The organism is Rhodospirillales bacterium (assembly GCA_023898785.1).
In the GTDB taxonomy this organism is placed as follows: Bacteria; Pseudomonadota; Alphaproteobacteria; order Micavibrionales; family Micavibrionaceae; genus TMED27.
The window spans coordinates 2,014,249-2,129,591 of record CP060239.1 but is presented as its reverse complement, the minus strand read 5'-3'; the positions used below and the strand labels follow the sequence as shown (position 1 = coordinate 2,129,591).

At 48.8% G+C, this 115,343-nt stretch carries 107 protein-coding genes, 5 tRNA genes and 5 pseudogenes (1 of these 117 running past the window's edge); 53 read left to right on the top strand and 64 right to left on the bottom strand.

All coding sequences use genetic code 11. The annotated features are described in order from the left end of the window. Positions 1–391, bottom strand: the beginning of a protein-coding gene (locus tag H6859_10610; GenBank protein USO05556.1) for a glycosyl hydrolase. 914 nt of this gene lie to the left of the window's left edge; the window shows 391 of its 1,305 coding nt (coding positions 1–391); its start codon is at positions 389–391; the stop codon falls past the left edge of the window. A gap of 128 nt (positions 392–519) precedes the next feature. Between H6859_10610 and H6859_10605 the strand changes: the two genes are divergently transcribed. Beyond that, positions 520–1,677, top strand: coding sequence for a glycosyltransferase family 4 protein (locus H6859_10605; protein USO05555.1), 1,158 nt, complete (start codon positions 520–522; stop codon positions 1,675–1,677). Positions 1,678–1,838: 161 nt separating this feature from the next. Here H6859_10605 and H6859_10600 read toward each other — a convergent pair whose 3' ends face one another. Continuing rightward, complete coding sequence (locus H6859_10600; GenBank protein USO05554.1) at positions 1,839–2,918, bottom strand: glycosyltransferase family 4 protein; 1,080 nt, start codon at positions 2,916–2,918, stop codon at positions 1,839–1,841. A 99-nt stretch (positions 2,919–3,017) separates the two neighbouring features. Between H6859_10600 and H6859_10595 the strand changes: the two genes are divergently transcribed. From H6859_10595 to H6859_10585, 3 genes are all read left to right on the top strand, one after another. Continuing rightward, a complete protein-coding gene (locus H6859_10595) occupies positions 3,018–4,124 on the top strand; it encodes a glycosyltransferase (protein USO05553.1) in 1,107 nt (368 codons plus the stop codon). After that, positions 4,121–5,686 carry a VPLPA-CTERM-specific exosortase XrtD gene (gene xrtD, locus H6859_10590; GenBank protein USO05552.1) on the top strand — a complete coding sequence of 522 codons (1,566 nt, stop codon included), beginning with the start codon at positions 4,121–4,123 and terminating at the stop codon, positions 5,684–5,686. The genes H6859_10595 and xrtD overlap by 4 nt, the downstream gene beginning before the upstream one ends. 90 nt (positions 5,687–5,776) lie before the next feature. Continuing rightward, positions 5,777–6,895 (top strand): mannose-1-phosphate guanylyltransferase, encoded by a 1,119-nt coding sequence (locus H6859_10585; protein USO05551.1) that lies wholly within the window; start codon positions 5,777–5,779, stop codon positions 6,893–6,895. On the opposite strand, the gene wbaP is transcribed toward H6859_10585, so the two are convergent. Next, on the bottom strand, positions 6,892–8,343 hold the full coding sequence (gene wbaP, locus H6859_10580; GenBank protein USO05550.1) for an undecaprenyl-phosphate galactose phosphotransferase WbaP: 1,452 nt from the start codon (positions 8,341–8,343) through the stop codon (positions 6,892–6,894). The two genes, H6859_10585 and wbaP, sit on opposite strands and share 4 nt — an antisense overlap. Before the next feature lie 32 nt (positions 8,344–8,375). Beyond that, positions 8,376–9,365: a UDP-glucose 4-epimerase GalE gene (gene galE, locus H6859_10575; GenBank protein ID USO05549.1), complete on the bottom strand. Its 990-nt coding sequence runs from the start codon at positions 9,363–9,365 to the stop codon at positions 8,376–8,378. A 196-nt stretch (positions 9,366–9,561) separates the two neighbouring features. Here galE and H6859_10570 point away from each other — a divergent pair, with 196 nt between their 5' ends. From H6859_10570 to H6859_10545, 6 genes and pseudogenes are all read left to right on the top strand, one after another. Further along, positions 9,562–10,542 carry a mechanosensitive ion channel gene (locus tag H6859_10570; GenBank protein ID USO05548.1) on the top strand — a complete coding sequence of 327 codons (981 nt, stop codon included), beginning with the start codon at positions 9,562–9,564 and terminating at the stop codon, positions 10,540–10,542. Then, positions 10,532–11,509: a zinc transporter ZntB gene (locus H6859_10565; GenBank protein ID USO05547.1), complete on the top strand. Its 978-nt coding sequence runs from the start codon at positions 10,532–10,534 to the stop codon at positions 11,507–11,509. The genes H6859_10570 and H6859_10565 overlap by 11 nt, the downstream gene beginning before the upstream one ends. A gap of 18 nt (positions 11,510–11,527) precedes the next feature. Beyond that, the gene (locus tag H6859_10560) at positions 11,528–12,769 is read left to right on the top strand and encodes a cation:proton antiporter (GenBank protein USO05546.1); all 1,242 of its coding nucleotides are present in this window, start codon (positions 11,528–11,530) and stop codon (positions 12,767–12,769) included. Beyond that, positions 12,766–13,668 (top strand): 30S ribosomal protein S6--L-glutamate ligase, encoded by a 903-nt coding sequence (gene rimK / locus H6859_10555; protein USO05545.1) that lies wholly within the window; start codon positions 12,766–12,768, stop codon positions 13,666–13,668. The genes H6859_10560 and rimK overlap by 4 nt, the downstream gene beginning before the upstream one ends. Positions 13,669–13,673: 5 nt before the next feature. Further along, positions 13,674–14,702, top strand: a complete 1,029-nt coding sequence (locus H6859_10550; GenBank protein USO05544.1) for a succinylglutamate desuccinylase/aspartoacylase family protein — start codon at positions 13,674–13,676, stop codon at positions 14,700–14,702. Positions 14,703–14,916: 214 nt separating this feature from the next. After that, positions 14,917–16,022, top strand: a pseudogene (locus tag H6859_10545) (IS3 family transposase). A 68-nt stretch (positions 16,023–16,090) separates the two neighbouring features. Here H6859_10545 and H6859_10540 read toward each other — a convergent pair. After that, positions 16,091–16,531 (bottom strand): hypothetical protein, encoded by a 441-nt coding sequence (locus H6859_10540; GenBank protein ID USO05543.1) that lies wholly within the window; start codon positions 16,529–16,531, stop codon positions 16,091–16,093. 210 nt (positions 16,532–16,741) lie between these two features. Between H6859_10540 and H6859_10535 the strand changes: the two genes are divergently transcribed. The 7 genes from H6859_10535 to H6859_10505 all read left to right on the top strand — a co-directional run bounded on the left by H6859_10535 (position 16,742) and on the right by H6859_10505 (position 24,267). Continuing rightward, entirely contained in the window at positions 16,742–17,149 is a 408-nt protein-coding gene (locus tag H6859_10535; protein ID USO06767.1) for a CBS domain-containing protein, read from the top strand. Between the two features lie 30 nt (positions 17,150–17,179). Next, positions 17,180–18,553, top strand: a complete 1,374-nt coding sequence (gene hemN, locus H6859_10530) for an oxygen-independent coproporphyrinogen III oxidase (GenBank protein ID USO05542.1) — start codon at positions 17,180–17,182, stop codon at positions 18,551–18,553. Positions 18,554–19,264: 711 nt separating this feature from the next. After that, positions 19,265–21,001 (top strand): acetolactate synthase 3 large subunit, encoded by a 1,737-nt coding sequence (locus H6859_10525; protein USO06766.1) that lies wholly within the window; start codon positions 19,265–19,267, stop codon positions 20,999–21,001. Between the two features lie 28 nt (positions 21,002–21,029). Further along, entirely contained in the window at positions 21,030–21,605 is a 576-nt protein-coding gene (gene ilvN, locus H6859_10520) for an acetolactate synthase small subunit (protein ID USO06765.1), read from the top strand. Positions 21,606–21,609: 4 nt separating this feature from the next. Then, a complete protein-coding gene (locus H6859_10515) occupies positions 21,610–22,032 on the top strand; it encodes a hypothetical protein (protein USO05541.1) in 423 nt (140 codons plus the stop codon). A 127-nt stretch (positions 22,033–22,159) separates the two neighbouring features. Beyond that, complete coding sequence (gene ilvC, locus H6859_10510; protein USO06764.1) at positions 22,160–23,179, top strand: ketol-acid reductoisomerase; 1,020 nt, start codon at positions 22,160–22,162, stop codon at positions 23,177–23,179. Between the two features lie 194 nt (positions 23,180–23,373). Continuing rightward, complete coding sequence (locus H6859_10505; GenBank protein USO05540.1) at positions 23,374–24,267, top strand: DMT family transporter; 894 nt, start codon at positions 23,374–23,376, stop codon at positions 24,265–24,267. A gap of 26 nt (positions 24,268–24,293) precedes the next feature. On the opposite strand, the gene tnpA is transcribed toward H6859_10505, so the two are convergent. After that, complete coding sequence (gene tnpA / locus H6859_10500) at positions 24,294–24,725, bottom strand: IS200/IS605 family transposase (GenBank protein ID USO05539.1); 432 nt, start codon at positions 24,723–24,725, stop codon at positions 24,294–24,296. A 73-nt stretch (positions 24,726–24,798) separates the two neighbouring features. Beyond that, positions 24,799–25,272, bottom strand: coding sequence for a hypothetical protein (locus tag H6859_10495; protein ID USO05538.1), 474 nt, complete (start codon positions 25,270–25,272; stop codon positions 24,799–24,801). A gap of 131 nt (positions 25,273–25,403) precedes the next feature. On the opposite strand from H6859_10495, the gene H6859_10490 reads away from it, so the two are divergent. The 6 genes from H6859_10490 (at position 25,404) to queF (ending at position 29,377) form a co-directional block, all read left to right on the top strand. Then, positions 25,404–25,817, top strand: a complete 414-nt coding sequence (locus H6859_10490; GenBank protein ID USO05537.1) for a flagellar biosynthesis protein FlgC — start codon at positions 25,404–25,406, stop codon at positions 25,815–25,817. A 57-nt stretch (positions 25,818–25,874) separates the two neighbouring features. Next, on the top strand, positions 25,875–26,717 hold the full coding sequence (locus tag H6859_10485) for a hypothetical protein (GenBank protein ID USO05536.1): 843 nt from the start codon (positions 25,875–25,877) through the stop codon (positions 26,715–26,717). A 317-nt stretch (positions 26,718–27,034) separates the two neighbouring features. After that, the gene (gene queC / locus H6859_10480; protein ID USO05535.1) at positions 27,035–27,742 is read left to right on the top strand and encodes a 7-cyano-7-deazaguanine synthase QueC; all 708 of its coding nucleotides are present in this window, start codon (positions 27,035–27,037) and stop codon (positions 27,740–27,742) included. Beyond that, positions 27,742–28,098 (top strand): 6-carboxytetrahydropterin synthase QueD, encoded by a 357-nt coding sequence (gene queD / locus H6859_10475; protein USO05534.1) that lies wholly within the window; start codon positions 27,742–27,744, stop codon positions 28,096–28,098. The genes queC and queD overlap by 1 nt, the downstream gene beginning before the upstream one ends. 103 nt (positions 28,099–28,201) lie before the next feature. Next, complete coding sequence (gene queE, locus H6859_10470) at positions 28,202–28,906, top strand: 7-carboxy-7-deazaguanine synthase QueE (protein ID USO05533.1); 705 nt, start codon at positions 28,202–28,204, stop codon at positions 28,904–28,906. 3 nt (positions 28,907–28,909) lie between these two features. Continuing rightward, positions 28,910–29,377 carry an NADPH-dependent 7-cyano-7-deazaguanine reductase QueF gene (gene queF, locus H6859_10465; protein USO05532.1) on the top strand — a complete coding sequence of 156 codons (468 nt, stop codon included), beginning with the start codon at positions 28,910–28,912 and terminating at the stop codon, positions 29,375–29,377. A gap of 3 nt (positions 29,378–29,380) precedes the next feature. On the opposite strand, the gene H6859_10460 is transcribed toward queF, so the two are convergent. The 4 genes from H6859_10460 to H6859_10445 all read right to left on the bottom strand — a co-directional run bounded on the left by H6859_10460 (position 29,381) and on the right by H6859_10445 (position 35,666). Continuing rightward, positions 29,381–29,560: a hypothetical protein gene (locus H6859_10460; protein ID USO05531.1), complete on the bottom strand. Its 180-nt coding sequence runs from the start codon at positions 29,558–29,560 to the stop codon at positions 29,381–29,383. 181 nt (positions 29,561–29,741) lie between these two features. Beyond that, positions 29,742–30,095 carry a helix-turn-helix transcriptional regulator gene (locus H6859_10455; GenBank protein USO05530.1) on the bottom strand — a complete coding sequence of 118 codons (354 nt, stop codon included), beginning with the start codon at positions 30,093–30,095 and terminating at the stop codon, positions 29,742–29,744. Positions 30,096–30,347: 252 nt separating this feature from the next. After that, positions 30,348–33,947 carry a translocation/assembly module TamB domain-containing protein gene (locus tag H6859_10450; GenBank protein USO05529.1) on the bottom strand — a complete coding sequence of 1,200 codons (3,600 nt, stop codon included), beginning with the start codon at positions 33,945–33,947 and terminating at the stop codon, positions 30,348–30,350. Next, entirely contained in the window at positions 33,948–35,666 is a 1,719-nt protein-coding gene (locus H6859_10445) for a BamA/TamA family outer membrane protein (protein USO05528.1), read from the bottom strand. 118 nt (positions 35,667–35,784) lie between these two features. Between H6859_10445 and H6859_10440 the strand changes: the two genes are divergently transcribed. Together H6859_10440 and H6859_10435 are read left to right on the top strand one after the other, a co-directional pair. Continuing rightward, positions 35,785–36,570 (top strand): ion transporter, encoded by a 786-nt coding sequence (locus H6859_10440; GenBank protein ID USO05527.1) that lies wholly within the window; start codon positions 35,785–35,787, stop codon positions 36,568–36,570. Positions 36,571–36,630: 60 nt separating this feature from the next. Continuing rightward, on the top strand, positions 36,631–37,110 hold the full coding sequence (locus H6859_10435) for a CBS domain-containing protein (protein ID USO05526.1): 480 nt from the start codon (positions 36,631–36,633) through the stop codon (positions 37,108–37,110). 129 nt (positions 37,111–37,239) lie between these two features. On the opposite strand, the gene H6859_10430 is transcribed toward H6859_10435, so the two are convergent. Beyond that, a protein-coding gene (locus H6859_10430) for an IS5 family transposase (protein USO05525.1) occupies positions 37,240–37,994 on the bottom strand; the annotation gives its coding sequence in 2 pieces (ribosomal slippage) (positions 37,240–37,661 and positions 37,661–37,994; 756 coding nt in all). Between the two features lie 110 nt (positions 37,995–38,104). On the opposite strand from H6859_10430, the pseudogene H6859_10425 reads away from it, so the two are divergent. Then, a pseudogene (locus tag H6859_10425) lies at positions 38,105–38,976 on the top strand (IS5 family transposase). A gap of 146 nt (positions 38,977–39,122) precedes the next feature. Next, the gene (locus H6859_10420; protein USO05524.1) at positions 39,123–40,304 is read left to right on the top strand and encodes an ATP-binding protein; all 1,182 of its coding nucleotides are present in this window, start codon (positions 39,123–39,125) and stop codon (positions 40,302–40,304) included. Between the two features lie 83 nt (positions 40,305–40,387). Here H6859_10420 and H6859_10415 read toward each other — a convergent pair whose 3' ends face one another. Continuing rightward, positions 40,388–40,822, bottom strand: coding sequence for a rhodanese-like domain-containing protein (locus tag H6859_10415; GenBank protein USO05523.1), 435 nt, complete (start codon positions 40,820–40,822; stop codon positions 40,388–40,390). Positions 40,823–40,976: 154 nt separating this feature from the next. On the opposite strand from H6859_10415, the gene typA reads away from it, so the two are divergent. The 3 genes from typA to H6859_10400 all read left to right on the top strand — a co-directional run bounded on the left by typA (position 40,977) and on the right by H6859_10400 (position 45,086). Next, positions 40,977–42,794, top strand: a complete 1,818-nt coding sequence (gene typA, locus H6859_10410; GenBank protein ID USO05522.1) for a translational GTPase TypA — start codon at positions 40,977–40,979, stop codon at positions 42,792–42,794. Positions 42,795–42,902: 108 nt separating this feature from the next. Then, positions 42,903–43,970, top strand: coding sequence for a fatty acid desaturase (locus H6859_10405; GenBank protein USO05521.1), 1,068 nt, complete (start codon positions 42,903–42,905; stop codon positions 43,968–43,970). Positions 43,971–44,096: 126 nt separating this feature from the next. Beyond that, positions 44,097–45,086, top strand: a complete 990-nt coding sequence (locus tag H6859_10400) for a response regulator (GenBank protein USO05520.1) — start codon at positions 44,097–44,099, stop codon at positions 45,084–45,086. Positions 45,087–45,097: 11 nt separating this feature from the next. Here the strand turns inward: H6859_10400 and H6859_10395 are convergent, their stop codons facing one another. From H6859_10395 to H6859_10335, 13 genes are all read right to left on the bottom strand, one after another. Further along, entirely contained in the window at positions 45,098–45,604 is a 507-nt protein-coding gene (locus H6859_10395) for a hypothetical protein (GenBank protein ID USO05519.1), read from the bottom strand. Further along, on the bottom strand, positions 45,591–46,142 hold the full coding sequence (locus H6859_10390) for a response regulator (GenBank protein ID USO05518.1): 552 nt from the start codon (positions 46,140–46,142) through the stop codon (positions 45,591–45,593). Before H6859_10390 ends, H6859_10395 begins: the two co-directional genes overlap by 14 nt. A gap of 102 nt (positions 46,143–46,244) precedes the next feature. Next, a complete protein-coding gene (locus tag H6859_10385) occupies positions 46,245–47,543 on the bottom strand; it encodes a methyl-accepting chemotaxis protein (protein ID USO05517.1) in 1,299 nt (432 codons plus the stop codon). Between the two features lie 17 nt (positions 47,544–47,560). Beyond that, positions 47,561–48,097, bottom strand: coding sequence for a PAS domain-containing protein (locus tag H6859_10380; protein USO05516.1), 537 nt, complete (start codon positions 48,095–48,097; stop codon positions 47,561–47,563). A gap of 43 nt (positions 48,098–48,140) precedes the next feature. Beyond that, on the bottom strand, positions 48,141–48,317 hold the full coding sequence (gene ccoS, locus H6859_10375; protein USO05515.1) for a cbb3-type cytochrome oxidase assembly protein CcoS: 177 nt from the start codon (positions 48,315–48,317) through the stop codon (positions 48,141–48,143). Then, on the bottom strand, positions 48,314–50,539 hold the full coding sequence (gene cadA, locus H6859_10370; protein ID USO05514.1) for a cadmium-translocating P-type ATPase: 2,226 nt from the start codon (positions 50,537–50,539) through the stop codon (positions 48,314–48,316). The genes ccoS and cadA overlap by 4 nt, the downstream gene beginning before the upstream one ends. Next, entirely contained in the window at positions 50,491–50,958 is a 468-nt protein-coding gene (locus H6859_10365) for a FixH family protein (GenBank protein ID USO05513.1), read from the bottom strand. The genes cadA and H6859_10365 overlap by 49 nt, the downstream gene beginning before the upstream one ends. 2 nt (positions 50,959–50,960) lie before the next feature. After that, a complete protein-coding gene (gene ccoG, locus H6859_10360) occupies positions 50,961–52,358 on the bottom strand; it encodes a cytochrome c oxidase accessory protein CcoG (protein USO05512.1) in 1,398 nt (465 codons plus the stop codon). A gap of 101 nt (positions 52,359–52,459) precedes the next feature. Beyond that, entirely contained in the window at positions 52,460–53,335 is an 876-nt protein-coding gene (gene ccoP, locus H6859_10355) for a cytochrome-c oxidase, cbb3-type subunit III (protein ID USO05511.1), read from the bottom strand. A gap of 3 nt (positions 53,336–53,338) precedes the next feature. Then, positions 53,339–53,485, bottom strand: a complete 147-nt coding sequence (locus tag H6859_10350; GenBank protein USO05510.1) for a cbb3-type cytochrome c oxidase subunit 3 — start codon at positions 53,483–53,485, stop codon at positions 53,339–53,341. Next, on the bottom strand, positions 53,482–54,219 hold the full coding sequence (ccoO, locus tag H6859_10345) for a cytochrome-c oxidase, cbb3-type subunit II (GenBank protein USO05509.1): 738 nt from the start codon (positions 54,217–54,219) through the stop codon (positions 53,482–53,484). Before ccoO ends, H6859_10350 begins: the two co-directional genes overlap by 4 nt. Continuing rightward, a complete protein-coding gene (gene ccoN, locus H6859_10340; GenBank protein ID USO05508.1) occupies positions 54,216–55,661 on the bottom strand; it encodes a cytochrome-c oxidase, cbb3-type subunit I in 1,446 nt (481 codons plus the stop codon). Before ccoN ends, ccoO begins: the two co-directional genes overlap by 4 nt. Positions 55,662–55,682: 21 nt before the next feature. After that, a complete protein-coding gene (locus tag H6859_10335; protein USO05507.1) occupies positions 55,683–56,414 on the bottom strand; it encodes a sulfite exporter TauE/SafE family protein in 732 nt (243 codons plus the stop codon). Positions 56,415–57,177: 763 nt separating this feature from the next. On the opposite strand from H6859_10335, the gene H6859_10330 reads away from it, so the two are divergent. From H6859_10330 to H6859_10320, 3 genes are all read left to right on the top strand, one after another. Continuing rightward, positions 57,178–57,618 carry a cupredoxin domain-containing protein gene (locus H6859_10330; protein USO06763.1) on the top strand — a complete coding sequence of 147 codons (441 nt, stop codon included), beginning with the start codon at positions 57,178–57,180 and terminating at the stop codon, positions 57,616–57,618. A 43-nt stretch (positions 57,619–57,661) separates the two neighbouring features. Further along, positions 57,662–58,507 (top strand): FTR1 family protein, encoded by an 846-nt coding sequence (locus tag H6859_10325; protein ID USO05506.1) that lies wholly within the window; start codon positions 57,662–57,664, stop codon positions 58,505–58,507. 69 nt (positions 58,508–58,576) lie between these two features. Beyond that, a tRNA-Thr gene (locus H6859_10320) sits at positions 58,577–58,651 on the top strand. A 280-nt stretch (positions 58,652–58,931) separates the two neighbouring features. Here the strand turns inward: H6859_10320 and H6859_10315 are convergent. Genes H6859_10315 through H6859_10305 form a run of 3 tightly spaced genes read right to left on the bottom strand, consistent with a single transcriptional unit; the run spans position 58,932 to position 63,741 of the window. Further along, positions 58,932–62,108 carry an efflux RND transporter permease subunit gene (locus H6859_10315; GenBank protein ID USO06762.1) on the bottom strand — a complete coding sequence of 1,059 codons (3,177 nt, stop codon included), beginning with the start codon at positions 62,106–62,108 and terminating at the stop codon, positions 58,932–58,934. A gap of 49 nt (positions 62,109–62,157) precedes the next feature. Beyond that, the gene (locus H6859_10310; protein ID USO05505.1) at positions 62,158–63,306 is read right to left on the bottom strand and encodes an efflux RND transporter periplasmic adaptor subunit; all 1,149 of its coding nucleotides are present in this window, start codon (positions 63,304–63,306) and stop codon (positions 62,158–62,160) included. A 51-nt stretch (positions 63,307–63,357) separates the two neighbouring features. Next, on the bottom strand, positions 63,358–63,741 hold the full coding sequence (locus H6859_10305) for a hypothetical protein (GenBank protein ID USO05504.1): 384 nt from the start codon (positions 63,739–63,741) through the stop codon (positions 63,358–63,360). 327 nt (positions 63,742–64,068) lie between these two features. On the opposite strand from H6859_10305, the gene H6859_10300 reads away from it, so the two are divergent. Next, on the top strand, positions 64,069–64,299 hold the full coding sequence (locus tag H6859_10300; protein ID USO05503.1) for a transposase: 231 nt from the start codon (positions 64,069–64,071) through the stop codon (positions 64,297–64,299). A gap of 10 nt (positions 64,300–64,309) precedes the next feature. Here H6859_10300 and H6859_10295 read toward each other — a convergent pair. Then, positions 64,310–64,943: pseudogene (locus H6859_10295) on the bottom strand (Na+/H+ antiporter NhaA). A gap of 139 nt (positions 64,944–65,082) precedes the next feature. After that, positions 65,083–65,343: a hypothetical protein gene (locus H6859_10290; protein ID USO05502.1), complete on the bottom strand. Its 261-nt coding sequence runs from the start codon at positions 65,341–65,343 to the stop codon at positions 65,083–65,085. A gap of 81 nt (positions 65,344–65,424) precedes the next feature. Between H6859_10290 and H6859_10285 the strand changes: the two genes are divergently transcribed. Together H6859_10285 and H6859_10280 are read left to right on the top strand one after the other, a co-directional pair. Then, positions 65,425–66,147: a YfbU family protein gene (locus H6859_10285; GenBank protein USO05501.1), complete on the top strand. Its 723-nt coding sequence runs from the start codon at positions 65,425–65,427 to the stop codon at positions 66,145–66,147. Positions 66,148–66,678: 531 nt separating this feature from the next. After that, positions 66,679–66,924: a hypothetical protein gene (locus H6859_10280; GenBank protein ID USO05500.1), complete on the top strand. Its 246-nt coding sequence runs from the start codon at positions 66,679–66,681 to the stop codon at positions 66,922–66,924. 19 nt (positions 66,925–66,943) lie between these two features. Here H6859_10280 and H6859_10275 read toward each other — a convergent pair whose 3' ends face one another. From H6859_10275 to H6859_10260, 4 genes are read right to left on the bottom strand one after another with little or no spacing between them, the layout of a single operon-like run. After that, the gene (locus tag H6859_10275; GenBank protein ID USO05499.1) at positions 66,944–67,468 is read right to left on the bottom strand and encodes an SWIM zinc finger family protein; all 525 of its coding nucleotides are present in this window, start codon (positions 67,466–67,468) and stop codon (positions 66,944–66,946) included. Further along, positions 67,449–67,775: a hypothetical protein gene (locus tag H6859_10270; GenBank protein ID USO05498.1), complete on the bottom strand. Its 327-nt coding sequence runs from the start codon at positions 67,773–67,775 to the stop codon at positions 67,449–67,451. The genes H6859_10275 and H6859_10270 overlap by 20 nt, the downstream gene beginning before the upstream one ends. A 4-nt stretch (positions 67,776–67,779) precedes the next feature. Next, the gene (locus H6859_10265) at positions 67,780–69,042 is read right to left on the bottom strand and encodes a type II toxin-antitoxin system HipA family toxin (GenBank protein ID USO06761.1); all 1,263 of its coding nucleotides are present in this window, start codon (positions 69,040–69,042) and stop codon (positions 67,780–67,782) included. Continuing rightward, complete coding sequence (locus H6859_10260; protein USO05497.1) at positions 69,032–69,367, bottom strand: helix-turn-helix domain-containing protein; 336 nt, start codon at positions 69,365–69,367, stop codon at positions 69,032–69,034. The genes H6859_10265 and H6859_10260 overlap by 11 nt, the downstream gene beginning before the upstream one ends. A 67-nt stretch (positions 69,368–69,434) precedes the next feature. On the opposite strand from H6859_10260, the gene H6859_10255 reads away from it, so the two are divergent. From H6859_10255 to H6859_10245, 3 genes and pseudogenes are all read left to right on the top strand, one after another. Beyond that, positions 69,435–69,773, top strand: a complete 339-nt coding sequence (locus tag H6859_10255) for a hypothetical protein (protein USO05496.1) — start codon at positions 69,435–69,437, stop codon at positions 69,771–69,773. An 82-nt stretch (positions 69,774–69,855) separates the two neighbouring features. Further along, positions 69,856–70,961: pseudogene (locus tag H6859_10250) on the top strand (IS3 family transposase). A 196-nt stretch (positions 70,962–71,157) separates the two neighbouring features. Then, positions 71,158–72,330 (top strand): AAA family ATPase, encoded by a 1,173-nt coding sequence (locus H6859_10245; protein ID USO06760.1) that lies wholly within the window; start codon positions 71,158–71,160, stop codon positions 72,328–72,330. 126 nt (positions 72,331–72,456) lie between these two features. Here H6859_10245 and H6859_10240 read toward each other — a convergent pair. After that, positions 72,457–73,562, bottom strand: a pseudogene (locus tag H6859_10240) (IS3 family transposase). Positions 73,563–73,630: 68 nt separating this feature from the next. On the opposite strand from H6859_10240, the gene H6859_10235 reads away from it, so the two are divergent. Beyond that, on the top strand, positions 73,631–73,804 hold the full coding sequence (locus tag H6859_10235) for a hypothetical protein (protein ID USO05495.1): 174 nt from the start codon (positions 73,631–73,633) through the stop codon (positions 73,802–73,804). Between the two features lie 13 nt (positions 73,805–73,817). Here the strand turns inward: H6859_10235 and H6859_10230 are convergent. After that, a tRNA-Gln gene (locus tag H6859_10230) sits at positions 73,818–73,892 on the bottom strand. A gap of 58 nt (positions 73,893–73,950) precedes the next feature. Then, a tRNA-Thr gene (locus tag H6859_10225) sits at positions 73,951–74,026 on the bottom strand. A 519-nt stretch (positions 74,027–74,545) separates the two neighbouring features. Here H6859_10225 and H6859_10220 point away from each other — a divergent pair. The 4 genes from H6859_10220 to H6859_10205 all read left to right on the top strand — a co-directional run bounded on the left by H6859_10220 (position 74,546) and on the right by H6859_10205 (position 79,893). Continuing rightward, complete coding sequence (locus H6859_10220; protein ID USO06759.1) at positions 74,546–75,793, top strand: type IV secretion system protein; 1,248 nt, start codon at positions 74,546–74,548, stop codon at positions 75,791–75,793. Between the two features lie 30 nt (positions 75,794–75,823). Beyond that, entirely contained in the window at positions 75,824–76,387 is a 564-nt protein-coding gene (locus H6859_10215) for a hypothetical protein (GenBank protein USO05494.1), read from the top strand. A gap of 121 nt (positions 76,388–76,508) precedes the next feature. After that, entirely contained in the window at positions 76,509–79,040 is a 2,532-nt protein-coding gene (locus H6859_10210) for a TraM recognition domain-containing protein (GenBank protein USO05493.1), read from the top strand. Next, positions 79,027–79,893, top strand: a complete 867-nt coding sequence (locus tag H6859_10205) for a hypothetical protein (GenBank protein ID USO05492.1) — start codon at positions 79,027–79,029, stop codon at positions 79,891–79,893. Before H6859_10210 ends, H6859_10205 begins: the two co-directional genes overlap by 14 nt. Before the next feature lie 21 nt (positions 79,894–79,914). Here H6859_10205 and H6859_10200 read toward each other — a convergent pair whose 3' ends face one another. Both H6859_10200 and argS read right to left on the bottom strand, forming a co-directional pair. Next, positions 79,915–80,814 (bottom strand): Fic family protein, encoded by a 900-nt coding sequence (locus H6859_10200; GenBank protein USO05491.1) that lies wholly within the window; start codon positions 80,812–80,814, stop codon positions 79,915–79,917. Positions 80,815–80,848: 34 nt separating this feature from the next. After that, positions 80,849–82,612: an arginine--tRNA ligase gene (argS, locus tag H6859_10195; GenBank protein ID USO06758.1), complete on the bottom strand. Its 1,764-nt coding sequence runs from the start codon at positions 82,610–82,612 to the stop codon at positions 80,849–80,851. Positions 82,613–82,702: 90 nt separating this feature from the next. Here argS and H6859_10190 point away from each other — a divergent pair, with 90 nt between their 5' ends. Then, positions 82,703–83,056, top strand: a complete 354-nt coding sequence (locus H6859_10190) for a hypothetical protein (GenBank protein USO05490.1) — start codon at positions 82,703–82,705, stop codon at positions 83,054–83,056. Between the two features lie 41 nt (positions 83,057–83,097). On the opposite strand, the gene H6859_10185 is transcribed toward H6859_10190, so the two are convergent. From H6859_10185 to gyrB, 4 genes are all read right to left on the bottom strand, one after another. Then, complete coding sequence (locus tag H6859_10185) at positions 83,098–83,700, bottom strand: hypothetical protein (GenBank protein ID USO05489.1); 603 nt, start codon at positions 83,698–83,700, stop codon at positions 83,098–83,100. Positions 83,701–83,705: 5 nt separating this feature from the next. After that, complete coding sequence (locus H6859_10180) at positions 83,706–84,260, bottom strand: YbhB/YbcL family Raf kinase inhibitor-like protein (protein ID USO06757.1); 555 nt, start codon at positions 84,258–84,260, stop codon at positions 83,706–83,708. A gap of 61 nt (positions 84,261–84,321) precedes the next feature. Further along, a complete protein-coding gene (locus H6859_10175; protein ID USO05488.1) occupies positions 84,322–84,639 on the bottom strand; it encodes a hypothetical protein in 318 nt (105 codons plus the stop codon). A gap of 124 nt (positions 84,640–84,763) precedes the next feature. Further along, entirely contained in the window at positions 84,764–87,232 is a 2,469-nt protein-coding gene (gene gyrB, locus H6859_10170) for a DNA topoisomerase (ATP-hydrolyzing) subunit B (GenBank protein USO05487.1), read from the bottom strand. A gap of 399 nt (positions 87,233–87,631) precedes the next feature. Between gyrB and hisC the strand changes: the two genes are divergently transcribed. Further along, positions 87,632–88,720 (top strand): histidinol-phosphate transaminase, encoded by a 1,089-nt coding sequence (gene hisC, locus H6859_10165; protein ID USO05486.1) that lies wholly within the window; start codon positions 87,632–87,634, stop codon positions 88,718–88,720. Here the strand turns inward: hisC and recF are convergent. Beyond that, entirely contained in the window at positions 88,695–89,843 is a 1,149-nt protein-coding gene (recF, locus tag H6859_10160) for a DNA replication/repair protein RecF (GenBank protein USO05485.1), read from the bottom strand. The genes hisC and recF overlap by 26 nt on opposite strands. Positions 89,844–89,882: 39 nt before the next feature. On the opposite strand from recF, the gene H6859_10155 reads away from it, so the two are divergent. Next, positions 89,883–90,176 carry a hypothetical protein gene (locus tag H6859_10155; GenBank protein USO05484.1) on the top strand — a complete coding sequence of 98 codons (294 nt, stop codon included), beginning with the start codon at positions 89,883–89,885 and terminating at the stop codon, positions 90,174–90,176. Here H6859_10155 and H6859_10150 read toward each other — a convergent pair whose 3' ends face one another. The 5 genes from H6859_10150 to H6859_10130 form a co-directional block, all read right to left on the bottom strand. Continuing rightward, positions 90,177–91,133, bottom strand: coding sequence for a D-2-hydroxyacid dehydrogenase (locus H6859_10150; protein ID USO05483.1), 957 nt, complete (start codon positions 91,131–91,133; stop codon positions 90,177–90,179). It abuts the gene before it with no gap. 166 nt (positions 91,134–91,299) lie between these two features. Then, positions 91,300–92,415 carry a DNA polymerase III subunit beta gene (locus H6859_10145; GenBank protein ID USO05482.1) on the bottom strand — a complete coding sequence of 372 codons (1,116 nt, stop codon included), beginning with the start codon at positions 92,413–92,415 and terminating at the stop codon, positions 91,300–91,302. Positions 92,416–92,543: 128 nt separating this feature from the next. Beyond that, on the bottom strand, positions 92,544–93,857 hold the full coding sequence (locus tag H6859_10140) for an adenosylmethionine--8-amino-7-oxononanoate transaminase (protein USO05481.1): 1,314 nt from the start codon (positions 93,855–93,857) through the stop codon (positions 92,544–92,546). Next, positions 93,858–94,505 carry an ATP-dependent dethiobiotin synthetase BioD gene (gene bioD / locus H6859_10135; GenBank protein USO05480.1) on the bottom strand — a complete coding sequence of 216 codons (648 nt, stop codon included), beginning with the start codon at positions 94,503–94,505 and terminating at the stop codon, positions 93,858–93,860. Continuing rightward, on the bottom strand, positions 94,506–95,705 hold the full coding sequence (locus H6859_10130; GenBank protein USO05479.1) for an 8-amino-7-oxononanoate synthase: 1,200 nt from the start codon (positions 95,703–95,705) through the stop codon (positions 94,506–94,508). Positions 95,706–96,162: 457 nt separating this feature from the next. On the opposite strand from H6859_10130, the gene H6859_10125 reads away from it, so the two are divergent. Beyond that, positions 96,163–96,777 carry a TetR/AcrR family transcriptional regulator gene (locus H6859_10125; protein USO05478.1) on the top strand — a complete coding sequence of 205 codons (615 nt, stop codon included), beginning with the start codon at positions 96,163–96,165 and terminating at the stop codon, positions 96,775–96,777. 9 nt (positions 96,778–96,786) lie between these two features. Here the strand turns inward: H6859_10125 and bioB are convergent, their stop codons facing one another. From bioB to mutM, 5 genes are all read right to left on the bottom strand, one after another. Continuing rightward, positions 96,787–97,803: a biotin synthase BioB gene (gene bioB / locus H6859_10120; protein ID USO05477.1), complete on the bottom strand. Its 1,017-nt coding sequence runs from the start codon at positions 97,801–97,803 to the stop codon at positions 96,787–96,789. 90 nt (positions 97,804–97,893) lie between these two features. Further along, entirely contained in the window at positions 97,894–99,318 is a 1,425-nt protein-coding gene (gene dnaA / locus H6859_10115) for a chromosomal replication initiator protein DnaA (GenBank protein USO05476.1), read from the bottom strand. Positions 99,319–99,881: 563 nt separating this feature from the next. Continuing rightward, the gene (gene rpsT, locus H6859_10110) at positions 99,882–100,154 is read right to left on the bottom strand and encodes a 30S ribosomal protein S20 (protein ID USO05475.1); all 273 of its coding nucleotides are present in this window, start codon (positions 100,152–100,154) and stop codon (positions 99,882–99,884) included. A gap of 220 nt (positions 100,155–100,374) precedes the next feature. After that, positions 100,375–100,749: a hypothetical protein gene (locus H6859_10105; GenBank protein ID USO05474.1), complete on the bottom strand. Its 375-nt coding sequence runs from the start codon at positions 100,747–100,749 to the stop codon at positions 100,375–100,377. Between the two features lie 12 nt (positions 100,750–100,761). After that, a complete protein-coding gene (mutM, locus tag H6859_10100) occupies positions 100,762–101,607 on the bottom strand; it encodes a bifunctional DNA-formamidopyrimidine glycosylase/DNA-(apurinic or apyrimidinic site) lyase (protein USO05473.1) in 846 nt (281 codons plus the stop codon). Positions 101,608–102,085: 478 nt separating this feature from the next. On the opposite strand from mutM, the gene H6859_10095 reads away from it, so the two are divergent. Both H6859_10095 and H6859_10090 read left to right on the top strand, forming a co-directional pair. Next, positions 102,086–102,736 carry a helix-turn-helix transcriptional regulator gene (locus H6859_10095; GenBank protein ID USO05472.1) on the top strand — a complete coding sequence of 217 codons (651 nt, stop codon included), beginning with the start codon at positions 102,086–102,088 and terminating at the stop codon, positions 102,734–102,736. An 85-nt stretch (positions 102,737–102,821) separates the two neighbouring features. Then, positions 102,822–104,993, top strand: coding sequence for a hypothetical protein (locus tag H6859_10090; protein USO05471.1), 2,172 nt, complete (start codon positions 102,822–102,824; stop codon positions 104,991–104,993). A gap of 202 nt (positions 104,994–105,195) precedes the next feature. Here H6859_10090 and groL read toward each other — a convergent pair whose 3' ends face one another. After that, positions 105,196–106,851: a chaperonin GroEL gene (gene groL / locus H6859_10085; protein ID USO05470.1), complete on the bottom strand. Its 1,656-nt coding sequence runs from the start codon at positions 106,849–106,851 to the stop codon at positions 105,196–105,198. 74 nt (positions 106,852–106,925) lie between these two features. Continuing rightward, positions 106,926–107,222 (bottom strand): co-chaperone GroES, encoded by a 297-nt coding sequence (groES, locus tag H6859_10080; GenBank protein USO05469.1) that lies wholly within the window; start codon positions 107,220–107,222, stop codon positions 106,926–106,928. A 292-nt stretch (positions 107,223–107,514) separates the two neighbouring features. Between groES and H6859_10075 the strand changes: the two genes are divergently transcribed. Further along, positions 107,515–107,778 (top strand): Usg family protein, encoded by a 264-nt coding sequence (locus tag H6859_10075; protein USO05468.1) that lies wholly within the window; start codon positions 107,515–107,517, stop codon positions 107,776–107,778. Between the two features lie 172 nt (positions 107,779–107,950). Here H6859_10075 and H6859_10070 read toward each other — a convergent pair whose 3' ends face one another. From H6859_10070 to H6859_10055, 4 genes are all read right to left on the bottom strand, one after another. Then, on the bottom strand, positions 107,951–108,376 hold the full coding sequence (locus tag H6859_10070) for a hypothetical protein (GenBank protein ID USO05467.1): 426 nt from the start codon (positions 108,374–108,376) through the stop codon (positions 107,951–107,953). Positions 108,377–108,466: 90 nt separating this feature from the next. Then, entirely contained in the window at positions 108,467–109,570 is a 1,104-nt protein-coding gene (gene ychF, locus H6859_10065; protein ID USO05466.1) for a redox-regulated ATPase YchF, read from the bottom strand. Positions 109,571–109,580: 10 nt separating this feature from the next. Then, complete coding sequence (locus H6859_10060; GenBank protein ID USO05465.1) at positions 109,581–110,150, bottom strand: aminoacyl-tRNA hydrolase; 570 nt, start codon at positions 110,148–110,150, stop codon at positions 109,581–109,583. Positions 110,151–110,282: 132 nt separating this feature from the next. After that, positions 110,283–110,954: a 50S ribosomal protein L25/general stress protein Ctc gene (locus H6859_10055; protein ID USO05464.1), complete on the bottom strand. Its 672-nt coding sequence runs from the start codon at positions 110,952–110,954 to the stop codon at positions 110,283–110,285. Between the two features lie 309 nt (positions 110,955–111,263). Here H6859_10055 and H6859_10050 point away from each other — a divergent pair. After that, a tRNA-Val gene (locus H6859_10050) sits at positions 111,264–111,338 on the top strand. A gap of 223 nt (positions 111,339–111,561) precedes the next feature. Next, positions 111,562–111,957: a tyrosine-type recombinase/integrase gene (locus H6859_10045; GenBank protein USO05463.1), complete on the top strand. Its 396-nt coding sequence runs from the start codon at positions 111,562–111,564 to the stop codon at positions 111,955–111,957. Between the two features lie 265 nt (positions 111,958–112,222). Here the strand turns inward: H6859_10045 and H6859_10040 are convergent. The 3 genes from H6859_10040 to H6859_10030 form a co-directional block, all read right to left on the bottom strand. Next, positions 112,223–112,295: transfer RNA gene (locus tag H6859_10040), tRNA-Gln, on the bottom strand. A 334-nt stretch (positions 112,296–112,629) separates the two neighbouring features. Next, the gene (locus H6859_10035) at positions 112,630–114,660 is read right to left on the bottom strand and encodes a HAMP domain-containing protein (protein USO05462.1); all 2,031 of its coding nucleotides are present in this window, start codon (positions 114,658–114,660) and stop codon (positions 112,630–112,632) included. Between the two features lie 117 nt (positions 114,661–114,777). Further along, on the bottom strand, positions 114,778–115,152 hold the full coding sequence (locus H6859_10030) for a hypothetical protein (GenBank protein ID USO05461.1): 375 nt from the start codon (positions 115,150–115,152) through the stop codon (positions 114,778–114,780). Positions 115,153–115,343 lie beyond the last annotated feature (191 nt).

Here is a 115,343-nt window from a genome sequence, read left to right as displayed (position 1 = left end):
CCTTGTAAGTAATGGGCCAGTTATTCGGCTCGTTCGGCCCCTCTATAGACATAAGGATATTATGTTTTGCAAGTGTCTGCGCAGCATGAATCAGATGGTGCAGCTTGGCGCCAACAAGATTAACACGTACACCTGTTTCTTTATGAAGCATAAAATAGCCGGACAGGTTTTTAGGCGCATCGCGGATATTACGGATACCTGTATATTTAAGAGGCTCAATATAATTTTTGGGGTTATACCCTTGAGCAACGTGGGTATTGATCCCAAGGGAGTTCAAAAAATCATCCGCGCTTTTTGCAGGAACGCCGGAGATTGTTTGCTGCGCCTGCGCCACAAACGCAAAAAAGGTAAAAATTAAAATAAAAATTAGCAAGGCAGAAGAAGATTTCATAAAACTGTCTCTTCATGACGTCAGGGCATATGGACTGTGGAAACCATAAAAGGATCATATAAACTTGTCTATAAAGCATTTTATCCGTTATATGGAGCGCTCGTTTTAGGCTGAGGAGTATTGGAACAATGCAAAACCTACGACAAATAGCCAAAAGCATTTACTATTTTTTCTTTGCAAAAATAGCCCATACCGCCCTGCGGAAAAGTAAAGCACAAGATGAAAAGACACACAGCAAAAAAACAATCAATATTGTCTGCCGTTTCCGTGTGCAAAACGGGCTTACAAACGGAGCCAACTATCATATGTGCGCCCTTGAAAAGCTGGGCTACGATGTCCGCCGAATTGATATTACCCCGGCAATCAGAAACCCTTTAAAGAAAATCGAGGGCAGCAAACAAGACATTTATATCTTTCATTGCGCAGCGCCACAGTTTTTGCAACAGGCCTGGCCCCTGAGGGAAAGTTTAAAGGAGAGCGGGAAAAGGATCGGCTATTTCGCATGGGAATTGCCGGAGCCACCGGTAAACTGGCCGGTTTATGACGATGTCTGGGACGAAATCTGGACAACAAGCAGCTTTTCCGCGCAAGGACTTGGCAAGCTCTATAAATGTCCTATCCATGTTGTCCCCCATGTGATGGAAAAATACAGCCCGGCCCCGCGCGTATGGAAAAAAGGGCAGGAGTCCCTGACATTTCTGACAATGGCGGATGCGCGCTCCGGCCTGACCCGTAAAAATCCGGCAGCCGCTGTAGACGCTTTCCAAAAAGCATTCCCAACCAAGCAGGACGTTTCACTGATAATCAAGCTTCAGGGCAGCACGGATATACCGGAAATCAAAGCTTTTGTTGAATCTGTGACAAAAGACTCGCGTATTAAAGTCCTGATGAAAACCCTCTCGCGCGAAGAAATCGACGAGCTGATAACAAAGTCACACGTCTTTGTTTCTCTGCATCGGGCCGAAGGTTTTAGCCTGCCGTTACTTGAAGCGCGAATGGCGGGGCTTGCAACAATCGCAACAGCATGGTCCGGCAATATGGATTTTATGAATGAAAACGATAGCATTCTGGTCCCCGCGCGCCTTGTTGAAATGTTCGATGAAAGCGGTGTTTACGGCACCGTGACCTGGGCCGACCCGGACACGGATTTTGCCGCCCGCGCCATGCGGCGTATGTATGATGATCCAGAGAAAATGGCCGCCATCGCCCGCGCCGGCTGGGAGGCCAGCAGCCCGGAAAAACAACTCGAAGAATATGAAATAGCGATTAAAAAGGCAGGACTATAGTCGTTTGAATTAAGAATTATACAGGTCTGCAAATGAAGCTGTTTTTGAAAAAATCTCCTCAAAGTACCTGTATGTACGTTGTCGTCGATTTTTTCAAAAGCCAGTCATTTTCGACTCTGTATAATTCTTAAGTTGAATGACTATATAACGCAAGAAATGTATTAACCCATATCCATAAGCTCATCGAGCATCTTTCCCGCACTTGTCTTCCATGAAAATGCCGGATAACGCGCTGTGCCTTTTCTGATTAAATCCTCCCGCGCGGAAAGGTCATCCAGAAATTCCCGCATACGCCGCATGCAATCTGCCGGGTCGCGCGGATCGAAATAAAGCGCCGCATCCCCGCAAACTTCGCGCACTGGCGGAATATTCGAAGCCAGCACCGGGCAGCCTTGCACCATCGCCTCCAGCGGCGGAATGCCGAAGCCTTCATACAAGCTGGGAAACACAAGCGCCCGCGCATGGCGGTAAAGAGCAACAATCTCCTGGTCCGTAAGGCGGCCCGGCAGAATAACATTCTGCGCTTGCGTCTGCGTCCTTTTCCCGAACACCTTCGCACTCGACGCCCCGACAATAACAAACGCCGCGTCCTCACGCTCCAGCGCATGAAATGCCCGGGTCGCCATATCCAGGTTTTTCCGGGGCACTGGTGACCCCACAAACAGAAAATATGGCCGGTTCTTCAGGGCAAGTTTTTCAATGATCCCCTCATCGAGCGCGCAGCGCAGGATATGCTCATGCCCGTTGTAAATTACGGGAATAGCCTCAGCGGAAACGCCCAGCACAGCAGCCAGATCCCTGCGTGAAAATTCAGAGACGGTGGCGATCCGGGTCTGCCGCACCAGCAGGCAGCCTAAAATCCTGTGAAACGTCCGATAAGCAGAGGAAAAATCCCCCGGCATCCGGTACGGCGCGCCGTCGTGGATCACGACCATCTGGCGCGGGTGAAGAACGGGACCGCTATTGGTCAAACTCAGCAAAACGCCGTCACGCGTTTTTCGATACAGATCCCATTGCTCCCATGCATGACCCTGCCGCGATCCGCAGGTCTCAAAGCCAATAACTTTCAGCCCTTCCGGCGCGAGCGTCCCCGGTGGCGAGATAATAGTAACATCCGGACGATCGGTCTGCTCCGCCAGCAACTCATCCATCGCCCAGACGATCTCACGCGCAAAACGCTCCGTTCCTGTCACAGGTTTCTGAAGAAACCGGCCATTGATATAGAGTGGATGCTTTGCCATTTGTGCCTTCCGAAATCAGCCCCGGTTATAAAGAGAACCTGAAGCCTGTGCAAGAATTCTTATCTTGCCAGTCCGGCCCTCTATCCGTATAAAACTCGCATGAAAGTGGCTGTTTTACACGACTGGCTGGAAACCTATGCCGGAGCAGAGCGGGTTCTGGAGCAGATATTAAAGCTCTACCCGGAAGCTGATTTGTATGCGCTGGTCGATTTTCTGCCCAACGACAAACGCGATTTTATCGGCGGGCGCAGGGCGAAAACGACGTTCATCCAGCACTTGCCGCTGGCGCGCCGTTATTTCCGTCATTACCTGCCGCTGTTCCCGATGGCGGTAGAAGCACTGAATTTAAGCGCCTACGACCTGATTATTTCCAGTTCTCACTGCGTAATCAAAGGCGTGCGCGTGCGCGATGATCAGACACATATTTGCTATTGTCATACGCCGGTTCGCTATGCCTGGGACATGCAGGAAGAATATCTCTCTACGACCGGGCAAGGGACGGGGCTGAAAGGCAAACTCATCCGTTTCTTCCTTAGGCGACTCCGCAAATGGGATAAAAAAACCGCGCCGCGCGTAACATCCTACATCGCCAATTCAAACTTTATCGCCGAACGTATCAAAAAATTTTATGGGCGGGAGGCGGCGGTCATCCATCCTCCGGTGGCCGTGCAGGATTTTGAAGCCTGTGCGAACAAGCAAGATTATTACTTCACCGCATCGCGCATGGTGCCTTACAAGAAATTCCCGCTGATTGCGCAGGCTTTTGCGAAAATGCCGGAGCGCAAGCTGGTTATGATTGGCGCAGGGCCGGAAGCCCACAAGGTCGCGGCGATCGCGGACAAAGCTCCCAATATCGAGTATTTGGGTTATCAGCCGTTCCCGGTTCTTAAAGAGCATATGCAAAAAGCCCGCGCCTTCGTTTTCGCGGCGCAGGAGGATTTCGGGATTATGCCGGTCGAAGCGCTGGCGTGCGGAACGCCCGTCATCGCCTATGGCAAGGGCGGTGCGCTGGATAGCGTAACGCCGGAAACCGGCGTTTTCTTTGATGAACAAACGCCGGAATCGATCATCGCTGCCGTCGAAGCTTTCGAGAAAAAGGAAGAGACCATCACGCCGGAGGCTTGCCGAAAGCAGGCGGAAAAATTCGCGAAAGACATCTTCGCCGCCCAAATGCGCAAGCATATTAAAAAGGTTCTGGGCACTTGAAAAACGTTGCTGGAAAATTCAGGAAATTCTGGCGGTCTGAGTTTAGTTTCTGGGGGCTAAGCGCACTATCCCTAACCATAATTGTGCTGACCTTCCTCCCAATCTATGGAGGACTCTGGAATTCCTGGCAGCGCGATGAATACAGCCACGGAATTCTGATACCCGTAATTGCACTACTTATAGGATGGCACAGACTAACAAAAAGCAAACCCGTTCCCGCACCGTCATGGACGGGTCTGGTTCTGATTTTTACGGGATTCATATTTTTAATTCTCTCCAAGCTCTCCGCTTTCATGCCGCCCGCTTATTACGGGTTTATACTGTGCTTGGCCGGACTGGTCTTGTCTTTCGGCGGCTTGCAAAGCTTTCGGGTATTATTGCCAGCTTTAATATACCTTGCCTTTGCAGTTCCGCTGCCGCGCCTGATTGAAGTAGCGCTCACAGCGAAAATGCAACTTTTGTCTTCAACGCTCGGTGTCATAATTTTACAATTTTTGGGCATTTCAGTTTTTCAGGACGGAAACATTATTGATTTGGGTCAGGCAAAACTTCAGGTTGTCGAGGCATGCAGCGGTCTTCGCTATCTTTTCCCTCTTATGAGTCTGGGTTTTCTGATCGCTTTTCTGTTCAATGGAACGTTCTGGAAGCGCGCGTTGATCTTCCTTTCAACAATTCCCTTAACGCTGGGAATGAATTCATTGCGAATAGCCGTAACGGGAATACTGGTCAATATATTTGGCCCCGGCGCAGCCGAAGGCATCATGCACGATGCGGAAGGATTCTTTGTTTTCGGGCTGTGTTTAGCTCTTCTTTTTATAGAAGTATGGTTGCTTTCGCGAAGCAAAAACAAACCCTGTGGAATAAATTTCGACTATCTGCGGATTCCTTCCGGAAACATCTTCGGAGGAAAACCGGCAGTCGCAACGCCAGCGCTTGCTACGGTTGTCCTGAGCCTTTTGATGGCTTGCGTTTTACTTGTCGCAAACCCTGATAACCGGGAAAATCAAATACCGAACAGAGAATCTTTTCATTCTTTTCCTCTATCACTGGAGCAATGGGAAGGTCATACGATAGCGATGGCGCCGGACCTCGTGAAAACACTGGGCGCGACCGATTATTGGAACGCAAGCTATACCCGTTCAAATATTCCGGGCAATGTTGACCTTTTTATTGCCTATTATGACGAACAGCGTACCGGAAACTCTGCCCACTCTCCGGCCAATTGCATTCCGGGGAGCGGATGGAATATCGTAAGCCGCGAGATAGTTCCCGTAGAACTAAAAAATATGACGTTTGGCGTAACGCGCATGCGCATTCGAAAAGGGCCGCAAGCTCTTCTTGTCTATTACTGGTTTGACCAGCGTGGGCGGCTTATCAATGAACAATACAGCGCGAAATGGTTCTTGCTTGTCGATGCGATTCTAAAGAAACGCACAGACGGCGCTGTTATTCGATTGATTACTCCGATTCTAGAACAAGAGGGAAAAGATGCAGCAGATCAACGCCTCGTAGATTTTATACGCGATATTTACCCCGTAACAAAAAAATATATTCCCAATTAAACTACAGGGGTAAAAAACTTGATTTTTTATAATCATACATATAAGGAACCCGTACAAAATAGCTGCGCTTTCAAGAAAGAAACCGAATAAATGAGCAAAGCCGATATAAAAACCGTCATCCCTGTCATTCTGTGCGGCGGATCGGGAACCAGACTCTGGCCTTATAGCCGGGAAGACCATCCCAAACAGTTTTTAAACCTTTTCGGAAAAAAGTCCCTGCTTCAGGAAACTATTGCGCGAACCATGCGCATTGCCGATGTACCGGAAGACCATATCATCACGGTCACGCTTGACGATCTTCGCGCTGAGGTAGTTGAACAACTCGTCGCCATCGGTCCCGGCACACAAAATCACATTTTATCCGAGCCATCACCGCGTAATACAGCAGCAGCCGTAGCCTACGCAGCTTTGTACATAAAATTAACCTTTGGCGATAACGCCTATGCGTGGATTTTACCCGCCGATCACCATATCCAGAATGAGCAGGCGTTGCATGAAGCCTTAGCGGCCGCCCTTGAGGCTGCCGAGCAGGACTATATCGTGACGTTTGGCATTCAGCCAACGCGCCCTGAAACCGGATACGGCTATATCAATGTCGGCCAGCCGCTGGAGGGGGCAAGCGCACGCAAAGCTAATGCCTTTTTCGAAAAACCAGACAAAGAAACGGCCAGCACATATCTTAAGGAAAGCACGTATTTGTGGAACAGTGGCATGTTTTTGTTTCAGACAGGCACCGTCCTGCGACAATTCGATGAGCATGCACCTGAAATTCTAATGCAGGTTCGCAAATCTATGGAAGCCGGAAAAACCGATCTGCCCAATGCTGAGCTTTACGCCGAGGTTGCCAAACAGCCCTTTGACAAAGCCATCATGGAAAAAACGGGGGATGTCGCAGTCGTGCCATGCGATCCTGAGTGGTCCGATATTGGCTCGTGGGAAAGTCTCTGGGAAATCCGTGAAAAAGATAAAAACGGCAATGTGATCGAAGAGCGTGTTGTTTGCCACGACACAAAAAATTGCATGATTTTGCCAGAAGGAAAGCGTCTTGTTGCTTGCGCGGGAATTGAAGATATTGTCATCATCGAAACGCCAGATGCACTTTTGATCGCCGACCGTACGAACACCAATTCCCTGAAAGATCTGGTCGAAAAACTTAAAAACGACAAAACCACAGAAGTTCTTCGTAAAACATTTCCAGATAGTGCCTAATATGCCCCGCGACGCTGCAGTAACACAAAAACCGTTTTGATAATGATCACCAGGTCGCTCCAGATCGACCAATGCTCAACATACCAGCTATCAAGATATACGCGCTGCGCATAGGTCAGATCGCTGCGCCCACTCACCTGCCATAACCCGCTCATACCCGGTTTCACCGACACATAATGCATAAGCCGTTCCTTGTAATATTTTTTCTCATCTTCCACAATTGGGCGCGGGCCGACCAAACTCATATCCCCGCGCAGGACGTTAAACAGCTGGGGAAGTTCGTCCAGACTCGTCTTGCGCAAAATCTCGCCAATCTTCGTAATGCGAGGATCTTTTTTCAGCTTAAAATCACGCTCATATTCCTCACGCGCCGCCTGATCGTTTTCCAGCAACTCTTTCAGGAGCGCATCAGCGTTGGCAGCCATGCTACGAAATTTCCAGCATTTGAAAAGCCTACCATCTTTCCCCACACGCATCTGGCCATAAAAAGCCGGACCGCCATCCTGACACACTTTCCAGCATAAAAACACCATAAGCGGCGAGAATAAAATAAGAGCAACCAAGGCTCCGATTTTATCCATGAGAAGCTTAAAAAAGCGCATAAAAGGCCCACCAAGTATAACGGAAGGTTCCAGGAGAGTAATGCCATACCCGAAAAACTTGCTGGCATGGAAATCGAATAAAGATACCCCTTCCAAAGGCGGAATAATAGCGAAATGAGCGCCGGCCTTTTGCACCTCCAGAGTTGTTTTTCTTAAAGACATCTGATTGCGGTCATCCGGACAAATCACAACGTAATCATGCGGAGAAAATGCGTCATGCTCTTCCCTGATTTCAATGCCGGGATGCGAGGCATGAAAAAGGGCTTCATGTCCTTCTCCGCTTTCATTGACCAGAACCACATATTGAATTTGATAATGCAGATAATTTTCCGAGCGCAGAGCATAACAGGCCTCAATGAGGTTTCCGACTCCACCGATTAAAATCGTTGGGATGCTCCAGCACCCCGTCCGTATTAAAATACCCCGTGCAACCCAGCGAAACAGCAGAAGACAAACAAAAGCCATTAGCCATGTCATAATCACCCACAGCCGCCCAATCGACATGTTAATCATAAAGCTGAAAAAACTGGTAATCACCAAAGAGAAGGTGCAAAAAAACAAAATATGCCTGACCTGCTGCCACCATGGAGATTTGAGCCGATAATGCTCTTTTTGAGAAAAATAGCCCAACCCGCCAAGAAAAAAGAGCGTATAAAGCCCCAAAAATTTTAGCGTCAAAAGGTCATCCAGATAAAAGGCATTTTCTATACCCCACAAGGCGGAAAGGATACGGACAAACAAAAAAGACAGGACCAGCGACAGCAGCATCGCCAGACAATCCAGCCCGATCAGGACCAGTTTGATCTTTGTCTGACACAGCTGATTTAATGTGGTATTTTTTATCAATTGCTTATCTCTATATCCTTAAGGCCTCAGGATCATAATCCCTTTTGCTTTTGCCGCCAGCGCCATGCTGTTTCCATGATCGTATCAAGATTTGAGTCTTCCGGATTCCAGTCCAGAACTTCACGCGCACGCAACGCGCTGGCCACCAGAACGTCCGGATCGCCCGCACGGCGGGTGGTTTCTTCCGCCGGTATGGTCTTTCCTGTCACGCGCCGTGCGCTTTCAACAACCTCGCGGACGCTATAACCCTGATCCGTTCCCAGATTTAGGATCAGGTTTTCTTTTCCTTCCATAATATGGCGCAAAGACAAAACATGCGCGCGCGCCAGATCCATCACATGGATATAATCACGCATGGCTGTTCCGTCTTTTGTATCGTAGTCCGTTCCAAATATCCCGATTTGCGGCTTATCCCCGGATGCCACGCGCATCAGCAAGGGAATGATATGTGTATCGACCTTATAAGCCGTGCCGGTTTCGGCGTCATGATCAGCCCCAGCAGCGTTAAAATAACGCAAAATCGCATAACGCAGACCATAGGCATCCGCATAATCCCGGATCATATTTTCCATGGCCAGCTTGGTATGGCCGTAAGGATTAATAGGCCGCAAAGGATGCACTTCAGAAATACAAGATGACTGCGGCATGCCGTAAACCGCAGCCGTGCTGGAAAACACCATGTTTTCTACGCCGACCCTGCGCGCCTCTTCCAGAAGGCACCAAGACCCAAAGACATTGTTATCATAGTAAATATCAGGATGGGCAACAGACTCTCCAACCTGAATAAGTGCGGCAAAGTGCATGATAGCACCAGGTTTATGTTCTTCCAGCGCTGCACGCAGAGCGTTCCGATCGCGAATATCGCCTTTAATCAAAGGCCCCCAGCACACAGCTTCTTCATTTCCCGAACACAGATTATCGTAAACGACCGGCTGAAAACCGTTTTGGGACAGAACCTTGCAAATATGGGAGCCTATATACCCTGCACCCCCAGTTACAAATATAACTGCGTTACGTTCCATATTAATCTTCCGTTCCCATTCGCCGTTTATATAAAATATAGCCTCCATATAGTCAAAGTTTTTTATTTACGTATTTTTTTTATTTCGTTACCTTTCTTGATGCTCATAGCACCATGACCTATCCGGCACCCCAGCCAGAGGAAATCTTTCACAAACATGTCTTGGGGATCATATTCTTCTGTTATATGCTACAAGGATGGCAGGTTTATGGCTCAATATTATCAAGCCCAAAGGCATATACGCTAAGTGGCTTACATTTTTGACACTCATAGCTATTCTGGTTTTGGGGACTACAGGCCATTTTGATGTAGTAAAACAGTATCTTGATACGGAAACTCTGACTTTCAAGGCCGGTGAGTATGAAATCAGCGCTTACGGGCTTTTAAGAGCATTAGTGGTTATTGCACTTATTTTCTGGGTTACAGCCATTATTTCGGATGTTGCGGAAAGCCGTATTGGTAACATCAAAAAATTACGCGCTTCCAATCGTGCTCTTGTTCTTAAGATCATTCAGATTGTCCTGTATTTTGTGGCATTCCTTTTTACCCTCGACGTCATTGGCGTTGACCTTACAACCTTAACAGTATTTAGCGGCGCACTTGGTATCGGGCTTGGCTTTGGGTTACAAAAAATTGCTTCAAATTTCATCAGCGGTATCATTCTTTTGCTTGAAAAATCGGTAGAGCAAGATGATCTGGTTGAGCTTTCCGACGGCACCTTTGGATTTATTCGTAAATCCAGCGCCCGTTTTACGCTGATCGAGACATTTGATAGCAAAGAAATTCTGGTGCCAAACGAAGACCTCATCACCAGCCGCGTAATCAACTGGACATACACCAACAATAAAGGACGCATTGAAATTGCTATTGGTGTTTCTTATGGATCTGACATTGAAAAGGCGCGTGAAATCCTTCTGGACGCGGCCAAAGCTCATCCCCGCTGTTTGAAAGATCCAGAACCTAAATGCTACTTACGAAATTTTGCTGATAGCTCGGTAGATTTCATTCTGCATTTCTGGGTAGGGGACGTGACACAGGGCCGCTGGGAACCGCAAAGCGCAGTTATGTTTGATATATGGAACAAATTCAAGGAAAGTGGCATAGAGATACCGTTCCCGCAGCGCGATATACACTTAAAAACACCAGATATAATTAAGGTTCAAAGCAATGACAGATAACAGTGCAATCCTTCATGCTTGCTCTATCGATGGAACTGGCAAAGGCTTCCCTCTCACAGGCGATTCTATTTCTCAAACCATAAAAAGTGACACGCTGGCTTGGGTGCATCTGGATGCGACCGATCCGGCAAGCCGGGAATGGTTAGAGCGCGAAATCACCTATCTTGATCACATCATTATTGACGCCCTTCTTGCCGAAGAAACGCGCCCGCGTATTCTTGAATTTGAAGCGGGCGCTTTGCTTATTCTCCGCGGCGTAAATCTGAATGAAAACGCCGAGCCTGAGGATATGATTTCTATACGGCTTTGGGTTGATGAACACCGTATTATTAGCGTTCGTCGCCGGAAGCTTAAGGCTGTGCAGGATATTCGTGAACGGCTTATGGCTGGCAAGGGACCAAAAAATTCCGGTGAATTTGTATGTGCTTTAGCGTCACGGCTTTTTGATCGCATGGAACCGATATTCTCTGAACTGGATGAAAGACTGGATGATGTTGAAGAACGCATTATGGAAGACCCAGAACCTGATGAACGCCAGGATATAACGATCATCCGTAAACAAGCCATTCTTTTCCGGCGTTATATAGCGCCGCAAAGAGATGTCATTGGGCATTTACGCACTTCCGAACAACCTTGGCTCGACCAAATGCATAAACGCCGTTTACAAGAATCTTTGGACCGTGTTGTGCGCTATGTTGAAGATTTAGATGCTATGCGCGAACGGGCACAGATTGTGAAAGATGAGCTAGCCAATTCTTTGGCGGACCGAATAAATAAAAATATGTATATGCTCTCTGTTATTGCGGCCATATTCTTGCCTCTTGGTTTTCTAACAGGGCTTCTGGGTATCAATGTTGGAGGCATTCCCGGCGCGGAAAACAGCGCGGCCTTCTGGATATTTATCGCTATGCTTGTTGTCATAGTCGCCATACAAATTGTTACTTTCAAAAAACTGAAGTGGTTCTAGCACTGAAGGCCGTAAATTATGGATGAACATTACGCCTTAACACATCTCGCAACAGTTTTGGCCGCTGCATTTATTGGCGGGGCGGTTTTTCAAAAACTCAAACAGCCTGTTCTTGTTGGATATATAATCGTTGGTATTATCCTTGGCCCTTCCGTGCTTGGCGTTGTTCAGGGCCGTGAAGAAATTTCGCTGATGGCAGAGCTTGGCATTTTGCTTTTGCTTTTCATTGCAGGAATGGAACTCAATCTTAACAACTTTAAAAAAGTTGCCAAAGTTTCCATTGTTACATGCGGAGTTCAAATTGCTGCAGGCCTGTCTGCAATGCTGGCACTTGGTTTTCTCTTAGGCTGGCCGCTTAATCGCTCTATATTGTTGGGTTTTTCCATTGCGCTTAGCAGCACAGCTGTTGCTTTGAAAATTCTGGACGATATAGGCTTAAGATCTACGCACATTGGAGAAAGCAGTCTGGGTATTTTGATTGCCCAGGATATTGCCGTTATCCCGATGATTTTGATTATAGGAGCGCTTAGCACAGATGAAGGATTTAACTATGCGGGCATTATCAAGATGGCCGTTGCATTGCTTGTAATGATCAGCATTGTGTTTCTATTCACCTCAAGGCCGAAGATATTTGATAAAGTTTGGAAAAAAATTGATGCTTTTCACGATAAGCTCATGCGTGGGCAAACGGCGATTACAAGTCTGGCTATTTGTTTCACGGCCTCGGCGCTAGCCGGTTTGCTTGGCCTTTCTGCGGCCTATGGTGCGTTTTTAGCAGGGCTTCTTATTGGGAACACCATGAACCATAAAAAAATGGAAGAGCACACCAAACCCATATTCGATGTCATGATTATGGTATTTTTCCTTTCAATTGGCTTGTTAATCGATTTACAATTTTTACAAAAGCATCTGCTGACAACCATTTTACTTTTGTTTATCACAATGCTTCTAAAAACCATTGTCAATATTGCCGTATTGCGCTGGCAGGGCGTGGAGAAGAAAGAAGCCTACGTCACAGGCGCAGTTTTAGCGCAAATCGGTGAATTTTCTTTTATTCTAGCGGCGATGGGACTGGCTGCACACACTATTCGGGAAGATGGTTATAAATACGTTGTGGCCATTATATCTTTAAGCCTTCTGGTTACGCCTTTATGGCTGTATATGGTGAAGCATTACGATATTATTTCGCAGCTGAATTTAAAGCGATTGAGAAAACGATCTCCACTACAAAAATTTAAAGCCAAAAAGGAAACATCATGAAAATCGGTATTCTCTCATGTGGCCCAACGCTCTATTCCACCATGCGCCTTGTCGAGGCAGCAAAGGAGCATGGACATGAGGTACAGGTTGTTAATCCGCTTAAATGCTTTATGAACATCAATTCCGTAGACAATGAAATTCATTACCAAGATAAAATTCTGCGCCTTGATGCAGTGATATCGAGAATTGCTGCTTCTGTCTCTTTTTATGGAACCGCTGTTGTACGGCAATTTGAAATGTCCGGTATTTATGCCTTGAATGGGTCGCTGGCAATCACACGATCCCGTGATAAGCTGCGGGCACATCAAATTTTATCGCGTAAAAAGCTTGGCATGCCAATTACAGGCTTTGCGCATTCAACCAGCAATATTGACGATCTTATCGAAGTCGCAGGTGGCGCACCACTGGTCATCAAGCTATTGGAAGGTGCACAAGGAAAAGGCGTTATCCTGACTGAAACAAAAAAGGCTGCAGAAAGCGTTATTGAAGCTTTTAGAGGGCTGGATGCACACTTCCTTATTCAGGAGTTTATTGAGGAATCTGGCGGCACGGACATTCGCTGTTTCGTTATTGGCGATAAGGTTGTCGCAACTATGATGCGCAGGTCGCAAGATGGAGATTTTCGTTCCAACCTTCATAGCGGCGGTAAGGGCGAAAAAGTTAAAATTACACCTGAAGAGCGCAAAACAGCCGTTTCAGCGGCAAAAGCAATGGGCCTTGATGTAGCAGGTGTGGATTTGATCCGCTCAAAACGTGGTCCGCTGGTGCTTGAAGTAAACTCTTCTCCTGGCCTGGAAGGTATAGAAGCTGTATCCAAGAAAGATATTGCGGGATTAATGATTGAACATGTCGAAAAGAATGTGCATTCACCAAAGAAAAGCCGGGAGAATAAAGGATAGCCAAGATGACAAAAGATCTTGTTATAGGCGGAACGATAATCAAACGGGGAGAACGTAAACGTGTTTATCTCGATGTTGCCAAGCTTTACGATTTCACGAATATGAATATTCCTATCGAGGTGATCCGTGGAAAACAGGACGGACCGGTGTTATTCGTCAGCGGCGCCGTACATGGAGATGAACTCAACGGCATTGAAATTGTTCGCCAGCTTCTGACCAAAAAAACTCTTAGCCATATTAAAGGAACGCTCATTGCCGTGCCGATTGTTAATGTGTTCGGGTTCAATACAAAATCGAGATATCTACCAGATCGACGGGATTTAAACCGAAGTTTTCCCGGCTCCAAAACCGGTTCGCTCACAGGACAGCTTGCTCATATCTTTATGAAGGAAATCGTTGAAAAATGTACTCACGGCATTGATCTGCATTGCGCCGCCATTCATCGCATTAATCTCCCGCAGATACGCGCTTGCCTTGATGATCCTGAGACACAAGCCATGGCAGAGGCTTTTAATGTGCCTGTTGTCATGCATTCTGAATTGCGCGACGGATCCCTGCGCGAAGCAACGCGCGAACTGGGCATACCAACCCTGCTTTTTGAAGGTGGAGAAGCCCTCAGGTTTAATGGAAAAGTCATTAAGAGCGGTCTGCAAGGTGTGCTGTCTGTCATGCGTGAAATTGGTATGCTTCCGCAAAAAAACAAAACGAAAACCAAGGAGGTTTTTATTGCCCGCTCCAGTCATTGGATACGCGCACCTCACAGCGGTATTTTATCGTCAAAAAAGAAAATCGGGCAGCGCGTAAAAAAAGGACAAATCCTTGGCGTTATTTCCGACCCATTTGGCAGAGAAAAACACGAAGTTCTGGCCCGCAGAACAGGCATTATTGTTGGCGCTGTAACGCTTCCGCTTGTCAATAAGGGAGATGCCGCCTTCCATGTGGCCACTTTTGAAGATGCCTCGGCTGTAGAAGAGCATGTTGATATGTTTGAAGAACAGCTCGATAGCGGTCATGGAGCAAGATTTTTAGATTAAATAATCACAAAAACCTCTGTTTTAGTGTATCTCGTCAGTGCAAATCTGGCGGGTTGGCTGCATGCCTTGCGGATTCTTTATCTCAAGACTCAAAATTTGATTTCTTGATTTTGATCAAAATCTATCAACGCATTTTATGCTGCGATAGAGGTGGTCCCAAGAATTCGGACAGTGAGTTAAGCTACGATCTATGACCGAAGGAGGGTCATGGATTATGAGTAAGACAAGGAAGAACTACCCGGCGAAGTTTAAAGCGCAGGTTGCGCTGGCGGCGTTGCGGGAGGACGCGCCGATCACGGAGCTGTCATCCCGTTACGGGGTGCATGCGACGGTCATTCACCGTTGGAAGAAGGAGGCTCTGGCTGCGCTGGAGGCGGGTTTTGCGGGCAAGCTGGAATCGCGAGCGGACGCGCATAACGCCGAGGTCAGGGACTTGCACGCCAAGATCGGACAGCTGACAGTGGAACGTGATTTTTTAGCCGATGCCTCCGCCCGGTTGCGGTCCGGGGGCGGCAGGAAATGGTAGACCCGTCCAATGACAATATCGGCATCGCGGCGCAGTGCCGGTTGCTGGGGATCAGCCGCTCTGGCTGGTATTACGAGCGGCGCGGGGAGAGCGCGGACAATTTGGCGCTGATGCGGCTGATTGACGCGCAATTCCTGCAAACCCCGTTTTACGGGTCCCGTCAGATGGCCCGGCATCTGCGCCGTCAGGGGTACGAGGTAGGCCGCACCCGCGTGCGGCGTCTGATGCGCCTGATGGGAATCGAGGCGGTCTATCAAAGGCCGCGCACTTCGATGCCGCATCCCGGCCACCGGATTTATCCCTACCGGCTCAAGGGGCTCACGATCACCCGCCCGAACCATGTATGGTGCGCGGATATCACGTACATCCCTGTCAAACGCGGGTTTTTGTATCTGGTAGCGATCATGGACTGGGCCAGCCGGAAGGTGCTGGCCTGGCGGCTGTCGAACACGATGGAAACGCGCTTTTGCGTGGAGGCGCTGGAGGAAGCCATCGCCCGCTACGGGCCGCCGGAGATCTTCAATACCGATCAGGGCAGCCAGTTCACGGCGGACGCGTGGACGGGCGTCCTGAAAGAAAACGGGATCGCGATCTCGATGGACGGCAAGGGCCGCTGGATGGACAATGTGTTCATCGAGCGGCTGTGGCGGAGTCTGAAATATGAATGCGTGTATCTGAACGCGTTCGAGAGCGGCCTGCAAGCCAGGCGGGATATCGGGCGCTGGCTGGCGTTTTACAACGCGCAGAGGCCGCATTCGGTATTTGATGGACAAACCCCGGACGACGTTTATGATGAACGAAATTTTGTTTCTCCGGCCTCGGGCTTGCCGCCTCCGCCTAACGGCTCCGGCGGCCGCGCCCTTCACCCGGAGAAACAAAACCACAGGCAGGCGGCATGACAATAACCAACCGATCGTAGCTTAACTTCGCCGCAAAGCTGGCCGAAGAACCGAGACCACCTCTTATCAATGGCATCAAAGCGGTAAGGTGTCTGTGCAAACTCCAGCTTTTGATAGGGCCTGGACTGCTGATTGGTCACACCGTTCCCCGCATTGTAGCCAAAGCAATCATCGTTACACTCCCGTTTGTCCAAAACACCATCATGATTGGAATCCATGCCAACGAAGGCAGAAAAATGGTACATATCAAACTCTCCCTCATCAAGTTTGCCGTCAGGAATAATGTCTGCTTCTTTAAACATCGTCTCCAACATAGCGCGCTCGCTGTCCGTTGCTAAGCCCTCTAAAGGCGCGGCAACAAACGCTACCCCGGCAACCAAAACACCGCATAGATGCTTCAACATGGCAAGATCCTTTTTCTATTTCTACGCCATGAGCCAAACATAAATGCCAAAGCAAGCACTTGATATTTGTCAAAAAAGCAGGCTTTGTTTCTTGCAGCGTCCTTTGCTTTTTTGATATTGCTTTAGGATCGGAACGAACAATACTCTTCATTGTGAGGGGTAAGTTAGAGATGGAGTTTTATTATGCACAAAACACTAGTCAGTGAATTGATGACCGAAACGGTTGTCAGAGTTGGCGCAGATGATAACCTTACGACAGCAGCGCAGAAGATGAAAGAGGCCGATTGTGGTGTATTGCCCGTGGGAAACGGCGATAATTTGCAAGGGATGATCACAGATCGTGATATTGTGATACGCGCGCTTGCGGAAGGCAAGAACCCGGATGAAGCCAAAGTCGGCGATTACATGACCAATAAGGTTTATGCCTGCAACGAAGAGGATTTCCTTGAGGATGCCGCCGATAAGATGCGTTCCCACAATGTAAGCCGTTTAATTGTCCGTAATCACGAAGGCCAGGTGACCGGTATTTTGTCCTTTGGCAATATTCTGCGCAAAAACGCCGATGCCGAGGAAGTTGCGAAGATTGTGGAACGCGCAGTTTTTAAAGTTGTGGCTTAAGCGCTTAACCGCGACATTAAGGCCTTAAAAATGCGTTGTAACTTGCGAGAAACCATGTTGAAGCTTGACCGGCCAGTGCCGCGTTATACGAGCTACCCGACCGCACCGCATTTTCAGCCGCTTGAGGACGAACAGCTTTATCCGCAAATGCTTAGCCGTTTACCGGAAAGGTCGCGGTTGTCGCTCTATCTTCATGTGCCGTTTTGTCCGAAAATGTGTTGGTATTGCGGGTGTCATACCAAAATCACGCAGCGTTACGGACCGGTTGAGGATTATGCACATTTGATGATCCGCGAGATTGAGATTCTCGCCGATGCGCTGGGCGATAAGGGGCAGCGCATCTCGCATATTCATTTTGGCGGCGGTTCGCCGGGGATGCTGCGGGCACGGGATTTTGATCTGGTGATGAGCCGTATCCGCAAGAGTTTCACAATTGAAGAAACTGCCGAGATTGCCATTGAGATTGATCCGCGGGAGCTGACCGAAGGACGCGTTCAGGCCTATGCCGATAATGGCGTAAACCGGATTAGTCTGGGCGTTCAGGATTTTAATGACAATGTTTTGGAGGCTGTGAACCGGCCACAGCCTTTTGAGCTTAGTGAGAAGGCGGTTGCGTTGTTTCGCGGGCGCGGGGTTGATCGCGTCAATATGGATTTGCTTTATGGTTTGCCGCATCAGACGCCGGAAACGATGAAAGCAACGATTGAAAAAGTGATTGCGCTTGATCCTGACCGGGTGGCGTTGTTTGGTTATGCACATGTGCCGTGGATGAAAAAGCATATGCGTTTGATTGATGAGGGCGCGCTTCCCGATAAAACGATGCGTTTCGATTTGTTTGAATCGGGGGCGCTGGCGTTAGAGCAGGCAGGCTATTTCCCGGTAGGAATTGATCATTTTGCAAAGGGGAATGATCCGCTGGTACAGGCGGCAAAAGAAGGCCGCTTGCGGCGGAATTTTCAAGGATACACAGATGATGCCGCCGATGCGTTGATTGGGGTCGGGGCATCTTCTATTGGTTTCTTGCCGGGTGGGTATGTTCAAAATGCGGTGGATATGCCGCTTTATCGCGAGCAGATTCTGGCGAGCAAGCTCACGGCGGCGAAATATTGTCCGATCAGTGCAGAAGATGCTTTGCGCGCAGATGTGATTGAGCGGTTGATGTGTGATTTTGGCGTCGATGTGGGGGGGCTGTGCGCCCGGCATGGTTTTGAGCAAGAGCATTTGGATGTAGAGATTGCGGCGCTTGAACCATATAAAGGGCTTGATTTTGTTCAGATGGAGGGGCGCGTTTTGACAATGAATCCCAAGGCGCGGATGATGGTACGAATTGTCGCGTCTGTTTTTGATGCCTATATCCCAAATGCGGATACGCCAGTGCCTCAGCGGCATTCCAAAGCGATTTAGTACGCTCTTTCTACAACATAGCCAACACCTCTGGCTAGACTCAAAACCCTTTGCCCGATTGCACTGCACCGCAAATCAGTCCCAAAACTGAACTCAATAAAGTAATATTATTTCTTTTTAAGTAAAAATACGTATTTTTATTACTTTTTATATTGACAAAAAGTAATTTTAATGCTTAAGTTAATCTATCAAGACAGACACGGACAAACGTAAAAAAGCGGTTTTCTAATAAGGGTGTATAAAAAACGGTCTGTCGAAACCAAAACAAAGACCAAGGACAAACCTTGTATAAAAGGCCGCGAAACAGGCCATACAACCAAAGCGTTTTTAAGGGCTAAGCGATCCTTCCTCCAAAACAGAGGATCACTAAAATCCGAAAAAACGCTTTAAGTGTTTACAAAAGACCATGAAAAGCGTTAGAAAAGAGACATGAAAACTTTGAACAACATCCTCGTGAACGTCGTCAGCGACCTCGTCGTACTTCTGGTGGAGGCACGGGCGCACTAGGATCTGTCAATTTTTTCAAACCGACCAAGCGCCCGAAGACATTGATCAAAGGGCGTTTTTTTATGGCCCAAATCTTTGTTTTATATTGCGTAAAGCCTGTGGAAGACGTTAAAACAAATGCAATTTTATTAAAGTGAGAAAATGATGAGCACAACAGAAGCAAAAAACCACGCCCCAAAAGCCACCCCGAACAACCCCGATCAGATGACCGGTGCGGAAATAATCATTCAAGCCCTGATCGACCAGGGTGTTGAAGTTGTCTTTGGCTATCCGGGCGGTGCGGTTCTGCCCATCTATGATGAAATTTTCAAAAATCAGGACAAAATCAAGCACGTCCTGGTCCGCCAGGAAGGCGGCGCCCTCCACGCTGCCGAAGGCTACGCCCGCTCAACCGGCAAAGTTGGCTGCGCGCTCGTCACCTCCGGCCCCGGCGCAACCAATGCGGTCACCGGCCTGACCGATGCCCTGCTCGATTCCATTCCCCTCGTTTGCATCACCGGACAGGTCCCGACCTTCCTGGTCGGCACCGATGCATTTCAGGAAGCAGACACCACCGGCATCACGCGCCCCTGCACCAAACATAATTACTTAATAAAGGACGCCAACAAGGTTGCCGATATTATACACGAAGCCTTCCACGTCGCGCGCTCTGGCCGCCCCGGGCCCGTAGTTATTGATATCCCTAAAGACGTTCAGTTTGCAAAAGGCGCTTATAAAAAAGCGCTAAAACCATCCCTGCAAACCTATCAACCCAAAACGGAAGCCGACCGCGCAGCAATCGAAGCTGCTGTCGCCCTTATGGCCAACGCTAAAAAACCTGTTTTTTACACCGGCGGCGGCGTTATCAACGCCGGCACCGAAGCCTCAAAGCTTTTGCGCGAACTCGTCCGAGAAACGGGCTTCCCGATCACCTCCACATTAATGGGCCTAGGCGCATACCCGGCCAGCGACAAACAATGGCTCGGCATGCTCGGCATGCACGGCACATTCGAAGCAAACCTCGCGATGCATGATTGTGACGTCATGATCAATATCGGCGCACGCTTTGACGACCGCGTCACCGGACGCACCGATAAATTCTCACCCCATTCCACCAAAATCCACATCGATATCGACCCCAGCTCAATCAATAAAAATATCCATGTCGACATTCCCATCGTTGCCGACGCCGCCAGCGCGCTCAAGATGATGATCGATGTCTGGAAAAAACACCGTTATAAAGCCGATCGTGAAGCGCTGGACAAATGGAGGAAACAGATCGAAGGCTGGCGCGCAAAAAACTGCCTCGCTTATAAAAACAGCGACACGGTAATCAAACCGCAATACGCGCTCGAACGCCTGCGCGATGCGCTTGCCAAAGACCCCCGCGAAAAATACATCACCACCGAGGTTGGCCAGCACCAGATGTGGGCCGCGCAATTCCTGCCGTTCAATGAACCCAACCGCTGGATGACCTCCGGCGGCCTTGGCACCATGGGCTACGGCCTGCCCGCCGCCGTCGGTGTACAAATGGCACACAAAGATTCTCTGGTTGTCAATATCTCCGGCGACGGTTCCGTCCAAATGAACATTCAGGAAATCGGCACCGCCATCCAATACAAACTACCGGTAAAGATCTTTATTCTAAATAATAGCTGGCTGGGCATGGTCCGCCAGTGGCAGGAACTCTTGCACGGCGAGCGCTATTCTGAGACATACTCCGAGAGCCTGCCCGACTTCGTCAAGCTTGCCGAAGCCTATGGTGGTGTTGGTCTGCGCGCTGAAACACCGGATGAACTTGATGATGTCATTGAAAAAATGCTCAAAACCGATCGCCTGACAATCGTTGATGTGTGCGTTGACCAAAGAGAAAACATCTTCCCGATGATCCCTTCCGGCAAGGCTCACAATGAAATGATCCTGTCCCCCGATGCTGACAAGTTCGATAAGAGTTTGGTATAAAGACTAAAACAAGGACATCAAGATTATGATCCAGGCAATCAAAAAGAAAAACCGCAATTCAAAATCCGTTTATGCGCCAAATCCGTTGCAGCAGGAAGAAGAAAGCCATACGCTGGCGATTGTCGTAGAAAACGAACCGGGCGTTTTAGCCCGCGTCATTGGCCGCTTTACCGGCCGCGGCTATAATATCGACAGCTTGACCGTCGCCGAAACCGATCACGAGGAAAACACCTCGCGTATCACCATCGTCTGCTCAGGCACGCCAGCGGTTATCGAACAAATCAAGGCCCAGCTCCGGCAGATCGTACCCGTCAAGCGTGTGCGCGACCTCACCACATTCGGCCCGCATATAGAGCGCGAACTAGCGCTCATCAAAGTTGCCGGCACCGGAGAAAAACGCATCGAAGCCTTAAGGCTTGCCGATGTTTTCCGCGCTCAACCGCTCGATTCCACGCTGGAATCTTTCGTCTTTGAACTCACTGGCACAACAGAAAAAGTCAACGCCTTCATTGACTTAATGAAGCCTTTAGGCCTCGTCGATGTCAGCCGCACGGGCATTGCCGCCATTTCCCGCGGCTCTACCACCCATGATGATAAGGATTAACGCCATGAAAAATTTGCCCCTCGCACTGCTTGCTGGATCAACCCTGCTATTAACAGGCTGCATCGACCGTGAAACAGCAGATACAAAGCTGGTCAAAGGCTGCAAAGCCGGTATCGAAGTGTTTCTTTACGAGGGCGATAGAATTGAAAAAATCGTCTCGCAAACTCTGCGCCAACCCACAGGTCTGGGCAGCGGCTATCGCGAAGTCACGTTGAATGCAACCATAACCGATGGCTTTCACCCGCATGATGAACGCTATACTTGCATGTTTATGGAAGAATTCGGCCCCTTTAAAATGTCGTACCGTGCCAGCATTTATAACATTGATCTGGACGGTCGCATCATCGGCCAAAAAGGCTATGAAATTCAGGGCGACCTTAAAGAGATGCAAAAACTAACCGGCGCAGTCGATGCAGCGCTGAAATAACAACAAATAATAGCTTGATTTAGCCGTCCAAAGGCTGTTTTATGCGGTTCACAAATATAGAATTTAAAAAAGGTTCACGATTATGACACAAGCAGCGGCGCAAACGACGCCTGAAAACACGACCGGCCTGAATGTTTACTATGATAAAGACTGTGATCTCGAACTGATCAAAGCCAAGAAAGTCGCCATCATCGGCTATGGCTCACAAGGCCATGCCCACGCGCAAAACATTAAAGACAGCGGCGTTAAAACCGTGATCATCGGTCTGCGTGAAGGCTCCGCATCCACCGCCAAAGCACAAGGTGCAGGCTTCACCGTCATACCCCCGGCCAAAGCCGCAGCCGAAGCTGATGTCGTCATGATCCTCGCCCCGGACGAGCACCAGGCCGACCTGTACCGCGACGACATCGAACCCAACCTCAAACAAGGCGCAGCCCTGATGTTTGCCCACGGCCTGAACATCCATTTCGGCCTGATCAAACCGCGCGCCGACCTTGACGTCATTATGGTCGCTCCGAAAGGCCCCGGCCACACTGTCCGCGGCGAATATCAAAAAGGCGGTGGTGTGCCGTGCCTGATCGCCGTAGCGCAAAACGCTTCCGGCACAGCCAAAGACCTCGCCCTGTCATACGCCAGCGCCGTTGGCGGTGGCCGCTCCGGCATCATCGAAACAACGTTTAAAGACGAATGCGAAACCGACCTGTTTGGTGAACAAGCCGTGCTATGCGGCGGTCTGGAAGAGCTGATCAAAGCCGGCTACGAAACATTGGTCGAAGCAGGCTACCCGCCCGAAATGGCCTATTTCGAATGCCTGCACGAAACCAAGCTGATCGTCGATCTGATCTATGAAGCCGGAATCAGCAACATGAACTATTCCGTCTCCAACACCGCCGAATATGGCGGCTACGTTTCCGGCCCGCGTGTGATTACGCCCGAAACCAAAGCCGAAATGAAACGCATCCTCGAAGACATCCAGTCTGGCAAATTCGTCGAAGGCTTCATGGGCGGCAACAAGGAAGGCCTGTCCAAACTTGTTGAAATGCGCGAAAAAAATGCCGCCCATCCGATCGAGGAAACCGGCGCCAAGCTTCGCGCCATGATGCCCTGGATCGGCAAAAACAAACTGGTTGATAAGGCCAAAAACTGACGGTTTGCTTGGCAAGCGCAGCGCGCTGTAGCCAAACCGTCATCCCGTTGGTGAGACCGCAGGTCGAACATAAACAAACGGGATCTTATACAAAAAAACAAAAGATTCCGGCATCCATCGGAATGACAGTGTAAAAAAATTTAAAGGGGTGCGATATTTTCGCGGCCCTTTTTTTGATGAAAAGCACACGCACAATGAATGACGCAAAACCAACCAAGACCAAAATCCCGCCTCATCAGGATAAAATCCTGCACGGCGTCGCTTTCGCCTGCACGGCCTTTTTCTGCTTCACGGTCATGAGCGCAATGAATAAGCTGCTCACCGGCCAGCACCACGTCATGGAGATCGTCTTTTATCGGAACCTGCTGGCAATCATACCGTGCTGCGCCTATATTGTAATAACGCACAAATACCACCTGCTCAAAACCGGCCAGCCTTTCACACTAGCGCTGCGCGTAACAATCGGCACCATTGGACTCTACCTGACCTTCGCCGCCGTGCAGGAATTACCGATGGCCAACGCCACAGTGCTGTTTTTCATGTCCACACTGCTTATTCCCGTACTCGCCCATTTCTTCCTCAAAGAATATATCGGCATCCACCGCTGGATCGCTGTCGCCATTGGCTTGACAGGCGTGATAATCGTCGCCCAGCCTTCACCCAATGTCACGGCCATTGGCGTTACCATGGCTCTAGGTGCAGCCACTTGCCACGGCTGCATGCAGGTCCTACTACGCGCCCTCAAAAGCCAAAACGCCTTCACAATAACCTTTTATTTCTTCGTCGGCGGCGTGATTGTACCGGGCCTGTTCATGCCCTGGGTGGCGACTACACCCACCCCAGAATCCGCATTTGTTATGCTCGGCATAGGCATCAGCGGCGGCCTCGGCCAACTGTTCCTCACACTGGCTTTCCAGCGTGCGCCAGCCTCATTGCTCGGGCCCTTTAACTATACAGGCCTCATCTGGGCCACAGGCTTTGATATATGGATCTGGCACATCGCCCCAGGCTGGCCGGTCTTCATCGGCACCGCCATCATCATCGCCTCCAACCTCTATATCCTTCACCGGGAACACAAAAAACTGTGAAACTCCACGGGCCAAGGCCCGTGGTATCACTTTAGTTCAAGCTGCGCTTGTCCAGTATCTTCTTCTCCCTGGTTTTGAATATAGCGCTTAATAACACTCTCACCGATGCCCACTGTGCTGACAAAATAACCGTCGGACCATATGCCATCTGCGCCCCAATATGCTTTGCGCATATACTCAAACCTTTTCTTCATAAGACGGCCTGTGTATGATTTGAACGTTCGCACCACATCACTGACACGCATCTTGGGGGGAATTGATAACAGCAGGTGCACATAATCAACATCGTGATTGATCTCCAACACTTCAACCTCAGGCAACATCTCATGAAAACTCGTTATCAATTCCCGCAGATAGGCAAATGATCCTTCATTGAAAATTTTACGCCGGTACTTGCTGGTCAAAACCAGATGGTATTCGCATTTGTACGCACAGTGGCCTTGCTTCCTTAATCGCATGAAGAAGATACTGGACGCACTCCATCCACGGGGCAAGCCCCTTGGTTTTTACGTGCCTATAAATTAGGAATTCTTACTGTAACTGCAAACCATTAGCATCAAAAACCCCAATCCGCTCAGTATCGCCTTCTATCAAGCCATGAAGCCAGCTTTTATCCTGACGATGAAAAAGAACAAGAATAATACCCGGCGTTGCAAATTTTGTAACACCAAACACCTCATCCATAAAGGCAACAACGCGGCGCTGGTCCTGCGCGCCCAGGTCCAGAAACCCCTGCCCAACTTCAAGTACAGGCACATCATCATCAACATATTGATCAACCACAATATCGGCCCTATAAAAACCATCAACGACCGCGACAACACTACCGCCACGCGAATCAATCCAATCCTGCGGACTCCATTCATCATCAGCCCAGCGTGAATTATGCGGCAATTTAGCTTCTTCCAAGAACGGACGCACAGTATAATCTTGCGGCGCCCCCCAAATAGAATCACGTGCAAAGCCCATCCCGGCATTAACCGATACGCCAAGCAAAAAAAACATAACAAGTTGAAAAACCTTTATAAAACGCATAATTCATCCTTCATATTAAGAGGCATATAAAACGGCAGGAAAACAGCAAAAATGCTGGATTTCAAGACGATTTTAACGTTTTTCATGCTATAATACTAGATATGATTGGACCAATTAACATTGCACTTTCCGGTTTAGCGGCGGCGAATAAACAACTCACCGCCAGCGCGTCCAATATTGCCAATTTGCAAACCACCGGCTCGCTGGAAGAAGGCGAGCAAATGCCCTATACACCTCTGCGCGCGCAGCAAACCGCGCAAACAGATAATGAAGGCAATGGCCAAGGGGTGACCAGCACATTCGTACCCAAAAACGATCCCTTCGTCCCGGCCTATGCCCCGGATTCACCATTTGCCAATAACGAAGGCCTCATCGGTATGCCTAATGTTGATCTGGCCGAAGAAGCAGTCAATCTCAATCTGGCAAAGATTCAATACAAAGCCAACATCAAAACCATTGAAGCCGCCTCCGAGCTCAGTGAAGAACTCTTCCGCCTCTTTGATGACAAAGCCTAGGGTCAAGACCTGTAAATCAAGCTTGTAACATCCCCGGGCATCATCAATACTCATAGCATGAAATTTGTGTATTTCGGTTATGATTTTATGCTGCCTGCCATCCAAAGAGCCTTGGATGAAGGTCACGAACTCACCGGTATTTTCAGCTTCGAATGCGACAATATTTTCAATTTTAATCGGCAATGCCAGGCCCTCGCTCAGAAACGAAACGTTCCGTTCATTATCTCAAAAGCCGAAGATTTCCACCTCAATCCCTTTCTTGATAAAGGCGTCGAGCTTTTCTTTGCCGCTGGCTACCCCTACAAAATCCCGCCCATCGATCCGGCCCGCGCCTACGCTGTAAACCTGCATCCAACATATTTGCCCAAAGCCCGTGGCCTTATGCCCATCCCGCGCATCATCCTGGAAAACATGATCGATGCCGCCGGACTGACCGCCCATAAAATGACGCAAGACTTTGATGCCGGTGATATTCTCTTACAAGAAAAGGTCAATCTTTCCCCAAATGAAAGCGTCGAAACCTACAGCGCCAAAATCGCCCTGCGCGCACCTGAACTGGTAAGTAATCTTTTCACAAACCTACCTGAATTGTGGAATAACGCCTCTGTACAGGATGAAAACAAAGCAACCACAATAAAGCCCCCTAGCGATCATGATCGCCTTCTGAACTGGAACGAAAGTATTGAAAACATCGCGCGCACCGCCCGCGCCTTCGGTAACTTCGGCAGTCTTGCCAGCTTTGATGAGCAGCTCTGGGTGGTTTACAATCTGGATGTCTGGAAAGAAGATCACGCATTGCCGCCCGGCACTATTGCCGCACGCCTCAGCCGCGAAACGCTTGTTGCCGCACAAAACGGCTTTGTCTGCCTGAAAGATTATCAGCCTGCACGTATAGAATAGATTTAGGAATTCATCCAAAGCCAGAATAAAGGAATCCAGATCAAAGACAGCGTCAACGTCCCCTTGATAGTCTGATAGACGATCCAAAGCCAAAAAACCTGCTTGCCAGGTTTTTTTAAAAAAGAAAAAACGCTTCTACGTTTTTCACTATCAACAACTACATTCATAAAAAAGGACTTTAAAGCTTTATAGAAATTTATCAATAAGCATCAACAAAATTTCCAGGCTTTCTCTTCCCTTTTCCAGATTGAAGTGCTATAAGCCGCCCACCGGTCGAAGATTTCCTACCCGGTTAAACAAAACAAGGACTTAATAATATGAAAACAGCCGTAATCTGCTCCGGCGGGCTCGATTCCATCACTTTGGCTTATAAAACGGCTAAACAGCGTACCCTCACCCGTTTAATTTCGTTCGATTACGGCCAGCGCCATAAAAAAGAACTGAAATGCGCCGCGCATCACGCGCGTGCTCTGGGTGTGCCTCATCACATCATCGACATTTCCGCTGTCGGCGCTGCGCTTACCGGATCAGCCCTGACCGACGATGTTACCGTTCCTGACGGACATTATGCGGAAAACTCAATGAAGATCACCATTGTCCCCAACCGCAATGCCATCATGCTCACCATCGCCTATGGCATCGCCTCGGCAAACAAGGATGACGCCGTTGCCACCGCCGTGCATGGCGGCGATCATTTCATCTATCCTGATTGCCGCCCCAGCTTTATCAAAGCCTTCGCCGCCATGCAAAATGAAGCTCTTGCAGGAGTCTCAAACATTGAACTTTACACACCTTTTCTTGACAAAACCAAAGCCGATATTGTCGCCGAAGGTACACGGCTCGGCGTTCCGTTTATCGAAACATGGTCTTGTTATAAAGGCGGAAAAATTCACTGTGGCCGCTGCGGAACTTGCGTTGAGCGCCAGGAGGCTTTTAACATCGCGGGCATTAATGACCCTACAGGATATGAAGACCCGGATTTTTGGATCGAAACGTGTCGCATCAAAAAAGAAAGTGGCGCCTGATGTACACAATATCAAAAGAATACCACTTCTCCGCCTCTCATATTTTACACGGTCTTGCAGATGATCACCCTTGCGCACGTTTGCACGGACACAACTATGTTGTCGAAGTCGAATTACAAAGTGAGAAGTTGAATTCCACCGGATTTGTCCATGATTACCGCGAACTTGATGCACTCAAAAAATACATCGATGAAGAAATCGACCACCGCCACCTCAACGACGTGCTGAGTGAAAACAACACCACCGCCGAAAGGATCGCTAAACATTTCTATGACTGGTGCAAAGATAAATGGCCGGAAGTCTCCGCCGTGCGCGTAAAGGAAACCCCAAAAACCAGCGCGGAATACCGCTCATGAAAAACTATTTAACCGTCATTGCGAGCGCCAGCGAAGCAATCCAACTCCGTAGATGGATTGCCGCATCGGCTTTCAGCCTCCTCGCAATAACAGAGTAAGAACAATGAACGAAAACATTAGAATAAGCGAAATTTTCGGCCCGACAATCCAGGGCGAAGGCGCGCTTATTGGTCAGCCAACCGTCTTTGTGCGCACCGGCGGTTGCGATTACCGCTGCACATGGTGCGACACGCTTCACGCAGTTGACAGCGTTTATCGCCATGACTGGAAGCCCATGAACGCCAAAGAGATCATGAATGAAATTACACGTCTGAGCGAAGACCAGCCTATGATGGTCACGCTCTCTGGTGGTAACCCGGCCATCCAGCCACTCGACCCACTCATCACTCTCGGCCATGAACAAGGCTACCGCTTTGCCATGGAAACCCAAGGAACAATCGCCCAGAACTGGTTCACCGATCTCGACGTCCTGACCCTATCCCCCAAACCCCCCTCCAGCGGCCATGACACCAACTGGGACAAGTTTGATGAATGCCTGAAAGCTGCCAGCAATAAACCGCAAATCGCTCTCAAAATAGTCATTTTTGATGAAATTGATTACGCCTACGCTAAAGAGGCTGCCGCACACTATCCCGATTTACCGCTTTACCTTCAACCCGGAAATCACAAAACCGAAGGCCCCGCCGACCTGCCAGGCCTGAACGCCCGCCTTGAATGGCTGGCTGAAAAAGTCACGAATGATAATACCAACGCGCACGTCCTGCCCCAACTGCATGTCATGCTCTGGGGCAATAAACGAGGAGTTTAAACCATGACCGATAAAACTATTTACCAAAACCTCACTCAACTCGGTGGTGAAAGCAAAATCCCCGTCAGCCCCGATAAAGCAGTGCTTGAGCGCGTTCCCAACCCGCACAAAGACGTTGGCTATGCCGTGCGTTTCACAGCGCCCGAATTCACATCGATCTGCCCACTCACCGGTCAGCCCGACTTTGCCCATCTCGTGCTCGATTACGTGCCAGGCGACTGGCTGGTCGAGAGCAAATCCCTCAAACTGTTCCTAACATCTTACCGCAATCACGGTGATTTCCATGAGGCCTGCACGATCTCAATTGCCAAACGCCTCCAGGAAACAACACAAGCAAAATGGCTGCGCCTCGGTGGTTATTGGTACCCACGCGGAGGCATCCCGATTGATATTTTCTATCAGACCGGTGAAGAGCCAAAAGATATCTGGATTCCCGCCCAGGATGTACCGAATTACCGTGGCCGAGGTTAAAAACTACCGATTATAGGGCATCAGCGACAAAAAACGCTTAAGCATGCAATTCCCGGTTAACCCCGCAAATAGATAAGCTTTGGGAACCTGAATAGAGGCAAAGACAGCTTCTATCTGCTCCAGAACATCGCGCTCTTTGATCCACAGCTTCTTTTTATGGTTCTCTGGGTCTCTAACAATCAAATAGACGATTTGCCCTTTTTAAGGTCACAGGTGACTTGTCGGCCTGATACAGCGCATTTAATCAACCCTCGGAATAGATAGGGGTAGCTTCAGGTTTTTAATCTGGGCATCAAGCGAATGTCCATCCCGTTGCTCTTTGCTTGATATTCTTGCGAGTATTACAGCTTTCATTTTTATGCCCTCATTTTTTCAATATCGCAAAAATCATCATACCCAACGCAGCTAAGCTTAAAGCCGCAACGACCTTATCGGTATTCGTGATTACATGCGGGTGAACCATAACCCCATCAGCTTTAATTCTTTTGGAAGCATAATCCGCATCTTCAACAATTTTATGGGGCTCGGTTTTTATTATTTCGCTGAACCTAACAAGATATTCTAACGATAGACCTGATTGTCCTCGCTCAATTCGTGACCAAGCAGATTGCGTAAGCCCTAAAGCCTCTGCAATATCCCCCTGATCATAGCCAGCTTCTTTCCTATGGTGCTCAAGAATGCGGCCTATTATCGCAGGATATGAAGTTTCTGGTTGCATTATTTCTCATTTATGCGTATTTTGAATATATACTTTAAAATACAACAGGTAAGGCCAAACGTCAAATGATAAATCAATATAACTTTCAAGTAGGTGATGTGGTCTATGTTCCATTATATGGAATTTTCAGACATTACGGGGTGGTGGTAGAAGCAGGTGAGCCTGCGCTCGACGATGATTTTCTGCGCGGCAAAAAAATAACGCGTTTCGACAATTGCCGCAAAAACGTTTTCGGCACGCACCCACATATCCCTAATAATCTTTCTTCCAGTTTACACCCACGCTACTCTCGTTGGTAGAATTTGTCTTGGTTTCCACTTCAATATCGTCTGTGACTTCAATTTCTGCCCGTACAGCTGAACTGCCCGGTGTCGTGCCCTGATCGACCCCAATATAGACCCTGTCGTTGACGTATTTGCCGATAGATAGTGTTGCACCTTTCTCATCATCCATGCCGACACTGAGCGTATCTATACCAATAGCGCGGCGAATATCATTCAGCGGATCAAAAGATGCTTCCTGCCGTCCGGAGAGATAAGCCATAAGCTGCGCGATGCGTAAGGCTTGCACAGGCGAAAGCTGACTGACCGACTTGCCGAACAGGGTTTTGGCCAGAATTTCATCTTCCGGCAGAGGCGGTTCGGATTGGAGACCGATTTCAGGGGCTTTGGTCTCACCTGTTATTTTGAGAATGGCGTCCATATCGCGCCCCTTGATCGTACCCGATACATCTATGTCAGGGTTAGCCGGATCATCCCCGGCAAAACGTACATTGCCCTTTGAAAGCTGCACAGGCGTATCAAGAAGCTGAAACCTGCCGCGCACCAGAGACAGGCCACCTTTAATCTCCAGCTCCTTGGCTGTGCCCGTGACATTCAGCTTACCGCTCCATTCCGTTTCAAGATCAGGGCCGCGCACATAGACGTTATTATTCGCTTCAATGCCAATATTTAGCATTACATCCGGACCATTTTGTTTCTCCTGAGTGTTTGCACCTTCATCCCCATTGCCGTTTTCTTCAATGATCGTAAAGCTACTGAGTGAACTGGTGCTGACCAGTTGTGAGATATAATATTCCGCCTGATTGATCATAACCTGCCCCTTAACCTCGGCCTTGTCCATATCCCCGGCCGTTTTAAGCTGACCGCTTGCGGTGACACCCATGCGATCGGTGTTCACAAGCTGCAAGGTTTTTGTTTCCAGCGCAAACTGATATTGCGGGTCGCGGATATTCCTGAAATCAATATGGCCGCTGCCGGTGAATATCCCGCCATTGGTATCACGGCCTTCAAGATTTTTAAGGCTCAAACGGTTTTCGCTCGCTGTAACTTCACCTGTAATGTCTTTAAATCGTGTGCCGAGCAATAAATTCTCATACGTTCCGTTTCGCAAATTTCCCTTGCCCGTAATAGCTGGTTTATTGAGAGTTCCAGATAATGATACATCAAGTGTGCTGCGTCCTGTAATGCTGTGCTCATCAAGACCAAGCAACAAAGATAAAGCCTTGAGATCAACACTCGCATTTACATTGCCGCTGACTGGCTTATCAAAAGGAATAACCAACGGCGAAATTGTCAGGGGCAGAGTAACTTTGGCTTTGAATTTTAATTCTGCCGGACCGCTGAGATCGGTTTGCGCCGTGATAACATGGTTTTTATAGCTGGCGCTCAGCGTACCGTCCACATAGCGGTTTTCCGCCTCATCAATGCCGGGAATGGCAATGCGTTTTAAATCAAACTGCGCTTTTCCTACAGGGCTAGCATAGGGGCCGAACAGGCTTATATCTCCGGCAAAGCGTCCATCAAAAACAAAAGGAAAAACATTGAGATTGGCAGGCAGATTATTCGCTTTGAGCGTGACCGAAAATTCCTTCGCGCTAAATTTTCCGAAAGCACCTAACATACCGTCATTGAGGCCAAAAGCAAGATTATCAACCTCTGCGCCGCCTTCCTTAAAAGTAAGGATAGCAGGGTTTTTCAAGGCCAAACGGTTGGGCCCGTAATCACCGGAAAATTTAGAGAGTTTAACAACTGTATTTTGCTGATTATCAATTGCCCCTTCATATTTGAAGGTAAACGGATATGCCCCTTCGCCACGCCAATCTCCTGTATAAGACAGGCTTTCAGACTGGCCGGAAAGTTTGGCCGAAAATGTATTGTTATTATCCGGCTTCAACGTCAGTGCAGCCTGCACTTTTTCTTGATCTAGATTGTATGTGGCATTCCCATTTAGTTTACCTAAATCGCCCGTGATCGTAATGGGATCAAAAACAAGATCACCGCCTTTGATATTCAAAACCATTTTGATGTCATGCTCGAAATAGTTCATGGCCATGTTAAGCCTGGTTTGACTATCACCAATCGTGCCTGAAAAATTCAGCGCCTTAAGCTTTGCCCCTTTTAAAACCCCGTTCTTGATTCCAAGCTTATCCGTATAAGACAGATCAGCCTTCGCGCTCGGCGTTATACCCAAAGCCTCATTCACATCAGGCCATACGGTCTTGAAATTCTGCGTTGTAATTTGCACAGGGGCTTTCAAATCAAGCGGCTCTACGCTGCCGCTGATTTGCGCTTGAATGGTGCTTGAGCCTGTAAAATCGGATGAAAGCCAACTTAGATCGGCAACATCAGTTTTTGTCGCCAGTTTGGTCTGATTGCTTTCCAAATCAACAATGCCGGTTGCTGTAAGATTAAAGCGATCTGTTTTAATCCGGCTGGCCGTAATGTCAATCTGATCGCCTTTTATGCGCCCTTGCGCCTCAAAAACTGCGCCCGTTAAAAGGTCAATATTTTCAACTGTTTCCAGATCAACAACATTTTGGGTGTTGCCGGTGCAAGAGAGATTTACAGTTCCATGTCCTGCTCCAAAAAACGTCTTTTCAGGTTTTGCCTGTCCTCTTAGAGATAAACCGCGCAATGCATAATCTTCTTCCTCAAAATCGCCACTGAAAACAAAATCCAGCTTTTCGGTCTTATGATCAAATGTTAGGGTTGCATCACCATCGGCTTTATACCCTTCATATTGAGTTTTGCCCGCCAAAGTCAGGACAGGCTGCTTTGCTTTCAGATTCAAAACCACTTGTCCTTCGGTTTTAAACGCTTCGCCGGTTGTGGCTTGCAGTTGCCCTTCCCAATTCTCCAGAGAGCCGGCACCTTCAAGTGATACATCAATCAGGGGTAAACCGCTCAGACGAGCCAATAATCCTTGTCCGTTATCCTTGATCGAAGCCTGTAGTTTTAAATCATCTACTTCCGGCGCAAAGGTTATATCAGCCATTAAGTTGGCTGTATTTTTATCCTCCAGCTGCAAACTTATGTGGTTTTTATGCAGTACAGGCGAAAGCAAAAGCGTTCCATCCAGTGCCAACATCTCGCTTTTTCCCGTGATCTCAGGTGCAAGATTTATGTTTTCAATGTTTAAACTTTCAATATGCAGATCGGGAATATCAGGAAATGCATTTGTAGCTTTACCTTCTTCGCCTTCGGGGAGAAGACGGCTCAATGAAGCCTCTTTAACACCAATACGATTAATATGCAGGTTACCGGCCAGCAAATGCTCGGCCACAAAATCAATCTCAACATTTTTAAGCGTCGCAAATGCGCCGCCTTGATCTTTAAGGGCAATACTGGAAACAGCCACATGGCGGCTGTTGAGCGTTTGAATACCATTAATCTCGACGGTCAAGTCCTCAGAACTTGCCAAGGCACTTATCTGACCGGCAATCCAGTTGCGGCCGCTCTCGCTGCCACCCAGCCATGAAAGCCCCAAGGCTCCGGCTAGAATAACAAGAGTAGCTAATAGCAGGGTTGTCCCTGCGGCCCATATCAGAAATTTTAAAGCGGCTCTTTTCATCTAAAACGCCTGTCCTATGCTGATATAAAACTGAAACTCATTGTCCACGTCGCGCTTATCCAGCGGCACGGCCAGATCAAAGCGCAACGGGCCAATGGGCGTGTGATAACGCACGCCACCGCCTGCGCTCCAGAAAAAATCGGCATCACTGTTAAATTCCATATCCTCGCTTACGCGCCCGCCTTCAATGAACCCAATAAGCTCTATATCTTCTGTTACCTTGACCCGGCCTTCCGTCCCTACTTCAAAGGCCATGCGCCCGCCCGTGGGGTCGTTTTCGGCATCGAGCGGCCCCAAAAGCTGATACCCATAACCGCGCACCGAACCGCCGCCACCCGCATAGAGCCTTTTATCTGCGGGAACATCTTCCAAACGCTGACCATGAATAACGGCAGCACGCGCCCGATTGGCCCAGACAAAATTTTCACCCAGCGGTAAATAGTGGCTGGCGCCTGTGCTAGTGACCACAAAACTGTTTTGCTCATTTAAAACCTGATACGGCGTTATCCCAACGTTAAAACGCAAACCTTCCCGTGGATCGAGTGCATCATTGGTATTATCATACCGGTAGGTGAGCGGCACAGAGACCATTGTGAAGCTTTCCTTATCCTCGCCACCTTCCTCAATGCGGTTTTGTTCAATTGTAAAACCACCGGAAATGGCCGATGTACCGGAGTATTTATAATTTAGCGTCGTGCCGTAGGTTGCAGTATCTTTGTCAAAGGCTTCAAGAAGCTCGCGTTTAAACACAACTGAATTTTGCCAACCCAGCTTTTCATTGCCCCAAAGGTCAGGCTTGTTCAAATTAGCACTCAAGCCGTAAGTCTGCGTCCCGCCTTCCAGTTTGACCCTGAATTTCTCCGCTCCGCCAAAGAGATTACGGTGCTCCCAAAATACATTTCCCACCAGCTCCAGCGTTGTTGAATAGGCCACGCCTGCGCCAACACTTCGATGCTTGCCCTCCTTCACAGCTAACGTAACTGGTAATGCGTTTCCTCTCGTGACCTCACCATATTGCACTTCGGTATTTGAAATCACGCCGCTACGGTTGAGTTTTTTGCGGGTGCGGGCGATTTTCTCAATGTTAAAAACCTCGCCTTCATTCCACGCAATCCGCCGCCGTACAAATGGCTCTTCCAGCCTTTTAAAACCTGTAATATCGGTGGCACCAAAAACGGCCTTGGGGCCGGGGACAATGGACAGGCGAACAGAAACGCTCTGCTTGTTGTGATGTACGCGTAGTTCTTTGCCTTTGGATTGCGGTTCGTAATAGCCGTTTTGCATGAGTGCATTAAAAAGCTGCTGCTCTGCATCCAGCAAGGTTTCCGGTAAAGCCGTTTGGTTTAAAGGAAACGCCAAGGAAGAAATAGCTTCAACATCAGGCTTTTGCTCCCCACCCCATTCAATATCAAAATTTTCAATTGTATATAACGCGCCCTTATCTATGGTGAGCGTCACTTTTTTCTTGCCGCTGTCCTCCGTTATATCCTGCTTCAAGGACGCGCCAAAATAGCCATGCTCCTGCATAACGATTTTAAAGCTTTTGAGATCGGATTTAATGCGCCTGTTTAGTGCCGCCATATTGGCTGGTTTTTTATCCGCCAGTGAAACAAGCAAAGAGCGTTCTTTTAGCCTGGATTCCAGTTTTTCGTCTTCGATGCCGGTAATCGAAAAATTGTAATCGACACCATCCGCCCACGCGGAAGCATATCCTGCCATAAGGAAAAGGCTGCATAAAATAGCGTACGCAATTGCTCTCATGTAACTGGCTTAAAATACTATATTAATTTATAAGTTAATATAGTCTGATTATTAGGAGACATGCAGGATTCTTACAATGGAACACTGGGATTTACACAAAATAAAAGACCGCCACCTGGTCTATAAGCACTTGGTCCCCAGCGCATGGGACAAACCAAAACCCTCGCCAGTAACTCACCTGATCCTTATTTTGATCCTGTTCAGCCTGATTTTATTTACACTGGAAACCGAGCTGTCTTTCCAATCCAAATTCGAAACCACGCTGACGGTGATCAATATGATTGTTGCGGTTTTATTCGGCATTGAATACGGTTTGCGGGTCTGGACATGCGTCGAAAATCCGAAATTTCAGGGGAAATGGGGGCGGCTCAAATTCGCCCTAACACCCCTGGCCCTTATTGATCTAGTTGCCTTCCTGCCTACGCTGATCTTCATTGGCGATACCAGCACCTATTGGTTACGCATTGTTCGTGTTGTGCGTATTTTACGACTGTTAAAGCTGGGGCGTTACTCTAGCTCAATCAAGATGGTTGTCAATTCCATCCGCAAAAGCTGGCGCGAACTTGTTGTGACCTTTTGCGCTTCCTTGTTTTTTCTCTATCTCAGCGCCGTACTTTTATACTTTGTAGAAAGTGATGCCCAGCCGGAGGGCTTTGGCAGCATACCGCGGGCCATCTGGTGGGCTGTGGCCACCTTAACCACGGTTGGCTATGGCGATGTTTATCCAATCACAGCTTTAGGCAAACTTTGCGCAGGCATTATCGCACTCATCGGTGTAGCCATTGTCGCCCTGCCTGCGGGTATCCTTGCGGGAAGCTTTATTGAAGAATTCAAAAATCAACGTGATCGGGGTGAAAGATAGTTTTTCTTGCAATGCTTTCTGATAAAATCATGCCTATAGAATCATGAAAGGGAAAAAACCATGCCAAATAAAACAAAACCGCTACACGAGCTTGTCTCTCAGAATCAGTATTTGAGGGTTTCCCCTAATGATCTGATCCGCAATGTGGCCTGTCAAATGCCGGAACACCACACCAGCGCCGCTGTCGTCCTTGATGAAAAAGAAAAACTCATAGGTATTGTTACTGAACAAGATATTGTCGAAAAAGCCGTTGGCGCTCGCCGTAATGTTGATGAAACGACGGTTGATAAAATTATGACCTCTGATCCTGTTACGATTTCTATTGATGCGCCCTTTACCGAGGCATTACTCCTTATGACAGAAAACAGTTTTCGTACATTGCCCGTAATGGATGGAGACCATGTTGCCGGTATTGTTGATATTCGCGACTTATACGATGCTTTGAGCAAACTTCTTAAAGAAGAGATTAATTTAAGGGATGGGTTGATCTCTTATGCCTGGGGCGATGGATATGGGGCAGTTTATAGCAAAGCCAGCTAGCTTAGACTGAATTTTACTCGGACGGTATGTTGCGGATAACAACGCATTTATATGTGCAGATGGCCTCGAGCACTTCTTCATGCTTTGAGAGATTAAAGACACGTATATGTTTCTTAGGCTCAGGACTCATTAAATCCACCATATGACGATCGCAGCGATGGTGATAGCCGCCATAAAAGTATGTGCGCATCGGTCGTAACGTGTTGATATCCGTCTCCAATCCTTGAGTTTGGCAAACATATTTTCAACTTTGTGGCGCTGCTTATAGAGCATTTCATCATATTCGATTTTCACTTTCCGATTTTTCTTCGGTGGAATACAGGGTTGAATTCCTTTGTCACGCAGAGCATCCCTGAACCAGTCCGCGTCATACCCACGATCAGCCAGCAACACATTGGCTTTCGGTAAAGCATCAAGCAGGTATCGCGCGCCTTTGTAATCACTCATTTGGCCTTTGGACAGGAACAGGGCAACAGGGCGGCCAAGGCCATCACACACAGCATGAAGCTTGGAATTCAGGCCGCCTTTTGTACGTCCGATAGCGCGGGAAACATCCCCTTTTTAAGAAGCGAAGCCGCTGTGTGGTGGGCTTTGAGGTGTGCCGCATCAATTTGCAGTTGATCGGGCGGGCCTTTTTGTGTGGCCAGAGCCGTAAAAATTTTGTCAAAAACACCCAGGCGGCTCCAGCGTATAAAACGGTTATACAGCGTCTTGTGAGGTCCGTATTCGGACGGCGCATCCCGCCATTGCAAACCCCGCTTGAGGACAAAAATAATGCCGCTGACAACCCGCAGATCATCAACGCGCGGCACGCCACGGGATGGCGGAAAATAAGGCTGGATAAGCTTTAGCTGTTCTTCCGATAACCAATATAAATCTCTCATGATGAAATCTCCTCTCATCATTAGTGAATCATGAATTATCAGATTAGGGTCTAAACACACAGGTAATTTTATGATTCAATGGTTTGGTGATTTGAGAAAGGAGCCAAACTATGCGTCATTTTTATCTTTCAGACACCCAATGGGAAGCGATCAAGCCTCACTTGCCGCCAGATAGGGGACGCAAGCCCCGCGTGGATGACCGCCGTGTGATCAGCGGCATCATTCATGTTTTGCAATCGGGTTGCCGCTGGCGTGATGCGCCGTCCGAATACGGTTCTTACACCACCCTTTATAATCGTTATAATCGCTGGTCTGCGCGCGGCATCTGGCAATATCTGTTCCGCGAGATTGTTGGCGCGTTATCGGACGAACGGGACATGGCGGCGATTGACAGCACGCATATCAAAGCGCACAGATCAGCCGGCGGCGGAAAGGGGGGGCGCATGCTCAGGCGATCGGCATAAGCCGTGGCGGACGCAACACCAAGCTGTACGCGATCAGCGATATGAAATGCCGTCCGCTGGCTTTGTACATCACGCAAGGGCAACGCGCCGATATCAAAGGGGCGGTTGCCTTGGCAGGATCATTACCGTCAATAAAATATCTCTTGGCGGATAAAGCGTATGACGCTGGACATTTTCGCGGCTTTTTAATGAACCGGAAGATCGAACCTGTCATTCCCTCCACGGCCACACGCAAAATCAAAATCCCGCACGACGAGAGACGCTGTGAACCTCCACGGGCCAAGGCCCGTGGTATCACTCTAATTCAAGCTGCGCTTGTCCGGACTCGTTGGTCCGGAGGCGCTACATCCATGGGGCAAGCCCCATGGTTTTCTTGCGCGTATAAAAACCGCAATGTCGTGGAACGAATGTTTGGACGCCTCAAAGACTGGCGGCGCGTGGCAACAAGATACGACAAACTCGCCAGAAACTTCTTCGCCGCTCTATGCCTTGCTTCCCTCTTATGTTTCTGGATTTAAGCTGTGAGTCCGGACCCTAATCGATCCTGTTTATAGGTCCTGAGCCTAACTAAAAACTGGACTGAATTATAGGGGGCAGGTCAAGTGGTTTGGTACAAATTGTAAATTGAATTGACAATTTGTACTAATAGCAGTAAATTACCCCTATGAGCTTTATTCCTCGTAACGCAGAGAAAATATTAAAAAAGCTGGCGAAGAGCTATCCGGCTGTCGTTGTGACCGGGCCGCGTCAATCAGGCAAAACAACGCTCACGCAGGCCGTATTTTCTGATAAACCCTATGTGTCTCTGGAAGATCCCGATATGCGCGAATTCGCCGATACAGACCCGCGCGGCTTTCTGGCGCAATATCCCAAAGGCGCCATTCTTGACGAGGTGCAGCGTTGTCCTGATATCTTTTCCTACCTGCAAACCCGTCTGGATGCCGATAAGAAGATGGGGCAGTTTATCCTGACCGGCTCTCAGCAATTTGGACTGATTTCGGGCATATCCCAGAGTTTGGCGGGACGGACGGCCAAAATTTCACTTTTGCCGTTCAGTCTGCAGGAATTACAGCAGGCGGGTAAAGCGCCCAAAAAGCTGGAAGATCTGTTGTTCAAAGGTCTGTATCCACCGATTTATGATCGTAAGCTGGAGGCCGGTATCTGGCACGCGAACTATATCGATACCTATGTCGAGCGGGACGTGCGCCAGCTTATCAATGTCCGTGATTTAAGCACGTTCCAGCGTTTTGTCCGCATGTGCGCTGCCAGAACGGGACAGCTTCTAAACCTGTCCGATCTTGCCGGGGACTGCGGCATTACGCATAACACCGCCAAGGCATGGGTCTCTGTATTGGAGGCCAGTTATATTATTCATCTGCTGCAGCCCCATCATAAGAATTTTAACAAGCGTCTGATTAAATCACCCAAGCTGTATTTTTACGATACAGGCCTTGCAGCCTGGCTTTTAAATATTCAAACGCCCGAACAGCTGGCAACACATTCGGCGCGCGGGCAGCTGTTTGAAACATGGGTTGTATCAGAGCTGATCAAATACCGTTATCATCAGGCTTTGGGATCAAACCTGTATTTCTGGCGCGATCACAAGGGGCATGAGGTTGATGTTTTGATCGAGCAGGCCGATAAACTGATCCCGGTAGAAATAAAATCTGGCCAGACTGTGGCGAGCGATTTCTTTGATGGCTTGAAGAAATTTCAGGATATCGCTGGCAAAGAATCCGGCCAGGGCACTCTGATCTATGGCGGTTCTAGCTCGCAAACACGGGAAGCGTTCAATGTAATCGGCTGGCAGGATATCGGGGCTGTAGAGAAGGCTCTGAAAGCATAACCCCAATTCCAAGGGACACTGGTGGGACAGTTGGCGGCAAAAAGGGACAATAAGTAACGAATTGCGGCAAAAGCAGCTTTACTCTAACCTTTTGATTTGTTTATTGTATTTTGTTTTAGTGTGTTGCCATTATTTTCTAGAAACACGCTCATGACCTGACGTTCCAGCGAAATCACCTTGCGCCCTTTTTCTGTCGGCAACCCAGCTGCCTTCCAGCCTGGCAAACTACCCTCCAGACAAAACAAATGGTTCTCACCACGCGCGCAAGGCCCCTCTTTCATATAGCGTTCCAACGCCATTTGCGCCCGTTTCCCGCTCTTGCACTGAAAAATAATTTTTCGGTTCTGACAGATCTGTTCAACATTTTGCACTGAAAACATACTTAAAGGGTTCAAAACAGCGCCCGGAATATGCTCCTCGTCATATTCCCCCTGATCACGCACATCAAAAATCACAGCCTCGCCATTTTGAAGCCACTCGTGCGCTTGTTGCACCCCGACAATCGGTATTTCAGACATAATCAAAATCCTCAAAAAAGAAAATTACGTATAAGCATTTAATAATATATAAGTACGAGTCAAGGCTGCATACACAAAAACGCATTTATTTTACTTCCCTTTTGGACCGCACTCCTATAGGACTTTGCGGGTTATAAAGAAAGAAAAACGGACCATGACAAAAAACTTACGCAACATCGCAATCATCGCCCATGTCGACCATGGCAAAACCACGCTGATCGACTCCCTTATGAAACAAAGCGGCATGTTTCGCGAAAACCAGAATGTCGATGTTTGCGTCATGGATTCCGGTGATCTTGAAAAAGAGCGCGGCATTACCATTCTTGCCAAACCAACCTCCATTCAATGGGGTGACGTTCGTATCAATATTATCGACACACCAGGCCACGCCGATTTTGGCGGCGAAGTAGAGCGAGTATTAAACATGGCCGACGGTGTAATTTTACTGACCGATGCCGCTGAAGGCCCAATGCCCCAAACAAAATTTGTTCTGGGAAAAGCCCTGGCCCAAGGCCTGAACCCCATCGTCATTATAAATAAAATTGACCGCCCCGATGGCCGCCCGGAAGAGGTTGTCGACGAGGTCTTTGACCTCTTCGTATCCTTAGACGCCAATGACAAACAGCTCGACTTCCCGATTATGTACGCCTCTGGCCGGGATGGCTGGTGCGTTAAAGAATTGGACGACCCGCGTGAAAACCTGACGCCCCTGCTCGATTTGGTATTGAAACATGTTCCTGCGCCAAGTGGCGATAAAGACGCCCCCTTTGCAATGCTCGCCACCTTGCTTGATTCTGATCCGTTCCTTGGCCGCTGCCTGACTGGCCGCGTAATTAACGGCTGCGCCAAAGTAAACGACACCGTAAAAGCTATAAATTTGAATGGTGATCTCATCGAAAATGGGCGTTTAACGAAGCTCCTGACCTTTGATGGCACGCAGCGCGTTCCCGTTAGCGAAGTCAGTGTCGGCGACATCATCTGCATCGCAGGTCTAACTAAAGCGTCTGTATCCGATACAATCGGCGCGCCCGCGTTGAACACACCCGTAGCTTCCACCCCCATCGATCCACCCACAATGGCCGTCATGATCACCGTGAACGACTCCCCTTTCGCCGGCACCGAAGGCAAAAAAGTCACCTCAACCATGATCCGTCAGCGCTTACTCAATGAGGCAGAGGTCAATGTAGCCATTACCTTTAAAGAAAGCGAAAGCAAAGATTCATTCGAAATCGGCGGCCGCGGTGAACTCCAGCTTGGCGTTTTGATAGAAACCATGCGCCGTGAAGGCTTTGAACTGACGGTGTCGCGCCCACGTGTTCTCTTCAAGGATGTAGACGGCCAATGCCACGAGCCGATCGAAGAAGTCACCATTGATGTTGACGAAGAATACGCTTCCACGGTCGTTGATAAAATGAACCGCCGCAAATCGGAAATGACCGATATGCGCTCATCCGGTTCTGGCAAAACCCGCATCACATTCCTTGCCCCCTCACGCGGTCTGATTGGCTATCAAAGCCAGTTCGTGACCGATACCCGCGGCACAGGCGTATTTAACCGCGTATTCCACTCCTACGCGCCATATAAAGGCGACATCCCGCAACGCCGCCACGGCGCGCTGATCTCCACAGATCAAGGCCAGGCCGTCGCCTATGCAATTTTCAACCTGCAAGACCGCGGCGTAATGTTTGTTGAACACCAAACCCCTGTTTACGCAGGAATGATTGTCGGCGAACACAGTCGTGACAATGATCTGGAAGTAAACGTCCTCAAAGGCAAAAAACTCACCAACGTCCGCGCCTCTGGCAGCGATGATGCCGTAACGTTAACACCGCCACGCAAAATGAGCCTTGAAGACATGATGGCCTATATCAACGATGATGAATTATTGGAAGTCACCCCGACAAACTTACGTCTGCGCAAACTCCACCTCTGCCCGCATGAGCGTAAAAAAGCCAGCCGCGCAGCAAGCTAACAATTCTTCTTTTAGAGAACTTTGGATAATTACCCACTATGCCTTGGCAGCGCATAGTGTAAATGCAACACTTATCCATTAATTGCAAAAAACAAATGAAGAGTTCCTATGTCGGCCCCCACCACCCAAATCGACTTTAAAAATAAATCTCCAGAATATTTCAAAACCCTTGCCGATCACTGCGCAAGCTTTAAAGGGGCAGATACAAAGCGCAGCATCACGCAAATGACCGTCACGCTGGCGCTGTTCACCGCAGCGCTCATCGGCTTAACCCTCTCGGTTCAAAGTGGAAACTGGCTGCTCTATGCCCTACTCCTCATCCCCACTGGCGGCCTGCTGACCCGTATTTTCATTTTCCAACATGATTGCGGCCACGGTTCCTATTTCAAAACCCGTAAAGCCAATGACAATGTTGGACGCGCCCTCAGCATCCTGACTTGGACCCCTTATAGCTTCTGGCGGCGTACCCACAACATGCACCATGCCAGTTCCGGCAACCTCGACAAACGCGGCTACGGCGGCATTGAAACCATAACACTGAATGAATTTAAATCCTTACCCCCCGCCAAACAACGCTTCTACCGACTCTACCGCAATGCATATCTGCTGCTCGGCCTCGGTACGCCGCTCTTTGTGCTCGTCGTTCAACGCTTTTTAGTAACGGAACCATTCCTGCCCGAGATCGCCCCCAAAGCCAATATGAAAAATGCCTGGAAAAGCATCTATGGCCTCAATCTCGCCCTGATGATTATCTATGGCACACTTGGCCTGATAATCGGCTTTTCTACCTTAACACTGGTTTACCTGCCGGTCCTGATCATCACCTCGTGGATTGGCGGCTGGCTATTTTATATCCAGCACCAATTTGAAAACGCCCACTGGGAACGCCAGGAACAATGGAGCTATAATCAAGCCGCATTGATGGGCAGTTCATACTACGATCTGCCCCCAATCATCCAGTGGTTCACCGGCAATATCGGCCTCCACCATATCCACCATCTCAACGCTACCATCCCCAATTATAAGCTCCAGTCGTGTCTTGACGCCCACCCGGATCTCAAACATCTCAACCACATGAACTTCAAAGATAGCCTGAAATCAATCAAGCTGGCTCTTTGGGACGAAACCCGGCGCAAAATGATCAGCTTTGAAGAAATGGATAAACAGGCGGCATAACGGTACCTTGAAAAATACGAAACACACAATTCTGAAAACGCGGTGTCAAAAAATCATTTTCTAAAACCCAAATCACCCCTATAATTTGTACACAATCGTATTTACTCCCCGGAAAGCCCATCCATAATGAACCGCCTGAGAAATGCCAACATCCTTGTCGTCAATGAAATAGGCAGCACCCGTAAGATGCTTACCAACATTTTACGAATACTTGGAGCAGGCTCAATAGACGAAGCAAGCGATAAAGCAGACGCCTTCCGTAAATTCAACGAAAAAGATTACACATTGGTAATATCAGCACTGATCGACGGAAGCCAAGATGCAATTGGCCTCGCAAAAGATATTCGCAACAACCCGGCCTCTCGAAACCGGATCGTCCCAATTATCGCAACAACCGGCCCCAATACTCTCCACCTCGTAGATGCCGCGCGCGAAGTCGGTATAACAGATTTACTGCAAACGCCTTTCACAGTTGACGATATGTCACGGCACCTCAATTACAACTTAAGCCTGCAACAAGAACAGCTGGAAGCCGCAGCGCTTCCGCAAGAAAAACCACAGATCGACACCACAAAATCAAACGATCCGGAAGGCGGTTGGCCAGAAGAAGAAGAAGCCACCTCGCTTACGAAAATGTTATTAGAACATTACATGAGACACCATGAAATCGTCTTTATGAAATTAAAATTTGCACAAGATGCAACCCAAAAAAGCATTCATCAACTACGCAGCACGCATGAAAAAGTGCGCCACCGGGATAACACAAACATCCACGAATTCAATGATTTCGAAAAAATGTGGGAAGAAATAATCCAGATCTTCCTCAATGGCGGCTTGGCAGAAGAGGAACTCTTCAAAATCGAAAAACTTGTTACGACAATTCCTGAGGACATCAAAAAACACTACAATACGCTCAGCGCCCAGGATAAAAGTTTTTTAAGTCTGGTCGAAAGTCTGAACGCAGACGCATACAAAAAGGCCAAAAACCGCGTAACCGCTCTACAAAAACAACCCAACCCACTCCACGGGAAAACACCCGAAGAATATACCACGCCCAAAGAAACAGAAGAAGAAAATCCGGATGCTTTTATTTTTATGCCCAAACGCCGGAAATAAGAGCCATCTTTCTAAGAGTATTTCTGAATAGCCAACGCCACACTGTTCATCAGTTCTTTAGCTTTGTCACTCTCGTCCGAACGCAGCCTTTCATGAAGAGTCACAAGCATCGCATTAATATGCGCCCGCACTATAATTTGATGTTCTTCCTTATGGATATCGATTTTTTCACAAAAATCACGCAAAGACAACGCAAAATAGCCCATCAGGTCGTACCCGTACATAGAGGCTAAATCTTTCGCATTATTGGAATAATTATAAACCCTTTCCAATGCATCCGCCCGTACATCAGACTTTTCTGCACCCACACACGCATCCCAACTTACCTGCAAATTCCGCAAAACATTTTCAACCTCCACCGAATATTCAGCTTCTTTCTCATCAATTACCTTTTGCGCCTTCTGAATACGAAAATTCTGAATCTGTCCCTGCCCCTTCGCAAAAGCAGACAAGCCTGCCTTGGACTTTAATTTGTTAACACGGTGGAAAATCTCAACTTTATCATTATTTTTGTTCATAATGCGCCTTCAAATCTTGTGGTTTAGCTTTCCGCCGGTCTTCATGATCAAAGGCCCTGTTTTGCCGACGCCGGTCAGGCCCAAAAAAACTCTTACTTTTTACAAAGGGTCGCGGGCTGTTAATGGTACGCTGAATACGTTTAGCCAATTCCGCAGCAGAAACAGGTTTAACAATAACCTCATTAGCACCAAGATCGCGCGTTTCGCTCACAAGCGATCCAGACGTATAAGCACTACAAACAACCACCGGCAAAAATTTAATGGTTTCCTTATTGCTCTGCCTGATCCACTGCAAAAGCGCCCTGCCATCCATAACCGGCATCAGCCAATCCATAATCACAACATCAATATTGCTGCCATTCTCAAAATTATTAAGCGCCTGAATTTGTTCTTTCGCCTGCGCCCCATTCTCAGACGTCAGAACGCGGCCAATGCCCATCTCTTTTAAGGTTGCCGCTATAATCTGAGAGACAAAAGAATAGTCATCGACAATAAGAATCGTAAACTTGCTAAGATCTAATACTTCATCGGCTGTCATAAGCTTTATGATCAAATCACTAAAAAATTATAAAAAGACTTATTTTTCAATAACATATGGTGAACGCTATGGATTAAAATCTGGCTTCCACTCCCTTAAGGCTTAAGCAATTTTCTTCAGTTCACCCATGAACACGCCCATTTTATTGAGTAGGGCTTCAACCTGATCTTTGCTGTGCAAGGATAGTTGCTCGGTTGCATCTACGACCTGAGCGCTGATTTCATCCACTTTCGTGATGTCCGCACCGATCTCCTGAATGTTCTCAGCAACAGTATTGGTAGCGGTTGAGGCTTTTTGTGCGTTGGAAGCAATTTCAAGGGAGGCCGCGTTTTGTTCTTCGACGGCGGCAGCGACAACCGTGCAGGCTTCATTGATGTCGGCAATAGATTTCCCTATGCCATCAAACGCGGATACGGCGCTGTTGGTTGCACCTTGAACTTCGTTGACTTGCTGGCGGATATCGTCAGTTGCTTTTGCTGTTTCAGCCGCAAGATTTTTGACTTCTGAGGCAACAATGGCAAAACCTTTTCCAGCTTCACCAGCACGTGCTGCCTCAATTGTTGCGTTAAGGGCAAGAAGATTTGTTTGTTCGGCAATATCTTCAATCAGCGTAATAACCTCGTTGATGCTAGCAGCGGTAGTAGCCAGTGCGTTAATGATTTCGCGCGCCTGATCGGCATCATGAACGGCTTCGCTGGCCATTGTCGAAGTTTTTGTAATCTGTGTGCTGATTTCCGCAATGGAAGAAGACATCTCTTCGGCAGCAGCCGAAATGGTCTGTACATTCATCGACATTTCATTGGAACTGAGGACAACCGTTTCTGCACCCTGACGGGTAGAGGCTACGGTATCTCCCATTGTCTGAGCTCCACTCTCAAGGGTTTCCACGGTGCTGTTGATCTGACTGACAACTTGCTTGAGAGAGTTGTCAACATCGTCAGCAATGCCGACGAAAGATTCCATCTTATCGGCCACATTGAGGGTGGCCTGATTGATAACGCGGGCGCCATTTAATAAATTCCCATGCATACCGTCTTCGATAATGCGGCGAAAATACTGGTTACGGCTGACATATTCCATAGCAGCAGTGGATTCACGAACAAAGGCATCCATAAAGTCGGTCATTTCATTGACAGACCATAAAAATTCAGAGATTTCACCATCTTCCGCGATATTGGTCAGGCGTGTTTCAAAGTCACCGTGGCCGAGTTTTTTGCAAGCGTCAGTTGCACAGGTGATTGACTCCTGCGCATTTTGAATGAAATAAAAGCCGGTCGCCAGTGTAATGATACCAATCGCCAGCGCAACCAGATAAAGAGATGAAAAATATCCTCCAAGCATACATAACAGCGTTAGCCCCAGACAGATTTGAGCTTTAGAAAGAGAGGATAGATTTTTCATAGCAAATTCCTTTTTCTTCAGGCTGCATTTGAAAGAGAAAAGATGAGCTCGTCGTAACCAACGCCTTTCTCTTCAAGTAAAGCCACAAGCATTTGATAGGCGCTGTTCATGCCTTCTTTAGCATTTTTGTGGCTGTTTTCTTCATCTAATAGCTTTTTATATAGCGGAACGATTGTATCGTTGAGGACGCGTCTGTCTGGAACGCGTCGATTAGAGTGATATCCTACGATATTGCCCCCTTCATCGAAGCTGGGGGTGACATGGGCAAGAACCCAGTAATGATCGCCGTTGGCCGAACGGTTTATAACGTAGGCAAATATCTCTTTTTTATCTTTTTCTATCGTATCCCACAGCAACTTAAAGACGCAGCGTGGCATTTCAGGATGGCGTATGATGCTGTGGGGCTGATCAAGGAGATCTTTTTCGGTATAGTCCGCTAGCGTCATAAAGACGCGGTTTACATAGGTTATGCGGCCTTTGAGATCCGTTTTACTGACAATGATTTCATTTTTATCGAAGGTGCGTTCTACACCTGTAACGTGTGAGTTCTTCATATGTTTTATCTATTCTAGATTAAAATTAGAGCTTTAACTCTGTTTAACTGTGACGGATATCATGCTCTTGTGTCAATGTTTTTTCGTCATCGAGCAAAATGCGATGAGCTGCGCCGTCGAGATCGTCATACTGACCTGATTTCAAACTCCAGACAAAGGCAGCCAGGCCAAGCAGGCCAAGAAACAGGGCAATGGGGATGAGGTAGATAAGGATGCTCATTTTATGACCTTTAAGCGAAATGAATTGGCGATCACTATGAGTGACGAACCTGACATGGCAATCGCAGCAACGAGCGGCGTAACAAGTCCGCTCAGTGCCAGCGGTACGGCTATGATATTATAAAGGACAGCTAAAGTGAAATTTTGTTTTACGAGCTTTTGAGCAAGCCGAGCGGTATTATAGGCTGTATGCACAGGCATGAGTTTTTTGCCCATGAAAATAATATCGGCTGCGTTTTGTGCCATATCGATGGCGGTGCCTGGCGCCATCGAGACGGTTGCCCCGGTCAGGACAGGCGCATCATTCAGGCCATCGCCGACCATAAGGATTTTATGACCTTCGCGTTTAAGGTTTTCCATGATTTGGAATTTTTGCGGTGGCGTTTGTTCGCCGTAAAAACGTTCTATACCGCATTCTTTGGCGCTTTTTTGTGTTATGTGATTTCGATCGCCGGAGACAATAATGGGTGTCAGACCGGATTTTTTTAGAGCCTCAATACAATCGCATGCATCTTCGCGCAGGTGATCAGTGAAGAAAAAGGCAATAGGTGTCTGGTTGTCGATCCGCAACCATAATTCCAGCATATCTGAAGGCGGCGCATTTTTATCACCGCACCATGTCCGGCTGCCAAGACGAACGGATTTCCCATCAATAACACCTTCTAGTCCCTGACCGGAATGTTCCTGTATGTGTTTTGTTTCCAATAAAGTTCCTGCGTAAGACTGGCCTATAGCTTTGGAAAGTGGGTGGCGACTGTGGGCGGCTAGAGAGGCGGCGAGGCGCAGGGCTTCTTGCGGCAGGCCTCCTTCCAATGCGGGGTGGCCCAGTGTGAGCGTGCCGGTTTTGTCGAGCAGAACGGTGTCAATACTGGCGAGTCGCTCTAAAGCATCGCCGGATTTAATGAGTACACCGTTTTTCATGAGCTTGCCGGTGGCCAGGACTTGTACGACGGGTACGGCCAGTCCCAGTGCGCAAGGACAGGTGATGATGAGTACGGTGATGGAGATCATGAGCGCGGCTTGCCAGTCTAAGCCGCCGATAAAAAACCAGCCTAAAAAGGCGAGCGCGGCCAGCATGTGCACGACGGGTGTGTAGAGGCGCGCAGCACGGTCAGCCAGACGAACGTAGCGGGCTTTGCTTTGTTCGGCCTGTTCCATGAGTTTGACAATTTCGCTGAGCAGGGAGTCTTTGGCCGGTTTGGTCACAATCATTGTAACGGAGGCGGACAGGTTTAATGTTCCCGCAAAAATATCGTTTCCAGGCTTGACAGCGCGGGGCAGGGTTTCGCCGGTGACAAGCGAGGTATCAACTTCGCTTTGGCCTTCGATGATCTGGCCGTCGACGGGGAAATTTTCCCCTGCAGCAATACGGACGTGGTTGCCTTCGCAGATATCGCGGATCAGGACGCGGCGGACTTTGCCGTCTTCTATAACGCTGGCAAAACCGGTCATGACGGCCAAAAGGTCTGAGGCCCCTGCGCGGGCCTGTTTGCGGGCGCGGAAATCGAGGGTACGGCCAATCAGCAGGAAGAACGTTAGCATGACCGCAGAATCGAAATAGACGTGTTCGCCGCCATTTATGGTTTCAAAAAGGCTCATGGAGCTGGCAAGAATAAGGGCGAGAGATATGGGCACGTCCATGTTGGCGTGTCTGCCTCTAAGCGCTTTTATGGCAGAGCGGAAGAAGGGACGGCCAGAAAATAAAATTGTCGGCAGGGCGATAGCGGCAGAGATTAAATGCAGGAATTCGCGCGTGGCCAGTCCCATTGTTTCGCCTGTGGCGCTCCACAGACCGACGGAAAGCAGCATAATGTTACCCATCGCGAAACCTGCCACGCCAAGGCAAAGCAACAAGAAACGCTCTTCAGCTTTACTCTCTTCCTGCCAGATTTGTGGGTCAAACGGATTAACGGTATATCCCAGATTTTCGATTATATGTATATAGCGATTGCTTTGTTCTGGTACGCCGGACCAGGTAAGTGTGAGACGCCTGGTTGTAAAATTGAGCCGCGCTAAAATTATATCCTGTTCTTGGGAAAGACTGCCTTCGATCTTCTGGATACAAGCGGCGCAATAAACACCGCTAACGAGAACGGAAATTGTGTTCAACCCTTCAGGCGTTTTTTCAACAAGCGTTTCATAGCCGGATAATGTTTGCGTATCATGGTTTCCGTTTACGGGGCTGTGAAGCTGTGCGTTGTTTGATAGTGCTGATCGTCCCATGTGCAGTTGAGCTTTGCTTTCCAAAGACCTTTTAGGGGCAGGTCAAGCTTTGCTTCATAAACCCCGCGCCGCATGTAGTCTAGCGTTATTTCAAAATCATAGCCATCTTGGACCGGGCGGATGATTTTTGCAATGACGCGGGCATTTCCCAGTGGCCTACCCGCTTCGTCCTTTACGTTCCAGTGTAATACGCCGTTCTCAAAACTCAGTTGCTCTTGCAATTTTGGTTGCGCACGAAATTTTTCAAAATTTTCGTTAAAGGCCAGGCCTTTTTCATAGGCATTTTCGGTAGTAACACCGGTGTGAGTGCTTATGGCAACATAGACAAATATACCATCGAGAATGGCAATAACGGCGAAGAAAGCTACGAAATACCATGGAATCCATTTGTCTTTTGGATTTTTAATGGCAGTTTCCATGGCTACTTTCTCTGCGTGATAAAGGTTGATGTGTAGCTATCATGCAAGGATCCATCTGAATCTGTCAATGTTAGCGTTACATCACGGGCGGGACCGGGCTCAATATCGGCACTGATGAAGATGTGATATTCACCAACGCTGTCAGCATCGACATAGAGCGTATTTGAATCGATATTTCCTGCTGCGCTAACTTCAATTTTTGCTTCGGGCAGGCCTTCAACACTTAAGGTATAGGTCCGGTTTTCAAAGGTTTTGTTGAGAATTTTTATGGTGTAGCCGTTACGGATTTCACCGCTGGAAAGCTGAACAAATAGCGGGCTGCGATCATGCAGGACGTGGAGTTCCAGCTGTGCCCGGTTTATAAGCGCATAGAGCATGATGCTCCCGACCACAGCCATGATAATGCCATAATAGAATGTGCGCATGCGCATAATATGAAATTTTTCTTTACCGCCTTTGATTTCTGCGGCCATGTGGTTGGTGGTGTCATAACGGATCAGGCCACGTGGCAAATCAAGCTTGTCCATGATGTTGTTACAGGCATCGACGCACAGGCCACAGGCTATGCACTCCATTTGCAGTCCATTACGGATATCGATGCCGGTGGGGCAGACCTGAACGCAAGCGGTGCAATCGATGCAATGACCGCGCCCATCCCAGCTTTCACCTTTTTTATGACTACCGCGAGGTTCGCCGCGTTTTTCATCATAACCAATGATGAGAGTATCTTTATCGAACATGGCAGATTGGAAACGGGCGTAGGGACACATATAAGTGCAAACCTGTTCACGGGCAAAACCGGCCATAAGGTAAGTGGAGAAGGTCAGACCACCGATAAAGCCGAGCACGGTAGGAGAGACATCAAATTCAAAAAAGCTGCGAACCAGTGTGGGCGCGTCATTGAAATACAGCACAAAAGATCCGGCTGTACACCAGGCGATAACCAGCCAGATGAAGTGGGTAGCGAGAATTTTTCCAATCTTGTCAAAGCTCCAGGGACTGTCGTGAAGTCTTTTGCGAGCATTGCGATCCCCCTGGATGATGCGTTCAACCCAGACAAAAAGATCGGTCCAGACGGTTTGTGGACAGAAATAGCCGCACCACACACGGCCAAACATGCTGGTGACAACAAACAGACCGATGGCCGCAAGAATAAGAATACCAGTGAGGAGATAGACTTCCTGTGGCCATATTTCGATCCAAAACCAGTAGGCGCGCCGGGCGGGCAGATCAATCATGATGGCCTGATCAGGAGCGTTTGGCCCCCGATCCCAGCGAATGAAAGGGGCAAGGTAGTATAGCCCCAACGTAGCAATCATTGTCGCCCATTTCATTTTACGGTATTTTCCCCAAACACGTTTGGGATAGATTTTTTCCTGTTTGGCGAAGAGTTCGAGCATGGGTTTTTTCTATTCTAAAATATTTTTATATAAGTATATACGTATATACACAGCCTAAAAAAAGCCTTCTTGGGGGAAGGCTTTTTAAAATTTCCTGGATATTACTCGCCGCCGCCCAGTTCATGAAGATAGATCGTGAGCTGCTTGATGGTATTTTCATCAAGACGCTCATTCCAGGCTGGCATTAATCCTGCGCGAGCGTTGAAGACCGTTTCATACACTGTTTCACGATCTCCGCCATAGAGCCAAATCTTGTCGGTCAGGTTTGGTGCGCCGAGTTCGCGCATTCCGCGACCGTCTTCGCCGTGGCAAGCCGCGCACTGTTCAGCGAAAATCTGCATGCCCTGAGCGTGGCTGCTCGTCTGTTTACCACCGGAAAGCGTAAGAACGTAATCGACAACAGCATCAATCTCCGAACGTTCAAGCAGTTCGTCGGCGCCGAAGGCCGGCATTTGGGAATCGCGAGTATCCCAATTGTCTGCACGAATACCATACTGAATCGTTTGGTGAATATCTTCAAGGTTGCCGCCCCAGAGCCAGTCATCGTCATTGAGGTTCGGGAAGCCTTTAGCACCTTGCCCGCCCGCACCGTGACAGGTAGCACAATTATCCTTGAAAGCGGACTTGCCGCCGGCAACGGCGAAAGCGTACAGATCAGGTGTTTTAAGAATGGTTTCAAAATCCGCACCTTCGAATTGAGCCAGATAGGCCTCTTGACGGGCAGTAATCTCTGCTTGATTGTGCGCAAGTTCCTTAAACTGCGTATAGCCGGATGTACCTTCAGTTGCACCGCCAGGGACCGGCCAGGATGGATATACAACAAAGTACCATGCAGACCATATAACGGTGACAATAAATATCCATACCCACCAGCGCGGTAGCGGGTTGTTAAGCTCTTTTAGACCATCCCATTCATGTCCAGTGGTTTCAACGCCGGAAAGATCATCAATTTCTTTTTTCTTGTTGTCATCGCTCATATTTTAGTTCTCCTCAAGCGGGATGTGCGCGTGTTTTTTATAGTTTTCTTTGGCGCCGGGGCGAAAAGTCCACATTGCCACGGCGACAAAAAATCCGAAGAAAAAGAGTAGGCCGATCATACCGGCATGGTCGGTGATGAAATCTATCATTGCGCCCCCTCAACTTGCTGGGCGGCTTCAAAATCAACCATCGTGCCCAGAACCTGAAGATAGGCGACAAGTGCATCCATTTCTGAAATCATATTTTCCTGCCCGTCAAAATCACGGGCATTGACTTTTTCGCCATAGCGCTCTTGTAGCCCGCTTATATCAGCGCGATCTTCACCAGTAGCTTGAGCAGCAGCATCTTTTTCAGCGTTTTCAATCATTTCATCGCTGTAAGGAACACCGGTGATACGCAAAACTTTCAGGTGTTTGTCCAGGCTGTGAAGTTTAGCGCCTTTTTTGAGCAGAAACCCATATGAAGGCATGATTGATTCCGGAACAAGATCACGCGGCTCTACCAGGTGCGCTGTTTGCCATTCGTCCGAATATTTGCCGCCCACACGCGCCAGGTCCGGCCCGGTGCGTTTGGAACCCCATTGGAATGGATGATCGTACATACTTTCTGCGGCCAGGGAATAATGGCCATAGCGCACAACTTCATCACGCAGGGGGCGGATTTGCTGAGAGTGGCAGTTATAACACCCCTCACGGATATAAATATTATATCCGGCAAGTTCCAGCGGAGTGTAAGGCCGCACGCCTTCGACCGGTTCAATCACCGTTTCCTTGCGAAACAGCGGAACAATTTCAACTATTCCCCCGATCAGCACAACGACTATAATGCCGATTAACAAAAGGATGGAGTTCTTTTCGAGTGTTTCGTGGCTTTTCCAGCTCATGCTGTTGCTCCTTGAGAGAGAAGTTGTTGTTCTTTTTCATTCACGTCTCCGCGAATGGTCTTCCAGAAATTGTAGACCATGATCAGGGCGCCGGTTAGATAGAGCAGGCCACCAAGTACGCGAATCATATAGAAGGGTTTCATGGCCATAACGCTTTCGACGAAGGAATATTCGAGGAATCCCATGTCGTTATATGAGCGCCACATCAGACCTTGCATGATACCAGACACCCACATGGCGGCGATGTAAAATACTATACCGATAGTAGCGATCCACAGATGCATGGAGACCAGCTTTGTAGAATATAGACGTTCACGTCCCCATAGGCGCGGTACGAGATAATAAAGTGCGCCGAAGCTGATGAAGCCGACCCACCCCAAGGCCCCGGAATGTACGTGACCGATGGTCCAGTCTGTGTAGTGAGACAGAGAGTTTACCGCGCGGATGGACATAAGCGGCCCTTCGAACGTGCTCATGCCATAGAAGGCGAGTGCAACGATCATGAATTGCAGGACCGGGTCTTCACGTAATTTATGCCAAGCGCCGGACAGGGTCATGACCCCGTTGATCATCCCACCCCAGGAAGGCATCCAGAGCATGATGGAGAAGGTCATGCCCAAAGTCTGCGCCCAGTCAGGCAAAGATGTGTAATGCAAATGGTGCGGCCCTGCCCAGATATAAATGAAAATCAGGGACCAGAAGTGTACGATCGACAGACGATAGGAGTAGATCGGGCGATTCGCCTGTTTAGGCACGAAATAGTACATCATACCAAGGAATCCTGCCGTAAGGAAGAAACCCACCGCATTGTGCCCGTACCACCACTGGATCATTGCGCTTTGAACGCCAGCTTGGACGGAATAGCTCTTGGCACCGAGAAGCTCAACGGGAATCTGAATGTTGTTACCAAGATGCAGGACGGCCACCGTGATAATAAAAGCCAGATAAAACCAGTTCGCAACATAGAGGTGCGGTTCTTTACGTTTGATTACTGTTCCCAGATAAACCAGAAGGTAAGCAACCCAGACAACAGTCAGCCATAGGTCCACATACCATTCCGGTTCTGCATATTCTTTACCTTGCGTAACGCCCAGAACATAACCCAAACCGGCCATAACAATGACAGCCTGGTAACCCCAGAAAGTGAAATTTGCCAGTTTGTCGCTCCAAAGTCTTACACCGCAAGTGCGCTGAACAACGTAGTAGCTGGTTGCAAACAAGGCATTTCCGCCAAAAGCAAAGATCACTGCGGATGTATGCAAAGGACGCAAGCGGCCAAAATTGAGCCATGGCTCAATATTCAGGTCAGGGAAAACCATTTGTGAAGCGATAAGTACGCCGACAAGGAAGCCCGTAACGCCCCAGAATATGGTGGCAAGCGTGAAGAGCTTAACAACGTCATCGTTATAGTCTGGTTTTTCGGAAAGTGTGGTTGCAGTCATTTTTTCGTCCTTTTTAAAAACCTAGTCTCCTGTAAGCATTATGCCGGCCAAAGTAAAGAGCCAAAGGCCACTTATTATCATTGCTCCCCGGGAAAATCTTTGCGTTGCTTTAGGGTACGCCTTCTTCAATGCTTGCCCCCCCAAGGTTACCATGAGTAAGGCTGGAATTGTTCCCAGAGTAAAGGCGCTCATTGCAAAGGCTGCGTAAAGTGGTGTATCTGCTGTTGCAGAGGCCAGAAGGGCCGATAAAACAAGGCCGCAGGGCATGAAACCTAATAAAACACCCAAGCCATAACGCTTTAGCAGGTTTGGATCGGTCATAAAATTTTTGCCCAAGCGGGAGATGATTCCAAATGTGGGGACGATTTGCAGGCGGGCAGCCCAAGGAAAAAGGGCGCTCGCATTTGGAAATGCCGTGATGATAAAAATTGTGCCTGCCAGCATAAGAAGCGGAGCTGTAATGAGAATTTTTAAATCGGAAAACAGGAACGCCATGTTAATGAGTGCATTTACGATCACCGCCAAGGTTACGTATGTGGTCATGCGGCCAAGATGGTAGGGAAGCAGAAGTCTTGAGCCTAGTTTTTGAAGGCGGGTTTCTTGTGTGGTTTGGGCCAGTACAAAGGGGGCGCACATTCCGGCACAATGCGTAAGTCCGCCGAATAGTCCGGCGAGAAATAAGCTTACGGGGAGGCCGTAAGCTGTGCCGAAATTCTGGATACATTGCGCGATGATCACAAGAAAGGCTTTCAAGTTGCTTTTTCATTATTTAAAAAAACGCATTAGATTATTGCCTTGATTATCGCTAATTTTCAAGTCCATATTTTTAAAATATAGCATTGGGAAAAGTAAAAAATCTTATGCATAGAAATTTAAACGCTCAATCTTCTCAACCAGATAAGGTGGACATTTACTCACACCCTTCATTTAAGTGTTGCGATAACAATTTTATAAAAACACTTGGCACAATTTCACGTAAAATTACTTACGAAAAGGGGCAGGTGTTATTTTTTCGTGCCTATAAATGGCGTTGTATTTGGTCTTTTCCTTCAACTATAAAAATACTTCTTATCTAAAAATAAATAGACGGGCTGATTTGTGCGTATCAATTTTCATTTTGAGAATAATTATCATTTACATTTGAGTTGAAAGGGCGTAAATCGTGAATAAAGTGAGCAGTATTGCATAACTTTTGAGAATAGTTCTCAAGTTTAGTTTTCTTAACGTAAATGGAATGTCTGATATGAAAAAATTGTTGTTGTCTATGGCTATGATTGGTTTGGCTAGTGGTGTTTCTTCTGTGGCTGTGGCCGAAGATGTGCAGCATAACGTTACGCATGAAGAGCGCACCATGCACTACGAAGGACAGAGCTATGCAACAACTGATGAGGCGCTTGAAGCGTTGAAAGCTCATAACAAAGAGATTGCCGAATTGATAAAAGCTGAGATGCTTTCCAACAGTGATCTGGAAAGAATCCATGAGATTAGCTATTCTCTGGAAACTGCCATCGACAAGATGATTGCCGAAAAGGCTGGTAAAGCCGATCAATTAGGCGCTATAGATGAAGCGGTGCAAGCAGTGCATTATGCTTCTGAAAATCACGAAGACGCACAAGTGCGTGAATGGTTTGCCAAACTAGAAGCGGCTGTGGCGACTTTAGACGGTAAGATTGTGCAAAGCAAAACCAATGCGGATGGTGCGTATGAGCTTGTGATCAAAGACCATATGTTTACGCCCGATGAGTTGCATGTTCCGGCTGGTCAAAAGATTAAACTTGTAGTACATAACCAAGACCCAACACCGGAAGAATTTGAAAGTGATGATTTCCGGCGTGAGAAAATTGTTCCGGGCAATTCCAGTGCGACAATTTATGTCGGCCCGCTCAAGCCCGGTAAATACCATTTCTTCGGCGAGTTTAACCTTGATAAAGCCAATGGGTATTTGTACGCCGAATAGTTTTAAAGAAACGCGATAAATCAGGAATAAAGGATCTAAAGCCATGTTTCCCACTGCTACAATTGTTTTTCGTGAAATTATTGAAGTGGCGCTTGTTGTCAGCATTGTGCTAGCGGCAACCCGGGGGATGCCGAGTCGCATTCATCTGGTACTGGCCGGTCTGGGCGTTGGCGTTTTTGGCTCTGTGGTTATCGCGTTTTTTACCGATGCCATTTCGCAAGCAATTGACGGCATAGGCCAGGAGATCTTTAATGCAGGCGTAATGTTTATCGCAGTTGGGTTTTTAAGCTGGACTGTAATCTGGATGAAAACCCACGGGCGTCAGCTCGCGCAGAATATCAAGGCTGTGGGGGCTGACGTGATGGCGGGCGATAAGTCGGCCTATGTGCTTGTCGGTGTTGTAGCGCTGGCCACGTTTCGTGAGGGCGCTGAAATTGCGCTATTTACCTATGGCATGACGGCTTCGGGGGCGTTCCCGTTATCTGCAATTGTGATGGGCGGCATCTTAGGGACCATTGGAGGCGCTGCAATCGGCTTGATGCTCTATATGGGTTTGTTGAAAGCCGCGCAAAAACATCTGTTTAGCATAACGGGTTGGATGCTGATTGTTCTTACTGCCGGCATGGCTGCACAAGGAGCAAATTTCCTCATCGCGGCCGGCGTTTTGCCGCCGCTGCACCCGGAAGTGTGGGATACTTCCGCGCTAATTTCCGGACAGAGTTTTATCGGTGAGACCTTGAGGGTTTTAGTAGGCTATACGCCGCGTCCTACGGGTATGGAACTGGTGTTTTATGGAACGGTGCTTTTGGGTGTCGGCACAGCCTATAAGCGCGTTGGAAAACCCGTTTCTTCTCATCGTAAAGCTCTACCTCTTGTCGCTGCGGAGTAGTTTTGCCTGCTTGGTCCAAGTAGCAGATTGACAAGCGATCACAAAAGATTTTAAAACATATCTTCCAAAGCCGCTGTAGCTCAGGGGTAGAGCAGAGCTTTCGTAAAGCTAAGGTCGGGTGTTCAAATCACCCCAGCGGCACCATTTTGTTTTCCTGCCCGTAAAAGCTCCCTATAGCGTTGAAAGGAAAGGACTTTTTGTGTTCAAAAAGCCATCTTTGCAACTATAAGACTGTATAACGTCAGCACAAGTTGGACAGCGGCTATGCCTGCAAAATCATCCGCCTGACAGAACACGCTCCCGACATCACTACCGCGATTATCGATGGCCGCCAGCTGCACAGCAGCTGGCTGAGATAACGAACGACCTTCCCATCCTCTGGAATGAACAACGCCAGCATTTCGAGTTTTAAAATTTTTCCTTGCTATTCATTGCGCTCAGCCTCATCTTCTTTCACAGGCAGCTTCATTTTCCATTGCATGTACACAGTGTAGAGAACAGGGATAAGGATCAGCGTTAATACAAGCGTGCTAACCATGCCGGAGGCCATAGGCAGAGCAATACGGCGCATCACATCCGAACCCGGCCCAGTGGTCAGGAAGATCGGAATAAGACCAAGAATGATGGTGCTGACTGTCATAAGCTTGGGACGTAACCGCTGGATCGCACCGTGACGAACATTTTCTAACAAGTCCTCAAAACTACGTACGGGATGCTCACGCATTTGCTGATCCAGATAAATCAGCATGATAATGGCTGTTTCTACAGCGATACCTGCCAGTGCAATAAAGCCAACAGCAACGGCCACAGAGACGTTATATCCTGCAAGCCATATCCACCACACACCACCGATAATGCCAAACGGCACAGATAGCATGATCAAAAGCGTTCGATCCCATGTTCTGAAATGCAGGTACAGTAGGGTCAGGATGATCAGAAGTGTTAAAGGAACAGCCATCTTTAAGCGTTCACCCGCTTCCTGCATCTGCTCAAACTGGCCGGAGAGTTTCAACGTATAGCCTTGCGGCAAATCGAGTGATTTGAGTGCATCTTGTAAATCGGTGATGTAAGAGCCAATATCACGTCCTTCAATATCAACAAACACCCAGCCGTTCAGCCGCGCATCTTCTGATCTGATCATAGCTGGCCCCTCAGCTATGCGAATATCGGCGAGGGTCGCCAGTGGAATATGCGCGCCGTCTGGCGTGGGTACTAAAATATTATCCAATTCAGAAATATGTTCGCGGAATGGGCGGTCATAGCGGAGCATGATAGGGTAACGCTCACGCCCCTCCACAGCCTCGTCTAGCTGCACCCCGCCAAGGGCTGTTTGAATAATGCGTTGAACAGTTCCTAGCGCTATACCATAACGTGCTATTTCACGGCGATCAGGTTCAATTTCAATGTATTTGCCACCAACGACACGATCAGCAATCGCGCTGCGTGTTCCTGAGACATTCTGCGCAATGGCTTCTACGTCTTTGGCAATCTTATCAATCGTCGTGAGGTCTGAACCAGCAACTTTTATGCCGATAGGCGTACGAATACCCGTGGTTAGCATGTCCAACCTGATTTTGATCGGATAGCCCCAACTATCCATCATCCCCGGCAAACCAACGCGTTTATTAAGATCATCAATCAGCTTTTGCGGCGTCATTCCCTTGCGCCATTCTTCGCGGGGCTTGAGTTCAATCCACGTTTCAATCATGGCCAGAGGTGCAGGATCAGTTGCAGTGTCAGCGCGGCCGGCCTTACCAAAGGCAAATTCTACTTCCGGCACGCTCATGATCTGGCGGTTTGTCACCTGTAATATCTCCCTGGCTTTAGTCACAGAGACACCGGGCAAAGTCATAGGCATATAAAGCAGCCCGCCTTCATAAAGCGGCGGCATAAACTCTCTCCCCAATTTTGAAGCAGGAAAGGCCGTACTTACCAATGCGGCTATAGCCAGAACAATGGTCGTTTTTCGCCATTTAAGAGCCAAGTTCAAAAACGGACGGTAGATCGCAATAAAGAAACGATTGAGTGGGTTCTCATCTTCACGCCTGATTTTCCCGCGCACCAGCCAAAGCATCAGCACAGGAACAACAGTCACAGACAGAAACGCTGCGGCTGCCATCGCATAAGTTTTGGTAAAAGCCAACGGCGCAAACATTTTGGCTGATTGGCCTGTAAGCGCAAAAACAGGAAAGAAGGATACCGTGATAATAAGCAACGAGAAAAACAGTCCCGGCCCAACTTCCTTGGCTGCTTGCAGGATAGCTTTTTTTCTTTCTTCGGCGTTCTCTTTTTCGTCATTGCGAGGAGCGTCAGAGATGCGGCAATCTATTTCTGGATTGCTTCGCTGCGCTCGCAATGACGATAAACGGCGGTGCGCATTCTCAACCATAACAATGGACGCATCCACCATCGCACCGATGGCAATGGCGATACCGCCCAGCGACATGATATTGGCGGTAATGCCTTGCGCGTTCATGATGATGAAAGAGGCTAAAATTCCAAGAGGAATGGTTATAATCGCAACAAAAGCACTTCGCGCATGAAGCAAAAACAGGAAAGTGATGAGTGCCACCACCAGGCTTTCTTCAATCAACTTATCTTTGAGATAATCCACCGAGCCTTCGATGAGCGCGCTGCGATCATAAACGATTTTGATTTCCACGCCCGGCGGCAAACCCTGCTTCACGCTTTCAAGACGTTCTTTGACACTATGAATAACATCCAGCGCATTGGCACCGGGGCGCATAACCACAATCCCGCCCACGGCTTCACCCACGCCGTTGAGTTCCGTGACACCGCGCCGAATGGCCGGACCTTCCACCACACGCGCAACATCGCCAACCGTAATAGACGTACCATTTATGGCTCTCAATACAGCTTGTTGTAAATCTTCGGGTTTATTCACGTAACCAAAAGAGCGGATCAGATATTCCGTCTCCGCCATCTCCAGTGTCCGTCCACCGGTTTCCTGATTGGCGCTGCGCACGGCCTCAATCACCATTGCTAAAGAAATGTCAAAGGCGCGCAGTTTATTCGGATCAACCAGAACCTGATATTCCTTTACAAATCCGCCAACGCTGGCGACTTCCGCCACGCCATCGATCGTGGCCAGCTCAAAACGCACAAACCAATCCTGCAGACTGCGCAGTTCCGAAAGATCATGCTGCCCCGTGCGGTCAAACAAAGCGTATTGGAACACCCAACCCACACCCGTTGCATCAGGACCTAATTGCGGGTCAGCCCCTTCGGGCAATTCACTCCTTACCTGTGACAAAGACTCTAGAACGCGGCTGCGCGCCCAATACATATCAACATCATCTTCAAACACGATATAAACGAAAGATGTGCCGAACATGGAAAAGCCGCGCACCACTTTAGCCTCAGGCAGCCCCAGCATTTGCGTGGACAGTGGAAAAGTGACCTGGTCTTCAATCACTTGCGGAGCCTGACCGGGAAACTCCGTACGAATAATCACTTGCGTATCCGACAGGTCAGGAATAGCATCCAGAGGAATTTTAGTGATGGAAACAACCCCCACAGCCAATAACACCAAGGCACCGAGCATCACAAAGAAGCGGTTTCCCACCGACCAGTCTATGATCTTGGCTACAAAGCTTTTGGATGGATCGTGCCAAAGGAGATTATTTTGATCAGTGGACATGGCCCATAGCCTCCATACCGCCTTTGAGATTACTTTCAGCATCCAGCATGAACTGCCCCGAAGTTACAATCCGCTGGCCGTGTAAAAGGCCGCTTTTGATTTCCGTCAGGCCGTTTGCCGTGATCCCTGTTTTGACCATGACAGGCTTGAAATACCCGTCCTTTACATTTTCCATGACATAGGCGCCCATGCTGCCATACAGGATAGCCTCCGCTGGCACTGCCAAACGCGATTGCACATCAGCATTAAAAACAGCATCAACATAGGTGTCTAGTTTCAATATTCCATCATGATTTTCGAGAATCAGGCGCACCATCACCGTGCGGGTTTTGGGGTCGTTCACCGGATGAATGAAATCAATGACCGTTTCATAGACTTCACCTGTTTCTGGCACCGTGATTTGGGCAGGCGTGCCAACAGCCAAAAACTGAACATCGCGTACTGGCACATCGATATTAACCCAGAGCCTGGAAAAATCCTGCAACTTCATAACACTGCCGCCTTCATTCACATGCGATCCTTTGCGAACATTGAGCATCGTTACCGTTCCATCGACAGGCGCATGAAAGGGCGTTTTGTCCAGAAACTTCCCCTTCTTGGTCAATTCGGCAATCGCCTTGTCATCCATGCCGTAAAGACGCAGACGTTGCCTGGCGTTTCCAACCCGGCTACCCAGTAAAAAGTCTGACTGTGCGCTCATAAGATCAGGGCTGTAATAAGTGAACAGCAAGTCGCCTTTCTTAACCGTATCGCCTACGGCATCCACAGGCAGATCAACAATCCAGCCCTTTGAACGCACATCGATTGCATATTCAAGGCGGGTATTGGTACTTATCTTGCCAAAAGCGCGAATGGCCTTGCCAAATTCATGATGTGTTACTTCAGCGGTTTTAACGCCCAGAGCGTGAACATAGGACGGATCAATATGAAACGCCCCTTCGGGAGCACTACCATGTACCTCATGGCTTTTGCCTTCCGGCATTTCATTAACTTTCGGCACTAAAGTCATGCCGCAAATCGGGCAATTATTACCTTCTTCACCGCTGATATGCGGATGCATCGGGCATATATATTCCTCTGCCGCAACCGCCACAGGCACAAAGGCAAATAACACTAGAACAAAAAATAAAACACGCATGAGAACTGCTCCTTTTTTGAGGCGTGAAAAACCGTCGAGAAAAGAGCGTATTTAGATGCGAAACCGCTGCGTTATGAGGATGAGGGAAGGCTGGCTTCGCGGATCGAGCATCCTGCCGGGCGGTCCGCGAATGCCATTAATATTGTCTGTCTGGAAATTGTAATCAGTAACCAGATCAATCCAAGCGTAATCAACGCTATCAACAGACAGGTCGGGCTGAATATCATTGCTGACATCCACCTGAAAGAAGTCAACGCCCATACAATCTGCCGCCAGCATAGGGCCATCCTTGCCCTGCATATCATCATCCATATCCCCGGATTGATGGCAGGGCTTTTTCTCGGCCTGCATCGGCATCGGACAATCAGCCATACCGCACACCAGCGAAGGCGTGAGCATGACAAGAGTCAGAAATCCAACCAAAAATTGTCTCATAAGCTTCATATTACACTATTCGCGTAAAAAAATCCTAAAGTTTCTCAAAAACAAAGTTCTCTTAAAATCGTATGTAGCATGCGGCTGTCCGCCGTCAGGAGAAAATGTTTAAGCCTAGGTTCAGGACCTATAAACAGGATTCCCTAATCTGATAATTCATGATTCACTAATGATGAGAGGAGATTTCATCATGAGAGATTTATATTGGTTATCGGAAGAACAGCTAAAGCTTATCCAGCCTTATTTTCCGCCATCCCGTGGCGTGCCGCGCGTTGATGATCTGCGGGTTGTCAGCGGCATTATTTTTGTCCTCAAGCGGGGTTTGCAATGGCGGGATCGCCGTCCGAATACGGACCTCACAAGACGCTGTATAACCGTTTTATACGCTGGAGCCGCCTGGGTGTTTTTGACAAAATTTTTACGGCTCTGGCCACACAAAAAGGCCCGCCCGATCAACTGCAAATTGATGCGGCACACCTCAAAGCCCACCACACAGCGGCTTCGCTTCTTAAAAAGGGGATGTTTCCCGCGCTATCGGACGTACAAAAGGCGGCCTGAATTCCAAGCTTCATGCTGTGTGTGGCATAACCAGCGTTTCGGTATAGAAAATCGCAATGACCAGAACCGCTCCAAGGTCGTCGGCGATCGCCAGCGCCACTAAAAACGCCATCAGCGCGCGCGGAACCCTGTTTCCCAAAAACACCATGATCCCGATGGCAAAGGCGATGTCGGTCGCCATCGGAATCGCCCAGCCTTGCGCCGCCGTTCCGGACGGGTTTACCGCGTAATAAATCAGCGCGGGAAGCGCCATGCCGCCGATGGCGGCGATGATCGGCAAGGCCGCCTTGCGGGCGCTGGCCAGTTCGCCGACAAGAATTTCACGTTTGAGTTCCAGCCCGACGACGAAAAAGAATAATGCCATCAAGCCGTCATTGACCCAGTGATGCAGGGTGTTTTCAAAGCTTTATAGCGCCGAGCGTAAAACCCAGTTTCATATGGGTAATGTCGTAGTAAAGCGCAGAGAAAATGCTGTTGGCCAGAATCAGGGCGAGGATAGTTGCGGCGATCAGGAACAGCGAGCTTGCCGTTTCCCTCTGAATGAAATGCTCGAACGGCGTCAGGATGCGGTCTGCCGATTTTTCCCACGGCGCGTAATAAACACCGCTTTCACGCTCCTGTCCGTGCTCGTTCTGCTTCATCATCAAGCGCCTTTTTACTGCAATTGCTTTGCTTTTTTATAACGCAAATAAAGGTGGTTTAAAAGGAAAAGCGGTCAACGCTCCGAAAGGGAAAGCGCTTGTTTTGATATCCGGATTTACTGGCAAAGTGATATGCTTAATATTACGATTTCGTGCAAAAAGATGGAGGAAGGCCAATGAAAAACATATTGATAGCAACGGATTTGACGATTAACTCAGATCGGGCGCTGGAGCGCGCCTTGAAGCTGGCAAAATTATCCGCCTGACCGAACTCGCGCCCGACATCACCACCGCCATCCTGAACGGCCGCCAGCCCAAAGCCCTCCAGCTCGCCGAAATGATGGACGACTTCCCGGTCCGCTGGGACGAGCAACGCCAGCATTTTGGGTTTCAGTAACTTCATTTTACTATTGTAATCGCCGTGATTATGCCGTATATTACGTACATATATACGATTTTACTACGTAATAGAGGAGAGTTTTAAATGACACAAAGCAAAACAGAGCGCTTTGAAATGCGTCTGGATCAAACCATGATCAATCAAGTGGATGCATGGCGCAGCGAACAAGAAGACATGCCATCGCGTTCTGAAGCTGTAAGACGCCTTATAGAAGCAGGGCTGGACGTGCAGAATAGTCCTGTCAGAATTCGTGATGGGGAAAAGCTTATACTGGCCATGCTGCGCGACCTTTACCATCATCACAAAGTAAAAGACGGAGAAATCGATCCTGATTTCGTGATGGAAGCTGTTTGGGGCGGCCATTATTGGAGCCTTGACTGGCAATATCAGGGGCTGTTCCACGGTCATGAAGATAAGCGGCGTACTGTAAGGGAAGTCGTCGATATACTTGATATGTGGGACTTTCTGGAGGGGAGCTTTGAAAAGCTTACGGCAAAAGAGAAAGAGCGTTTTGTGAAAGAAATGGAGCCTTTTACTGACGTAAAGTTTCCCGGCTTCGATGGAAATAATGAAGCTGAGCATCTGGGAGTTTTAAGTTTCCTTACTGGAAAGATGGATCGATTTGAGCGTTTCAAAAAACGCGAAGCCAATTCTCACTGTCCGGTCCTAGATAGTTATCGCCGCATGTACGCTGTTTTCGAACCGATGCGGCCTACATTAACTGGTGGCAGCATGAGCCTCTCACAAATAATTGATGTCTTGTCGGCTCGGTGGCCGGAAGATCGACGGCTGAAAGCTAACCAGTAGCAGCAATCTACTTTAGCGGTTTTCTCTAAATCTCCCTTGGTATCCGCACCGTCTAAGAACCAGTGATTATGTCACCATCCGCAAGGCCGCAGAAATAAAGGCTTTACGACCGCTCTGTTTCCAGGAGCGAAGGTAGCGGTCCGGAGAGAAAAAGGCCCGTATATAGACGAAAACGCCAAAAATATACGCGGCCAGGGCGGCGGAAAGTGAGCGGTAACATGGCCAGAAAGCCCACGAACGCTGGGCCTTCCGGCGGTGATGCAAAAGTCTGGAAAGAGTTTGGAAAGTGATGAATGGCTGTGCAGCCCGAACAAATTAAAACTTTGTCTCCGCTGCAACGCCTTGATTTGATTGTTAAATCATTGCACAGAGAATTTCAGGTGTCAATGCGCCAGTTCGAATCCGCGTTTGTCATTCATTATCCCGTTTTATAACACTCTCATTTCCTTGATAAAATAAGCTTCCATGTTATTGTCTTCTTGGCAAAGAATCCGCGCATTTATTAAGAAATATGAAAGTGAGAAAAAACCTATGTTTGTGAAATTTAGAGTCCATAATATTTTAGAGCGCGCCATCGAAGATGGTATCGAGTTGGGCATGAATCGCGCACACAAACATACAGACACGCCCGACCATGACCTAATCAAGCAAAAGATCGAGGATGCCATCATGGAACAACTCTGGGAGGTTATAGATATGACCGAATCTATAAAAGTGGAAACTATGTCTGATTTTTTAAATCCTCGCCGAGAAGATGTAAAAGATAAAGACGCGTAATTTATAATCAAGCAAGACATCACATCCAGTCTTTCAACTCTTCTTCCGCCTCAGCCAACATGCCATCAATGGATTTATGCCGCGTGCCACCTTCCCAGACCAGGCCACCGCGATCCAGAATACGGATCATTGAGGCGCTCTCTCCGTCGCGGCCAATCTCAATCCAGCCATCCTGTATCCAGCCCGCGATGTTGGGATAGGTTTTTGCAAAATTATCAGGTTTTTGTTTTGGTTGAGGAGCGTTTTTTGCCGGCTCGTTGTCCAGAAGTAACAGAGCCGTGGCGACGGCATGTTTGCAAAATCCCCAGTCATGCATGGCCGGACAGGTGCAATCAGCTTCCAAATTTCTGTTTTCGGAAACGCTAAAATCGACGCGGTAAGGATGTGTTCCGTGAACTTCGGCGGCAGCTCTGCATGGTGCGTAGAACAAAAGCTCTACGCAATCTTTTGCATGATAATCAACTCCGCGCGCATAAACTTTCTCACCGGCCAGCTCCTGGAGTTTTTCTTTCGACAGAAAAAATTTAAGAGTTTTTAGTGCCATGTTTCACCGCTGTAAATTCAAATTCATCACCTTGAAAAAATTCTATGCAACCTGTTATCTCATTGAGATTATTCTCATCAAGCTCTGCCCAGCCCGTGCCGTGAGCAGGATCGCATTCGCTATTTCCCTCCCAACCAAAATGCACAATATTTTGTCCATGGCCACAGCTCATAGCACCGTAGTTCACATCGAATTCAAACTCTCCACGTCCCTCCGCATCAAATCGTATTACGCCTAAATCGGATGGATTGAGGTCATAATTTTCTATTTTTGTAAAAAGCCACGTGCCGATGAAATTATTGTTCATTGCCTCAACTCTCCGAATACCCTTCAAAAGCATACGGCCTTAGGAAAAGCCGCTCTTTGAAAAGCGTATATTCAATATCTGTTAAGGACGCTTCCTGCGCCACGTCATCCCATTTTGAATGGATCGTCTTAATCTGGTTGTCGATAATTTCTCTGGCCTTTTTTTCATCCAGCAAAAAGTGTCTAGCACCGGCCAGGGCTGTGGCCAAGCGGCTGGAACGGTTGTCACCCTCTATCAGCATGGCTTGCGTTGCTTCCTCACCGCTTCTAAGCTGTGGGCAAATATCATAGGCCGGGGTTAATTTCAGAGCCTTCCCGTCCCAGAATGCCGCATGGTTGCGGGCGTGGTCATCGTTATTGCTGCACAAAATATTGAACACCAAACGCGCAAAAAGCTGCTCCAGCGTTTTTTGCGGATCTGCAAATCGGTGACGGATAATTTCCGCCAGATCCTGATAGCTGGCATAGCGTGCACCCATTTCATCCAATTCCAAAAGCGTGAGCGCCGAGAGCATCAATTTGCGGGCCCAACCCGCAGAAGAGCGTTGCCGATCAAAACGCTCGATCAACAAAACATCTTTGCCCGACACAGTCTCCAGCCGAACATCAGCCACCTTCAGACCGCAATGTTTTGCCAGGCGCATCGCCATAAATTCGGCCTTGATGACATTATAAACATCCGTGCTCGATGAAAATTTAGCGATGTATTTTTTATCATCTGCTTCCAGCATGGCTTTGGGGCGTGCGCCGCCGATGGACGTTCCGTGATGGAGAGCCTGCGCCAGTTCTTCACTAAGAGGCACGCCTTTTTCAACAAGTTCTGCTGAGTGCAGCAAGGTTTCAAGCGGTGCATTGCCTGATAATCGGGGAACATAATCCGTAGGCGAAGCCTGAAAATCGAGCGCACCTATCCGGTCTGAGCCGGATTCCATCAGATACGCCATCTCACCCAAATCAGCGGTATCGGCATTTTTTCCTTTACGCCCGAGCAGTTTGTTCAAAATCACACGCCGCCCCCAGGCATCCGGCGCAGCGTCTCGTAAACAGCCGTGCAAGGCCTCCGCGCTTTTGTTTTTCTGTACCCCCGCTTTTAAAGGTAATTCTTTTGGATCAATCGGAATGGCGTTTTCACGCTCCAGATAACTCTGACCGTAATTGAACAAAATCTTTGATCCGGCCAGTGTAAGTTTTCCAGCGACCACGGGCTGTACCTTGCCAGGAAGCCAGATCCAGACATACCCCTCCTTGGTGGGTGCGCTAGAAGTCATCATCCACCTCTATTTTCTTGGCCTTAACCTTTGCAGGGAGCAAAGCCAGCTTATCTTCGATAAATTTGTTTTTAGCCTTCAGGTCATCCAGATCAGCATTAAAAAGCGGCAATCCAAGCAAACTGGCAACTTCAAACACCACCCCAATGCTACAGGACGGATCGGCGTTTTCGATGCGGTATAATAACCCCCGTGAAATACCGGCGCGCGCCGCCAAATCCGCAGCAATTATGCCTGATTCCACCCGCGCAGCCTTAATCTGTCCCGATAAAAGCTTCAGGGCTTCAAGCGTATAGCGTGAATATGTCTTTTTTGTTTTTTTCATTTATAATGTCTTATAATTAAAGCATTAAACATTTTAATGCGCTATATATAAAACATTATAGGTTAGTTTGGCAGATCTGTCAAAATCATTCTTTTCCATCGCTGACGTCTATGCCCAACCCTTGCGGATCAAACCCCGCGCACTCAAAGCCGCCTCTGCGGTTTGGATATTGGTATTATCGCAGTATTATTCAGATAATACAAAAGAATCCAAAAAAGTTGGTGCTAAGATTGTAATGGATCTGAATGTTAAAGATGACAAAAAAGCACATTCAACAGCAGCAAAATACAGCGAAGAATTCCAAGATCTTTTGGCAAGTGTTCGTAAAGAAGGTTTTGATCCGAAACATCTACAAAATATAGAAGAGTTTAACCTCAAGCACCCTCATAGTTTTAGAACAAATTAATTGTTAGTGTTTTCAGAGGTGGTCCCAAGAATTCGGACAGTGAGTTAAGCTACGATCTATGACCGAAGGAGGGTCATGGATTATGAGTAAGACAAGGAAGAACTACCCGGCGAAGTTTAAAGCGCAGGTTGCGCTGGCGGCGTTGCGGGAGGACGCGCCGATCACGGAGCTGTCATCCCGTTACGGGGTGCATGCGACGGTCATTCACCGTTGGAAGAAGGAGGCTCTGGCTGCGCTGGAGGCGGGTTTTGCGGGCAAGCTGGAATCGCGAGCGGACGCGCATAACGCCGAGGTCAGGGACTTGCACGCCAAGATCGGACAGCTGACAGTGGAACGTGATTTTTTAGCCGATGCCTCCGCCCGGTTGCGGTCCGGGGGCGGCAGGAAATGGTAGACCCGTCCAATGACAATATCGGCATCGCGGCGCAGTGCCGGTTGCTGGGGATCAGCCGCTCTGGCTGGTATTACGAGCGGCGCGGGGAGAGCGCGGACAATTTGGCGCTGATGCGGCTGATTGACGCGCAATTCCTGCAAACCCCGTTTTACGGGTCCCGTCAGATGGCCCGGCATCTGCGCCGTCAGGGGTACGAGGTAGGCCGCACCCGCGTGCGGCGTCTGATGCGCCTGATGGGAATCGAGGCGGTCTATCAAAGGCCGCGCACTTCGATGCCGCATCCCGGCCACCGGATTTATCCCTACCGGCTCAAGGGGCTCACGATCACCCGCCCGAACCATGTATGGTGCGCGGATATCACGTACATCCCTGTCAAACGCGGGTTTTTGTATCTGGTAGCGATCATGGACTGGGCCAGCCGGAAGGTGCTGGCCTGGCGGCTGTCGAACACGATGGAAACGCGCTTTTGCGTGGAGGCGCTGGAGGAAGCCATCGCCCGCTACGGGCCGCCGGAGATCTTCAATACCGATCAGGGCAGCCAGTTCACGGCGGACGCGTGGACGGGCGTCCTGAAAGAAAACGGGATCGCGATCTCGATGGACGGCAAGGGCCGCTGGATGGACAATGTGTTCATCGAGCGGCTGTGGCGGAGTCTGAAATATGAATGCGTGTATCTGAACGCGTTCGAGAGCGGCCTGCAAGCCAGGCGGGATATCGGGCGCTGGCTGGCGTTTTACAACGCGCAGAGGCCGCATTCGGTATTTGATGGACAAACCCCGGACGACGTTTATGATGAACGAAATTTTGTTTCTCCGGCCTCGGGCTTGCCGCCTCCGCCTAACGGCTCCGGCGGCCGCGCCCTTCACCCGGAGAAACAAAACCACAGGCAGGCGGCATGACAATAACCAACCGATCGTAGCTTAACTTCGCCGCAAAGCTGGCCGAAGAACCGAGACCACCTCTCCAGTATCGCTTTATGGTGACCCAGGCATAGGGAAATCAACATTAGCTCTACAAATGTCTGCCTCTATTGCTCTAGGACATGATTTTATGGGCTTTAAAACCAATACTTCAAAATGCCTAATTTTATCATGCGAAGATGATTTAGATGAAGTTCACAGACGTCTTGATCGCATGTGCAAAGCACATGAATGGCGTTTTCAAGATTTTAAAAATAATTTAGTTTTTTGTTGCCGTGCTGGCTCAGACAACCTGTTCATTGAATACGTTGCACACGGGAAAACAAGTACAAAAACTGGATTTTTCAATGCTTTTATAAAGACTATAAAAAATGAGAATTTTGAATTTGTTGTAATCGACAATATAGCCAATGTTTACGGCGGCAATGAAAACGATAGATCAGAAACAACGCGCTTTATGAATGCTATTTATGAACTATGCGTATCAGCAAATATATCTATTCTACTTCTTGGACATCCTCCAAAAGGCGCTGCAACATATTCAGGATCAACAGCATGGGAAGCAGCAATTCGTCAGCGCTTTAATCTAAAAAAAGATAACAATGGTCTCTATATTTTGAAATGTGAAAAAGCCAATTACATTCGTGTCGGTGAAGAGGTCGAAATGGCCAAAAATGACGACGGTGTATTTGTCGAAACATTTTCTTTGGATACTGGCGAAGATGACTTTGATTTTGAGGGTCTCAAGGTCCAGATTTGGAACTTCGTCAAAGAATGCAATGAAAGTAGCATCTCTATTTCATTTGCTCACCAAGCCGGCTCTGACTACTACGAGAAGAAATTGAGATTTAAAGGGTTAACAAAGGGGCATAAAATCAAGGATATCCATCTAAGTACCATGCATCATTCAATCAAAGAATTTTCAGAACGCACAGCCATGAATCTACGCGCACAAGCCCTAGCCTTCGATATTCTGGCGCGCGATATGCGAAGACAGATCAGGGCGATTGAGGAGCAAAAGAAAAATAAGCCTACGAAACCCAAAATGCCACCACCGGAAGAAATGCCTGTATTAGAAGATCGTCTTTACGTCCGTGTGAAAGAAGCCTGTAAGATCATGGGCATGGGACACACCGCCTTATACAACGAAATCAATGAAGGTAGGCTGCCTATTAAGAAAGCTGGCCGGAAAACACTCATAGAGGTGGTCTCGGTTCTTCGGCCAGCTTTGCGGCGAAGTTAAGCTACGATCGGTTGGTTATTGTCATGCCGCCTGCCTGTGGTTTTGTTTCTCCGGGTGAAGGGCGCGGCCGCCGGAGCCGTTAGGCGGCGGCGGCACGCCCGAGGCCGGAGAAACAAAATTTCGTTCATCATAAACGTCGTCCGGGGGTTGTCCATCAAATACCGAATGCGGCCTCTGCGCGTTGTAAAACGCCAGCCAGCGCCCGATATCCCGCCTGGCTTGCAGGCCGCTCTCGAACGCGTTCAGATACACGCATTCATATTTCAGACTCCGCCACAGCCGCTCGATGAACACATTGTCCATCCAGCGGCCCTTGCCGTCCATCGAGATCGCGATCCCGTTTTCTTTCAGGACGCCCGTCCACGCGTCCGCCGTGAACTGGCTGCCCTGATCGGTATTGAAGATCTCCGGCGGCCCGTAGCGGGCGATGGCTTCCTCCAGCGCCTCCACGCAAAAGCGCGTTTCCATCGTGTTCGACAGCCGCCAGGCCAGCACCTTCCGGCTGGCCCAGTCCATGATCGCTACCAGATACAAAAACCCGCGTTTGACAGGGATGTACGTGATATCCGCGCACCATACATGGTTCGGGCGGGTGATCGTGAGCCCCTTGAGCCGGTAGGGATAAATCCGGTGGCCGGGATGCGGCATCGAAGTGCGCGGCCTTTGATAGACCGCCTCGATTCCCATCAGGCGCATCAGACGCCGCACGCGGGTGCGGCCTACCTCGTACCCCTGACGGCGCAGATGCCGGGCCATCTGACGGGACCCGTAAAACGGGGTTTGCAGGAATTGCGCGTCAATCAGCCGCATCAGCGCCAAATTGTCCGCGCTCTCCCCGCGCCGCTCGTAATACCAGCCAGAGCGGCTGATCCCCAGCAACCGGCACTGCGCCGCGATGCCGATATTGTCATTGGACGGGTCTACCATTTCCTGCCGCCCCCGGACCGCAACCGGGCGGAGGCATCGGCTAAAAAATCACGTTCCACTGTCAGCTGTCCGATCTTGGCGTGCAAGTCCCTGACCTCGGCGTTATGCGCGTCCGCTCGCGATTCCAGCTTGCCCGCAAAACCCGCCTCCAGCGCAGCCAGAGCCTCCTTCTTCCAACGGTGAATGACCGTCGCATGCACCCCGTAACGGGATGACAGCTCCGTGATCGGCGCGTCCTCCCGCAACGCCGCCAGCGCAACCTGCGCTTTAAACTTCGCCGGGTAGTTCTTCCTTGTCTTACTCATAATCCATGACCCTCCTTCGGTCATAGATCGTAGCTTAACTCACTGTCCGAATTCTTGGGGCCACCTCTATGAACAGAATTCTTAGCGAACAAGATAAAAGCGATGAAAAAATCGTAAAGCTTGTTGAAGAAATGAATGACATCAGTGACAGTGCATTATGGCTGTATAGTGCTAGAAACTATACGCTTTTCCTGGCCCTTGTAGCCCAATTTGCAGCTCAAATATTATCAGGAATAATCTAGAATATTATGCAAATGGCTGGGGTGGCAGGATTCGAACCTGCGCATGGCGATACCAAAAACCGCTGCCTTACCGCTTGGCTACACCCCAGCAAGAGATGTAATAAGGCCTAATAAGGTGACATAGACCTCCCAAAAATGGCGGAAAATGGTGCCGCAACACGGACTCGAACCGCGGACCTGATGATTACAAATCAACTGCTCTACCAACTGAGCTATTGCGGCGTACACTATTTCCGTTCACCTTATTATCGCCTTATTAGGGGCAGGGGCAAGATGATAACCCCTTGAAACTTTTGCGTCCTACACTGCCGACCGTTTAATTACAAATCAACTGCTCTACCAGCTGAGCTATTGCGGCTCACCAACCTAAAATATATCGTCAATCTTATTATATCCCTACTACAGAACGGGGAAAGATCGAAACCCCTTTAAATTTAACCGCTTCTACGAGTAGAGCCCATAATTACAAACGCACCAGAAACCAATATAAAACCAACTGAGCCTGCAGCGCACCGACTTAAAACCCTTTCAACAAAGGCTCGGCCATGGTCTTATCAAAAAAAACAACCTTTGCAAACAGATTTTAAAAAACGGCGCAAATTTTACCCTCATCAAAGTAGTTTTACCCTCTTTTTCTTGCTACACTGGCAAGAGTAACTTTTCTAAAGAGGCGATCTTTCTTTGGCTGGCGGACAACAAGCTGAAAATACACTACACGAAAACGCTATTGGCTGGTCCATCATGTTGGTGGTTCTAGCCGTTATTGTATGGATTTTTTGGTATTATCAGTCAGACGAGGTACGCAATATTGTACGCTGGATCCGCTATACGGAAGCCTGGATTTTGCAATGGTTTATCATGGCTGGGGAAACCGTTGGCCTGATCGACACCCCCTACAAGATCTTTATCTATGGGCGGGAAATAAGTTTCTGGGATATTTTCAACGGCAATGAACAAATCGTCCGTGATCAATTAGCAAGAGGAGAAATCCGCAGCCCCCAGCGTAGCCTGTATTTCGGCATGGCCAATTACAATAAAACCGCACTCACTATAAACCACCTCGAACTTTTCACGGCCGCAACTATGGCTCCCATGCGCATCACAATGATTATAATTGCCGGAATCGGCGCTCTATGGTGCATCTTCAGCGGCCCCAAAACCCATTACCGCAGCCGACTGGGCCTTGAAGGATTAATTCACCGCCAAGCTAAAAACTTTCCAATCATTGCACCTTTCGTAGATTTTAACCCCTCCACACAACCGCCACGCCCGCCCGGCTCTCCGGTTCCCGCAGAACTGCCCGCCTTTGCCGAAGCTCTGGGCCCCGAAGAATGGCTGGCATACAATAACATCCCGGCCCCGGATGGGCAGATTGACGAAGAAGCCGCTGCCAGAGCCTTTATGCACCAACTCTATGGTCGCTGGAAAGGCGCAATGGCGCTCAAACCCTACCAACAAATTCTTCTGGCGGCATTCTGCCTGAAAGCCTCGCGCAAACGAAACGAATGTGATGACATGCTGAGCCGCCTTGCCCTGTGCTGGACCCATAAAAACGGTTTAAAGCTCAGCCAAGATAAATCCCTGCTCAAAGATGCCCGTAAAATACTTAAAAACAAAGACTTATCAGGGGGCATACTATCGAAATGCAACCAGCATGCCTTTGTTACCACCGCTCTTCTGCGCGCACTAGCCACCGCGCGTGATGAAGGCGGCGTCCTAGCTCCGGCGCAATTCGTCTGGCTGCGCGGTGCTGATCGAACATTATGGTACCCTCTCAACAATCTAGGACGCCAATCTTTCCACCTCGAAGCCATCGGAGCGATGTCACACTACAAGGCCGAAAAAATGACCCAGCGGCCAATCCCGGTGCCCAAACTAAGCCACGCCGTTGAAACAATCAGCGAATATATGAGGAGCAGGCGCGCCCGCCCGATCCCACAGCTTGACTACAGCAAATCAAACAAACGCGGTGTCAAAAAAGCTATCTAAAAAAGACTTAAACCAAGGAGCCTGAAATCCATGATACTGAATTTAAAAACCAAAAAATCAGAAAGTGACGCGAGCGCGAGCGTCGTTGACGGCAAACTCATCCTCTCTTTGCCCGACGCAATAAGCCCCGTAGTCTGGCAAATGGACCTCACGCAGGCCAAAGCCTCAGCTCTGGAAGTTCTTCACGATGAAAATACCGGCCACCATGTCCTTAAACTCAAAACACCAAAAGGCGAAACCGTAGAAGTTGCAGCCTTTAAAGACCGACTACAAGCAGTAACAGGACTCATGGCTGCGTCAGGGGCGCTGGAAAACGCCCACGGCCTCATCAGACCGCCAGCGTCGGAAAATACCGGCCAAATAACCACTCACTCTCACGTGCAAATTAAACAGACGAAAAAAGAACGCCATAAAAAATGGCTGGGAGCAGTGCTTGCGTTAGTAATCCTGTTTATCCTCTTCACACTTTGGTCAGCAACAATTCCCAAACAAATAGGTTCAAACGGTGCATACGCCCCGACATCTGCCAGTATTGACCCGCAAACATCCTCAGGGGTACCTGTTTCCGCAGACGCATTCCTCGGAGGCCAGTAACAATGACTATTGCACTGCTTAATTGTCTTCTAAATTCTTCTCAGAAGGCACAAGCGACGACGAATAGTAAACTACTTTAGGAGCGTAGTAACGCACTGAAAAGGATTTAGAAGACAATTAAATGGCTTTAGACCAAAGGAAATACGAACATAAACACACCGCCATCCTTCGGGATGTGCGTCCGCTGTGGACGCGTATTGCCGATGCGCTGACAACACCGTCTTATTCAACAGCCGTGTTCATCATGGCCGGCGGTGCCATCCTTTGGAACGACTGGGCACTGGCCTTTGCCGATCTGATCATACTGTTTTTATTGCTGTATTTTCTATGGCTCAGATCCCGTGACAAATCACTGGCCTTTAAAATGCCGCTGGGTGCGAAATTCATGGACCCCAACAACGGCCGCGGCAACAAACCCGGTAAACCTGAAGGCATTCTATATCTCGGTAATGTCGAGAACACTAACGAAGAAGTCTGGTTTACCAACTCCGATGCACGTACACACGTACTGTATCTGGGAACTACTGGCGCAGGTAAAACCGAAGGCCTAAAATCCATGGTCTCCAACGCGCTGGCTTGGGGGTCTGGCTTTGTCTATGTCGACGGTAAAGCCGATACCGATCTTTGGTCCTCGCTTTCCTCACTGGTCCGTCGATTTGGCCGCGATGATGATTTGCTGGTCCTCAACTACATGACCGGGAACGCAGACGTACAGGCCCCCTCCAACACCATGAACCCGTTCTCATCAGGTTCCGCCAGCTATTTGGTCAACATGCTGGTCTCCCTGATGCCGGAATCCGAAGGTGACAATGCGATGTGGAAAGAACGCGCCGTCGCGCTCGTTTCAGCAATGATGCCGATCCTGACATGGAAACGTGATCATCAAGATATGCCGCTTTCCGTACGTACCATTCGCGATTACCTTTCGCTCAATAATGTCATAAAACTTCAACGTGACAACGCCGTCCCTAAGGAATTGCGAGAAGGTATAGACGGCTATCTCGATACCCTGCCAGGCTTTGTCGGCGATGCCTATGATGATGAAGGGAAAGTCAAACCGCCCGGCCCCGATACACCACAATATGATACCAACACAGCCTCGCAGCAGCACGGCTACCTGGCCATGCAGTTCACCCGCTCGCTGCAATCTTTGGGTGACGATTACGGCTATATCTTTGACACGCAAGCCGCCGACGTCGACATGGTCGATGTCGTGCTCAACCGCCGCATCCTGATCGTGCTGATCCCGGCCCTTGAAAAATCCGGCGATGAAATCGCCAACCTTGGTAAAATCGTTGCCTCCACCATGAAAGGTATGATGGGTTCGGCTCTGGGCTCCACCGTGGAAGGCGACAGTGCCTCCGTGATTGAAAACAAACCCACCCACTCCAACACCCCGTTCATGACCGTATTTGACGAGGTCGGCTACTATACCGCGCAAGGCATGGCCGTCATGGCCGCCCAGGCCCGGTCGCTTGGCTTCTGCCTGATCTTCTCAGGGCAAGACTTGCCCGCGATGAAAAAACGTGTCCGCGAAGAAGCTCAATCCATCACCGCAAACTGTAACATCAAGATTTTTGGCAAGCTCGAAGACCCGACAGAAACCAAGGAATTTTTTGAAAAAACCGTCGGCACGGCCATCGTCACCGAAGTTTCAGGCTTCCAGATGGCCGGCGGCACCGAAATGGGCTCGTACTTCGACACCCAACAAGCCGGCGTACAAATGCGCCCACGCGCCAGCTATGACGATTTGCGCGGCTTCAAAGAAGGCCAGGCCGTCATCACCTTTGGTGATGTCGTTGTCGATTGCGCGGTATTCTACTCCAACCCCGGCTTTGCCAAAGCCATGCGTGTTACCCGTTTCCTCGCCCTGCCACCGCCGGATGAGGAAATAATGAAGCACGCCGGCTCGATCACTAAACTACGTGATTTGATGGTCAATAAAAGCTGGACGGCCCAGCGCGCCGACGTCGCCGTAGAAACGCCGCCGGAAATAGCCGCCCTTAAAAAAGGATTTGAAAAGCCCAGGAAAAAAGATGTAACGCCAGTTGAACGCGCAATTTCAGCAATCGTGGAAGTTCATGCCATAGATAACGAAATTGAAACCACTCCCTCGCAGGCTGCGGCAACGACAGCGCCACAAACCGCTCCTCCACCAACAACGCCAACACCTGAGGCCTCCACACCCCCAGCCGCAAAGCCACAAGCCACGCCGCCAGCGACGCAAACCACCCCACCGCCAGCAGAAAACGCTGAACAATCAGGAAACCCCATGGGCTTTTTCGGCGCAAACAAATCTGCGGAAAATCCTGCCTCTCCGCCGACGCGAACCACCCCACCGCCGGCTACGCCTCCCGCCACAAAACAACAACAACCGCCAACCGCCGCGCCAACCAAAACCGGCACCGAGGATACAAAATCCTGGCAAGATCTCATCGATGAGAATGCACAACCTGCTGAAACACCCTCTGCTGCACAAGAGCCCCAGCCACCAGTAACGCCAGCCACATCTGTCCTACCACCAACCGCTGAGCCTGCACAAAACACCAAGTCTGCCCTACCCAAGGAAATTCAAGACATCATTGAAAATGCCGGCGATAAAGCCCGTGAAGCCCTATTCAAGAACAGCGAGGATAGAAATGCGACAGAGTAACAATCCGCACACGTCATTGCGAGCGCAGCGAAGCAATCCAGACAAAAATGGCTTGCCGCGTCAGGCCTTCGACCTTCATCGCAATGACAGAAAAAACAACCGCAGTGGCGAAGCCGGCAACGTCTTCGTCCTGATCTTGCTCGGCATTGTCCTGTTCGTCGCACTGTCTCTTTCTATTTCAAGGGGGATGCGATCTGACACTACCAACAACTTAAGCAAACAGGAAGCCGCCCTCGCCGCCAGCGACATCCTCGCCTACGCCCAAAAAGTCGAGCGCGCCGTCAACCGCCTGCGCCGAAATGGCGTCTCTGAAAGTGATATTGATTTTCAAACTGATTATTCCGGCACCGGAATCTATCTCCTGGAAGACGGCAACTATAACTGCTGGAATAATAACGCTAATTGTACCTCCGATGCTTGCAAGGTATTTCACCCCGATGGCGGTAATATCAGCCCCACCAGATTTGAAAACCTAGCCCAACTTCCCTCCGGATACCCTGCTGCATGGACGAAACCCGGACATATTACCATCCGTCAAATCAGTATACAAGGCATCGGAACATCTGCACCGGATCTGGCCTTAAACATTTCAAGTTTAAACCCTCTCGTTTGCAATGAAATTAACCGTAAAATGGGCATTTCCACTGATTTTACAACAACTTCTACGACCGTCGAACCTACCGCAACATCAAGACCAGAGCCCTTTGGAGGCTGCGGCGGTGGTGGAATATTTAATACAACAAATATTTTAGGTGATGAAGACACGCGCTTTGAAGGAGCAACCGCCTTTTGCGCTCCAATAGAAAGCGTTGCAGGCACACTACACTTTTATTACATCATACTTGTCCGCTAACATCATAGCCGCCATTGCTTACTAAACCAGCGCATAAAAAGTACCGCGGCCTGCGCCATGCCGCACCAGATACCCACCCTCAACCAACTCTTGCAACCGCAATTTAATTGTAGCACGCCGCCCGTTGGTAAGCTTGATAATCTCTTTCATCTGCAAACGTTTGTGATCTTTAAACAGCGCCATAATCCGTGAGGACAAAGCCGATAAACCCCGCAACTCCGTCTCTTTCGCATAAAGCCGGGTGTGCAGCGTATCTTTTTGCACCTGCAACATGCCCAGGAAAAATGCCAGCCAGACATCCCAATCCGGCTGACCGGCCTCAAGGCTCTCCTGACTGGCTTTCAACGCCCCATATAATGCCTCTGCGCGCCCCTCCATAATCGGAGTAAGTGACACATACGGCGCGTACGTATAACCGGATTTCAGCAAAATCAACAAAATCAAAAACCGCACGGTCCGCAAATTGCCCGTATCAAACGGCGCGAGCTGCAAAAACACCGCCGCAAACACCGCCGCCACAAGAAGCGGATGCAAATCACGCCGCGCCAGCGTATCATTCGTCCATTCACACAATTTACGAAGAACCGGCTCCACCTGCTCTGGCTCCGCCGTATCCAGCGTCCCGTACACTTTATCGCCACGCGAAAGCGGCAATTGATTTGGCATCGTTTTCAAATCACTCACGCCTTTTTCTCCAAGCTGGCTCGCATTGACCGCCCGGATCATGTCAACCGTAATCAGATGCTCTTCCAGAGGCCCCAGAACCTGCTTAAAATTCGCGCCATAATCGGCCACATCGCCCAAGAGCTGCAACCCCGTCGTATGCCGATCCAACCCGCGCCACAGCCCCTTAAACTCATCAATATCCGTGACTTGAAGAAGCAGAGCAGAGCCGATTTTTATTTTATTTATACCAAGCATTTAGCCATTATAAGCCAATTAAAACAAATGTCAATCACATCCGCTCCGGCACCGTAATCCCCAACATGCCGAGCACCGCCACAAGCTGCCGATGCATGAGCGCACACAACGCCAATCGGCTCGCACGTAGTACTTCATCCTCTTCCGATAAAATATGACAGTTCCCATAGAAAGAACTAAACGCCTGCGCCAGCCTGTACGCATAATCACACAGCACATGCGGCGTAGTATTCTTCAGTGCCAGCTCAAAATGATCAGCCATTTCGCCCAGCAATAACGCCAGCGCCCGATCTTCATTTTGTATCTTAAAACCACCGTCCACCGTCCACTGTTCACTGTCACCCGCTTTGCGCAGCAAAGACTGAATCCGCACGGCTTGGTACAACAAATACGGCCCCGTCTTGCCTTCAAACGAGGTCATCCGGTCCAGATCAAACACATAATCCGACTGACGCTGGTTCTGCAAATCGGCAAATTTAATCGCCGCCAAAGCCACCTTATGCGCAATTTCCTCACGTTCAGCCTCATCCATATCCACCGCCAGATTAGCTTCCTCCAACCGCGCCCGCGCTTTTTCAACGCCCATCGCGATCAAATCCTCCAGCCGCATCACCCCGCCGGCACGGGTCTTAAACGGCTTGCCATCCGCCCCGTTCATTGTCCCAAACCCGGCAAAGCTGAGTTCTGGCCGACCATCTTGAACCAGCCCGCCTTTTTCCGCCGCCCGGAACACCTGCTCAAAATGCAAACTCTGACGCTGATCCACCACATAGACAATCTTGTCCGGATTATGCGTTCTCACCCGGTCAATGATCGTCGCCAGATCGGTCGTTCCATACAGCACAGCCCCATCCTTTTTAAGCAAAATCAGCGGCGGCATCTCTTTCTTATCATCTTCGCGCTCAACCGGCACAACCCACGCCCCATCGCTCTCAACCGCCCAACCGCCAGCTTTCAAATCCTCAATCATCGCTGCAATGAACGGGTGCGCATCGCTCTCACCCTTCCATTCATCGAAATGCACGCCCAGCGCGTCAAAATTACCGCGCATCCCCTCAATCGAAATATCGATAAATTGCCGCCATTTGCGGGTGTACGTCTCATCACCGTCCTGCAGCCTTTTCGTCGCCGCCCGCGCCAACTCCATCCGCGCTTCATCGGCCTTACAATCCCCTGAAGCCTTCGGATAAATTTCGGCCAGCTGCTCCATACTCACCGGCCCATCATGGCCGATAATCTCAAGCTCGGACAAAATCATCCCCATCGGCGTACCCCAATCGCCCATATGCACATCACCAATCGCCTGATACCCCGCCGCCTTCATCATCCGGCGCAACGCATCGCCGATAATCGAACTGCGCAAATGCCCGACATGCATCGGCTTGGCGATATTCGGCCCGCCATAATCAAGAATAACCGTCTGCCCGGCGCCGTTCTGCGCCACACCCAACCGCTCGTCCGCTCTAACTTCAGCCAAATGCACAGCCAAAAATTCATCCGTAACATTCAGATTAATAAACCCCGGTCCCGCAATTTCAATTTTTGAAAAAGTCTCATCGTCAGACAGCGCCTCAACGACCGCCTGCGCCACTTCCCGCGGGTTTTTCTTCGCCCCCGAAGCAACGCCATCAGCGTTGTTCGGCTTTAAAAATTTCGCCGCCGCCATCGCCCCGTTACACTGAAACTGACACAAATCCGGCCGATCACTCACCCGCACCACGCCCAATTCCACAGGCAAACCTTGGCGCTCAAACGCCGCCCCAACAATGTCCGATAATTTTTCCGCAAGTGAAGTCATGCCAAGTGTTGTAAACAAATCCTTTTGGAAAATACAGCTCTGTTTTTGTTGACATAATCATATGTATAAGCCAACTCAAGGAGATTTGACATGTCTTACTACGATTGGACTTTAGAACAAAACGCTGAGCAATATGATGGCTTAACATTGCATTGGTATTTTCCTCGCACTGGAAATACCCCAATGACACCGGGCGACAAAAAGCTCAACGAAGATAGGCAAGAGGCCCAAAGATTTCTGGAACTCGGGGTTGTTAATAATCAGGGCAGATTTGACACGCAAAGAGTGCAGAGTCACTTAACAAAAGTCTTTGGAAAAAATGCTGTCCTGGTTGGTATTAAAAGCTCAAAACCAGATATGTTTAATGGCTGGCGTTGTGATGACATACGTTTTGACTGGGTCGATAAAACAGAACAACCAGATCCAACCGAGACCGTTTCTTAAAGCACTTTGCGGACTAAAAGGGCAGCAATGACAAACGGAAACTACCCGCCATTGATGATCTTTTCAATCCCTAACGACTCGATAAGGTGATAATAGGCCGCGACAATCAACCCAAAAAACGTCACCACCGCCAGCACCCGCCAGACAAAACCGTGCTTGTGATGCTGGACCCGCGCCTTATGCGAAGCCACATCCAGCACCTCATCACCAAAAATCACCGACAAAAACGTCCCCATGCCGCACAATACAATAATTCCCCAGTGCGGCCACGGCGTTACCAAAATTTCATGGAACAACCGCGTCAGCGCCGTCTTGTCATACGCATCGACGGCAAAATTCATCGCCCAGATATTGATGCCAAACGCCAGTACCCATACGGCGATTTCGGTATAAAGCATTTTGACCCCGGTAATCAGGCGCACCGGAAAATCCAGCAAAAAACCGGCATCGGCCACCGGCGTACACAACACAAAAAAGCTCCAGCTCAGCAGCGCCAACGTCCCGCCCGTCGCCAGATCATATTCCCATGACAGATACCCGAAATACGCCGCCAGCACGCCCAACAACAGACCGAACTTGATCAACTGATCGCGCTGATGCGCGACATTAACGAGGGCTGAAAGTTTTTTAAGCACTGAGCGCATTAAAACTAACGACTATACATCCCGGTAAAGCTGGCCTTACCAACGCTATGCGCATTAAGGAAATACCCCACCTGCGCCGCCGGGGTGCTTTCTCCCAGATCCAGCGTTTCAACATCCAGCGCATGCAACGTGAAGATATAATGATGCGGCGCATCGCCAACCGGCGGACACGGCCCGCCATAACCGGGCGCGCCAAAATCCGTCATGCTTTCAACCGCGCCTTCGGGCATCGCCTCGCTTTTGCTCGCCCCGGCTGGCAAAGCGCGCGTTTCAATCGGCAGGTTAAACACCACCCAATGCCACCAGCCCGACCCCGTCGGCGCATCCGGGTCATACACAGTCAGCGCCAAGCTCTTGGCCACTTCCGGCACGCCATCCCAAGACAATGTCGGGGAAATATTCTCGCCCGTGCACCCAAAACCGTTAAACACTTGCGCATTCTCAATACTCGTCCCTTCGGCAATGGCCGAACTGCTCAAGGTCATCTCTGCCCGCGCCACGCCTGCAAAAATCGGGGCCGAAACCAAAACCATCACCACAGCCAACACCAATCCACGCATCATCTTTCTCCTTTGATAATATTTCAAACCACAGAGTCACAGAGTCACAGAGATTTGCTATTCATGATATTAATGTTCTTAAATAAGATTCATCCGTAACCTCAAATTGAACAATTTCCAAACTGCCACCTGCAAGAATACAAATAGCACCCCGATCTTGAAAATCACGCAATACATTCACAACCTTAAAGTCATCAATTTCTGTACGATCAGAAACAAGACGCGGTGTGTAACAACCATGATTTAAGATAGCGTCTGCAACGATTGCTAAAACTTTTCTTTCTTTCCACCTCTGATGTTTTCCAGAAACATTATCAAAAATATCAAGGCCGGTTTTCATTGCTTTTACAACCATAAAAATCACTACTTTTGGAACCATAAAACTCTGCGTCTCTTCAGTTAAAATCCCAGATGCCCACATAAAGAAGCGGGCATGACACTAAAAGCTTAGTGGCCTTAGTGGTTAAATAATCAGATCCCTCGACTGCGCTCGGGATGACAGATCAGGCGTCCACCTCGGCCTTCAGCGCATTATCCTGAATAAACTCACGTCTCGGCTCAACGACATCACCCATCAGGGTCGAGAAAATCTCATCCGCCTTCACCGCATCGGCAACATTCACCTGCAACAGCGTACGCACATTCGGGTCCAGCGTTGTCTCCCACAGCTGCTCAGGGTTCATTTCCCCCAAACCCTTATAGCGCGAAATCGCCATGCCTTTACGCCCGGCTTCCATCACCCGGTCATACAACGCCGCCGGCCCGTTGACCGTGGTCAGCACTTTATCCCCTTGCCGAATTTCAACCGGGTTTTCAAACACCTCAGCAAGCCACTCGGCGGCCGCCTGCAACCGCACTGCATCGGCACTGCGCACACGATCGGCAGAAATACGTACACTTTCGGTCACGCCGCGCTGTACGCGTTTAAACGTGTAACCCTTATCCAGCGTATAAAACCCTTCCCAGGTCTTGGCATTTTTCGCCGCGCGCGCATTGAGCCGCTCGGCCACTTTCGCCGCCGCCGCCGCGCCAGCCTTTTCATCACCCTGGACCTTTTCATCAAACGCCCCGGCAATCGCCGCCTGTTCAATGACCCGCCGATTACCGGCCCGCTGTGTCAGCGCATTGATCGAATTTCGCAGCTTACGCGATTGCAACAGCAGGTCCCGCAAATCTTCACCGCTACGCGTTTGGCCGTTGCCATCAACAATCACCAAATCATTCAACGCCGACTGAATCAGATAATCATCAAGCTCACGCTCATCCTTCAAATACACTTCCGCCGAATTCCCGCGCTTCACCTTAAACAAGGGCGGCTGAGCGATATACAAATACCCGTTCTCAATTACCTGCGGCATGTAACGGAAAAAGAACGTCAACAGCAACGTACGAATGTGCGAACCGTCAACGTCCGCATCGGTCATGATGATAATTTTGTGATACCGCGCCTTCTCGATATTAAACTCGTCCCCGATCGAAGTCCCCAGCGCCGTGATCAGCGTTCCAACCTGTTCGGAGCCGAGCATCTTATCAAAACGCGCCCGCTCGGTATTCAAAATCTTCCCACGCAGCGGCAAAATCGCCTGATTATGACGATCACGCGCCTGTTTCGCAGATCCACCCGCCGAGTCTCCCTCAACGATGAAAATCTCGGATACCGCCGGGTCTTTGCTCTGGCAATCCGCAAGCTTACCGGGCAGGTTGGACACATCCATCACACCCTTACGCCGTGTCATTTCACGTGCCTTCCGCGCCGCCTCGCGCGCTTGAGCCGCTTCGGCAATCTTGCCAACAATCACCTTAGCCTCAGCCGGATTTTCCTCCAGCCATTCCGCCAGTTTCTCCCCAATCACATTTTCCACGACCGGACGCACTTCTGATGACACCAGCTTGTCCTTCGTCTGCGAGCTAAATTTCGGATCTGGTACTTTCACAGAGAGCACGCAAGTCAACCCCTCGCGCATATCCTCACCGGTCAGCTTGATCTTGTCTTTCTTGGTTAGACCCTTTTCTTCGGCATATTTCCCGACCACCCGCGTCAGAGCGCCACGGAAACCCGCCAGGTGAGTCCCGCCATCGCGCTGAGGAATATTATTGGTAAAACACAACATCGTTTCGTGATACGCATCCGTCCATTCCAGCGCTGCCTCAACCGTCACACCGCTTTCTTCATCCTCGGTCACGATCGAGATCGGCGCTTCCAGCATCGATTTCTTCGTCCGGTCGAGATATTCAACAAAGCTCTGAATTCCGCCTTCATAATGCAAATGCGTTTGCACGCGCTCTTCTTCATTTTCCGGGCGATTGTCGCTCAAATAAATATTCACGCCCGAATTTAAGAATGCCAGCTCCCGCAAGCGGTTTTCCAACGTTTTAAAATCATATTCCGTCTGCGTAAACGTCTTAGGCGAAGGCAGGAATGTCACCTGTGTGCCGGTCCGCTCACCATCGTCAAGATCCCGAATCGGCTTCAAATCTTCTCCCGCCTCACCCATTTTAAAGCGCATATACCATTCTTTGCCCTCGCGCTTGATATTCAAATCGAGATATTCAGACAAAGCGTTAACCACCGACACACCAACCCCGTGCAAACCGCCGGACACTTTATAGGAATTTTGATCGAATTTTCCCCCGGCATGTAGCTGAGTCATAATCACCTGTGCTGCCGAAACCTTCTCTTCCTTGTGCTCTCCCACAGGAATCCCGCGCCCATTATCCTTCACGGTCACCGACCCGTCAGCATTCAAAATCACATCAATCCGGTCGCAATACCCGGCAAGGCTTTCATCAATCGCGTTATCAACCACCTCATAAACCATGTGATGCAGTCCGGTCCCGTCATCGGTGTCCCCGATATACATCCCCGGACGTTTGCGCACGGCATCCAGCCCGCGCAAAACCTTAATCGAATCCGCGCCATAGTCGTCATTATCGCCACGCTTGGGGACCAGATTTTCTGCTGCTTCACTCATGATTTTCGTTCGTCCTTAAAATTCTTTTAAAAGCCTTGTTTACTCTTGGTTTCAGGCAAGTATATGGTATAGCATACGCTCTGGTAGAAAGACAGGCCAAAACACGTTTTTTTACGCCTTTTTTTACACTTTAAGATATTGAAATAATTGATTTTTTAAAGGCAGTTTTTTAGCCCCTCTTCTCACCCTCCCTGCCTTTCCGTCTTCCTGTAAAAATTCGCACTTAATTTAGGCTTGACCAAAGGAATTATTTCCTATAAATTCTCTGCAGCATCGCGCCACCCTTGCGCCCAAAATCCGCCGCAAAATCAAAAACACCCCCACCCCCTCCAAAAATGAAAAACAAACTGAAGAACATTTACTATTGCCTTTTAAATCAAATGCTTATAAGCAAAGATCATGAACCCAGCACTCAAAAACCTTCTCCGCCCGCATTACATAGACCTGCAAGGCTATGTTTCCGCCGGGATGGAAAGTGATAAATCGGCTGAAAAAATCTTCCTCAACGCCAATGAAAACCCGTATGAATTGCCGGGTCTGGAAGGCTTTAACCGCTATCCGGAGCCCCAGCCCAAGTCCCTTGCCGCCGCCTATGCAAACGCCTATGGGGTTAAACCTGACCAGATCGTCATGACCCGCGGCGCCGATGAAGCCATCGTTATTCTTACCAAACTATTCTGCGAACCGCACAAAGACGCCGTCCTCACCTGCCCGCCGACCTTTGGCATGTACGGCGTTGATGCCAAAGCCATGCCCGCCGATGTGCTCGAAGTGCCGCTCCGCAAAACCGACGGCACGTTCACGCTCGATCAAAAAGCCATTGTGAACGCCACCTTCACTCCGGGCCAAAACATCAAACTGATCTATATCTGCTCACCCAACAACCCGACCGGCACGAGTTTCCCCCATGATCAAATCGCCGAAATTTGCCGCGAAACCGAGGGCCAGGCCGCCGTCATCCTCGATGAAACCTACGCCGAATTTTCTTCGCAAGGCTCAATGACTTCATCGCTCGCTGATCACCCGAACCTGATCATCCTGCGCACCTTGTCGAAAAGCTACGCGATGGCCGGCATGCGGATGGGCACATTCCTCAGCGCCGATACCGACTTCATCGCTCTGGTCAAAGCCAAAGCCCTCGATGCCTACCCACTGCCCCGCGCCAGCGTCGAGGCTGCCCTGCATGTCCTGTCCGATGACATCCGCCCGCTGGCCAAAGCCAACGTCGCTAAGCTTATCGAAGAAAGAAACCGCATCCTCCCTCTTCTACAGAAATCGCATTATGTAAAATATACATACCCCTCCGATGCCAATTTCCTGCTTGTGAAAATGAATAAAGCCGAAGAATTTGTAAAATTCGCCGCCGAGAACAACGTGATCATTCGTGATTTTTCAACCAAACCCGGCACCGAAAACTGCATCCGCATCTCCATCGGCACCCCGGAGCAGAATGATGTGGTCCTTAAGCTGCTGAACGATTTTGAGTAAGGTTTTTAACCGCTCCATCCTGCACTTCAAAAAACTGTGCGCTGCCCTCAATGGCGCTAAACAGCGCCCCGTCCGTACCCGTCAGCCAAACCTGCCCGCTCAGTTCTTCGAGCAATGCATACAACCCAGCCCGGCGCTCTTCATCGAGATGCGCGGCTACCTCATCAAGCAATAAAACCGGCGCAAAACCACGCTCTCCAGCAATCAACCGCGCATGCGCCAGCGTAATCCCGATCAGCAAAGCCTTCTGCTCCCCAGTCGAACACTGATCCGCCGCCATATCTTTCGCAATATAGTGCACCAGCAAATCCGACTTATGCGGCCCCGTAGCCGCCCCACCGGTCAGCGCATCCCGCACCCGTGAATCCTTGAGGGCATAGGTAAACATCTCCTCAACCTCCAACGCTGTTGCTGAGGCCAACACCCCCTCAAGCGTTCCATGCACCGCTAAATGTGCTGTGGGGAAATGTGCATTCTCCGCTGCCAAGCACGCGCTCTGTAAACGCTGGGCAAAATCCAGCCTCGCCGCCGCAATAGCCGTCCCCGTTTCCGCCATCTGCGCCTCCAGAGAATCCAGCCAACTCGCATCCGCCCCGCCTTCTTGCAATAACTTCGAGCGCTGACGCATCGCATTTTCATAGCGGCTCACGCGCCCCGAATGCCCCGGATCAAACCCGAACACCAGCCGGTCCAGAAACCTGCGCCGATGCGACGCCGAATCGATAAACAGCCGGTCCATCTGCGGCGTCAGCCAAACGCAAGCCACATATTCCGCCAGCGCCGCTTGCCCGCGCACATTTTCACCATTCACCCGGATCAGCCGCTTATCCCCGGATGGCTCCAGCCCCGTCCCAACCTGCACCAGGCCGTATTCCGTCTGCACCTGCGCCGCCACCGCCCACGGGGTTCCTGCACCCTTCGGCGTATCTTGGGATTGAATCTCCGCCATTTTCGCCCCGCGCAAACCCCGCCCCGGCGACAACAAAGACACCGCCTCCAAAACATTAGTCTTGCCCGCACCATTCGCCCCATGCAAAACGATTAGCCCAGCATGCAACGCCGAAAATTCAGCCCTTTCATAACAACGAAAATTGTGAAGTTTGAGGTTCCGGATAAATGTCATATAGTCATCAACAACTCAGATTTGAAAACGGGATTCGTCATGCAGTTAAAAATCATTATAGGGGCTTTTATCCTCTTATGTGCGCTTATCTATAATTTTTCACCCGCTCAAGCACAGAAAAAAAACTATACGCCTGCCACCCATATGTGGGTTCAAAACTATCAAAACCTGCTGTTCGTACGAGTGAATTCATTAGAAGAATGCGAAATGTTCACAGCCCAGGCCGCCGCGATCAATTCAACCGAAGGCCACTGCTATAACGGGGAAAGATTACTCAAAAAAATCCACTGCACCAAGCCGGTCAAACGCGATGGAACGCCAAACTGCTCCTAATCAATTGACGACATTCATCAGCGCACCGGATTTATAGGCCTCTAGAACCTCAACCACCTGATCGAACAAACGCTGACAGGCCTGACGGCTCGCCCAAGCGACATGCGGTGTCACAATTAAATTCAGAATGTCAGGATCAAGCAATGAATTCCCATCGCTCGGCGGCTCTTGCGAAAGCACATCGACCCCCGCCCCGGCGATCTCACCATCTTTCAAAGCGCTCGCCAGCGCCTCTTCATTGACAACACCGCCGCGCGCCGTATTGATCAGCAATGCTGAATTCTTCATCGCCTTAAGCTCCTGCGCTCCAATCAAATCTATCGTTTCCGGCGTAAGCGGGCAATGCAAAGTAAGCACATCGGCGCGCGCAATCACCTCATCAAATGGAGTGCGCCCACCCCGCACTTCGCGCAGGCCCTTATGATCGGCAAGCAAGACCTCCATGCCGAACGTCTTGGCAAGCGCCTCAACGCTGCGCCCCAGATTACCGTAACCAACAATACCCAGCGTCTGACCGGCCAGCTCATGGATGGGATAATCCAGAAAACAAAAATCGCGGCTTTCCTGCCAGCGCCCGGCTTTGACATCGGCGTGATAGGCCATAATCTGCGAACGCAAAGCAAGAATAAGCATAAAAACATGCTGGCTCACCGCCGGGGTCGAATACCCGCGCACATTGCACACACTCACGCCCGCCCCGCGCGCCGCCGCCACATCAATATTGTTATACCCCGTCGCCCCGGCCACGATCAGCTTCAAATCCGGCGCCTGCGCAATAATTTCAGCAGACAACACAACCTTGTTCGTCAAAACAATCTCCGCGCCAGCAATACGCTCCACAACATCCTCCGGCGCGCTAAATCCGTGAAAAACAAAATCATCGACTGCCACCTCAAGCCCGGAAACATCAAGACCCCGCGGATAATAGGTATCAAAATCCAGAAACACCGCTTTCATGAAACTCTCCTGATAGAATGAACAGATGACATCAAGCCAAAACGGCAATCAAAGTATTTTGAGTCGAAAATGAAGATTTTCGAGAACCGGCGCACAGCGTATTAAATATACGCGAGCACCGGAAAGCGGAGAAAATCTTTATTTGCAGACCAAAAGACGAAGATTGCTAAACCCGTAGCGGCATCAAAACATAGAGCGCCGATGGATCGGAATTATCCTGAATAATCGTCGGGCTGGCCGGATCGGCCAGCGTCAACCGGCACCCCTCGCCTTCAATCTGCGAGGTAATATCCAGCAGATATTTCGCGTTAAAACCAATCTCAATATCCGTCTCACCATTGACCTCAACCTCTTCGGTCGCACTGCCGGATTCAGCGCTGCTCGCCGAAACCGTCATTTGCTTGCCATTCAGCGCAATTTTAATCGCCCGGCTCTTGCCATCGGAAATCGTCGAAACACGATCAACCGCGCTGGTCAGCATTTTCGCATCCACCTCAACAATCTTGTCATTGCCTGCAGGAATAACGCGCTGATAATCCGGGAACGTCCCGTCAATCAGCTTTGAGGTCAGCACGATATGATCGAACGCAAACCGGATCTTACTCTCAGACAGCGTAATCTGAATCGCATCCGCCGCTTCATCGACCAGCTTGCGCAGCTCGCCAATCGTCTTGCGCGGAATAATAATGCCAGGCATTCCGCCAGCCCCTTCGGGAAGCGGCATCTCAAACCGCGCCAGGCGGTGCCCGTCTGTAGCCACGGCGCGCAAAACCTTCACGCCGTCTTGGTCAGCTTCATGCAGGTAAATCCCGTTTAGATAATAACGGGTCTCCTCCGTGCTCATCGCAAACTTCGTCCGGTCAATAAGCGCCCGCAAATCCGCCGCCGGAATCGCAAATCCGTTCGGCAAATCACCAGCGCCGATTTCCGGGAAGTCCGTTGTCTGCAAACAGCTCAGCTTAAACTGTGAACGTCCCGCCTTCACGCTCATCTGTGTGCCTTCCGCATTCAGTGTAAGCTCCACATCGCTATCCTCCGGCAATTTACGCACAATGTCGTGCAGCGTATGAGCCGGCACTGTCGTTGCGCCTGGCTCTTTAATATCCGCCGCCACCGATTCGTCAATTTCCAGATCCATATCGGTCGTCGCCAGAGACAACACACCATCCTCCGCCTTCATCAAAACATTGGAAAGGATAGGAATAGTATTGCGGCGCTCCACAACGCTTTGGACATGACCAAGGGATCGAAGAAGGGATGCGCGCTCAATGCTCAGTTTCATAGCAAAATCTTTCATATTAGGTACATGATATGGGAATCGGATACTAGCATAGGGCCTTAGGCCGAGAAACCCCCAAAATCATACTCTTAAACGCTTATCCAAAGTGATAAAAACCCGCACGGAAAAACCTATGCAGCCTGCTGGAAACAATCATTCCGAAAACTGTCCAAAGACCGCCACAACGTTTCATAGATGCACTCCAGATCCTGCTGATCTATGCAATAAGGCGGAAGAATATAGACAGTATTGCCGATCGGACGAAGAAGAACACCATTTGCAAGCATAAAATCATAAATCTCATGACCGATAGAAGACAAATACCCGTTCACATCATCGCGTACATCGATAGCAAAGATGCTGCCTTTCACCCGCACATCCATAACATCAGGGCGCGCGCTATACCACCCGGCGGCTTTAAGATGAGAAGCCTCAATCGCAGCAATCTGCTCCATCACCGGCTCTTCATCCCAAATCTCCAAAGATGCCAGTGCCGCAACGCACGCCAGCGGATTGCCTGTAAAACTCGTTGAGTGAAAAAACTGCTTGGCCTTTTCATCATGATAAAAAGCCTTATAAATTTCTTCGGTCGCCAGCGTCGCGCCCATTGGTAGAAAACCGCCCGTCAGCCCCTTCGATAAACACAAAAGATCCGGTGTAAAATCTGCCTGCTCACAAGCAAACATGGAACCCGTACGGCCAAAACCCGTCATCACCTCATCAGCGATCAAAAGCACGCCATGCTCACGGCACATCTGCGCCATCTTTCCTAAAACCTTGGGAGAATAGACGCGCATTCCGGCCGCACCTTGCACCAAAGGCTCAAACACAAAGGCTGCTGTCTGCGAACCGAATTTCTTCAGCCATTTATCCAGCCACGCCAGGCTGCGCATCTCCTCGCCTGTTTTCGGAAACGGCACATGCTTGACGTCAAACAAAAACGGCTCGTAAAGCACATTAAAAACACTGCGAGATCCCGCTGCCATCGCGCCAAATGTATCGCCATGATATCCGCCCTCCAGCGCAATCACCTTATGACGCTGCTCACCTGCATTTTCATGAAAACCAATCGCCATTTTCAACGCAACTTCTATCGCCGTTGAACCGCTATCGGAATAAAACACGTAATCCAGCGCCGAACCGTCCTTGCCCTCAAAAGTCCCATGCACAGTTGAAAGCAATTTACGCGTCAACTTCTCCGCCGGATCATGCGTAAAGCCGGCAAAAATCACTTGCTCCAGCTTCCCGGCCTGCGCGCGCACCGCCTCAACAATTTTCGGATGACAATGCCCGTGCGTATTGACCCACCAGCTTGAAATCCCGTCAATAATCTCCTGCCCGCCACGCAATTTCAAACGTGCACCAGCCGCAGAGTCCACGTGCAAAGCCGGCCCGCAAATCTTATGCTGAGTCATAGGATGCCATATAGGTGAAATACGTCTCATCTAAAAATCACTTAAATCAAAATTTTGCTCGAAAGCATCAGTAAGACTTTTTGCATCCAAAGAGTCAAGCATTGGAAGACGCCCCAGCACTTTTACGTCTGAAAATTCACCGATTGTACGCATATTATCTTCATTTTCATCGCCAACAAAAATAATTCCATGCACCGGGATCTTACGGCTCCAAAGCGCCTCAAGCGAAAGCAATGTGTGGTTAATCGTCCCCAAGCCCGTACGCGCAACCAAAATCACCGGCACGCGCCCTCCATTCACAGGATCTTCATTCCAACGTTTAAACAAATTAACCAGCAAATTCTGACGCGTCAAAGGCACCATAAGCCCACCCGCACCTTCAATAATAAGCGGACCATCAACCTCAGGAATCACCAAACTCTCCACATCAATCTCCGCCTCATCCAATTCCGCAGCCCGATGCGGAGAAAGACTTTCAGTAAACACATAGCTTTCCGGCAGAAACCGCTCCAACGGCAATCCCGTCATCTTCTGCACAGCGCGCGTATCCACGCCGCCTTCCACGCCCGATTGTACAGGCTTCCAGTATGTCGCCCCGAGTGCCAGCGCGAGCATCGCGGACACAACCGTCTTCCCGATCCCCGTATCCGTACCCGTGATAATGCACCTATTACTCATCTACGCAGCCTTTCGTTCCAAAAAACCATCCAGATCCGCAGCAAATTGATCCAGCCGCACCTTATCCAACGCCGCACTCAGAGAAAGTCGCAACCGCGCAGTGCCTTCTGGCACCGTCGGCGGACGAATCGCGCGAATATCATATCCTTTTTGCTGCAGTTTTTGCGCAACATCCAACGCATATGCATCATCGCCCAACATAATCGGAACAATATGCGTTCCCGGCCCGCCAAATGATTGCTGCGCTTTTCTCGAAAGGCCTGCAAGTTTTTTCCGTGCAATCTCCCCCTCCTCTGAAGCAATCCATTCCAGGGATTTTTGCACCAAATGCACCTGTAACGGCAACGGCGCGGTCGAATAAATAAACCCCCGCGCAGCATTGATCATGAAATCAATTATCGCCTCAGATCCGCACACCAAGCCGCCAGCCACACCGATCGCCTTACCGCAGGTATGCAAAACAATTAAATTATCCGGCCAAACGTCATTGCGAGGAGTATCTGCGACGAAGCAATCTATTTTTTCTGGATTGCTTCGCTGCGCTCGCAATGACGAATACAATTCATACGCCAGCCCTTTACCAGCCCGCCCCATAACGCCAGTCGCATGCGCCTCATCAACGACCAAAACCGCATCATAATCTTCAGCCAACCCATACAGCGCCTTCAACGGCGCAATATCCCCATCCATCGAATACACGCTCTCTACTGCAACCCATATTTGACCATCTTTTTTTTGCTGCGCCTTTGCTTTTCTAAGTGCCTCTTCGAAAGAATTTACATCATTATGCACGGCCTTAATATGCTGCGCGTTTGAATTCTGAATCCCCTCACGCGCACTCGCATGAACAAATTCATCAAAAATAATCGTATCATGACGTGTGCAAAGCGTTTGAAACAACGCACTATTAGCCTGAAAGCCAGTCGCAAAATACAATGATTTCGGCGCAGAAAAATACCCCGCCGCAAAATCTTCGAGTGCCGCATGAGCATCCGTATGCCCGCGCAATAATCGCGACCCGCCAGCACCGATCACCCCGCCATTTTGTAAAAATTTGAGTGCACATTCCCGTAAATACACACTACTCGCCAACCCCAGATAATCATTCGAGGTGAGGTCAATTCCCGCAGGCAACATCAAAGTGCGATAACGCCCCCGTTGCCCGAGTCGATCCAATGTCTGCCGAAAATCTCGCATCATATGGTTTTATAGAAAAAACCAGCGCACCTCAACTCCATACTTGAAACACACGACACAACGACACTTCTTAATGACTTTTCCAGACTTTCGAAGGCTTCTTGTATTCAGAAGCACTATAAGACTGCGGATAAACACGCTTTCCGCCCCTATAAGACACACCTCCCCTTTTTTTCGTCACTTTATTTTTTGGAAAAACAATACAATTATTGAAACGCCACAAATCCACACAATCAAGCGTTCTACCCACAGGCCCCGTTGAACACGAACACAACGACAAACACACTGCGCTGAGCAATAAAATCTTTGACCCTTTAATCATAATACACGCTCCCTTTTTATAATTAAACACTGTTCAATTGCTATTACAGCATCATTTTCCATACATTGTCAATAAAAAATTGAACATAGTTCAAAATATGCTATTATGAACGAAGAATCATCGTAATAAGGACAAACAATGGCCCGGCGAAACGACCACACCCGTGAAGAACTCAAATCCCTCACATTAGAACGCGCCCTCAAAATCGTAAAAAATGAAGGATTTCAAAAGCTAACAGCCAGAAGAATAGCCAAAGAAATCAACTACACCCCCGGCACGATCTACAACATGTTCGGTTCAATGGATGGACTATATTTTGCCCTCAACGCCCACACGTTAGACAAGCTGTTCGAAACCATCGCCGCCCCCGAACAATACCCTGCCGAGGCCACAATTTCTGAAAACATAAAAACAATAGCCAAAAGCTATATGGATTTTGCGCAAAATAACAAAGAACTCTGGCTGATGCTCTTCAACATGAGCTTTCCAACAAAAGATAAAGCCCCGGATTGGTACAGGGAAAAAGTCCAATCCATTCTGGATATACTTGAAAATCTGCTGGCACCCCTCTTCTCAGAAAACCAAACCCGCGAAAAAGCCATCGCGGCGCGCACCATATGGTCCTCGGTCCACGGCATATATCTGATGGAACAAACCAATAAAATTGGATTTATGAGCGATAAAAGCGCCCTGGATATGGCCGAATGCCTGATCGATAATTTCATCGCAGGCCTGCAACAAAACGCAGCCTAGAATCAGAAGCTAAGCCGCTTCTTTTTGACACCCACAACCACCGGGCTTACCGCAACCACCACTTTTCCGTTCGGCAGAATCATCCTTAAATGGCGCACGCGGCTTCATCCCCAATTCATCAAGCAAAGCATGGTCAAAATCTTTTTCCGGGTTCGACGTCGTCAGCAATTTCTCCCCTGTGAAAATAGCATTCGCCCCGGCAAAAAACGCCAGCGCCTGCGCTTCTTTTGAAATTTCTAACCGTCCGGCCGACAACCGCACCATCGATTTCGGCATTAAAATTCGGGCCACGGCAATCGCACGAATCCACTCAAAAATATCCAGCGGCAGCGCATGTTCAAGCGGGGTTCCCTTCACCGGCACCAGCATATTGATTGGAACGCTTTCAGGCTGCGGATCAAGATTACACAGCGTATGCAGCAAGGAAATCCGGTCCTCTTCGCTTTCGCCCATCCCCAAAATTCCGCCGCAGCACGCCGAAATCCCTGCTTTAGCCACATTGCCCAGCGTATCAAGCCGGTCCTGATAACTGCGCGTCGTGATAATTTTATCGTAAAATTCCTCAGACGTATCCAGATTGTGATTATAAGCCTTCAGCCCTGCCTCTTTCAGCCGCTTGGCTTGCTCTTCCGTGAGCATCCCAAGCGTAACGCAACTCTCCATGCCCATGTCTGATACGCCTTTGACCATGTCACAAACCCGATCAAAAGCACGCCCCTCAAGCACACGCGGCCACGCCGCGCCCATACAAAAGCGGGTCGATCCGGCCTCCTTGGCCTTGCGCGCTTCTTCTAGCACGGCTTCGGTCTTCATCAGGATTTCTTTTTCAAGCTCCGCCTCATTATGCACAGACTGCGAACAATACCCGCAATCCTCGGTACACCCGCCGGTCTTGATCGACAAGAGCGTACACATCTGCATCTCGTAATGATCGTGATTGGTCCGATGCACGGTTGCAGCATCATAAACCAAATCCATCAACGGGCGGTGATAGAGCGCCCGAACCTCTTCAAGAGTATGTGTCATAACGCTGAACTCTATTACAAAAAAAACGCGAGGAAAAGCGAAATCCCCCGCGCTTTAAACAATTCAAAACTCGCCTTACACAAAAAACAATCAGCCAGTAAGAGCACGGCGCACAACATCAACATCCTGTGCGATTTGTGCATCTTCTTCAATCAGCTCCTCAACCTTGCGCACCGCATGCATCACGGTGGTGTGGTCACGCCCACCAAATTTACGGCCGATTTCTGGCAAACTCCGCGCCGTAAGCTGCTTCGCAAGATACATCGCCACCTGACGAGGCCGCGCCACATTCCGCGCCCGGCGCGCCGAATGCATATCGGCCATTCGAAGATTGTAATGCTCGGCCACTTTACGCTGGATCTCATCAATCGTAATGCGCCGATCATGTGCACGAAGTAAATCTTGCAAAACTTCCTGCGTGCTTTCCAGCGTCACTTCCGCCTTCGTCACATCGGCATGCGCGACAATCCGGTTCAGCGCACCCTCAAGTTCACGAATATTGCTGGTCACTTTCAGCGCCAGAAATTCAAGAACACTATCAGGCACATCCGCGCCAAGCTGCGCGCGTTTGGTTTGCAAAATCCCAAGCCGCAAATCATAGGTCGTCGGATGAATATCCGCCACCAGACCCCAGGCCAGACGTGAACGCAAACGCTCATCCAGACCGGAAAGATCGCTTGGCGCTTTATCAGCAGAAATAATAATCTGCTTATTCTGATCCACAAGCGCATTGAACGTATGAAAAAATTCTTCCTGCGTTGCTTCCTTGCCCGCAATAAATTGAATATCATCAATCATCAATACATCAACACTGCGGAATTTCTCCTTAAACATCATCGTCGAATCACTGCGCAAAGCTTTCACAAACTGATACATAAATTTCTCAGCCGAAAGATACATCACGGTTTTCTCAGGACTCTGCTCTTCAATCGCATGCGCAATCGCGTGCATAAGGTGCGTTTTTCCCAAGCCAACCCCGCCATAGATAAACAGCGGATTAAACGGAATCGTCAAGCTTTCCACCACCCGCCGCGCCGCCGCATGCGCCAGCGCATTAGGCTTGCCAACAACAAATGTTTCAAACGTAAAACGCTCATCCAGCGGCGAGGATATTTCAGAAATATCCAGCTTCTTGTTCTGGTTGGCTTTGGAAGGCGCGGCCGTTTCAGGCTCATCATCCACAATCGCATTTTGCACAACGACAATCTGCAAACGCTTCACGCCATCTTCAAACCCTTCGCTGGCTTCAATGCACATGCCCAAAATCCGCTCAGCATAGTGATTCTGTATCCAGTCACGCATAAACCGTGTGGGGACGGAAACTTCCATCGTGCCATGATAAAAAGCCTGGAGAGTAAGAGGCTTAAGCCAGCTGCGGAAGATTGCTTCACCAAATTCACTGCGCATATCATTATGCACCTTTTTCCAGAGCTTCATAATTTCAACGCTCGGCTCCAAAGATGCTTCCTGATACTCAGCATTGCCCCGAATCAAAGCAACGGACTTTCCACCCATGTCTGACATCTTCTATTCTCTCCATTTGTCAAAGGTTACATATTAAACAAAACAAAATATACAATCGTCAAAGCGCCAAAAAAGGCAGCAAAAAGGGGTATACGAAAGCCGAAAAAGGCCCGCAAACACGTTTCCTATAACGATTAAACTTTTAAATTATGAGTTCCGAACCCAACTCCAAGCCAAAAGCAGCAATCCTTGCCACAAACAACTCAACGGCCCCTATCCCCAAAACCCTCTTAATAAAAAGAAGGCAAACTTCAAATCAGAACAAAACCCTACTCAAACACAACACACACAAAAGCATGCTGCAAAAAACTTCCTCAAGACCAATTCGGCCTCTTTTTTGTCCCGATAGAAATAAGCCTACACTAAAAAAATATGTGGATGCAATACGAACAAAACAAGAAAATCAAAAAAGAAATTTTTTTATATTTTTTTATACTATTGATTTTAAACACATTTAAGCCCTTCAGATTTTCATCTCAAGAACTTAAAAACAATCTATAAAATTCAAATATTTAGTATGAAACGCTACTAAACTTTCGCGTTTTTAGCAGTAGCTAAGCCGCTTTTTTAAGCAGCTTAATACGAGAACTTAATCTGGAAACCTTACGAGCCGCCGTATTCTTATGCAAAATACCCTTAACGACTCCACGACTGATTTCTGGCTGCGCATTTTGCAACGCACTCTCAGCTTCTTTTGCATCGCCAGCCACCAGAGCTAACTCAACTTTTTTAATAAATGTACGAATGCGGCTCATGCGTGCACCATTGATAGCGGCACGCTTATCGTTCCGGCGAATTCTTTTCTTTGAAGATTTATGGTTTGCCATTGTTAAACCTTTATTCCTAATTTCTTCTCAAAAGCGCTGACTTATCGACTTTTGTGGAAGCCGCCAGCGCACCTTATCCACAGATTGGGAGAGGTATACGCTGCTCCAGCCCGGCTTGTCAAGGAAATGATACGTTTTTTATTAGCCTAAAAATCATATGCTAGAAAATGATCAAACTAAGACGCAAAAACCAGCTTTCACACCCCGCGAATCGGCGAGCCTATTTCGGTTGAATGCTCAAACGCAATATAATAATACCGGCCTCATCCTCAAACATCATTTCCAAACGCTCCCCATTACGAATGAATTGATCTCCACCAACCGGATTCCAACCGAATTGCGGCAAAACCGATGCATAATAAGCCCGCACCGAATCAACGCTCATTGCCGCCATCTCGGCAACTGATTCAACCACGCGCCCACCAGGCTTATCAAAGCTCATCGAGCGCTCAGGCAGCTCTATCAAACCCGGCATCAACGGCACATCGTCGAGCACCTCAAAAAACTGAACCGAATCATCCTGCGCATATACAGAAGCAGAGGCCATAACCATCCCTGCTAAAATCATCACCGCAATAATAACGAAAATACGCATACGCTCTAAACCTTAACCCTGTTTTTCAGGACAAAAAAATGTTGAACGGCCAGCTTGTACAATCCGCTGCACACCACCCGTTTCCACTATATCACACTCACAAGCTCCGCAGCCTTGCCCAACCCGATCATACACAGCAAAATGATGCTGAAAATACCCTAACTGACCATCCGTATGCTTGTAATCCTTTAACGACGAACCACCGGCCTCAATCGCATCGCGTAAAACCGAACGAATAGACATGCACAACGCCGTACACTCCTTTGCGTTCAAATCACCAGCCTTACGCCGCGGATCGATTGCCGCGCGGTAAAGCGCCTCGCATACATAAATATTGCCCAGCCCCGCCACAATCCGTTGATCCAGCAATGCCGATTTAATTGGAGTCTTTCGCCCCTTTATCGTCACCGCTAAAATCTCAGCATTAAAATCATTCCCCAGCGGCTCCGGCCCCATAGCTGCCAAAGCCGGGTAATCCTGACAATCCTCACGCCCGACCGCATCAAGAAAACCAAAGCGCCGCGGATCGTTCAAGACGACGCGCAGCCCCTCATCCATATAAAACTCGACATGATCGTGTTTTTCGTGAAGAGAGATGCTCCCCGGCGGCTCAATCCGAACCGCTCCGCTCATCCCCAGATGCAGGACAAACCCGGCGCCATTCTCGGCAAACCCTAGAATATACTTCCCCCGGCGCAGCAGGCACTCAATCCTCTGCCCTTGCAACGCTGCGGGTAAGCCTTGCGGCAAAGGAAACCGCAAATCCGCGCGGTTAAAAACCAACCGCTTGACGCGCCGCCCCACCATCGCAGGCTCCAGCGCCCGCTTCACAATCTCAACTTCCGGCAATTCAGGCATAACAACAGCAATCTAGCGCACCAGGCCGCCAAAGCAACGTCAAAAGCGAAAACACTATAGTCAAACAGATTGGTTTTTTGACGAGGCGCAAGGAGCGACGTGTACAAATTGCTACACGAGCGACGCAGCAACACAATCAAAAAACCAATCTGTTTGACTATAAAAGAAAAGCCGGCCAGTTTGGGGAAACTGACCGGCGAGAGAGTTTACGTGTGTGGGGATAAAAGCTCGACCTCCATACGCATCAGGAGAGAAACCTTATTTTTCATACAGATTATCAAGCTTTGTACCCTATTTATAGCAACTGAAACCACCCGTCAAGAAAAAAGTTATAAAAACTGCATAAAAAGATTTTTTTTATAACAAAAACCGTTTTACATATGAAAAAAGGACTGGACAAAGCTATAAAAGGAGACTATAGACTAGGCATCATTATAAATTAGGCGTGGATTACCCGCATATTAAGGATAGGAAGACGATGCCGACGATTGAACAAATCAGAGCCGCCCGGGCCCTTTTAGGATGGAACCAGCACGAGTTGGCCGACAAGGCCGGCCTGTCGCAAACCGGCATCGCGCGCATCGAAAACGGCACCAACCAGCCGAACTCTAAAACCCTGGAAAAAATCGGCACCGCCTTCGACCACGCCGATATCGAATTCATCGGCGACACCGGCCTGAGAAAACGCAGCATTCAATCACAAACATATCGTGGCATTGAAGGCTTTAAAGAATTTCTGGATAATGTTTATCACACTGCGCGTGATGTTGGCGGTGAACTCTGCACTTTTAACGCCGCAACACCATACTTTAAAACAATGCTTGGCGCAGAATGGTATGAACAACACGCTGAACGCATGCAAGCCATTCGAGACAACTTCACCATGCGCCTGATCGTTGAAGAAGGAACGAAAGACCTACTCGCAAAGGGCTTTGGAGAATACAAATTCTTTCCAAAAAATCTGCTAACAGATCAAAAAATCTACGTCTATGGCGATTTTGTAAGCTTTATGAATTTTGCCAATGAAAACGTTGAAATCGTTGAGGTTAAACATGGCCCCAGCGCAGAAAGTTTTCGAATTTTGTTTAACATTGCGTGGGAGAAGGTTGCAACATCCCTCAAAGAGTAATGCGCACTAAAAAACGAACATTGATAATGGCAGAGAAGAATTCATGTTTTTCATTCAATGTCGTATATTGTCTGAGTAATTTATTATGAGCGAAAGCGACAACACAGAAACATCTCCAGTGCCAGAAGGCGCAAAAAGCGCTTTTGCCGCAGCGAATGGCACAAACGGACACGGACAAATAAACGTTGCCATCATCGGCGCTGGCTCTGTTGGTGTCTTCACGGCTATTGAAGTGGCAAAAAACGGCGCACGCGTATCTCTCGTCTCGCGTCCCGGTTCCCAAACGCTACAAGCCCTGAAACAACAGAAATATATTGAGCTGGCCTCTACAAAAACAACACGCGAAATTGACGCCATGTTTGAAGCCAAAGGCAATTACATCTCCCCACCTGCTGAAATTTCCGATATTCCACAAGATGACGACTTAACAGAAGTTATAGGAGATAAACGCGTTATTTCTCACGGAAAATTAGCTGATAAATTAAAGAAAATGGGTAACGCCGTCGGCAACGAACTTTTTGGCGCCGTAAATGCTCAAACTCAAAAAGAATATTTCACGCAAGGTGAAATCCACACGCTTCTAACCAAACACCTGCGCATACCGCTTTACGTGCAAGAAAGAGATGGAGACGAAGAAGCATATAGAAAAGCACTCGGAAGCACCCGCTACGTAAAGCTTTTTGATAATATAAAGGATGCCGAACCTGAAAATCAGGTCATAATTGTGGCAACCAAAAGCTTTAGCAAAAGTGCAGAGTTTGCCAAAAGAACCGTACTTCCGTTTTTAGCTGAAAATGGCGTGGTTGTTGACCTTTCCAACGGATTAAAACGCTCTTCTATTCCAAAACTAGAACGAACAAACCTGAGACAAACCCTGCATGAGGCTTTAACGGAAAGCGATGTCCTCGCCGACTTAAACGCTTTTGAAGACGAAATTGGCCCAGAAAGAATCATCGGCGCCAACGCCTTATTCGCAGTCGAGGCAGAAAAAAACAGCCCTCACAGAGTGCATGTCAGATCTCTGCTACACACCGCTGCTATATATACAGCAAACACCAATCCTTACGTCGAACGGATTTTTGAAGGCAGTGACATCAGGCCGTCCACACCGCACGACCCTCTGGCCCAAAGTCTGGACAAACTCGGCATCAACATGATGAATATCATGAGCGCTGTCTACGACAAATCAAAAGCAGAAGTTTTCAGCAATCAGACCTTACTAAACCTTTATAACAACGCGTTAAGAGAACTATACCGGGTAGCGGAAACAGGATATGGGGTCACACTCCACAGAGGCGGCCCCGAAGCCTATGTTGAACACTGCCAAAGATACCACAGAAGAGCAGTTCTCGCCGCTTCACACGCGGGAGATATACACCGCTCCTCAACACATAAAGACATTGCAGAAGGAAAAGCAAAAACAGAAAGAGAGTTTTTACTCGATGCCATCATTGAACTTTCTGACAAGCAGAAAATCCAAGTGCCTCACCTTCGCATTCTCTCATCTTTTATGGACACAATTGAGGAATTAATCAAAGAAAACCAATTGGATGAATTGCGCAAACAACACTACATTTTCTACGAAAACACCCACGAAATGAGGGATGGAACGGTGACGCGCGTACACCCGCCAAAAACCAGTAAAGACGTTGAGCTTCCGAATGTAGGAACTGTTGTCACCTCCTGCAAAATGCCCTTTTTTGAATGGAGAAGACTTCACAATAATCGCCCCGACTATTTTAGAAATATTATGCCGCAACTTTTGCACGCTGTAGACCCCAACCACGCCGTCTTTAAAAACGGAAAATGCGTAGAGCTGATGCAAGCCTTCGTGGATAGCAAAGACGTTAATCCCGAGACAGGAGAAATCAACCTCGAAAGTTCGGCATTCAACGTTTTCTGGGAAACAATTAAAACCTACAAAGAGCAGTGGGATGCCTACACTGCGGCAAAAAAGAATGACGAAAAACCCGAAGAAAAACCCGAAGCAAAGCGCAAACGCGTTGAACTGGCGTGGCAAGCGGTCAATGATGCAAAAAACGAACTGGAACAACGGTACAGAAACGCCAGAACGCTTACAAACAACAGAGGTGGCGCTGGAACCGGCGGAGCAACAACGATTACCGCAGACTTTACGCACGCAAACGACGACGCCAACCCATGGCTTAATAAAAAAAGAGGGGTCAGAAAAATTCTACCCAAATATTCTACTTTCGATGGCCCATATTCTACTTTCGATGGCCCCGGGTGCTTCTAAAGCTCCTTTAAACCCTAATAAACAAAGCATAAAAAAGGCCTCCGCATTCACGAAGGCCTCTTTCTTTAAAAAATCGCCAGGTAAAAAAGGCAGCACTTTTTACAAAGAATTTTGCCGTTAGGCTAGAAAGATGAGGCGACGTTTATTCTTATAAACGAGCCGAAATCTGACGCTGTCCTAACGGCAATAATTCAAAGTAAAATTACATCATGCCGGACATACCGCCCATACCACCCATGCCGCCCATATCACCCATACCGGCACCGCCTTTGTCCTCTTGCGGAGCTTCGGTGATGATCGCTTCGGTGGTAATCAGCAGGCTGGAAACAGACGCGGCATCCTGCAGGGCTGTGCGGACAACCTTCACAGGGTCGATGATCCCGGCTTTGACCAGATCACAGAATTCACCGGCCTGAGCATCATAACCGTAATTTGTATCTTTTTGCTCCAGCAGCTTGCCAACAATGACAGAGCCTTCCGCGCCTGCATTCTGGGCAATCTGACGGATCGGCGCTTGCAAGGCCCGGCGAATGATTTCAATACCAACCGTCTGGTCGTCATTGTCACCTTCGAGCGCCTCAAGAGCCTTCGTCGCATAAAGAAGCGCAGTACCGCCACCAGCGATAATGCCTTCTTCCACAGCTGCGCGCGTCGCATGAAGCGCATCGTCAACGCGGTCTTTGCGTTCTTTCACTTCAACTTCGGTCACACCGCCAACGCGAAGAACCGCGACCCCGCCTGAGAGTTTCGCCAAACGCTCTTGCAGCTTCTCTTTATCGTAATCGGAATCAGTTGCTTCAACCTGCGTCCGGATTTGCGCACAGCGGGCATCAATGTCGCCCTTGTCGCCCGCCCCATCAACGACTGTTGTATCGTCTTTGGTGATAGACACTTTCTTGGCGCTGCCCAGCATATCCAGCGTAACATTTTCCAGCTTGATACCCAGATCCTCGGAAATGACCTGACCACCAGTCAGAATCGCCATATCTTCAAGCATCGCCTTACGACGATCGCCAAAACCAGGCGCTTTCACAGCTGCAATTTTCAAGCCGCCGCGCAACTTGTTCACAACCAGAGTTGCCAAAGCTTCGCCTTCAACGTCTTCGGCTACAATCAACAATGGACGACCGGATTGAACAACCGCTTCCAAAATCGGTACCAAAGCCTGCAGGTTCGAAAGCTTGCCCTCGTTCAGCAAGATGTATGGATTCTCAAGATTAGCCTGCATCTTGTCCGCATCAGTGATGAAGTATGGGGACAGATAACCGCGATCAAACTGCATACCTTCAACAACTTCAAGTTCGTTGTCCAAAGACTTGGCTTCTTCAACCGTGATCACGCCTTCATTGCCCACTTTGTCCATCGCTTCGGCCAAGAGCGCACCAATTGACTCTTCACCATTGGCAGAAATCGTACCAACCTGCTTGATCTCTTCATTACCTTTGACGTTCTTCGCACGCTTGGCGAGATCTTCAACAACCTTGGCAACCGCCATATCAATCCCGCGTTTCAGATCCATCGGATTACGACCCGCAGAAACAGCTTTTGCGCCTTCATTAGCGATTGACTGTGCCAGCACCGTCGCCGTCGTCGTACCGTCACCGGCATGATCATTAGCCTTGGATGCCACTTCTTTGATCAACTGCGCACCGGTATTCTGACGCTTGTTGGAAAGTTCGATTTCTTTCGCAACAGTCACGCCGTCTTTTGTTGTACGCGGCGCACCGAACGATTTTTCAATCACAACATTGCGACCCTTCGGACCCAATGTCACTTTCACAGCATTGGCCAAAACATTAATCCCGGCCAACATATCTTCACGGGCATCTCCGCCCAGCTTTACATCTTTTGCAGACATTATAACTACTCCTTTAAATCTACATTCTTTGTTAATTTTCAGGTCCCCGTCTACGCGGGGACGCCTTGTGGCGATTAAGCAGCATCCACGATGCCGATGATGTCAGACTCTTTCATCACCATCAGCTCTTCACCATCAATGGTCACTTCCGTACCGGCCCATTTTGAAAAGATGACATTGTCACCCTCTTTCACATCTAACGGACGCACATCGCCATTGTCATTCACATGGCCAGAGCCAACAGCAACGATTTCACCTTCCATAGGCTTTTCAGATGCTGTGTCAGGGATGATAATCCCGCCAGCCGTTTTGGTATCCGCTTCAACGCGGCGGACAAGAACGCGATCATGTAGAGGACGAAACTTAGCCATTTCGTATGTCTCCTTCTTTTTAAGTTGATAACAAGCAGGATTTTGATCTGCCTCATATGAAGCCAGGTTCAAAACCCCCTCCAACGCTCCACTAAGCCTTATTTAAGGCTCATGTTTGCGACAAGCATCAAACATATAGGCCACCGCTCAAAAAAATTCAAGTTTTTTTGTACACAATGCAAAACCAATAGAAAATGTTGATAATTAAGGCTTTTGCAAGATTTTTTGCTTAAAATAAAGTATTATAGAAACAGAACGTTTCGATACGCGCAAGGAATGAGTGAGGGAGCAAATGGCTGATTTAACTAAACAATTCTGCAATTACCGCCTGACAACAGCAAAAATTCTATACCATATGCCGGATTATGAACGGATCTTGCAGGAATTTATCTGGCAGGAATACGACCTTGCGCCCCAATTTCCAGAACTATTTAAATTTCTTGATTTCTGGGAGAAAAAGATCGAAGGTCGCCTGCACTCGGTCTATGTCGCGCGGCGCGAAATCATCACCAGCTCCGACTACCGCAACGCCGATTGGGAAGGCACACTGCAATAACGAACACCTCTTTGCTTTCCCGCGGCAACTAGGCCATCAAAAATATATCGGGGCTCTACATGACGTTCTCAATGAACAGGGCTTTAATCTGGTCAAGAGTCTCTCACTCATTTGCGCAAATATAAAAAACGCTGCATACACAACCAGCAATAAAATCGCTGCAATAATTTTCTTAGCCATGCTCTGCTCCATGATCTTTTGCGTGATATTTAATTCCGTATAAATCCATTTTATGGTCTGAAAGCGGTCTTTCGTGCTGAGCACAAGAAACCTCTCCGATATTGAGGTCAGGGTCGTAAACCCATTCTTTTAGGATATAATCCCAGGCAACGGCTTCAGCACCACCGTCAAGCGTTTCTGCAACAGCAACAACCTGGCCATCTAACATGGCTGGTTCTGTTATGATTTTTAGGGTTTTTGCTTTCAATTTTGCCTTTTCTTCGGCAGAGGAGAGTGCCTCACAGTAACCATTACAGCATATTTTTAGAGATTTGTATTTTTGCCATTCAAGATATAGCCAAACACCAATAGCGCCTGTCAGGAGCGTAATAATCAAGGGCGTGTGCTGTAGGCCTTGCTCTATCGCCATTATAGCCATACCAATTCCCAAAAAGGCCAGTAACTCACGCCTATCGTGTCAGATTATCATGGATGAAAGTCTGGATGGGTTGAAGGTGCGCTTGGCATGCTATGATTGATTACATCTAAACAAAATAACATCCCCATCTTGCACAACATATTCCTTGCCCTCTTGCCGCATTTTCCCAGCTTCTTTTGCGCCTTGCTCACCATTCATCGCAGCATAATCTGCAAAAGCAATCACTTCCGCCTTGATAAAACCTTTCTCAAAATCGCTATGAATAACGCCCGCCGCTTCCGGCGCTTTTGCTCCAACGCGCACAGTCCACGCACGCGCCTCCTTTGGCCCAGCTGTAAAATACGTCTGCAAACCCAACAGCTTAAAACCCGCCTTGATAATTTTATCAAGACCGGATTCCTCCAGCCCTAGCGTTTCTAAAAACTCCATTTTTTCTTCAGCGTCATCTAATTGTGCAATTTCGGACTCAATAGCCGCACAAATCACGATTGATGGCGCCCCCTGCTCCGTTGCCATCGCTGCAACTTTCTCACTCCACGCATTACCATTCGTTGCATCATTCTCCGCAACATTGCACACATAAAGCACAGACTTAGAAGTCAAAAGTTGCAGCATCTTAAACGCCCGCTTTTCATCCTCAGCCACCTCAACCGTACGCGCCGAACGCCCTTCCGCCAATGCATCACGCACTCTCTCGGCCAGATCTAATTGTGCTTTCGCATCCTTGTCGGCACCGCGCGCTTTCTTTTGCAAATTCATAATCTGCTTTTCTATCGACTCCAGATCGGCCAGCATCAACTCCGTTTCAATCACCTCTGCATCGCGGATCGGATCAACACTGCCCTCTACATGGGTAATGTCCTCATCCTCAAAACACCGCAACACATGAAGGATTGCATCAGTCTCGCGAATATTGCTTAAAAACTGGTTCCCCAGCCCCTCACCTTTCGAGGCCCCTTTAACCAGTCCCGCAATATCAACAAACTCGAGCTGTGCAGGAATAACCTTCGCTGAACCCGCAATCGCAGCAATCCGTTCCAACCGCGCATCTGGCACCCCCACCTTGCCGACATTCGGCTCAATCGTACAAAACGGAAAATTCGCCGCCTGCGCCGCCGCCGTGGCCGTCAACGCATTAAACAACGTCGATTTCCCCACATTCGGCAGGCCGACAATTCCACAATTCACACTCATAATTTTTTCCTTATTTCACACTTTCCGCCACGCGGGTCATAAAATCATCACTTTTTTTGCGCAACAACAACGCAGTATTTTTTGCCAGAGCGGGCATCAGCCGCTCCAGCCACACAGCTTCGGCCTTGGCAAAATCACTCAAAACATAGCCAGAAACCCGGTTTTTATCGCCCGGATGACCGATTCCCAGCCGCACACGGCAAAAATCCGCCGTCCCCAGATGCGCCTTGATAGACTTCAATCCGTTATGCCCAGCCACACCGCCACCCACCTTCACCTTACATTTACCCGGCTCCAGATCCAGTTCATCATGAAAAACCACCACCCGCTCCGGTGCAATTTTGTAAAACTTGATCGCCTGACCGACCGACTGTCCCGACTCGTTCATATAGGTCCGGGGTTTCAACAAAACAACCTTTTCGCCATCAATCCGCCCTTCACTCATTTCTCCCTGAAATTTCGCCCGAAACGCCGGAAACCCATGCCCATCCGCAATTCCGTCAATCGCCATAAACCCGATATTATGGCGGTTATTCTTGTATTTATCGCCCGGATTACCCAAACCGACCAGCAGCCACATATACGGATCACTCTTTTTGAAAAACGAAAACATCGACATTTCTAACATGAAGTCATAAAGTTAAAAAGAAGCCTGCAAAGTTTTATAAAAGCTTCGCAGGCCTCATGAAACTTTTCAGCTTCGTGTTAAAATTTATTCAGACTTTTCTTCAGCTGGCGCGTCTTCACCACCTTCGGTGGCAGCTTCACCTTCAGCAGCTTCTGCACCCTCTTCACCTTCGGCTTCAACTTCCTCAGCCTTACGCGGCGCCACAATAGTCGCAATCGTAAAGTCACGGTCGTCAATCACCGGCTTCGTACCTTCCGGCAAAATGGCATCGCTGATATGCACGGCATCACCCTGCTCCTTCCCTTCCAGATTCACTTCAATCTGCTCAGGAATATTCGTAGCACCGCAAACCAGCTCGACTGTGTAGCGCACAACGTTCAAAACGCCTTTTTGATCCAGCCCCGGAGACTTCTCTTCATTGATGAAATGCACAGGCACATCCACCGCAATTTTGGTCTTGGTATTCACACGCAGAAAATCGATATGCTCAACAATATCGGTAACCGGATTAAGCTGTACATCACGCGCCAGCACCAGATGCTTGTCGCCATCGACGTCCAAATCACACAGCGTTGTAAACATGTGTCCGCGGTTATATTCAACATTGGCATCATTCGCGCCTAAAGAGATCTTAACAGGCTCTTTCTTATCACCGTAAATCACAGCCGGAATTCGACCCTCACGGCGTAATGAACGAGCGATCCCCTTACCAACCCGATCTCTTTTTGCCGCTGTCATTGCATAATTTTTAGACATAGCATTTTCCTTCTTAAGTTATGGCCCACCTCCAGGGGGGATTTAGGCCTGTTTCAAGTAATGCAGGATATAAACTGATTTGTCCGACGATTTCAAGAAAAAACACCCTTGCATTTAACATAAAAATAAAAACTTGTCCGGGAGCAAAAGTTTATAGGCACGTAAAAACCAAGGGGCTTGCCCCGTGGATGGCCCGTGGAGTTTCACTGGTCAACCATGCGCACCATTTGCTTTTTGAGATTTTAGTCGCAATTTTATGTTGTTTAAGCGGCTCTGAGTCGTTAAAGTGCCCTTCGATATCGCGAGTGTGGGCGGTTAGCTCAGCGGTAGAGCACTTGCTCGACACGCAAGGGGTCACAAGTTCAATCCTTGTACCGCCCACCATTTTCTCCTTCATCACCCTTCATTGACACTCGCACAAGACCGTGTAACTATTACTCATCAATAGTTTTAATTTCGCCCATACTTTTTTTCGTTCTCTGTTGATTGGGGGCAAGCGCATCGAATTAGGGGCAAATTTTGGGGGCAAGCACTTACGCTTGGGGGCAAGATAAAGCTTTCTGACATAAAATGCAAAGGCGCGAAGCCTAAAGAGAAATCCTATAAATTGTTCGATGGCGGCGGGCTTTTCCGCTATGGAATCCAGACCGGAAAATGCGAGTGGAACGCCGCCGAAAATCTTAGAGGCGCTCTTAAAACAAAGAAAACGGAACATTTTAGGGCTTTGGACATTAAGGAAGTGCCGGACTTCCTAAAAGCTTTAGAACGCAATGAGGCCCGTTTGTTTGAACGCACACGCCGCGCTGTATGTCTTTCCCTCTACACATTCTGCCGCCCCAAAGAAATCAGAATGGCCCGTTGGCAGGACATAGACTTTGAAGAAGGGCTTTGGACTGTGCCCGCAGAGATCATGAAAATGAAACGTGAGCATATGCTGCTTGGCTTGATCAGCAAAATTAAAGCAATTTCACTCCTTTTAATGCTCTGGATGAGTTTTCTCTAAAACGCTTGTGGTACTCATCCTGAACACAAACAAGCGATTATGTAACATGGCTGTATAGCAGAACTGGCAAGGGTTTCAAACTGCTCTGTTTGCAAAGACGAAGGTAGCAATGTTTAGAGAAAAACGGCCATTTAGAGACTTTTTCGCCTCACATATCGACATGAAAACAAGCAAAAAGTGAGCAACAACCCTTCGCAAAACCCCAAGAATTAAGGGCTTCACGGCGTTAATCTAAAAGTCTGGAAAAGGTTCGAAAACATGAAAATGGCTGGTGGCAGGATTCGAACCTCCGCATGGCGATACCAAAAACCGCTGCCTTACCGCTTGGCTACACCCCAGCAAGAAATGTACACATATGGCAGACGGTGCCGCAACACGGACTCAAACCGCAGACCTGACGATTACAAATTTTATTTTTGCAAGCCTCAGGACAGCACACAATCTCTCGTAACATCACTGCTGACTGTTATTTAATGAAAAGCTACATTTTCGTCAAGCTTTATAAAAACTCATAATGTTTCACTGATAATTGCCTCATTCGTTACCCAAATGTTACCCAAAATTTCATGGGCTTATTTATAAGGGACAGGTCAGTTTACGTTGGCTCGGTCTTTTCATTTAAGAACTTTATTCAAATATCAAAGAACACAGGGACCGATGAACAAAAGGAAATCACGTCCTGACACGATTCAGAAAGTTACTCACCGTGTTGCCAAGAGAACTCGCTTGCTTTGCTAACTCTTTTGCCGAATCAAGAACCATGCTCGCGGATTGCCCTGTATCATTTGCGGCCTCTCTTACTTCGCTAATATTCTCGGTTACTTTTGAGGTTCCCTGCGAAGCCTGCTGGACGTTACGTGTAATCTCGCTCGTAGCGGCGCCTTGCTCTTCCACAGCAGAGGCCACCGCTCCGGATATTTCATCTATACGCTTGATAACTTCAAGTATCTCTTTAATAGCACCATCAGATTCACGTGTAGCACTTTGAATTCCAGAAATCTGATTAGAAATCTCTTCAGTTGCTTTAGACGTCTCACTAGCAAGGGATTTAACTTCGCTCGCCACGACCGCAAATCCTTTACCGGCATCTCCTGCTCTTGCTGCTTCGATAGTCGCATTTAAGGCCAAAAGATTTGTTTGCTCAGCAATATCAGAAATGAGCACAACAACCTCGCCAATGCGCTCTGCTGCGCTGACAAGGCTTTGCACCCGTTCTGCGGTTTGGTCAGCCTTCTGCTTTGCTTCCGCAGCAACTTTCGCCGAGCTGGCAACTTGAGAAGAAATTTCACTAATCGAGGCTGAAAGCTCTTCAGCTGCGCCCGCAACAGAATTCACATTCGCAGACGCTTCTTCCGCAGAGGAAGAAACAATACCGGCTTTAGTGCTTGTCTGATCGGCACTTTCAGACATGGCTTTTGCCGTCGCTTCCATTTCTGTTGAAGCAGAAGAAACCGTATCAACGATCCCACCAATCTCCTTTTCAAAGGAATCGGCCAGTTCATTCATAGCTCTCTTCTTATCTTCCTCTGCGCGTTGTTCCCTTATTTTCTGCTCTTTTCGCATTTGCTCCGTTTCGATAGCGTTATCTTTAAAAACTTGCAGCGCTTTCGCCATACCCCCGATTTCGTTGGTCTGCTCTGCAAAGGGGACCTCTGTCTCCAGATTGCCCTCTGCCAATCCATTCATAACACCAGATAATGCGAGAATGGGACGAGAGATGCCGCGCCCAATCATCACGCATAGCAGGCTTGTAAATAACAACACGGAAACCATAACACCGACCATAAGATCAAAACTTGCCTTAGCGCTTGCTTTAGCTTCTTCTGTCGCCTGTTTCGATTGTGCAGCCATTTCTTCCGAAAAACTGTCCAGAACAGGTTGCACTTCGGCGAAAGTCGAAGAAAGTTTTTTTGTTTGCGCAACAATATTGTCACGCAAATCCGCCATCTCATGAAATTTCTCAAGGTATATGTCCAGGTTTTTGGCTGCCTCTTTTCGGATGGCTGGAGATATATTCCGCTGTGCGTCTAAATAGGGGCCTTCTTGTTGGTTAGATTGGGAGGAAGCCAGATCCGATAATCTTTTCGAAAAAACCGCCACGTCATTTTCTACAGCCTCAATGTATTCATATTCCAGATATGTCATAAAATCTTTTTCATCACCGCGCATTTTCAGGTACAAGGCGGTGAGTTTATCATCTTTTATGCCGTTCACCAGCTCTTCAAGATCATCAGCAGCCTCATAAAAATCTCCCTGAAGACCGGTGTTTGGGTTTAGTCCGATTTCAAGCCAGTATTTCACGACAGTCTCAAACTGAGCCTCGTATTTTATATAACCAACATCAACTTTTTCCACGGCTTCGGATGAGTGGCCGTTTCTTGCCAAAAGATCGCCCAATTCTTTGATTTTATTATGAATTTTTTTGCTGGTGGCGGCATGTTTTTCAACATACTTCTTATCCAGACGCAGTAAAAAATCCTTTTCGTTGCGCCGCGCATTTAGGAAATCATAACCGATTTCATCGTTCATCTCCTTAGCAGAGACCAGAACATTACTTTCAGCCCCCTTTTTCATACTTGTTGTGTAGCTATAGAAGTAAATCCCGCCGGTGAGAGTAAAACCAAGCGCCACCGCCAGAATTATAAAATTAATCTGCAGGCTGATTTTCGCGTTCTTCAGGGGACTATTTTTAAAAACAAACATGGGGGGGGGAGCCTCTGCATGATATCAATAGAAGTTAATTATTACGCAGAAAACTCAGCACCCTTATATGCGGGGAAAGACGCGGCCCATATTCCAAAACCGCATCTTATTTATTTCTTATTCGCACTGATTCAGGTCAGGGCGATCACCGGCACAAAAATTTGTACCTTCTGGATTGGGCGCACCATCTTCATCATGGCCGCCTATAAGCTGCTCATCACCATAAGTCGCCGTAATAACCTTCCATTTGGTAATGTCAAAGCGCTTGTTGTCACAGCTCTTCAAAGCTGCTTCCATACACTCTTCTTTTGATTCGGCTGGCTTCGTTTTTTCACACTCCTGCTCACCGCCGCATTTTTTGTAGGATATCTCTTCCTGACCGGCACAGGCGGTACGCTTATAGTGAACAACACAATCAGCAGCCAAAGCGTTCGCTGTTGAAAAGCCAGCCAGAACAATTGTTGCGACAAATAAACCAAGTGTTTTCTTCATTATATTTCTCCTTAACGGTTAGTTATTAACCATATGTTTTACATCCATTCATCGTCATGAAGAACGGTCTCTTTTTTATGACAACGAATCCCTGAACGCAATGAGCATGCAGCAACATCTCGTCGAATCAAGGGGATAAACTTTAGGAACTATCCCGCCAACACCACCAGACTTAGCAACACGCCTTCCTA

Bases quoted from the DNA above. Each gene is read 5' to 3' on its own strand.
- argS (USO06758.1), bottom strand. From the start codon at position 82,612: ATGACTTCACTTGCGGAAAAATTATCGGACATTGTTGGGGCGGCGTTT.
- H6859_10390 (USO05518.1), bottom strand. From the start codon at position 46,142: ATGACAGCCGATGAAGTATTAGATCTTAGCAAGTTTACGATTCTTATT.
- rimK (USO05545.1), top strand. From the start codon at position 12,766: ATGAAAATCGGTATTCTCTCATGTGGCCCAACGCTCTATTCCACCATG.
- H6859_10395 (USO05519.1), bottom strand. From the start codon at position 45,604: ATGAACAAAAATAATGATAAAGTTGAGATTTTCCACCGTGTTAACAAA.
- mutM (USO05473.1), bottom strand. From the start codon at position 101,607: ATGCCTGAATTGCCGGAAGTTGAGATTGTGAAGCGGGCGCTGGAGCCT.
- H6859_10030 (USO05461.1), bottom strand. From the start codon at position 115,152: ATGAAGAAAACACTTGGTTTATTTGTCGCAACAATTGTTCTGGCTGGC.
- tnpA (USO05539.1), bottom strand. From the start codon at position 24,725: ATGCGATTAAGGAAGCAAGGCCACTGTGCGTACAAATGCGAATACCAT.
- groES (USO05469.1), bottom strand. From the start codon at position 107,222: ATGGCTAAGTTTCGTCCTCTACATGATCGCGTTCTTGTCCGCCGCGTT.
- H6859_10180 (USO06757.1), bottom strand. From the start codon at position 84,260: ATGCGTGGATTGGTGTTGGCTGTGGTGATGGTTTTGGTTTCGGCCCCG.
- ccoO (USO05509.1), bottom strand. From the start codon at position 54,219: ATGAGCTGGAAAAGCCACGAAACACTCGAAAAGAACTCCATCCTTTTG.
- H6859_10595 (USO05553.1), top strand. From the start codon at position 3,018: ATGAAAGTGGCTGTTTTACACGACTGGCTGGAAACCTATGCCGGAGCA.
- H6859_10075 (USO05468.1), top strand. From the start codon at position 107,515: ATGGCTGATTTAACTAAACAATTCTGCAATTACCGCCTGACAACAGCA.
- H6859_10525 (USO06766.1), top strand. From the start codon at position 19,265: ATGACCGGTGCGGAAATAATCATTCAAGCCCTGATCGACCAGGGTGTT.
- H6859_10440 (USO05527.1), top strand. From the start codon at position 35,785: ATGGAACACTGGGATTTACACAAAATAAAAGACCGCCACCTGGTCTAT.
- H6859_10605 (USO05555.1), top strand. From the start codon at position 520: ATGCAAAACCTACGACAAATAGCCAAAAGCATTTACTATTTTTTCTTT.
- H6859_10260 (USO05497.1), bottom strand. From the start codon at position 69,367: ATGAAAAAAACAAAAAAGACATATTCACGCTATACGCTTGAAGCCCTG.
- H6859_10140 (USO05481.1), bottom strand. From the start codon at position 93,857: ATGAGACGTATTTCACCTATATGGCATCCTATGACTCAGCATAAGATT.
- H6859_10405 (USO05521.1), top strand. From the start codon at position 42,903: ATGTCGGCCCCCACCACCCAAATCGACTTTAAAAATAAATCTCCAGAA.
- dnaA (USO05476.1), bottom strand. From the start codon at position 99,318: ATGGGTGGAAAGTCCGTTGCTTTGATTCGGGGCAATGCTGAGTATCAG.
- groL (USO05470.1), bottom strand. From the start codon at position 106,851: ATGTCTGCAAAAGATGTAAAGCTGGGCGGAGATGCCCGTGAAGATATG.
- H6859_10190 (USO05490.1), top strand. From the start codon at position 82,703: ATGTCTTACTACGATTGGACTTTAGAACAAAACGCTGAGCAATATGAT.
- hemN (USO05542.1), top strand. From the start codon at position 17,180: ATGCGTTGTAACTTGCGAGAAACCATGTTGAAGCTTGACCGGCCAGTG.
- H6859_10560 (USO05546.1), top strand. From the start codon at position 11,528: ATGGATGAACATTACGCCTTAACACATCTCGCAACAGTTTTGGCCGCT.
- H6859_10070 (USO05467.1), bottom strand. From the start codon at position 108,376: ATGGCTATAATGGCGATAGAGCAAGGCCTACAGCACACGCCCTTGATT.
- ccoN (USO05508.1), bottom strand. From the start codon at position 55,661: ATGACTGCAACCACACTTTCCGAAAAACCAGACTATAACGATGACGTT.
- H6859_10485 (USO05536.1), top strand. From the start codon at position 25,875: ATGAAATTTGTGTATTTCGGTTATGATTTTATGCTGCCTGCCATCCAA.
- ychF (USO05466.1), bottom strand. From the start codon at position 109,570: ATGAGTGTGAATTGTGGAATTGTCGGCCTGCCGAATGTGGGGAAATCG.
- H6859_10095 (USO05472.1), top strand. From the start codon at position 102,086: ATGCCGACGATTGAACAAATCAGAGCCGCCCGGGCCCTTTTAGGATGG.
- H6859_10175 (USO05488.1), bottom strand. From the start codon at position 84,639: ATGGTTCCAAAAGTAGTGATTTTTATGGTTGTAAAAGCAATGAAAACC.
- H6859_10215 (USO05494.1), top strand. From the start codon at position 75,824: ATGATACTGAATTTAAAAACCAAAAAATCAGAAAGTGACGCGAGCGCG.
- H6859_10155 (USO05484.1), top strand. From the start codon at position 89,883: ATGCAGTTAAAAATCATTATAGGGGCTTTTATCCTCTTATGTGCGCTT.
- cadA (USO05514.1), bottom strand. From the start codon at position 50,539: ATGGGACGATCAGCACTATCAAACAACGCACAGCTTCACAGCCCCGTA.
- rpsT (USO05475.1), bottom strand. From the start codon at position 100,154: ATGGCAAACCATAAATCTTCAAAGAAAAGAATTCGCCGGAACGATAAG.
- bioD (USO05480.1), bottom strand. From the start codon at position 94,505: ATGAGTAATAGGTGCATTATCACGGGTACGGATACGGGGATCGGGAAG.
- H6859_10505 (USO05540.1), top strand. From the start codon at position 23,374: ATGAATGACGCAAAACCAACCAAGACCAAAATCCCGCCTCATCAGGAT.
- H6859_10150 (USO05483.1), bottom strand. From the start codon at position 91,133: ATGAAAGCGGTGTTTCTGGATTTTGATACCTATTATCCGCGGGGTCTT.
- H6859_10300 (USO05503.1), top strand. From the start codon at position 64,069: ATGGCGGGATCGCCGTCCGAATACGGACCTCACAAGACGCTGTATAAC.
- ccoP (USO05511.1), bottom strand. From the start codon at position 53,335: ATGAGCGATGACAACAAGAAAAAAGAAATTGATGATCTTTCCGGCGTT.
- ccoS (USO05515.1), bottom strand. From the start codon at position 48,317: ATGAGCATCCTTATCTACCTCATCCCCATTGCCCTGTTTCTTGGCCTG.
- H6859_10350 (USO05510.1), bottom strand. From the start codon at position 53,485: ATGATAGATTTCATCACCGACCATGCCGGTATGATCGGCCTACTCTTT.
- H6859_10415 (USO05523.1), bottom strand. From the start codon at position 40,822: ATGTCTGAAATACCGATTGTCGGGGTGCAACAAGCGCACGAGTGGCTT.
- H6859_10495 (USO05538.1), bottom strand. From the start codon at position 25,272: ATGTTTTTTTTGCTTGGCGTATCGGTTAATGCCGGGATGGGCTTTGCA.
- H6859_10385 (USO05517.1), bottom strand. From the start codon at position 47,543: ATGAAAAATCTATCCTCTCTTTCTAAAGCTCAAATCTGTCTGGGGCTA.
- H6859_10060 (USO05465.1), bottom strand. From the start codon at position 110,150: ATGTGGCTGCTGGTCGGTTTGGGTAATCCGGGCGATAAATACAAGAAT.
- H6859_10130 (USO05479.1), bottom strand. From the start codon at position 95,705: ATGATGCGAGATTTTCGGCAGACATTGGATCGACTCGGGCAACGGGGG.
- H6859_10535 (USO06767.1), top strand. From the start codon at position 16,742: ATGACCGAAACGGTTGTCAGAGTTGGCGCAGATGATAACCTTACGACA.
- H6859_10600 (USO05554.1), bottom strand. From the start codon at position 2,918: ATGGCAAAGCATCCACTCTATATCAATGGCCGGTTTCTTCAGAAACCT.
- queC (USO05535.1), top strand. From the start codon at position 27,035: ATGAAAACAGCCGTAATCTGCTCCGGCGGGCTCGATTCCATCACTTTG.
- H6859_10275 (USO05499.1), bottom strand. From the start codon at position 67,468: ATGGCACTAAAAACTCTTAAATTTTTTCTGTCGAAAGAAAAACTCCAG.
- ccoG (USO05512.1), bottom strand. From the start codon at position 52,358: ATGCTCGAACTCTTCGCCAAACAGGAAAAAATCTATCCCAAACGTGTT.
- H6859_10235 (USO05495.1), top strand. From the start codon at position 73,631: ATGAACAGAATTCTTAGCGAACAAGATAAAAGCGATGAAAAAATCGTA.
- H6859_10330 (USO06763.1), top strand. From the start codon at position 57,178: ATGATTGCCGAAAAGGCTGGTAAAGCCGATCAATTAGGCGCTATAGAT.
- H6859_10200 (USO05491.1), bottom strand. From the start codon at position 80,814: ATGCTTGGTATAAATAAAATAAAAATCGGCTCTGCTCTGCTTCTTCAA.
- H6859_10400 (USO05520.1), top strand. From the start codon at position 44,097: ATGAACCGCCTGAGAAATGCCAACATCCTTGTCGTCAATGAAATAGGC.
- H6859_10290 (USO05502.1), bottom strand. From the start codon at position 65,343: ATGAAGTTACTGAAACCCAAAATGCTGGCGTTGCTCGTCCCAGCGGAC.
- H6859_10490 (USO05537.1), top strand. From the start codon at position 25,404: ATGATTGGACCAATTAACATTGCACTTTCCGGTTTAGCGGCGGCGAAT.
- galE (USO05549.1), bottom strand. From the start codon at position 9,365: ATGGAACGTAACGCAGTTATATTTGTAACTGGGGGTGCAGGGTATATA.
- queE (USO05533.1), top strand. From the start codon at position 28,202: ATGAACGAAAACATTAGAATAAGCGAAATTTTCGGCCCGACAATCCAG.
- H6859_10570 (USO05548.1), top strand. From the start codon at position 9,562: ATGGCAGGTTTATGGCTCAATATTATCAAGCCCAAAGGCATATACGCT.
- H6859_10380 (USO05516.1), bottom strand. From the start codon at position 48,097: ATGAAGAACTCACACGTTACAGGTGTAGAACGCACCTTCGATAAAAAT.
- H6859_10565 (USO05547.1), top strand. From the start codon at position 10,532: ATGACAGATAACAGTGCAATCCTTCATGCTTGCTCTATCGATGGAACT.
- H6859_10365 (USO05513.1), bottom strand. From the start codon at position 50,958: ATGGAAACTGCCATTAAAAATCCAAAAGACAAATGGATTCCATGGTAT.
- H6859_10055 (USO05464.1), bottom strand. From the start codon at position 110,954: ATGTCTAAAAATTATGCAATGACAGCGGCAAAAAGAGATCGGGTTGGT.
- H6859_10450 (USO05529.1), bottom strand. From the start codon at position 33,947: ATGAAAAGAGCCGCTTTAAAATTTCTGATATGGGCCGCAGGGACAACC.
- H6859_10420 (USO05524.1), top strand. From the start codon at position 39,123: ATGAGCTTTATTCCTCGTAACGCAGAGAAAATATTAAAAAAGCTGGCG.
- H6859_10455 (USO05530.1), bottom strand. From the start codon at position 30,095: ATGCAACCAGAAACTTCATATCCTGCGATAATAGGCCGCATTCTTGAG.
- H6859_10585 (USO05551.1), top strand. From the start codon at position 5,777: ATGAGCAAAGCCGATATAAAAACCGTCATCCCTGTCATTCTGTGCGGC.
- recF (USO05485.1), bottom strand. From the start codon at position 89,843: ATGACATTTATCCGGAACCTCAAACTTCACAATTTTCGTTGTTATGAA.
- H6859_10220 (USO06759.1), top strand. From the start codon at position 74,546: ATGTTGGTGGTTCTAGCCGTTATTGTATGGATTTTTTGGTATTATCAG.
- H6859_10280 (USO05500.1), top strand. From the start codon at position 66,679: ATGTTTGTGAAATTTAGAGTCCATAATATTTTAGAGCGCGCCATCGAA.
- H6859_10285 (USO05501.1), top strand. From the start codon at position 65,425: ATGACACAAAGCAAAACAGAGCGCTTTGAAATGCGTCTGGATCAAACC.
- H6859_10325 (USO05506.1), top strand. From the start codon at position 57,662: ATGTTTCCCACTGCTACAATTGTTTTTCGTGAAATTATTGAAGTGGCG.
- H6859_10445 (USO05528.1), bottom strand. From the start codon at position 35,666: ATGGCAGGATATGCTTCCGCGTGGGCGGATGGTGTCGATTACAATTTT.
- H6859_10265 (USO06761.1), bottom strand. From the start codon at position 69,042: ATGACTTCTAGCGCACCCACCAAGGAGGGGTATGTCTGGATCTGGCTT.
- H6859_10105 (USO05474.1), bottom strand. From the start codon at position 100,749: ATGCGTATTTTCGTTATTATTGCGGTGATGATTTTAGCAGGGATGGTT.
- H6859_10435 (USO05526.1), top strand. From the start codon at position 36,631: ATGCCAAATAAAACAAAACCGCTACACGAGCTTGTCTCTCAGAATCAG.
- H6859_10550 (USO05544.1), top strand. From the start codon at position 13,674: ATGACAAAAGATCTTGTTATAGGCGGAACGATAATCAAACGGGGAGAA.
- H6859_10305 (USO05504.1), bottom strand. From the start codon at position 63,741: ATGAGACAATTTTTGGTTGGATTTCTGACTCTTGTCATGCTCACGCCT.
- H6859_10090 (USO05471.1), top strand. From the start codon at position 102,822: ATGAGCGAAAGCGACAACACAGAAACATCTCCAGTGCCAGAAGGCGCA.
- queD (USO05534.1), top strand. From the start codon at position 27,742: ATGTACACAATATCAAAAGAATACCACTTCTCCGCCTCTCATATTTTA.
- H6859_10035 (USO05462.1), bottom strand. From the start codon at position 114,660: ATGTTTGTTTTTAAAAATAGTCCCCTGAAGAACGCGAAAATCAGCCTG.
- H6859_10515 (USO05541.1), top strand. From the start codon at position 21,610: ATGAAAAATTTGCCCCTCGCACTGCTTGCTGGATCAACCCTGCTATTA.
- gyrB (USO05487.1), bottom strand. From the start codon at position 87,232: ATGAGTGAAGCAGCAGAAAATCTGGTCCCCAAGCGTGGCGATAATGAC.
- H6859_10540 (USO05543.1), bottom strand. From the start codon at position 16,531: ATGTTGAAGCATCTATGCGGTGTTTTGGTTGCCGGGGTAGCGTTTGTT.
- queF (USO05532.1), top strand. From the start codon at position 28,910: ATGACCGATAAAACTATTTACCAAAACCTCACTCAACTCGGTGGTGAA.
- bioB (USO05477.1), bottom strand. From the start codon at position 97,803: ATGACACATACTCTTGAAGAGGTTCGGGCGCTCTATCACCGCCCGTTG.
- H6859_10270 (USO05498.1), bottom strand. From the start codon at position 67,775: ATGAACAATAATTTCATCGGCACGTGGCTTTTTACAAAAATAGAAAAT.
- H6859_10185 (USO05489.1), bottom strand. From the start codon at position 83,700: ATGCGCTCAGTGCTTAAAAAACTTTCAGCCCTCGTTAATGTCGCGCAT.
- hisC (USO05486.1), top strand. From the start codon at position 87,632: ATGAACCCAGCACTCAAAAACCTTCTCCGCCCGCATTACATAGACCTG.
- H6859_10310 (USO05505.1), bottom strand. From the start codon at position 63,306: ATGCGTGTTTTATTTTTTGTTCTAGTGTTATTTGCCTTTGTGCCTGTG.
- H6859_10210 (USO05493.1), top strand. From the start codon at position 76,509: ATGGCTTTAGACCAAAGGAAATACGAACATAAACACACCGCCATCCTT.
- H6859_10145 (USO05482.1), bottom strand. From the start codon at position 92,415: ATGAAACTGAGCATTGAGCGCGCATCCCTTCTTCGATCCCTTGGTCAT.
- typA (USO05522.1), top strand. From the start codon at position 40,977: ATGACAAAAAACTTACGCAACATCGCAATCATCGCCCATGTCGACCAT.
- H6859_10205 (USO05492.1), top strand. From the start codon at position 79,027: ATGCGACAGAGTAACAATCCGCACACGTCATTGCGAGCGCAGCGAAGC.
- H6859_10125 (USO05478.1), top strand. From the start codon at position 96,163: ATGGCCCGGCGAAACGACCACACCCGTGAAGAACTCAAATCCCTCACA.